This is a genomic window from Ottowia sp. (genome assembly GCF_046348305.1).
Lineage (GTDB): Bacteria > Pseudomonadota > Gammaproteobacteria > Burkholderiales > Burkholderiaceae_C > Ottowia.
Window position 1 is genome coordinate 112,861 of the sequence record NZ_JAXMEM010000005.1, and the last position, 113,503, is coordinate 226,363.

Annotated in this window: 101 protein-coding genes, 1 tRNA gene and 3 pseudogenes (2 of these 105 running past the window's edge); 75 read left to right on the plus strand and 30 right to left on the minus strand. The window is 67.6% G+C overall.

All coding sequences use genetic code 11. The features are described from left to right. From U1F38_RS06565 to U1F38_RS06575, 3 genes are all read left to right on the plus strand, one after another. On the plus strand, positions 1–2,720 hold the 3' portion of the coding sequence (locus tag U1F38_RS06565; protein WP_409986253.1) for a DNA methyltransferase. 358 nt of this gene lie to the left of the window's left edge; only the last 2,720 of its 3,078 coding nucleotides appear in the window; the start codon falls outside the window, past its left edge; the stop codon is at positions 2,718–2,720. 91 nt (positions 2,721–2,811) lie between these two features. After that, positions 2,812–4,032: an ABC transporter substrate-binding protein gene (locus U1F38_RS06570; protein ID WP_409986254.1), complete on the plus strand. Its 1,221-nt coding sequence runs from the start codon at positions 2,812–2,814 to the stop codon at positions 4,030–4,032. 481 nt (positions 4,033–4,513) lie between these two features. Next, positions 4,514–5,461 (plus strand): urea transporter, encoded by a 948-nt coding sequence (locus U1F38_RS06575; protein WP_409986255.1) that lies wholly within the window; start codon positions 4,514–4,516, stop codon positions 5,459–5,461. A 218-nt stretch (positions 5,462–5,679) separates the two neighbouring features. Here the strand turns inward: U1F38_RS06575 and U1F38_RS06580 are convergent, their stop codons facing one another. Further along, a complete protein-coding gene (locus U1F38_RS06580; RefSeq protein WP_409986256.1) occupies positions 5,680–7,110 on the minus strand; it encodes a M20 family metallopeptidase in 1,431 nt (476 codons plus the stop codon). 12 nt (positions 7,111–7,122) lie between these two features. Further along, the gene (locus U1F38_RS06585) at positions 7,123–8,118 is read right to left on the minus strand and encodes a tripartite tricarboxylate transporter substrate-binding protein (RefSeq protein ID WP_409986257.1); all 996 of its coding nucleotides are present in this window, start codon (positions 8,116–8,118) and stop codon (positions 7,123–7,125) included. A gap of 135 nt (positions 8,119–8,253) precedes the next feature. On the opposite strand from U1F38_RS06585, the gene U1F38_RS06590 reads away from it, so the two are divergent. Next, positions 8,254–9,207: a LysR substrate-binding domain-containing protein gene (locus U1F38_RS06590; protein ID WP_409986258.1), complete on the plus strand. Its 954-nt coding sequence runs from the start codon at positions 8,254–8,256 to the stop codon at positions 9,205–9,207. Between the two features lie 238 nt (positions 9,208–9,445). After that, positions 9,446–9,604, plus strand: coding sequence for a hypothetical protein (locus tag U1F38_RS06595; protein WP_409986259.1), 159 nt, complete (start codon positions 9,446–9,448; stop codon positions 9,602–9,604). A gap of 73 nt (positions 9,605–9,677) precedes the next feature. Here U1F38_RS06595 and U1F38_RS06600 read toward each other — a convergent pair whose 3' ends face one another. The 6 genes from U1F38_RS06600 to U1F38_RS06625 all read right to left on the minus strand — a co-directional run bounded on the left by U1F38_RS06600 (position 9,678) and on the right by U1F38_RS06625 (position 14,488). Continuing rightward, positions 9,678–10,448 (minus strand): SDR family oxidoreductase, encoded by a 771-nt coding sequence (locus U1F38_RS06600; RefSeq protein ID WP_409986260.1) that lies wholly within the window; start codon positions 10,446–10,448, stop codon positions 9,678–9,680. A 25-nt stretch (positions 10,449–10,473) separates the two neighbouring features. Further along, the gene (locus tag U1F38_RS06605) at positions 10,474–11,562 is read right to left on the minus strand and encodes an alpha-hydroxy acid oxidase (protein ID WP_409986261.1); all 1,089 of its coding nucleotides are present in this window, start codon (positions 11,560–11,562) and stop codon (positions 10,474–10,476) included. A 10-nt stretch (positions 11,563–11,572) separates the two neighbouring features. Then, a complete protein-coding gene (kynA, locus tag U1F38_RS06610; RefSeq protein WP_409986262.1) occupies positions 11,573–12,418 on the minus strand; it encodes a tryptophan 2,3-dioxygenase in 846 nt (281 codons plus the stop codon). A gap of 124 nt (positions 12,419–12,542) precedes the next feature. Next, positions 12,543–13,187 (minus strand): arylformamidase, encoded by a 645-nt coding sequence (gene kynB / locus U1F38_RS06615; RefSeq protein WP_409986263.1) that lies wholly within the window; start codon positions 13,185–13,187, stop codon positions 12,543–12,545. Positions 13,188–13,258: 71 nt separating this feature from the next. Next, positions 13,259–13,582 carry a YkgJ family cysteine cluster protein gene (locus U1F38_RS06620; RefSeq protein ID WP_409986264.1) on the minus strand — a complete coding sequence of 108 codons (324 nt, stop codon included), beginning with the start codon at positions 13,580–13,582 and terminating at the stop codon, positions 13,259–13,261. A 3-nt stretch (positions 13,583–13,585) separates the two neighbouring features. Beyond that, positions 13,586–14,488 (minus strand): LysR family transcriptional regulator, encoded by a 903-nt coding sequence (locus tag U1F38_RS06625; RefSeq protein WP_409986265.1) that lies wholly within the window; start codon positions 14,486–14,488, stop codon positions 13,586–13,588. 126 nt (positions 14,489–14,614) lie between these two features. On the opposite strand from U1F38_RS06625, the gene U1F38_RS06630 reads away from it, so the two are divergent. Together U1F38_RS06630 and U1F38_RS06635 are read left to right on the plus strand one after the other, a co-directional pair. Continuing rightward, entirely contained in the window at positions 14,615–15,949 is a 1,335-nt protein-coding gene (locus tag U1F38_RS06630; RefSeq protein ID WP_409986266.1) for an MFS transporter, read from the plus strand. 82 nt (positions 15,950–16,031) lie between these two features. Further along, positions 16,032–17,219, plus strand: coding sequence for a M20 aminoacylase family protein (locus U1F38_RS06635; protein ID WP_409986267.1), 1,188 nt, complete (start codon positions 16,032–16,034; stop codon positions 17,217–17,219). 72 nt (positions 17,220–17,291) lie between these two features. Here the strand turns inward: U1F38_RS06635 and argF are convergent, their stop codons facing one another. Beyond that, positions 17,292–18,233, minus strand: a complete 942-nt coding sequence (gene argF / locus U1F38_RS06640; protein WP_409986268.1) for an ornithine carbamoyltransferase — start codon at positions 18,231–18,233, stop codon at positions 17,292–17,294. 7 nt (positions 18,234–18,240) lie between these two features. Then, the gene (locus tag U1F38_RS06645) at positions 18,241–19,401 is read right to left on the minus strand and encodes an aspartate aminotransferase family protein (protein ID WP_409986480.1); all 1,161 of its coding nucleotides are present in this window, start codon (positions 19,399–19,401) and stop codon (positions 18,241–18,243) included. A gap of 418 nt (positions 19,402–19,819) precedes the next feature. Between U1F38_RS06645 and U1F38_RS06650 the strand changes: the two genes are divergently transcribed. Together U1F38_RS06650 and U1F38_RS06655 are read left to right on the plus strand one after the other, a co-directional pair. Further along, positions 19,820–20,158, plus strand: a complete 339-nt coding sequence (locus tag U1F38_RS06650; RefSeq protein WP_409986269.1) for a DUF3579 domain-containing protein — start codon at positions 19,820–19,822, stop codon at positions 20,156–20,158. A gap of 65 nt (positions 20,159–20,223) precedes the next feature. After that, a complete protein-coding gene (locus tag U1F38_RS06655; protein ID WP_409986270.1) occupies positions 20,224–20,928 on the plus strand; it encodes an SDR family oxidoreductase in 705 nt (234 codons plus the stop codon). Here the strand turns inward: U1F38_RS06655 and U1F38_RS06660 are convergent. From U1F38_RS06660 to U1F38_RS06690, 7 genes are all read right to left on the minus strand, one after another. Next, positions 20,879–23,467 (minus strand): cation-translocating P-type ATPase, encoded by a 2,589-nt coding sequence (locus U1F38_RS06660; RefSeq protein WP_409986271.1) that lies wholly within the window; start codon positions 23,465–23,467, stop codon positions 20,879–20,881. The two genes, U1F38_RS06655 and U1F38_RS06660, sit on opposite strands and share 50 nt — an antisense overlap. A gap of 118 nt (positions 23,468–23,585) precedes the next feature. Beyond that, on the minus strand, positions 23,586–23,894 hold the full coding sequence (locus tag U1F38_RS06665) for a hypothetical protein (protein WP_409986272.1): 309 nt from the start codon (positions 23,892–23,894) through the stop codon (positions 23,586–23,588). A gap of 99 nt (positions 23,895–23,993) precedes the next feature. Beyond that, positions 23,994–24,971, minus strand: a complete 978-nt coding sequence (locus U1F38_RS06670) for an FAD:protein FMN transferase (protein ID WP_409986273.1) — start codon at positions 24,969–24,971, stop codon at positions 23,994–23,996. After that, a complete protein-coding gene (locus tag U1F38_RS06675; protein ID WP_409986274.1) occupies positions 24,952–27,159 on the minus strand; it encodes a PepSY domain-containing protein in 2,208 nt (735 codons plus the stop codon). Before U1F38_RS06675 ends, U1F38_RS06670 begins: the two co-directional genes overlap by 20 nt. Before the next feature lie 9 nt (positions 27,160–27,168). Further along, the gene (locus U1F38_RS06680) at positions 27,169–27,645 is read right to left on the minus strand and encodes a DUF2271 domain-containing protein (protein WP_409986275.1); all 477 of its coding nucleotides are present in this window, start codon (positions 27,643–27,645) and stop codon (positions 27,169–27,171) included. A 79-nt stretch (positions 27,646–27,724) separates the two neighbouring features. Then, the gene (locus tag U1F38_RS06685; RefSeq protein WP_409986276.1) at positions 27,725–28,144 is read right to left on the minus strand and encodes a PepSY domain-containing protein; all 420 of its coding nucleotides are present in this window, start codon (positions 28,142–28,144) and stop codon (positions 27,725–27,727) included. A gap of 15 nt (positions 28,145–28,159) precedes the next feature. Next, positions 28,160–28,747, minus strand: a complete 588-nt coding sequence (locus tag U1F38_RS06690) for a cytochrome b (RefSeq protein WP_409986277.1) — start codon at positions 28,745–28,747, stop codon at positions 28,160–28,162. A 130-nt stretch (positions 28,748–28,877) separates the two neighbouring features. Here U1F38_RS06690 and U1F38_RS06695 point away from each other — a divergent pair, with 130 nt between their 5' ends. The 8 genes from U1F38_RS06695 (at position 28,878) to U1F38_RS06730 (ending at position 36,666) form a co-directional block, all read left to right on the plus strand. After that, complete coding sequence (locus U1F38_RS06695; protein WP_409986278.1) at positions 28,878–29,243, plus strand: PepSY domain-containing protein; 366 nt, start codon at positions 28,878–28,880, stop codon at positions 29,241–29,243. After that, positions 29,218–29,889 carry a response regulator transcription factor gene (locus U1F38_RS06700; RefSeq protein WP_409986279.1) on the plus strand — a complete coding sequence of 224 codons (672 nt, stop codon included), beginning with the start codon at positions 29,218–29,220 and terminating at the stop codon, positions 29,887–29,889. The genes U1F38_RS06695 and U1F38_RS06700 overlap by 26 nt, the downstream gene beginning before the upstream one ends. Then, positions 29,886–31,274 carry an ATP-binding protein gene (locus U1F38_RS06705; protein WP_409986280.1) on the plus strand — a complete coding sequence of 463 codons (1,389 nt, stop codon included), beginning with the start codon at positions 29,886–29,888 and terminating at the stop codon, positions 31,272–31,274. Before U1F38_RS06700 ends, U1F38_RS06705 begins: the two co-directional genes overlap by 4 nt. Positions 31,275–31,413: 139 nt before the next feature. Further along, positions 31,414–32,022, plus strand: a complete 609-nt coding sequence (locus U1F38_RS06710; protein ID WP_409986281.1) for a TetR/AcrR family transcriptional regulator — start codon at positions 31,414–31,416, stop codon at positions 32,020–32,022. Beyond that, positions 32,019–33,170, plus strand: a complete 1,152-nt coding sequence (locus U1F38_RS06715) for an efflux RND transporter periplasmic adaptor subunit (RefSeq protein ID WP_409986282.1) — start codon at positions 32,019–32,021, stop codon at positions 33,168–33,170. The genes U1F38_RS06710 and U1F38_RS06715 overlap by 4 nt, the downstream gene beginning before the upstream one ends. Then, positions 33,167–34,366 carry an ABC transporter permease gene (locus U1F38_RS06720; protein ID WP_409986283.1) on the plus strand — a complete coding sequence of 400 codons (1,200 nt, stop codon included), beginning with the start codon at positions 33,167–33,169 and terminating at the stop codon, positions 34,364–34,366. Before U1F38_RS06715 ends, U1F38_RS06720 begins: the two co-directional genes overlap by 4 nt. Before the next feature lie 5 nt (positions 34,367–34,371). Further along, positions 34,372–35,082, plus strand: coding sequence for an ABC transporter ATP-binding protein (locus U1F38_RS06725; protein ID WP_409986481.1), 711 nt, complete (start codon positions 34,372–34,374; stop codon positions 35,080–35,082). A 39-nt stretch (positions 35,083–35,121) separates the two neighbouring features. After that, positions 35,122–36,666, plus strand: coding sequence for an efflux transporter outer membrane subunit (locus tag U1F38_RS06730; protein ID WP_409986284.1), 1,545 nt, complete (start codon positions 35,122–35,124; stop codon positions 36,664–36,666). Positions 36,667–36,826: 160 nt separating this feature from the next. Here U1F38_RS06730 and rpsT read toward each other — a convergent pair whose 3' ends face one another. Further along, on the minus strand, positions 36,827–37,129 hold the full coding sequence (gene rpsT / locus U1F38_RS06735) for a 30S ribosomal protein S20 (protein WP_409986285.1): 303 nt from the start codon (positions 37,127–37,129) through the stop codon (positions 36,827–36,829). Between the two features lie 109 nt (positions 37,130–37,238). On the opposite strand from rpsT, the gene murJ reads away from it, so the two are divergent. Next, positions 37,239–38,792 carry a murein biosynthesis integral membrane protein MurJ gene (gene murJ, locus U1F38_RS06740; RefSeq protein ID WP_409986286.1) on the plus strand — a complete coding sequence of 518 codons (1,554 nt, stop codon included), beginning with the start codon at positions 37,239–37,241 and terminating at the stop codon, positions 38,790–38,792. 49 nt (positions 38,793–38,841) lie between these two features. After that, positions 38,842–39,699, plus strand: a complete 858-nt coding sequence (locus U1F38_RS06745; RefSeq protein ID WP_409986287.1) for a SirB1 family protein — start codon at positions 38,842–38,844, stop codon at positions 39,697–39,699. Positions 39,700–39,894: 195 nt separating this feature from the next. On the opposite strand, the gene U1F38_RS06750 is transcribed toward U1F38_RS06745, so the two are convergent. Together U1F38_RS06750 and U1F38_RS06755 are read right to left on the minus strand one after the other, a co-directional pair. After that, the gene (locus U1F38_RS06750) at positions 39,895–41,046 is read right to left on the minus strand and encodes a cytochrome P450 (protein WP_409986288.1); all 1,152 of its coding nucleotides are present in this window, start codon (positions 41,044–41,046) and stop codon (positions 39,895–39,897) included. Between the two features lie 75 nt (positions 41,047–41,121). After that, positions 41,122–41,952, minus strand: a complete 831-nt coding sequence (locus U1F38_RS06755; protein ID WP_409986289.1) for an oxaloacetate decarboxylase — start codon at positions 41,950–41,952, stop codon at positions 41,122–41,124. A gap of 87 nt (positions 41,953–42,039) precedes the next feature. Between U1F38_RS06755 and U1F38_RS06760 the strand changes: the two genes are divergently transcribed. Then, on the plus strand, positions 42,040–42,534 hold the full coding sequence (locus U1F38_RS06760) for a peroxiredoxin family protein (RefSeq protein ID WP_409986290.1): 495 nt from the start codon (positions 42,040–42,042) through the stop codon (positions 42,532–42,534). 449 nt (positions 42,535–42,983) lie between these two features. On the opposite strand, the gene U1F38_RS06765 is transcribed toward U1F38_RS06760, so the two are convergent. After that, on the minus strand, positions 42,984–43,361 hold the full coding sequence (locus U1F38_RS06765) for an MAPEG family protein (protein ID WP_409986291.1): 378 nt from the start codon (positions 43,359–43,361) through the stop codon (positions 42,984–42,986). Between the two features lie 10 nt (positions 43,362–43,371). Further along, positions 43,372–44,316: an MBL fold metallo-hydrolase gene (locus U1F38_RS06770; RefSeq protein ID WP_409986292.1), complete on the minus strand. Its 945-nt coding sequence runs from the start codon at positions 44,314–44,316 to the stop codon at positions 43,372–43,374. 184 nt (positions 44,317–44,500) lie between these two features. Between U1F38_RS06770 and U1F38_RS06775 the strand changes: the two genes are divergently transcribed. Beyond that, positions 44,501–44,968 (plus strand): hypothetical protein, encoded by a 468-nt coding sequence (locus U1F38_RS06775; RefSeq protein WP_409986293.1) that lies wholly within the window; start codon positions 44,501–44,503, stop codon positions 44,966–44,968. Between the two features lie 10 nt (positions 44,969–44,978). Here U1F38_RS06775 and U1F38_RS06780 read toward each other — a convergent pair whose 3' ends face one another. From U1F38_RS06780 to U1F38_RS06790, 3 genes are read right to left on the minus strand one after another with little or no spacing between them, the layout of a single operon-like run. Further along, positions 44,979–45,911: a pseudouridine synthase gene (locus tag U1F38_RS06780; protein ID WP_409986294.1), complete on the minus strand. Its 933-nt coding sequence runs from the start codon at positions 45,909–45,911 to the stop codon at positions 44,979–44,981. Next, a complete protein-coding gene (gene trmB, locus U1F38_RS06785; protein ID WP_409986295.1) occupies positions 45,908–46,633 on the minus strand; it encodes a tRNA (guanosine(46)-N7)-methyltransferase TrmB in 726 nt (241 codons plus the stop codon). The genes U1F38_RS06780 and trmB overlap by 4 nt, the downstream gene beginning before the upstream one ends. Then, entirely contained in the window at positions 46,630–47,565 is a 936-nt protein-coding gene (locus tag U1F38_RS06790) for an inositol monophosphatase family protein (protein WP_409986296.1), read from the minus strand. Before U1F38_RS06790 ends, trmB begins: the two co-directional genes overlap by 4 nt. A 198-nt stretch (positions 47,566–47,763) precedes the next feature. On the opposite strand from U1F38_RS06790, the gene U1F38_RS06795 reads away from it, so the two are divergent. Together U1F38_RS06795 and dnaB are read left to right on the plus strand one after the other, a co-directional pair. Then, positions 47,764–48,192 (plus strand): Hsp20/alpha crystallin family protein, encoded by a 429-nt coding sequence (locus U1F38_RS06795; protein ID WP_409986297.1) that lies wholly within the window; start codon positions 47,764–47,766, stop codon positions 48,190–48,192. A gap of 154 nt (positions 48,193–48,346) precedes the next feature. After that, positions 48,347–49,762, plus strand: a complete 1,416-nt coding sequence (gene dnaB, locus U1F38_RS06800) for a replicative DNA helicase (RefSeq protein WP_409986298.1) — start codon at positions 48,347–48,349, stop codon at positions 49,760–49,762. 128 nt (positions 49,763–49,890) lie between these two features. Here dnaB and U1F38_RS06805 read toward each other — a convergent pair whose 3' ends face one another. Beyond that, positions 49,891–51,087, minus strand: coding sequence for an amino acid aminotransferase (locus U1F38_RS06805; RefSeq protein ID WP_409986299.1), 1,197 nt, complete (start codon positions 51,085–51,087; stop codon positions 49,891–49,893). Positions 51,088–51,465: 378 nt separating this feature from the next. Beyond that, positions 51,466–52,251, minus strand: a complete 786-nt coding sequence (locus U1F38_RS06810) for an IclR family transcriptional regulator (protein WP_409986300.1) — start codon at positions 52,249–52,251, stop codon at positions 51,466–51,468. Positions 52,252–52,590: 339 nt separating this feature from the next. Between U1F38_RS06810 and U1F38_RS06815 the strand changes: the two genes are divergently transcribed. The 21 genes from U1F38_RS06815 to U1F38_RS06915 all read left to right on the plus strand — a co-directional run bounded on the left by U1F38_RS06815 (position 52,591) and on the right by U1F38_RS06915 (position 77,985). Beyond that, positions 52,591–53,577 (plus strand): ABC transporter permease, encoded by a 987-nt coding sequence (locus U1F38_RS06815; RefSeq protein WP_409986301.1) that lies wholly within the window; start codon positions 52,591–52,593, stop codon positions 53,575–53,577. A gap of 69 nt (positions 53,578–53,646) precedes the next feature. Continuing rightward, positions 53,647–54,687 carry a sugar ABC transporter substrate-binding protein gene (locus U1F38_RS06820; RefSeq protein ID WP_409986302.1) on the plus strand — a complete coding sequence of 347 codons (1,041 nt, stop codon included), beginning with the start codon at positions 53,647–53,649 and terminating at the stop codon, positions 54,685–54,687. 134 nt (positions 54,688–54,821) lie between these two features. Then, a complete protein-coding gene (locus U1F38_RS06825) occupies positions 54,822–56,933 on the plus strand; it encodes an ABC transporter permease (protein WP_409986303.1) in 2,112 nt (703 codons plus the stop codon). Positions 56,934–56,936: 3 nt separating this feature from the next. Next, positions 56,937–58,019 (plus strand): strictosidine synthase, encoded by a 1,083-nt coding sequence (locus U1F38_RS06830; protein ID WP_409986304.1) that lies wholly within the window; start codon positions 56,937–56,939, stop codon positions 58,017–58,019. Further along, positions 58,016–59,521: a sugar ABC transporter ATP-binding protein gene (locus U1F38_RS06835; protein ID WP_409986305.1), complete on the plus strand. Its 1,506-nt coding sequence runs from the start codon at positions 58,016–58,018 to the stop codon at positions 59,519–59,521. Before U1F38_RS06830 ends, U1F38_RS06835 begins: the two co-directional genes overlap by 4 nt. Positions 59,522–59,572: 51 nt before the next feature. Further along, the gene (locus tag U1F38_RS06840; protein ID WP_409986306.1) at positions 59,573–61,009 is read left to right on the plus strand and encodes an aldehyde dehydrogenase family protein; all 1,437 of its coding nucleotides are present in this window, start codon (positions 59,573–59,575) and stop codon (positions 61,007–61,009) included. Positions 61,010–61,082: 73 nt separating this feature from the next. After that, on the plus strand, positions 61,083–62,147 hold the full coding sequence (locus tag U1F38_RS06845) for an alcohol dehydrogenase (protein ID WP_409986307.1): 1,065 nt from the start codon (positions 61,083–61,085) through the stop codon (positions 62,145–62,147). A 66-nt stretch (positions 62,148–62,213) separates the two neighbouring features. Next, a complete protein-coding gene (gene uvrB, locus U1F38_RS06850) occupies positions 62,214–64,301 on the plus strand; it encodes an excinuclease ABC subunit UvrB (RefSeq protein WP_409986308.1) in 2,088 nt (695 codons plus the stop codon). Positions 64,302–64,461: 160 nt separating this feature from the next. Next, positions 64,462–64,995, plus strand: a complete 534-nt coding sequence (gene iscR, locus U1F38_RS06855; RefSeq protein ID WP_409986309.1) for a Fe-S cluster assembly transcriptional regulator IscR — start codon at positions 64,462–64,464, stop codon at positions 64,993–64,995. A 37-nt stretch (positions 64,996–65,032) separates the two neighbouring features. Next, a complete protein-coding gene (locus tag U1F38_RS06860; protein ID WP_409986310.1) occupies positions 65,033–66,232 on the plus strand; it encodes an IscS subfamily cysteine desulfurase in 1,200 nt (399 codons plus the stop codon). Between the two features lie 162 nt (positions 66,233–66,394). After that, positions 66,395–66,718, plus strand: a complete 324-nt coding sequence (gene iscA / locus U1F38_RS06865; RefSeq protein WP_409986311.1) for an iron-sulfur cluster assembly protein IscA — start codon at positions 66,395–66,397, stop codon at positions 66,716–66,718. Next, positions 66,715–67,428, plus strand: coding sequence for a DNA polymerase III subunit epsilon (gene dnaQ, locus U1F38_RS06870; protein WP_409986312.1), 714 nt, complete (start codon positions 66,715–66,717; stop codon positions 67,426–67,428). The genes iscA and dnaQ overlap by 4 nt, the downstream gene beginning before the upstream one ends. Positions 67,429–67,454: 26 nt before the next feature. Further along, positions 67,455–67,529, plus strand: a tRNA-Val gene (locus U1F38_RS06875). An 85-nt stretch (positions 67,530–67,614) separates the two neighbouring features. Continuing rightward, the gene (locus U1F38_RS06880) at positions 67,615–68,214 is read left to right on the plus strand and encodes an isochorismatase family protein (protein WP_409986313.1); all 600 of its coding nucleotides are present in this window, start codon (positions 67,615–67,617) and stop codon (positions 68,212–68,214) included. Positions 68,215–68,303: 89 nt separating this feature from the next. Beyond that, entirely contained in the window at positions 68,304–70,217 is a 1,914-nt protein-coding gene (locus U1F38_RS06885) for an acetate--CoA ligase (protein ID WP_409986314.1), read from the plus strand. 187 nt (positions 70,218–70,404) lie between these two features. Next, complete coding sequence (locus U1F38_RS06890) at positions 70,405–73,278, plus strand: 2-oxoglutarate dehydrogenase E1 component (protein WP_409986315.1); 2,874 nt, start codon at positions 70,405–70,407, stop codon at positions 73,276–73,278. Between the two features lie 104 nt (positions 73,279–73,382). Beyond that, positions 73,383–74,636, plus strand: coding sequence for a 2-oxoglutarate dehydrogenase complex dihydrolipoyllysine-residue succinyltransferase (odhB, locus tag U1F38_RS06895; protein WP_409986316.1), 1,254 nt, complete (start codon positions 73,383–73,385; stop codon positions 74,634–74,636). Positions 74,637–74,648: 12 nt separating this feature from the next. After that, positions 74,649–74,972 (plus strand): PspC domain-containing protein, encoded by a 324-nt coding sequence (locus U1F38_RS06900; RefSeq protein WP_409986317.1) that lies wholly within the window; start codon positions 74,649–74,651, stop codon positions 74,970–74,972. A 27-nt stretch (positions 74,973–74,999) separates the two neighbouring features. Then, on the plus strand, positions 75,000–76,427 hold the full coding sequence (gene lpdA, locus U1F38_RS06905; protein ID WP_409986318.1) for a dihydrolipoyl dehydrogenase: 1,428 nt from the start codon (positions 75,000–75,002) through the stop codon (positions 76,425–76,427). A 68-nt stretch (positions 76,428–76,495) separates the two neighbouring features. After that, the gene (gene zapE / locus U1F38_RS06910) at positions 76,496–77,608 is read left to right on the plus strand and encodes a cell division protein ZapE (RefSeq protein ID WP_409986319.1); all 1,113 of its coding nucleotides are present in this window, start codon (positions 76,496–76,498) and stop codon (positions 77,606–77,608) included. Continuing rightward, complete coding sequence (locus tag U1F38_RS06915; RefSeq protein ID WP_409986320.1) at positions 77,605–77,985, plus strand: hypothetical protein; 381 nt, start codon at positions 77,605–77,607, stop codon at positions 77,983–77,985. Before zapE ends, U1F38_RS06915 begins: the two co-directional genes overlap by 4 nt. Before the next feature lie 13 nt (positions 77,986–77,998). Here U1F38_RS06915 and U1F38_RS06920 read toward each other — a convergent pair whose 3' ends face one another. Then, on the minus strand, positions 77,999–78,799 hold the full coding sequence (locus tag U1F38_RS06920) for a PP2C family protein-serine/threonine phosphatase (RefSeq protein WP_409986321.1): 801 nt from the start codon (positions 78,797–78,799) through the stop codon (positions 77,999–78,001). Between the two features lie 145 nt (positions 78,800–78,944). On the opposite strand from U1F38_RS06920, the gene U1F38_RS06925 reads away from it, so the two are divergent. Continuing rightward, a complete protein-coding gene (locus tag U1F38_RS06925; RefSeq protein ID WP_409986482.1) occupies positions 78,945–80,975 on the plus strand; it encodes an ATP-dependent DNA helicase in 2,031 nt (676 codons plus the stop codon). Positions 80,976–81,043: 68 nt separating this feature from the next. On the opposite strand, the pseudogene U1F38_RS06930 reads toward U1F38_RS06925, so the two are convergent. After that, positions 81,044–81,913: pseudogene (locus tag U1F38_RS06930) on the minus strand (LysR substrate-binding domain-containing protein); the annotation flags it as partial. A gap of 145 nt (positions 81,914–82,058) precedes the next feature. Here U1F38_RS06930 and pobA point away from each other — a divergent pair. The 15 genes and pseudogenes from pobA (at position 82,059) to U1F38_RS07005 (ending at position 97,503) form a co-directional block, all read left to right on the plus strand. Next, on the plus strand, positions 82,059–83,273 hold the full coding sequence (gene pobA, locus U1F38_RS06935) for a 4-hydroxybenzoate 3-monooxygenase (RefSeq protein ID WP_409986322.1): 1,215 nt from the start codon (positions 82,059–82,061) through the stop codon (positions 83,271–83,273). Positions 83,274–83,490: 217 nt separating this feature from the next. Continuing rightward, entirely contained in the window at positions 83,491–84,519 is a 1,029-nt protein-coding gene (locus U1F38_RS06940; RefSeq protein WP_409986323.1) for an amidohydrolase family protein, read from the plus strand. Positions 84,520–84,593: 74 nt separating this feature from the next. Continuing rightward, positions 84,594–85,277, plus strand: a complete 684-nt coding sequence (ligK, locus tag U1F38_RS06945; RefSeq protein WP_409986324.1) for a 4-carboxy-4-hydroxy-2-oxoadipate aldolase/oxaloacetate decarboxylase — start codon at positions 84,594–84,596, stop codon at positions 85,275–85,277. Positions 85,278–85,290: 13 nt separating this feature from the next. Then, the gene (locus tag U1F38_RS06950; protein ID WP_409986325.1) at positions 85,291–86,223 is read left to right on the plus strand and encodes an amidohydrolase family protein; all 933 of its coding nucleotides are present in this window, start codon (positions 85,291–85,293) and stop codon (positions 86,221–86,223) included. A gap of 2 nt (positions 86,224–86,225) precedes the next feature. Further along, a pseudogene (gene ligA, locus U1F38_RS06955) lies at positions 86,226–86,621 on the plus strand (protocatechuate 4,5-dioxygenase subunit alpha); the annotation flags it as partial. A 102-nt stretch (positions 86,622–86,723) separates the two neighbouring features. After that, a pseudogene (locus U1F38_RS06960) lies at positions 86,724–87,590 on the plus strand (class III extradiol dioxygenase subunit beta). A gap of 169 nt (positions 87,591–87,759) precedes the next feature. Then, positions 87,760–88,716, plus strand: a complete 957-nt coding sequence (locus U1F38_RS06965; protein ID WP_409986326.1) for a Gfo/Idh/MocA family oxidoreductase — start codon at positions 87,760–87,762, stop codon at positions 88,714–88,716. 40 nt (positions 88,717–88,756) lie between these two features. Further along, the gene (locus tag U1F38_RS06970; RefSeq protein ID WP_409986327.1) at positions 88,757–89,926 is read left to right on the plus strand and encodes an ABC transporter substrate-binding protein; all 1,170 of its coding nucleotides are present in this window, start codon (positions 88,757–88,759) and stop codon (positions 89,924–89,926) included. Positions 89,927–89,963: 37 nt separating this feature from the next. After that, positions 89,964–90,818 carry a branched-chain amino acid ABC transporter permease gene (locus U1F38_RS06975; protein ID WP_409986328.1) on the plus strand — a complete coding sequence of 285 codons (855 nt, stop codon included), beginning with the start codon at positions 89,964–89,966 and terminating at the stop codon, positions 90,816–90,818. 175 nt (positions 90,819–90,993) lie between these two features. After that, positions 90,994–92,025 carry a branched-chain amino acid ABC transporter permease gene (locus U1F38_RS06980; protein ID WP_409986329.1) on the plus strand — a complete coding sequence of 344 codons (1,032 nt, stop codon included), beginning with the start codon at positions 90,994–90,996 and terminating at the stop codon, positions 92,023–92,025. Beyond that, positions 92,019–92,774 (plus strand): ABC transporter ATP-binding protein, encoded by a 756-nt coding sequence (locus U1F38_RS06985; protein WP_409986483.1) that lies wholly within the window; start codon positions 92,019–92,021, stop codon positions 92,772–92,774. Before U1F38_RS06980 ends, U1F38_RS06985 begins: the two co-directional genes overlap by 7 nt. A 179-nt stretch (positions 92,775–92,953) precedes the next feature. Further along, complete coding sequence (locus U1F38_RS06990) at positions 92,954–93,679, plus strand: ABC transporter ATP-binding protein (RefSeq protein WP_409986330.1); 726 nt, start codon at positions 92,954–92,956, stop codon at positions 93,677–93,679. Further along, entirely contained in the window at positions 93,676–95,568 is a 1,893-nt protein-coding gene (locus U1F38_RS06995; RefSeq protein ID WP_409986331.1) for an FAD-binding monooxygenase, read from the plus strand. Before U1F38_RS06990 ends, U1F38_RS06995 begins: the two co-directional genes overlap by 4 nt. A gap of 34 nt (positions 95,569–95,602) precedes the next feature. Continuing rightward, entirely contained in the window at positions 95,603–96,772 is a 1,170-nt protein-coding gene (locus U1F38_RS07000) for an ABC transporter substrate-binding protein (protein WP_409986332.1), read from the plus strand. Between the two features lie 32 nt (positions 96,773–96,804). Further along, a complete protein-coding gene (locus U1F38_RS07005) occupies positions 96,805–97,503 on the plus strand; it encodes a substrate-binding domain-containing protein (RefSeq protein WP_409986333.1) in 699 nt (232 codons plus the stop codon). Between the two features lie 11 nt (positions 97,504–97,514). Here U1F38_RS07005 and U1F38_RS07010 read toward each other — a convergent pair whose 3' ends face one another. After that, the gene (locus tag U1F38_RS07010) at positions 97,515–98,318 is read right to left on the minus strand and encodes an outer membrane protein assembly factor BamD (protein WP_409986334.1); all 804 of its coding nucleotides are present in this window, start codon (positions 98,316–98,318) and stop codon (positions 97,515–97,517) included. Positions 98,319–98,332: 14 nt separating this feature from the next. Between U1F38_RS07010 and U1F38_RS07015 the strand changes: the two genes are divergently transcribed. The 15 genes from U1F38_RS07015 to hflK form a co-directional block, all read left to right on the plus strand. Beyond that, positions 98,333–99,358, plus strand: coding sequence for an RluA family pseudouridine synthase (locus U1F38_RS07015; RefSeq protein WP_409986335.1), 1,026 nt, complete (start codon positions 98,333–98,335; stop codon positions 99,356–99,358). A 105-nt stretch (positions 99,359–99,463) separates the two neighbouring features. Then, positions 99,464–100,264: an SMC-Scp complex subunit ScpB gene (gene scpB / locus U1F38_RS07020; RefSeq protein ID WP_409986336.1), complete on the plus strand. Its 801-nt coding sequence runs from the start codon at positions 99,464–99,466 to the stop codon at positions 100,262–100,264. A 137-nt stretch (positions 100,265–100,401) separates the two neighbouring features. Then, entirely contained in the window at positions 100,402–101,568 is a 1,167-nt protein-coding gene (locus tag U1F38_RS07025) for a pseudouridine synthase (RefSeq protein ID WP_409986337.1), read from the plus strand. A 103-nt stretch (positions 101,569–101,671) separates the two neighbouring features. Continuing rightward, a complete protein-coding gene (gene ndk / locus U1F38_RS07030) occupies positions 101,672–102,097 on the plus strand; it encodes a nucleoside-diphosphate kinase (RefSeq protein ID WP_409986338.1) in 426 nt (141 codons plus the stop codon). 27 nt (positions 102,098–102,124) lie between these two features. Then, positions 102,125–103,297 (plus strand): 23S rRNA (adenine(2503)-C(2))-methyltransferase RlmN, encoded by a 1,173-nt coding sequence (gene rlmN / locus U1F38_RS07035; RefSeq protein ID WP_409986339.1) that lies wholly within the window; start codon positions 102,125–102,127, stop codon positions 103,295–103,297. Further along, the gene (gene pilW / locus U1F38_RS07040; protein ID WP_409986340.1) at positions 103,294–104,109 is read left to right on the plus strand and encodes a type IV pilus biogenesis/stability protein PilW; all 816 of its coding nucleotides are present in this window, start codon (positions 103,294–103,296) and stop codon (positions 104,107–104,109) included. The genes rlmN and pilW overlap by 4 nt, the downstream gene beginning before the upstream one ends. Next, the gene (locus U1F38_RS07045; RefSeq protein ID WP_409986341.1) at positions 104,102–104,980 is read left to right on the plus strand and encodes a helix-turn-helix domain-containing protein; all 879 of its coding nucleotides are present in this window, start codon (positions 104,102–104,104) and stop codon (positions 104,978–104,980) included. Before pilW ends, U1F38_RS07045 begins: the two co-directional genes overlap by 8 nt. After that, entirely contained in the window at positions 104,980–106,257 is a 1,278-nt protein-coding gene (gene ispG / locus U1F38_RS07050) for a flavodoxin-dependent (E)-4-hydroxy-3-methylbut-2-enyl-diphosphate synthase (protein WP_409986342.1), read from the plus strand. The genes U1F38_RS07045 and ispG overlap by 1 nt, the downstream gene beginning before the upstream one ends. A 72-nt stretch (positions 106,258–106,329) precedes the next feature. Next, entirely contained in the window at positions 106,330–107,637 is a 1,308-nt protein-coding gene (gene hisS / locus U1F38_RS07055; protein ID WP_409986343.1) for a histidine--tRNA ligase, read from the plus strand. A gap of 17 nt (positions 107,638–107,654) precedes the next feature. Next, positions 107,655–108,329: a YfgM family protein gene (locus U1F38_RS07060; RefSeq protein WP_409986344.1), complete on the plus strand. Its 675-nt coding sequence runs from the start codon at positions 107,655–107,657 to the stop codon at positions 108,327–108,329. Then, on the plus strand, positions 108,326–109,462 hold the full coding sequence (bamB, locus tag U1F38_RS07065) for an outer membrane protein assembly factor BamB (protein ID WP_409986345.1): 1,137 nt from the start codon (positions 108,326–108,328) through the stop codon (positions 109,460–109,462). Before U1F38_RS07060 ends, bamB begins: the two co-directional genes overlap by 4 nt. A gap of 153 nt (positions 109,463–109,615) precedes the next feature. Continuing rightward, positions 109,616–110,956, plus strand: coding sequence for a ribosome biogenesis GTPase Der (gene der / locus U1F38_RS07070; protein ID WP_409986346.1), 1,341 nt, complete (start codon positions 109,616–109,618; stop codon positions 110,954–110,956). 103 nt (positions 110,957–111,059) lie between these two features. After that, positions 111,060–111,305 (plus strand): RNA chaperone Hfq, encoded by a 246-nt coding sequence (gene hfq / locus U1F38_RS07075; RefSeq protein ID WP_409986347.1) that lies wholly within the window; start codon positions 111,060–111,062, stop codon positions 111,303–111,305. Positions 111,306–111,430: 125 nt separating this feature from the next. Next, positions 111,431–112,594, plus strand: a complete 1,164-nt coding sequence (gene hflX, locus U1F38_RS07080) for a GTPase HflX (protein WP_409986348.1) — start codon at positions 111,431–111,433, stop codon at positions 112,592–112,594. Continuing rightward, positions 112,591–113,503, plus strand: the 5' portion of a protein-coding gene (gene hflK / locus U1F38_RS07085) for an FtsH protease activity modulator HflK (RefSeq protein ID WP_409986349.1). The gene runs 473 nt beyond the window's last position; 913 of the gene's 1,386 nt are visible here — the first part of the coding sequence; its start codon is at positions 112,591–112,593; the stop codon falls past the right edge of the window. Before hflX ends, hflK begins: the two co-directional genes overlap by 4 nt.

Genomic DNA, 113,503 nt, shown 5'->3' on the forward strand with positions numbered 1-113,503 from the left:
ACAGCCGCCGCGAGATCAGCTTTGCCCTGCAGGATTTGCACAAGCACGTGCGCTGGTTCGGCTTCATCGCCGGCTACCAGGCGCAGGCCGTCACGCCGCAAAACCCCGTCAACGTCAAGGCGGCGGTAAGCATGGGCCGCCTGCACGACGCGCTCAAAGCCAGCGGCTACGCCGGCCACCCGCTCGAAGTGCTGCTGGTGCGCCTGCTGTTTTGCCTGTTTGCCGACGACACCGCCATCTTTCCGGCGCAGGGCCTGCGCGCCTTCATCGAGGAGCGCACCGCCCCCGACGGCAGCGACACCGGCCCGCGCCTGGCGCAACTCTTTCAGGTGCTCAACACGCCCGACGAGCGACGCAGCCAGAACCTCGACGAGCAGCTGGCCGCCTTCCCCTACGTTAACGGCAAGCTGTTCGACGAGAGCCTGCCCATTGCCGACTTCGACGCCCCCACGCGCGAGGCCCTGCTCGACGCCTGCGCGCTCGACTGGTCGGCCATCAGCCCCGCCATCTTTGGCAGCCTGTTCCAGAGCATCATGGACAGCGCGGCGCGCCGCAACCTGGGCGCGCACTACACGTCCGAGGAAAACATCCTCAAGCTCATCAAGCCGCTGTTTCTGGACGAGCTGCGCGCCGAGTTCGAGCGGGTCAAGGGCCAGCGCAACCGCCTGTTCGACTTTCACAAGAAGCTGCGCGCGCTCACCTTTTTCGACCCCGCCTGCGGCTGCGGCAACTTCCTGGTCATCAGCTACCGCGAGCTGCGCGCGCTGGAGCTTCAAGTCCTGCGCGCCGCCGCCAGCCTGCAGGGCCACGCCGGCCAGCGCAGCGTGGACGTGCACCAGCTTATCGGCATCAACGTCGACCAGTTCTACGGCATCGAGATCGAGGAATTTCCGGCCCAGATCGCCCAGGTCGCGCTGTGGCTGGTGGACCACCAGATGAACCTGGCGGTCAGCGAGGAGTTCGGCCAGTACTTCGCCCGTATCCCGCTGGTCACCAGCCCGCACATCGTGCACGGCAACGCGTTGGCGCTGGACTGGAACGAGGTGCTGCCTGCACACCAGTGCAGCTACGTGCTGGGCAACCCGCCCTTCGTCGGTGCCAAGTTCATGAGCGACGCGCAGCGCGAGGACAGCCGCGCCGTGTTCAGCGGCATCGAGGGCGCGGGCCTGCTGGACTTCGTCGCCGCCTGGTACGTCAAGGCCGCGCGCTATATGCAGCAGGCGGCCTGGCTCCCTCTCCCGCTGGCGGGAGAGGGTGGGGGTGAGGGCACTCCCGCCCCCGCTGGGGGCGGGCAGGGGTGGGGGCCAGCGGCGCATCCGCAAGCACCCGGTGCATCCAGCGCCGTGGGCCCCCATCCCAACCTTCCCCCAGAGACTCCCTCCCCCTTTGGGGGAGGGCAGGGGTGGGGGCCAGTGGCGCATCCACAAGGACCCGGTTCATCCAGCGCCGCCAGCCCCCATCCCAACCTTCCCCCAGAGGGGGAAGGAGCAAGAGCCGCTTTCGTCTCCACCAACAGCATCACCCAGGGCGAGCAGGTGGGCGTGCTGTGGGGCTGGCTGCTGGCGCAAGGCCTGCACATCCACTTTGCCCACCGCACCTTCGCCTGGAGCAACGAAGCGCGCGGCAAGGCCGCCGTGCACTGCGTCATCGTCGGCTTTGGCCTGCAAGACTTGCCGGGCAAGCTGATCTACGAATACGAGGACATCAAGGGCGAGCCGCACGCCGTTCCAGCGGCCAACATCAATCCCTATCTGGTCGATGCGCCCGACGTGGTGCTGCCCCGGCGCAGCAAGCCGATTTGCGACGTGCCCGAGATCGGCATTGGCAACAAACCCATCGATGACGGCAACTACCTGTTCACCACCGCCGAGCGCGACGCTTTCATCGCGCGCGAGCCTGCTGCCGCCCAATGGTTTCGCCGCTGGCTGGGCGCCGATGAATTTTTGAACGGCTACGAACGCTGGTGCCTGTGGCTGGGCGACACGCCGCCCGGCGAGCTGCGCGCCATGCCCGAGGCCATGAAGCGCGTGCAGGCGGTCAAGGCATTCCGACTGGCCAGCAAGAGCGCGCCGACGCAAAAGCTGGCGGCGACGCCCACGCGCTTTCACGTCGAGAACATGCCAGCCACGCCCTACCTGGTGCTGCCCGAGGTGTCATCCGAGCGGCGCGCCTTTATTCCCTTCGGCTTCGAGCAGCCCGAAACGCTGTGCAGCAACCTCGTCAAGATCGCGGCCGACGCAACTCTCTTCCACTTCGGCATCCTCTCCAGCACCATGCACAACGCCTGGGTGCGCGCCGTCTGCGGCCGGCTGGAGAGCCGCTACCGCTACTCCGCCGCCATCGTCTACAACAACTTCCCCTGGCCTTTCTGCGCGCCAGAATTTAAGCAAAATAAGGCCGCAGCTCCCGCCCAGCAAGCGCAAGCAGCTATCGAAAAAGAAGCGCAAGCGGTGCTGGACGCCCGCGCCCAGTTCACCGGCAGCAGCCTGGCCGACCTGTACGACCCGCTCACCATGCCGCCCGCCTTGCTCAAGGCGCACCAAAGGCTGGACGCCGCGGTGGACAAGGCCTATCAACTGGCCGGCGGCCCCAAAAGCTACGCCGGCGACGCCGAGCGCGTGGCCTTCTTGTTCACGCTGTACCAGCGCATCACCAGCTTGCTGCCGGTGGCAGGCGGCAAGCCGGCCCGTGCGCGCAAGGCGGGTGGGAAGGGCGGGTGAGTGTCACTCGTTGGACAGGAACCGGCAGCACCCTTCGTAGAATGATTTTCGGCTGCGCGCGCAGCGTCGTTCCATCAACGAGGAGACCTTCATGACTATCCGATCGTTCGTGCCTGCCGCCCTGGCAGCCACTCTGGCGTTGCCGCTGGCCGCAGGCGCAGCCGACAACCCCAAGTTTTCAAAGAACGAAATCCTGATTGCCGTATTGACCGACATGTCGGGCCCTTATGCCAGCCTGACTGGGGAGGGTGACGTGGCTGCCGCGCAGCTGGCCATCGACGAATTCGGCGGCAAGATCGACGGGGTACCGATCAGGCTGGTGTCGGCCGACCATCAGCAGAAGGCCGACATCTCGTCGGCCAAGGCGCGCGAATGGATCGACCAGGACGGCGTGGACATGATCACCGGCCTCGGCCAGTCGGCACTGGGCCTGGCGGTGCAGGGGCTGGCCTCTGGCAAGAAGGTGATCACCATGAACACGGGGGCCGGCTCACCGGATCTGACGGGCTCGCAGTGCAGCCGGTACGGCATCCACTACAGCTGGAACAACCACGCGGTGGCTGTGGGCACTGCCGCGGCGTTGGTTGATACGGGCGGCAAGTCATGGTTCTTCGTCGCCGCCGACTACATCTTCGGCAAGTCGCTGCAGGAGCAGGCCACCAAGGTGATCGAGTCCAAGGGCGGCAAGGTGCTGGGAGGCGTTCGAGCGCCGCTGGGCACCACCGATTTTTCGTCCTATCTGCTGCAGGCGCAGAGTTCGAAGGCGCAGGTGATCGGTCTGGCCAACGCGGGCGCCGACACGCTCAACGCGCTCAAGCAAGCCAACGAGTTCGGCATCGTCAAGGGCGGCCAGAAGGTGGCGGCGCTGCTGATGTTCATCACCGACGTGCACGGCCTGGGCCTGCCGGTGGCGCAGGGGCTGCAGTTCACGACCGCGTACTACTGGGACCGCACCGAGGCGTCGCGCGCGCTCGGCAAGCGCTTCTACGAGAAGCGCAAATCCATGCCCAACATGGATCAAGCCGGGACCTACTCGGCGGTGCGCACCTATCTGAAAGCGGTGCAGGCCGTTGGCACCGACAACAGCGACGCGGTGCGTGAGCAGCTGGGCAAGATGGAAATCGACGATGGCTTTTCCAAGGGTCGCATCCGTGCGGATGGTCTGTTCGAGCACGACATGTACCTGGTCGAGGCCAAGAAGCCGGGAGAGTCCAAGGGGGAATGGGATCTGCTGAAGGTCAACAAGGTCATCCCGGGCAACGTCGCGTTCCAGAGCCTGAAGGATGGCGGCTGCGCGCTGGTGAACAAGTAGCTTGCGCCTTGTCCCCTCGGGCGGCGGCGCGCGGGCTTGCAGTCTCAATCGCCGCTCGGGCTGCGCTGGTCGAGGGCCTTCGACGGGCTCAGAGCCTGTGAATAAATTCGGCGCGCCCGAAAGGGCCGCCAAAACGTGCCTGATCAAGGCGCAAAACGCAGCCGTAGCTCGGGCTACGGCGAGTATTTGTAACGCCGAGCAGGGGCGTTTTGGCAGTCAAGGCGGGCGTGAGGGATTTTTTCACAGGCTCTCAGGGCGAACGGTTCAAAGAGAGCCCTTCAACAGTCGAGAAACGCCGCCGCTTGGCGCTCGCTCGGGTTGCCGCGCCGCCCAGGTCGCCCTCGCGCGGCATGTCGGCATGGGCCACGCGTTCGCCGCGGCGCGTGGGTTTGCGCGCTGTTCCGACGGTTGGTCGCGCTGGGGCAGCAGCCAAGAGACAATGCGCGCGCCAAGGGGCTGAGGGCAGCCCCAGTTCAAGACCATGAAGACCACACCATTCGAGCATTCATGCGCCGGTTGGGGCAAGCCGGTGCTGGACGCCACCCTGCGCGGCGCGAGTCAGGTGATCTTCATGAACAACCCGCTCACCGGGCTGCTGAACCTGGCGGCCTTGGCCTGGGGCGCCTGGATGGGCGGCACGGCCTGGGTGGTGCTGTGGGGGGCGCTGCTGGGCACGCTGGCGGCCACGGCGGCGGCGCGGGCGCTGGGCTTGCCGCAGGGTGAGTGGCGCGCGGGGCTGTATGGCTTCAATGGCTTGCTGGCGGGGGCGGCACTGCCCACGTTTTTGGCGGCCACGCCGGCGCTGTGGGCGCTGCTGGTGGGGGCCTGCGCGGGCTCGGCGCTGGCGGCGCGCGCGCTGGAGCGGGCGCTGGGCCGGCTGGGCGTGCCGGGGCTGACCTTTCCCTTCATCGCCGTCACCTGGGCGGTGCTGGCGCTGGCGCCGGCGCTGGGCCTGGCGGGCGCGCCGGCGCCGGCGCCCTGGGCGGCGCCGGGGCCCTGGGGCGTGTCGGAGTTTAGCCGCGCGGTGGCGGTGAGCGTGGCCCAGGTGTTTTTTGTGGACGATGCGGGGGCCGGGGTGATTTTTTTGCTGGCGCTGGCCGTGCATTCGCGCGCGGCGGCGGCGCTGGCGGCGCTGGGCGCGGCGGTGGGCGTGGCGCTGGCCCTGGCGGTGGGGGCCGACGGCGCGGCCGTGGCGCACGGCATGTGGGGCTATGCCGCGGCGCTGACGGCGCCGGCGGTGGGCTGCGTGTTCATGCGCGCATCACCCGCCTCGGTGGCGCTGGCGCTGGGGGCGGCGGCGCTGACGGTGGCGGTGCAGGCGGCGGCCTTTGCGCTGGCGGGCGCGCTGGGCGGGCCGTCGCTGACCATCGCCTTTGTGCTGACGACCTGGGCGGTGTTGCTGGCGCGGTGCACCACCCGCAGGGCTTGAAACCCAAAGAGCCGAAAGGCCGCGGAGCAGGCCAATCCAGCGATCGCCGTCGCCAGGGTCTCCCTGGCCACTGGTGAGCCTTGCAGGCCGCGGCAGTGCCAGAGGCACCGCCTCTTCGGGCTGTCCAAGCCTGCGCAGGCAGACTTGGAGCCGCAGCCCTCAGCCCCATTTGAGGGGGGAGGCGGAACATCGCGCAGCGAGTGGAGACTGGGGGTGGGTTACGCGCGTGTGAAGGGCAGCGGCACATCGGCCGGGATCGGGCAGGCGTAGGGCTTGCCCTGGCGGCGCTCCAGCAGTTCGGCCTTGGCCTGCTCGATCAGTTCGGGCTTGTTCACCAGCTCGATGGCCGTGGCCGTGAGCACGCGCGCGGCGCGCACCATGCCGGCGTGCGCCAGGCCCGACAGGCCTTGCGACACCAGCTGCCACGAGTGCATGGGCGTGCCAAACGCAAAGCAGGCCACCCAGGCCTGGGCGGTGGGAGTGACCCAGCTCACGTCGGCCACGTCGGTGGAGCCAAACAGCACCTCGCGGGCCGCCGGGTCGTAGGGGGCCACGCCCTCGAACACGGCGGGGGTCTTGCCGCGCAGCACGCTGGCCAGCGGGCGGCTGACGGCGTCGATGTCGCTGGCCGTGAGCGTGGCCTGAAAGTCCACCGCCTTGGTCTGCTCGGCCGCGTTGACCTTGAGCTTGCCCTCGGCCAGCAGCTTGGCGTGCAGCACGGCGTTGAGCGTGCTGTTTTGCAGCAGGTTGGAGCAGGCCTTGTCGAACACGATGTCCAGCTTGCACTCGGTCATCAGCGCGGCGCCGCGCGCCACGTTCTGCACGCGCTCGTACAGGGCGGCGGCCTCGTCGTTGCGCACGGCGCGGATCAGGTACAGCACCTCGGCGCGCGCCTGCACCACGTTGGGCGAGGTGCCGCCGGTGTCGGTCACGGCGTAGTGCACGCGCGCGTCGGGCGGCATGTGCTCGCGCAGGTAGTTGACGCCCACGTTCATCAGCTCCACTGCGTCCAGCGCGCTGCGCCCCAGGTGCGGCGAGTGCGCGGCGTGCGAGGCCTTGCCGTGAAAGATGAACTTGGCCTGCACGTTGGCCAGCGTGCTCTGGCTGAACACGCCGGTGTAGCTGGCCGGGTGCCAGGTGAGGGCCACGTCCACGTCGTCGAACACGCCGGCGCGCGCCATGAAGGTCTTGCCCGAGCCGCCTTCCTCGGCCGGGCAGCCGTAGTAGCGCACGCGCGCCTTGCCGCCGCTGGCCTGCAAGTGCGCCTGCAGCGCGATGGCGGCAAAGTGCGCCGAGGTGCCCAGCAGGTGGTGGCCGCAGCCGTGGCCGGCCAGGCCGGGGCTGTCCACCGAGGGCGTGCACACCAGCGCGCCGCTTTGCTGGTTGAGGCCCGACAGCGCGTCGTATTCGCCCAGGAAGGCGATGACGGGGCCGCTGTCGTTGCCCGTGCCGCCCCATTCGGCCATGAAGGCGGTGGGAATGCCCGCGACGTTTTTGGTGATGCGAAAGCCCGAGGCGGCCAGCGCGTCGATGTGCAGCTGGGCCGAGGCGGTCTCGGCGTAGCGCAGTTCGGCCAGCTTCCAGATCTGGTCGGCCAGCGCGGTCATGCGCGGGGCCTCGCGGGTGAAGAAGTCTTGCAGTTGGTCCATGGCAGCGCCCCCTTACTCGGGTTTTACGCCGGCCTGGTCGAGCAGCTGTTTGTTGCGCTGCGTCTCCTGCGCGATCTGCGCGGCAAAGCGCGCCTGGTCGACCTGGATGGGCGCGGCGCCCAGGGCCTTCAGGCGCTGCTGCACGTCGGGCAGCTGCACGGCCTTGAGGGCGGCGTCCTGCAGGCGCTTGGCAATGGGCTCGGGCGTGCCCTTGGGCAGCACGATGCCAAACCAGCTGATGCCCAGCTCGTTCAGGCCGTTGTAGCCCAGCTCCTTGAAGGTGGGCACGTTCGGCAACTCGGGCGCGCGCGCGCTGGCGGCCTGCACGATGGGAATCAGCTTGCCGCTCTTGATCTGCGGCATGGCCGAGGGCAGCTGGTCGGGCATCAGCTGCACCATGCCGGCCAGCGCGTCGTTCAGCGCCGGGCCGCTGCCGCGATAGGGCACGATCAGGATGTCGGTCTTGAGCGTGTCGTTGAACGAGGCCAGCATCAAATGGCCCAGCGTGCCCAGGCCGGGCACGGCGCCGCTGATCTTGCCGGGCTCGGCCTTGGCCTTGGCCAGAAAGCCGGCAAAGTCCTTCACGCCCAGATTGGGATGCACCATGTACACGGCGGGCATGCTGACCAGGCCGGCCACCGGCATCAGCTTGGCCGGCAGGCCGGCGGCGCGGGTGTACAGCAGCGGGTTGATGGTCATGGTGCTGACGGTGGCCATGCCCACGGTGTAGCCGTCGGCGGGCGACTGGGCGACGGCCTCGGTGCCCAGCAGGCCGCCGGCGCCGGCGCGGTTGTCCACCACGACGGGCTGGCCCAGGGTGTTGCGCAGGCCCTCGGCCAGCACGCGCGCCACCACGTCGGTGGAGCCGCCGGCGGCAAAGGGCACGATCAGCTTGATGGGCCTGTTGGGGTAGTTGCCCGCGCCTTGCGCGAACGTGCTGGTGGCGGCGGTGGCAGCCAGGGCGGCCAGGGCGAGGGCTTGCAGGATGGGGCGGCGGGCGAAGGTCATGTGAAGTCTCCTTGGAATGCCTCGACTATAGAAAGCGCGCCCGGTTCGATGGCGCGATTTTTTGGGCGAGGCATAAGCAAAGCCGATGGCTGCATACTGGCGCCTTGCTGATTGGGGCGATTTGCTGCGACCGACATGAGAAAGACCGATGGTTTCCCCGAGGGCCGGGTGCTTTTTTCGCGTCTGGCCCGGCACGCGCGCCTGCGCCAGCTGCAACTGTTGCTGGCGCTGCAGCAGGGCGGCTCGCTGGTCAAGGCGGCGGCGTCGCTGGACATGAGCCAATCGGCGGCCACGCAGGCCCTGGGCGAGCTGGAGCGGGTGCTGGGGCTGCGTCTGTTCGAGCGCCACGCGCGCGGCGTGCGGCCCACGCAGGCCGGCCAGGCCTTGATCGACGCGGCGCGCGGGGCGATGCATGAGTTGGAGGATGCCGCGCAAACCCTGGCCGCCATCCGCCTGGGCGCGTCGGGGGCGCTGCGACTGGGCGCGATTCCGGCGGCGTCACAAGCCATCGTGGCGCCGCTGGTGGCGTCGTTTTGCGTGCGCCAGCCGCAGGTGCAGGTGGACGTGCACGAGGGCGACGGTGCCCGGCTGCTGTCGCTGCTGCTGGGCGGCGGGCTGGACGCGGTGTTTTGCCGCCAGCCGGCGTTGCTGCCGCAGGAGTGGGTGTTCAAGCCCTTGCTGGACGATGCCGCCGTTTTTTTGGCGGCGCCCGGCCACCGCTGGGCCCACGCGCGGCGCCTGGCCTTGGGGCGGCTGGCCGATGCGCGCTGGATTTTGCCCACGGCCAGCATTGCGGTGCGGGAGATCTTCGAGCGCGTGGTGCTGGCGCGCTTTCCGCAGGCCGAGTGGTTTCCGGTGTCCACGGTGTCGCTGCCGGTGCTGGAACAGTTGCTGGCGCAGCCGCGCGCCGTGGCGCTGGTGCCGCGCAGCATTGCGCCGGGGCTTGGTCAGGGGGCGGGCGGCGCGTGCGTGCTGGACGTGGTGATGGAGCGCGAGGCGCTGCGCCTGGCGCAGTTGGGCGTGGTGCATCGCCTGGATGGCGTGTCGCCGCGCCTGCGGGAGTTGCTGGCGCCGTGGCCCATGGCTTGACGCTGGCTGCTGCGGCGTGGGGCATGAAAAAGCCAGGCGCGCGGCGTGGAGCATGAAAAAGCCACGCACGCGGCGTGGCTTGGCGCGGCGGGCGCGGGCCCTTGCTGGCGCACGAAGTCGATCACCACGCCTGCGGGCGAGCGCTGGCGGTACTCAATGTGCACGGCCTGGCCGTAGCGCGCCTGCAGCTGGCCCAAGATGGTGTGCAGGGTCTGGGCACCAAAGGCTGGACGCCGCGGTGGACAAGGCCTGTCAACTGGCTAGCGGCCCCAAAAGCTACGCCGGCGACGCCGAGCGCGTGGCTTTTTTGTTCACGCTGTACCAGCGCATCACCAGCCTGCTGCCCGTGGCGCGCCAGCCCGCCCAGCGCGCGCGTCGCCCGTCGGCGGCGGCCTGACGGCCGTGGCCCGTTTGCCAGCGGTCGTGATGCGGGGGTGCGCGCGGCCGACGTTGCCGGCGCTCACGGGCGCTCAGGCGCAGCGCGCGCCGTCCACCTCGATGCACACGCCGCTGATGAAGGCGGCCTCGTCGCTGGCCAGGTAGAGCGCGGCGTTGGCCACGTCCAGCGCCGTTGAAAAGCGCCCCAGCGGAATGGTGGCCAGAAACTTGGCGCGGCGCGCTTCGTCCACCGGGCCGCCGGCAAACTCGGCCGACAGGCCCGTGTCGGGGTTGAACACCGGGTTGATGCAGTTGACGCGGATGTTGTCGGGGCCCAGCTCGGCGGCCATCGACTTGCTGGTGATGATGACCGCGCCCTTGCTGCCGTTGTACCAGGTCAGGCCCGGGCGGGGGCGGATGCCGGCGGTGGACGCGATGTTGATCAGGCTGCCGCCCGCGCGGCCCGGGTTGGCGCGCAGGGCGGGCACGGCGTGCACGGCTGACCAGTAGATGCTCTTCATGTTGACGGCGTAGACCTTGTCGAACTCGGCCTCGCTGACTTCCAGCATGGGGCGGTTGCGGTGCGTCCAGCCGGCGTTGTTGACCACCACGTCCAGCCGGCCGCCAAAGTCCTGCGCGGCCTGCACCAGGCGGGCCCAGTCGGGGCCTTTTGTCACGTCGGCGGCGACGAAGCGCGCCCGGCCGCCGGCGGCGTTGATGCTGGCGGCGACCTTCTCGCCCAGCGCGGGGTTGATGTCGTTCACGATGACGGCCGCGCCCTCGGCGGCCAGCCGGCGGGCAATGCCTTCGCCGATGCCGCCGCCGGCGCCGGTGACGATGATGGATTTGTTGTGCACGCGCATGGGCTTGGATCCTTGGTTGCCTGGGTCATTCGCGATGGTAAGCGGGCGCGGTGACCAGCTCGGGGCCGGCGTCGGCCAGGGTGCGGCAGCCGGTCAGGGCCATGGCCGCCTCCAGCTCGTCGCGCAGCAGGCGCAGCGCCTGCGCCACGCCCAGCGCGCCGCCGGCCGCCAGCGCCCACATCAGCGGGCGGCCCACCAGCACGGCGTTGGCGCCCAGGGCCAGGGCCTTCAGCACGTCGGTGCCGCGGCGGATGCCGCCGTCCACGATCAGGGGCAGTTGGTCGCCCACCGCCGCGCGCACGCGGGGCAGGACGCTGGCGGTGGCGGGCGCGGTGTCCAGCGTGCGCCCGCCGTGGTTGCTGACGATCAGGCCCGCCACGCCCAGCGCCTGCGCCTGGCGCGCATCCAGCGGGTGCAGCACGCCCTTGAGCCACACCGGCAGGCGGGTGGCGGCCTGCAGCCAGGCCACGTCGTCCCAGGTGGGTGCGTGGGCGGGCAGGCCGGCGCAGTAGGTGCCGGCGGTCGTGGGCGGCGCGGGTGAATCGCGCAGGTGCACGGCGTGGATGCCGGCGGGCGGTGCAAAGCCGGCGCGGCGCTCGGCGTCGCGCACGCCTTGCACGGGGGCGTCCACGGTGAGCACGATGGCCTCGAAGCCGGCGCTTTCGGCCTGCTGCACCAGCGCCTGGTTGAAGCCGCGGTCAGCTTGCCAATACAGCTGAAACCACAGCGGCCCGCGCCCCGCATCGCCCAGCACGGCCTGGGCCACGCGCTGCATGGGCACGCTGGTCTGGGTGCTGAGGATGAAGCCCGCGCCTTGCGCGGCGGCGGCCAGGGCGCTCGCCCATTCGCCCTCGGGGTGCAGCAGGCGCTGCAGGGCCACCGGCGCCAGCAGGATGGGGTGGGCCAGCTCGCGCCCCGCCAGCGCCACGCGGGTGTGGCCACCGGACAAGGGGCGCAACACGCGCGGCCACAGCGGCAGATCTTGCCAGGCCTGGGTGTTGGCGCGCAGCGTGCGCTCGTCGGCCGCGCCGCCGCTGAGGAAGGCCCACACGGCGGGGTCGAGGCGCTGGTGTGCCAGCTCGGCGAGATCAGGCAGGGCGGTGAAAATGTTCATCTGACCCCAATTAGAGATCGGTGCGCAGGCGCCACAGCTCGGGGAAGAGCACCACGTCGAGCATCTTGCGCAGGTAGCCCACGCCGCTGGTGCCGCCGGTGCCGCGCTTGAAGCCGATGATGCGCTCGACGGTGGTGACGTGCTTGAAGCGCCACACGCGGAAGGCGTCTTCGAGGTCGGTGAGTTTTTCGCCGAGCTGGTAGAGGTCCCAGTATTTCTCGGGCTCGCGGTAGACGGTGAGCCAGGCGGCTTCGACGCCTTCGCTGGCTTCGTAGGGCTGCGTGACGTCGCGCTGGAGCCGGTCGGCGGGCACGGGCACGCCCTTGCGCGCCATCAGGCGCAGGGCCTCGTCGTACAGGGACGGCGCATCGTAGTAGGACTGCACCAGCGCCAGCCGCTCGGGCTTGTGCGCGTGCACCTTCAGCATGGCGGCGTTCTTGTTGCCCAGGGCGAATTCGATGCAGCGGTATTGAAAGCTCTGAAAGCCGCTGGACGGGCCCAGATAGGGGCGGATGGCGCTGTATTCGGGCGGCGTCATGGTGGCCAGCACGTCCCAGGCGTTGACCAGCTGCTCGAAGATGCGGCTGGCGCGCGCCAGCTTCTTGAACGCAGGTGGCAAATGGTCGGCGCGGATGTCGGCCATGGCGGCGCCGATCTCGGTCAGCATCAGCTTCATCCACAGCTCACTGGTCTGGTGCTGGATGATGAACAGCATCTCGTCGTGCGCGGGCGACAGCGGGTGCTGGGCGCTCAGCACCTGGTCGATGTGCAGGTAGTCGCCATAGCTCATGCTGCTGGAGTAGTCGAGCTGGGCGTGCTCGTCGCGGACGATGGATTCGGGGCGCTGATCGGTCATTGGGGGTCTCCTGAAATGGTTTGGGCGGGCTGCCTTGCGGGCAATCATTGTGACTGAAATACTATTGATTTAATAGCTGCTCGCGCTTTCTGGATGCGCGCAAGACGCTTGTTTGATTCATCTTTCAAGTGGGCAGCGCCCGCAGCACGGCGCGCACCGGCGATGCATCGGCGCTGCTCAGCTTCAGCGGCAGGGCGATCAACTCGTAGTCGCCCTCGGGCACGGCGTCGAGCACCAGGTTCTCCAGCACGCGCAGCCCGCGCCGGCGAATCACCTGGTGGCTGGCCAACTGCTTGCTGTCGGCCGGGTCGATGCTGGCGGTGTCGATGCCGATCAGCAGCACGCCGGCATCGGCCAGGCGCTCCACCGTGTCGGGCGCGAAGGCGGCCAGCTGCGGGTCCCAGCGGTCGATCGGCGCGCGGGCATGGGTTCGCACCAGAACGCGCGGCGGCAGGCCATGAACGGCGTGCGCGACATGCTCCCAAAGAATGAGCGGATGCACGCCGATGGCGTGGATGACGCGGCAGCGGCCGAGGAAGGGCTCCAGGCTGACGGCGCCAATGGGCGCGCCCTGCGGGTCGTAGTGCAGGGGCGCGTCGGCGTGCGCGCCCACGTGCGGCGACAGCGTGATGGCGCTGACGTTGACGGGGCAACCCGGCCCGATTTGCGCCGACCAGTGCTGTTGATAAGGCGTATCGCCCGGGAAGACGGGGCTGCCCTCATGGACGGGCGGCGAGATGTCCCAGAGCGGGAGGGTGGCTGAGCTCATGGGGCGAAGTTAACGCGCCTGCCGTCACCGTGGTGTCGGTTGTTCGCAACAGGCGAAGAAAAGATTGCGTTTCAATCCGGAACGGGCAGACCATGCCGCCGCCGCGTCCGCAGGCAGGCGTCCGAGCCGGCCTCGAACTCGTGGCAGGGCGATGGGCGCCAGCGGTAGATGGCGCAGGCCACCTGCTCGCCGATGCGGCCGGTGAGCGCGGCGCAGCGCGGTGGTGAATGGTCGGTGCCGCGCAGGCGGCAGGTGCCGGCGGTGATGGGCTCGGCCAGGCTGCCCGGCACGCTGCCGCCTTCGGCTTCGCTCTCCAGGATCGAGAAATCGACGCGAAAGCTGGCGCAGCAGGCGCCGCAGGTCTGGCAGTCGAGGGCGGGCAGGAGAGGGGTCACGGCTCAATCGTGCAGGTGCTCGGCGACGAAGCGCCGGAAGATGGCCAGGGCCGGCGCCTCGGTGCGCGCCGCCAGGGTGACAAAACCGAAGTGTGCGCCGTCGTCCAGCGCCGGGCTGACGGGCAGCTCGACCAGGCTGCCCGCGGGCGCGGCCGTGCGCGCCACGGCAAGCGTGCCCACGAACACGGCGTCGCTGCCCTGCACGGCGTGCAGCAGGGCGGGGATGTCGTCGCAGCGCAAGGTGATGGCGGTGTGCGGATCGGCGTCGGGGCCGTAGCGGGCAATCAGGTTCCGGCCCGCCGTGGCGCTCAGCGGGGTGCTGGCCAGCGGATAACGCAGCAGCTGGGCAAAGCCGACCGGCGTGCCCGACGCCAGCAGCGGGTGGCCCGCGCGGCACAGAAAGCCGGCGCGCAGGCGCCCCAGGTCTTCGATGTTCAGGTCGGCCGCCGAGGTCACGCGGCGCAGATCGACCACCAGCGCGTCGAACTCGCGATCGCGCAGGCGCTTGACCTGAAACTCGGTGCCGCTGGGCTCGATGCTGACCTCGACGCCCGGGTGCCTGCGCGCCATGTGGTGCAGGAAGGGCGCCATCAACAGCGCCGCCGGGCCCGAGCCGAGCCCGATGCGCAGGGCGCCGAGGTGTCCGTCGTGCAGAAAGCCGACGCTGCGTTTCAACTCGGCCGCCTCCAGCACGATGCGGCGCGCCCGCGCGATGACGGTCTTGCCAAAGGGCGTCAACTCGTTGCGCTTGCCGATGCGGTCGATCAGGCGCGTGCCCAGCTCGCTTTCGAGCGCCTGGATGCTGCGGCTCAGCGCGGACTGGGTGATGTGCTGGGCATCGGCCGCCCGGCTGAACGAGCCCGTGTCATCCAGTGCCAGCAGATGCTCGAGATGGCGCAGGTTCATGGCTTTTTCATCATGAGTTGAGGGAATTATAAGAATGAGAACCATGCATTGGACGAATTGACAATCTCTCCCTAGCATTGCAGGCGCTGCCAACGACGCAGCCGACGATCAGCAGGAGACAAGTTCATGGCCCTCACACAGTCAGGCGCTGCGGCGCTGACGCCTTCCCCATCCCTGGCGCGTGACGCGGCAAGCCCGCGCAAGCAACGCGTCCCACCTCGCATCGTGGCTGCCGCCGTGGCCGGCAACGCGATGGAGTTCTACGACTTCACCACCTACGCGTTTTTTGCCGTCTACATCGGCAAGACGTTTTTCCCGGCGTCCACGCCCTTCATGAGCCTGCTGCTGTCGGTGGCGGTGTTTGGCGTGGGCTTCGTCACGCGCCCGCTGGGCGGTTTGCTGATTGGCGCGTTTGCCGACCGGGCCGGCCGCAAGCCCGCGATGATTTTGACCATCGCCCTGATCACGGTGGGCACGCTGGGCCTGGCGGCCACCCCGTCGTACGCGCAGATCGGCGTGGCCGCCCCCATCATCGTGGTGTTTTGCCGCCTGCTGCAGGGGCTGGCGCTGGGCGGCGAAGTGGGGCCCTCGACGGCTTACCTGATCGAAGTCGCGCCGCCCGGCAAGCGGGGCCTGTATGGCAGTTGGCAGCTTGCCAGCCAGGGCGTCGCCGGCTTGTGCGCGGGCATCGTCGGCGTGTTGCTGACCTTGTCGCTGTCGGCCGATCAGATGCTGGCCTGGGGCTGGCGCATGCCGTTTTTGCTGGGGCTGGCGCTGATCCCGATCGCGATCTACCTGCGCCGGCACATGCCCGAAACGCTCGAGCACGCCGCGCCCCAGGCGGGCACCGTGGCCGACGCGCCCAGGCTGGGTCACTACAAGCGCGTGATCGTGCTCGCGCTGATGTTGATCATGGGCAGCACGATCTCGACCTACGTCTCCACCTACATGACGACTTACGCGGTGTCCACGCTGAAGCTGTCCGCCGTCGTTGCCATGATGGCCACGGTTGTCTTCGGGCTGACGACCTGGCTGGGGTCCTTGCTGGGCGGCTGGCTGTCCGATCGCTACGGACGCAAGCCGGTCATGCTGTGGTCGCGCGTGGCGCTGATGGTGCTGACCTATCCCGTGTTCATGATGCTGATCAACAACCCGAGTTTCGGCCTGCTGGCGCTGGCAACGACGGTGTTGGCGGGTCTGACGGCGATCGGCGGCGCGCCCAGCGTCGTGGCGATTCCGGAGCTGTTTCCGGCCCCGATCCGGGCGCTGGGCATGTCGGTCGCCTATGCCGTCGGCGTTGCCGTGTTTGGGGGCAGCACGCAGGCCATCGTGACCTGGTTGATCCAGGCGACCGGCAACCCGGCCGCGCCGGCACTGTACGTGGTGGCAATCAGCGTGGTCACGCTGATCGCCATTCTTTTGTTGCCCGAGACCGGGCGCGACGCCACGCTGCACCACTGACGCACCGGGCGCGGCGGGTCGCACGGAGTTGCGATCCGCTGCATGAATCCGCGATTTTTTTCGTTTCACCATGGAGCAAGTCATGAGCACCGATCAGGTCATGGAGGCCATCCGCGCCAATGCCGACGAATTCATCCAGTTGCGGCGCGACATTCACCACAACCCCGAGCTGTCGTTCAAGGAGCACCGCACCAGCGACCTGGTGGCCGAGCGCCTGCAAGGCTGGGGCTACCAGGTCGAGCGCGGCCTGGGCGGCACGGGCCTGGTGGGCCAGCTCAAGCGCGGCAGCGGCAAGCGTACGCTGGGCCTGCGCGCCGACATGGACGCGCTGCCGATCAAAGAGGCCACGGGGCTGGATTACGCCAGCCGCAACGAAGGCGTAATGCACGCCTGCGGGCACGACGGCCACACCGCCATGCTGCTGTGCGCGGCCAAGGCGCTGGCCGAAACGGGCAAGTTCTCTGGCACGCTGAACCTGATTTTTCAGCCGGCCGAAGAATTCGGCACCGACGACAGCGGCGCGGTGCGCATGATGCGCGACGGCCTGTTCGACAAATACCCCTGCGACGCCATCTTCGGCATGCACAACATGCCCGGCTGGCCGCAGGGGCATCTGGTGTTTCGCGAAGGCGCCATGATGGCCTCGTCCGACAAGGTGTTCATCACGCTGAAAGGCCACGGGGGTCACGGGGCCATGCCGCACCATGCGGCCGACCCGGTGGTGGCCGCCGCCAGCGTGGTGATGGCCTTGCAGACGGTGGTGTCGCGCAACGTCGATCCGCAGCAGACGGCGGTGGTGACGGTGGGGGTGCTGCAGGCCGGCCGCGCCAACAACGTGATTCCCGACAGCGCGCATCTGGAGCTGAGCGTGCGCTCGCTCGACCCCAAGGTGCGCGCGCTGCTGCAGCAGCGCATCACCGAAATCGTCCACGCGCAGGCGCAAAGCTTTGCCGTCACGGCCGAGATCGACTACCGGCGCGGCTACGCGGTGCTGATCAACACCAAGACCGAGACCGACTTCGCGCGTCAGGTCGGCGTCGAGCTGGTGGGGGCCGAAAAAGTCACGCTGCAGGGCGATGCGCTGACCGGCAGCGAGGACTTCGCCTACATGCTGGAAAAACGCCCCGGCTGCTACCTGCTGATCGGCAATGGCGCGGGCGACAGCCACGGCGCCTGCATGGTGCACAACCCGGGCTACGACTTTCACGACGACAACGTCGCCATTGGCGCGGCCTACTGGAAGCTGCTGGCCGAGCGGTATCTGGTCTGATCGGGCTTCGGTTTAAAGCAAAAACAGCTCTGGCGCTTGTTGGACAAGCGCCAACAGCTATCAAAATAGTAGTCAATTGGCCAGGCGACCGAGCAGAAGGTACTCCAAGAGCGCCTTCTGCACGTGCATGCGGTTCTCGGCCTCGTCCCAGACGACCGATTGCGGGCCGTCGATGACCTCGGCGCTGACTTCCTCGCCGCGGTGCGCGGGCAGGCAGTGCATGAACAGGGCGTCGGGCTTGGCGGCGCGCATCATCTCGAGGTCCACGCACCAGTCGGCAAAGGCCTTCTTGCGTGCCTCGTTCTCGGCTTCGTAGCCCATGCTGGTCCAGACGTCGGTGGTGACCAGGTCGGCGCCGGCGCAGGCCGCGCGCGGATCGCTGAAGTCCTGCCAGCCGCGCTGGCCGCCGCCGCCGCTGTCGAGCGTGGCCAGTTGCGAATCGACCTCGTAGCCGCGCGGCGTGGCCACGCGCAGCGTGAAGCCCAGCAAGGCCGCCGCCTGCGCCCAGGTGTTGGCCATGTTGTTGCCGTCGCCGATCCAGGCCACCGTTTTGCCGCGGATGGAGCCGCGGTGCTCGATGAAGGTGAAGATGTCGGCCAGGATCTGGCAGGGGTGGTATTCGTTGGTCAGGCCGTTGATGACGGGCACGCGCGAATACTGCGCAAATTGCTCGATGCGCGCCTGCTCGAAGGTGCGGATCATCACGATGTCGGTCATGCGGCTGATGACGCGCGCGGTGTCCTCGATCGGCTCGCTGCGTCCCAGCTGGCTGCCCTCGGACGTGAGGTGCACCACGCTGCCGCCCAGCTGGTACATGCCGGCCTCGAAGCTGACGCGCGTGCGCGTGCTGGCCTTCTCGAAGATCATGGCCAGCGTGCGGTCGTTCAGCGTGTGGTGCTTTTCATAGGCCTTGAACTTGCGCTTGATCAGCGCGGCGCGGCCCAGCAGGTAGTCGTACTCGGCCGCCGTGAGGTCGGAAAACTGCAGGTAATGCTTGACTGGGGGCGGGGTCATGGCCGCTTCACTCCTTCAAAAATGCGTCGATCAGCGGCACCAGGATGGCGACGATCTCGTCGGCCTCGGCCGTGCTCAGGATCAGCGGCGGCACCAGGCGGATCACCGAGTCGGCCGTGACGCTGATCAGCAGGCCCGCGTGCAGCGCGCGCTCGGCCAGCACGCCGCAGGGTTTGGCCAGTTCCACGCCCAGCATCAGGCCCTGGCCGCGCACCTCGCGCACGCCGGGGTTGCCGCCCAGGGCCTTTTGCAGCGCGGCCTTCAGGTGCGCGCCCACGGTGGCGGCGTTGTCCAGCAGCTTTTCTTCCTCCATGATGCGCAGGGTCTCGACTCCCGCGCGCATGGCCAGCGGATTGCCGCCGAAGGTGGTGCCGTGGTTGCCCGGGCCGAAGATGTGCGCGGCCTTGGGCCCCGCCACCACGGCGCCGATCGGCACGCCCGAGCCCAGGCCCTTGGCCAGCGGCATCACGTCGGGCACGATGCCGGCCCACTGGTGGGCAAACCACTTGCCGGTGCGGCCCATGCCGCATTGCACCTCGTCGATCATCAAGAGCCAGCCGCGCTCGTCACACAGCTGGCGCACCTGCTGGAGGTATTCCACGCGCATGGGGTTGATGCCGCCTTCGCCCTGGATGGTCTCGAAGAACACCGCCGACACGTTGGGGTTTCCTTCTGTGGCTTTCTTCAGCGCCTCGATGTCGTTCATCGGCACGCGGATGAAGCCCTCCACCAGCGGCCCAAAGCCGGCTTGCACCTTGGGGTTTCCGGTGGCGCTCAGCGTGGCGATGCTGCGGCCGTGAAAGGCCTTTTCATACACCACGATCTGCGGCTTGGCGATGCCCTTGTCGTGCCCGTACTTGCGCGCCAGCTTGAGCGCCGCCTCGTTGGCCTCCAGCCCGGTGCAGCAGAAAAACACGTTGGTCATGCCCGAAATCTCGACCAGCTTGGCGGCCAGCTTCTCGGCGTTGGGCGTGACGTAGTAGTTGCTGCAGTGGATCAGCTTGGCCACCTGGTCTTGCAGCGCCGGCACCAGCTTGGGGTGGGCGTGGCCCAGGGTGTTGACGGCGATGCCGCCCAGGCCGTCCAGGTAGCTCTTGCCGTTGACGTCCCACAGTCGGCAGCCCTTGCCATGCGACATGGCCGCGGGCAGGCGGCCGTAGGTGTTCATCAAATGGGGCTGGTCGAGCTCAGGGGCGGTGGACACAAGGGACTCCTCAAACGGCGAAGCGCCAAAAAGAAGCGGGCCAACGCGGCCCGTTGAAGCTGCATTCTAGGCGCGCCGTCGGCGCCGGTCGTTGCCGCTTTTGCATGACTGCAATGACACACCCCCAGTCTTCACTCGCTGCGCGATGTTTCGCCCACCCCCTTGCAGGGGGCATCGCCAGTGGCCGGGGAAACCCCGGCCACGGCGATCGCTGGATCGTCCTGCTCCGCGGCCATTTGCCTCCTTGAGTTTCATACCTTGCGGGTGATGCTGACGGTGCGCAGGCGCGCCGTTAAAATGCCCCACGCCGCCGCCGGCCGATCGGGCTGGCTCATGCGGCGTTTTTGCTTTCTTGCGGGCCATGCGTCCGCATCGGCGATCGATGTCCGTCACCCCCACCAGCAGCGAAGTCTTCATCCAGGGCATCACCCGCGCCGGGCGCAGCTTTCGGCCCAGCGACTGGGCCGAGCGCCTGGCCGGCGTGATGGCGCCCTTTCGTCCCGGCGGCGTGGGCGGGCCCGGCGCCCACCTGGGCTATTCGCCCTGGTGCCGGCCGACGGTGATCGACGGCGTCAAGTGCGTGGTGGTCAACCGCGCGCTGCGTGAGCACGAGCCCATGGCCTGGGACTTCGTGATGAACTTCGCCCGTGACAACGACTTGCAGACCGTCGAAGCCTGTCTGCTGAGCGACGCCCCCGCGTCGAAATCACAAATAAAATAGGCCGGTTGCGCGCGTGGAATCAGCGCAAGCAGCTATCAATTGAATAGTAATCCAGGAGTCTCGCCATGCCAGAGTCCAAGGTTGCCCTTCTCACCGCCGCCGGCAGCGGCATGGGCGCCGCCGCTGCGCGCCGGCTGGCGGCCGACGGCTACCAGGTGGCCATCCTGTCCTCGTCCGGCAAGGGCGAGCGGCTGGCGCAACAGCTCGGTGGCCTGGGCGTGACGGGCTCCAACCAGTCGCCCGATGACCTGGCGCGCTTCGTCGATGCCGCGCTGGCGCGCTTCGGCCGCATCGACGTGCTGGTCAACAGCGCCGGCCACGGCCCCAAGGGCCCGCTGCTGGACATCAGCGACGCCGATTGGCAGCGCGGCATGGACACCTATCTGCTCAACGTCGTGCGCCCCGCGCGCCTGGTGGTGCCGGCCATGCAGCGCCAGGGCGGTGGCGCCATCGTCAACATCTCCAGCGCCTGGGCCTTCGAGCCCAGCGAGCTGTTTCCGACCTCGGCGGTGTTTCGCGCGGGTCTGGCGGCCTTCACCAAGCTGTTTGCCGACCGCTATGCGGCCGAGGGCATCCGCATGAACAACGTGCTGCCCGGCTGGATCGACAGCCTGCCCGCGCAAGAGGCACGCCGCCAGAGCGTGCCCATGCAGCGCTACGGCACGGCCGACGAGATCGCCGCCACCGTGGCGTTTCTGGCGTCCGAGGGCGCGGCCTACATCACGGGGCAAAACCTTCGGGTCGATGGCGGCTTGATGCGCTCGATCTGAGAGCCAGCCGCAGCAGCTCCAGCCAGAGCAGGCACAGCGCCAGCACGGCGGCGCCAGCCACCAGGCCGTCCCAGCCGACCTCGGCCAACCCCATCAGGTGGCGCAGGCCGGGGATCGTCAGCACGGCCAGCAACAGCAGGCCCACGGCCGCGGCCATGGGTGCCAGCCAGGGGTTGGGCGCCGCACCCCGGTGCAGCACGGCGCGCGCCGGGTCGCGCTGCGCCAGGATCAGCAACAGCACACACGGCAGCAGCGTGCCAAAGACGACGGTACGGCCCTGGGCCAGGCTCCAGCCCTGGGCCTGCAGCCAGGCCTGCGCGGCCAGCAGCAGCGCGGCAATGCCGGCGCCCTGCAGCAGCGGCGGCAGCAGGGCGCGCAGCGCAAAGGGCGAATCATCCACCGGCCTGGGCGGGCGTTGCATCAAGTCGTCCGCCGCGGGCTCGGCCTCGAAAACAATGGAGCAGGCCGGATCGATCAGCAGCTCCATCAGCACGATGTGCACCGGCAGCAGCAGCGCCGGCCAGTGCAATAGCGTGGGCACCAACGCCAGCGCCACGATGGGCAGGTGCACGGCAAACACGAAGCGCGTGGCTTTGCGCAGGTTGGCGTCGATGCGCCGGCCCTGGGCCACGGCGGCGACGATGTGGGCAAAGCTGTCCTTGAGAAGCACCAGGTCGGCCGCCTCGCGCGCCACGTCGGTGCCGCGCTCGCCCATGGCGATGCCCACATGCGCGGCCTTGAGCGCGGGGGCGTCGTTCACGCCGTCGCCGGTCATGGCCACCACGGCGCCGCCCGCGTGCAGCAGCTGCACCAGGCGCAGCTTGTGCTCGGGCTTCAGGCGCGCGCACAGGTCCACATGGCGCAGGCGCTCGCGCAGCGTGGCGTCGTCCTGCTGCGCGATCTCGTCGCCGGTGATGACCTCGGGCCGCTCCGACAGGCCCACCTGGCGCGCGATGGCGCGCGCCGTGGCCGGGTGGTCGCCGGTCATCATGACCACGCGCACGCCGGCGGCGCGGCATTCTGCGATGGCCGCCGGCACCTCGGGGCGCGGCGGATCGGCCAGCGCCAGCAGGCCCAGAAACTCGAAGTCGAAGTCGTGCTGGCTGGCCGGCCAGTGCGGGCTCGAGGCCTCGTCTGCGCCCGCCCAGCGCCCGCAGGCCACGCCCAACACGCGCAGACCGCGCTCGGCCAGGGTCTCGACCTGGGCGCGGATGGCGGCCATGTGCACCTCGCCCAGATGGCACAGGTCGGCCACGGCCTCCGGCGCGCCCTTGGTGGCGAGCAGGTGCAGCTCGGGTGTGTGGCTGGCGTACACGCGGGTCATGGCCAGGATCTCGCCGGACAGCGCGTACTCGAACTCGGGCTCACGCCCGTCATGCACATGCTCCGTGCCCTGCAGCCACTCATGGCCGAAGCGCTGGATGGCCTGCTCCATGGGGTCGAACGGGTCGGCTGGCGTGGCCAGCATGGCGAATTCCACCAGCAGGTGGTAGTCCTCGGGCAGCTCCTGCGCGCCCTGGGCCTGCCAATGTCCGGTGGGCGTGGCCAGCTCGGCCACGGCCATGCGGTTCATGGTCAGCGTGCCGGTCTTGTCCACCGCCAGCACGGTGATGGCGCCCAGGGTCTCCACGGCGGTGATGCGCCGCGTGAGCACCTGCTGCCGCGTCAGGCGCCAGGCGCCCAGCGCCAGGAACACGGTGAGGATGACGGGAATCTCCTCGGGCAGCAGCGCCATGGCCAGGGCAATGCCGGCCAGCAGGCTGTCGAGCAAGGGCCGGCCGTTCCACCACCAGCCCAGCAGCACCTGGGCAGCGGCCAGCATCAGGGCCAGCAGCCCCAGACCGCGCACCAGGCGGCGCGAGCGCTGCTGCAGCGGCGAGGGCGGCGCCTCGGTGGTGGTCAGGTCGGCGCCGATGCGGCCCACGGCGGTGTGTGCAGCCGTGGCCTGCACCCGCGCCAAGCCACGGCCGCGCGTGACGACGGTGCTGGCGAACAGGTCGGGCACATCGGCTTCAACGTCCGCACCGGCGGGGGAATCCGCCAGCTTGGCCACGGGTACGGATTCGCCTGTGAGCAGTGACTCGTCAACCTCCAGCCGGCCCTGCAGCAGCCGTGCGTCAGCGGCGATGCGGTCACCCTCGTGCAGCACCAGCAGGTCGCCGCGCACCACCTCGGCGCCGGCGATGCGCTGCTCCTGCCCGTCGCGCAGCACCAGCGCACGCGGCGCCGACAGCGCGCGCAACGATTCCAGTGCGCGCTGCGTGCGCCGTTCCTGCACCAGGGTGATGGCAATGACCACGAAGACGAAGCCGAGCAAAAACAGCGCCTCGCCCTTGTCGCCCAGCGCCAGGTAAATGCCGCCGGCGGCCAGCAGCATCAGGAACATGGGCTCGGTCAGCACCTCACGAACGATGGCCAGCAGTGATTTCGGGGCGCTGCCGGGCAGCTGGTTGGGGCCGTCCTGCGCCAGTATGGCGGCGGCCTGCTGGCTGCTCAAGCCCTGGGGCAGGGTGGTGGGGATGGGGTCTTGATGGGGCATGGGCAAGGGATTGAAAGCGCGTCGCCGGTGGCAAGTCTCGCAAAGTCGTTCCAAGGCCGGCGGTCGCCGCGCCTCGACGCCCCCGGCCCGGGTCACGGAGCGGGGGGCTGCAGAGCTGTCAGGCCTGTTGCTGCGCGGCCGCTACCCAGCGCAGGCCTCGACCCTGGCTGAGGTAGTAGTCGCCTTGAGGGCTGATGACGACAGCGCGCTGTGCGTTCGGGTCGGAAAAATACTGCCAGCCGTGGCCTGGTTGCCCGGGACCGGCGCTGTGGGCCACGACCTGCATGCCGTGGTCGTAGCCCGTTTGGGCCGGCGCGCTGGCCTGCGGCTGGCGCTCGCGCTTGTGGTGGTGGTCGCCGGCCCAAGCGGGGGCGCCGAGGGCCGCGCCCAGCACGGCGATCGTGGCGAGAAGGGTGGTGGTGCGCATGATGATCTCCTGGGTTCATGGTTGCAGTCGGAGCTGACTGTGATTGAAGTCTGCGCGCCGGCCGGTGAATCGATGCTGAATGCCCGATTCATCGGGCGTTCACCCGCCCGGGCTGGCGGAACGTGCAGCGAAGCGGCCCAGGCCCAGCTCGACCAGACCGCCCGCGCGCCGCAGCAGGAACAGTGCCTCCAGGCCCAGCCGCCGTGCCAGCGCCAGCCCTTCGCCCGGTCCGGCCACCAGCAGCGCCGTGGCCCAGGCGTCGGCGTCCATGCAGGTGGGCGTGAGGACCGTGACCGAGGCGACGTCGCCGCGCACCGGCGCGGCGCGGTGCGGGTCCATGGTGTGGGCCAGGCGCTCGCTGCCCACCTGCATGAAGTGCCGGTAGTCGCCCGAGGTGGCGACGGCCAGCTCCTGCAGTTCCAGCACGCCGTGCGCGCTGCGCAGGCCGGCGATGGGGCTTTCCAGCGCCACGGCCCAGGGCTGGCCATCGGCCTGGTTGCCCAGGGCACGCAGTTCGCCGTCGAGCGCGGCCAGCGCGTGGTTCACGCCATGCTGCCGCAGCACGTCGGACATCCGATCGACCGCGTAGCCCTTGGCGATGCCGCACAGGTCGAGCTGCAGCGGCGCGTGCTTGCGCACGCGGCCGTTGGCCAAGTCGAGTTCGAGGCGCTGGTGCGCCGGGCGGTGCGTGGCCTGCGTGGCAGCGCGGATGGCGGCGGCCTCAGGCGCGTCGCGCGCGGCGCCAAAACCCCAGGCGTTCACCAGCGCACCCACCGTGGGATCGAACGCGCCGCCGCTGTCGCGCGCGACCTTCAGCGCGCGCGCCAGCACGGTCGTGATCTCGGGCGGCAGCGCCACCCATTCGTCCGGTGCGGCGCGGTTCAGACGCATCAGGTCGCTGCCTGGCTTCCAGGGCGACATCTGCCGGTCGACCTGCTGGACCGCTGCCGCCAGCGCGTGCTGCAGGGCAGCTTGATCCAGCGCGGGATCTGCATCGCACAGCACCGACCAGCGCGTGCCCATGGTCGGGCCGTGCAGACGCGCGCGCACCAGAGGGTCAGAAGGTGTCTTCGGCATAGCGTCTATGGGCCTTGAGCTGCTGCACGCTCAGGCCCACGGTGCCCAGGATGGCGTCCAGCGCCTGCGCCACGCCGCGCGCCATGGCCTGGCTGCCGCACACGCGCACGATCGCGCCGCCCGAGATGAGTTTGCGCAGCCGCGCCGCGTCGCGCTTGAGCGCGTCCTGCACGTAGCCGCCGCCCTGGGGCGTGCGCGAGAACGTGGTGTTCAGGCTGGCCAGGCGCTGCTCATCCAGCCAGCGCTGCAGGTCGGCTTCGAAGAAATAGTCCAGCGCAGGGTCGCGCACGCCGTAGTACAGGTGCATGGGCGCGCGCCCGGCGTTGCCGCGGATGAAGCCCGCCAGCGGCGCCACGCCCGTGCCGGCGCCAATCAGCATCACCGGGCGGCGCGTGGCGCCCAGCGTGAAGGCGGGGTTGGGCCGGATGAAGGCCTGAATGCGCGCGCCCGGCTGCAGGCCGTGCAGATAGCCCGAGCACACGCCGCCGGCGCGCCGGCGCACGCAGATTTCGACAAAGCCGTCGCGCGAGCTGCTGGCCAGCGAATACAAGCGCGGCGCGGCGCCATCGGGCGGCAGCACGCCCAGCAGGTCGCCAGCCGCAAAGCGCGGCAGTGCGCGGCCGGTGATGCGAGCCAGCCAGCCTACCTGCGGCCACTTGAAGCGCAGGATGGCTGCCGGCTCGCCGGCGCCGCCCGGGTAGTCCTGGCGCGACACCAGTTCGAGCTCGCTCGTGCGCGGGATGCGCGGGCGATAGCGCAGCGCCAGCGGCTCGCCCAGCGCCTGGCCGACCTGCTCGCCCCAGCGCACAAACTCCTGCGCCGATTGCTGGTGGATGCGGGCCAGCGGTACCAGGGTGGTCCAGCCGCGTTCGCGCAGTGCCGCGTCCAGCGCCTCGGCATAGGCGCAAAAGGCGCCGAACTGGCGGTCGCCAAAGCCCAGCACCGTGACGCGGGCCGGCGTGGCCGGCGTACGCGCGATGCGCTTGAGCGCGTGCGCTGCGTGGGCCGGCGCCTGGCCATCGCCGTAGGTGGCGGCCAGCACGAAGACCTGCCTGGCGCTGGCCGGCACCGCAAAGCCTTCCAGGCCCGCGGTGTGCACCCGGTGCCCGCCCTGCACCAGCGCCGCGTGCAACGCCTGGGCAAAGCCCCAGGTCGAGCCGTTCTCGCTGGCCACGAAGATCAGCGTGTCGGCCTGTGCGGGCGCGCTGTTGCTGGCCAGGTGCGGCCGCTGGCGGCGTGCCTGCCACCACAGCATCCCGCCCGTGACCCAGAACATCGGGATGCACAGGCCAGCCAGCCCCAGCACCGGCGCCCAGACCCAGGCGCCTTCGCCGGTGTGCAGCAGCTGGGCCCAGTCGTTGATGCGCTGGGCGGTGCTGGCCGGCTGCCAGGCCAGCGTCTGGCCACTGTGGCGGTCGATCCAGCCCTGACCCTGCGCGGTGGTGACCTGCCAAGTGTCGGCCGGGTCGTCGATGGACGGGAAGTTGAGCTTGCGCAGATCACGCAGCGGCAGTTCGCGCAGCAGCGGCAATTGGGCAACGGGCCGTTCGCCGGTCGTGGCGGCGCTGGATGCGACCTCGGGCTCCGGCGCCGCGTCCAGCGTGACCAGGCCGAAGGTGGCCGCGCTCAGGGTCAGGGCCGTGATCGAGGTCAGCAGCAGCACCGCCAGCACCAGGCGTCCGGTGACCCCATGCAGGCGCTGCACCCCCGTGCCGCGCACGCGCCCCCCAAGTTGTCGCCAGCCCCCCAGGCGCCGCGCCAGCAGCACCAGCCCGCTGACGGAGATCAGCCCCATTGCCAGTGCAATGCCCGCCGCGGCCAGACGCCCGGCGTCGCCCAGCAGAAAGCTGCGGTGCAGGTTCTTGAACCAGCGCATCGTGGCCGAGGGCTGGTACGCGCCCAGCACCTGGCCGCTGGCCGGATCGACGCGGCTGGCGCGCGCCTGGCCGTTGTCGAAGGCGTAGACCACCACCTCGCCCGAGGGCAGGCGGCGGATTTCCTCCACGCCGGGCGTGCTGGCCGCGACGCGCTCGGCCAGTTGCGCAACGCTCAGGCCATTGGGCGTGGGCGCGGCCTGCCAGCGCGAGAGCACCGGGTCCAGCGAAAGCACGGCGCCCGTCAGGCCCAGCACCAGCGCGACGGTGCCAGCCACCAGGCCCAGCCAGCGGTGAATCGTTCGCCAGAGCATGGATGTCGTTTACTTGAGTTGATAGCTGAACGACTGGATGTAGGCCTTGCCGGCCTGCGCCTTGCCGGCGCCGGCGGCGGTCAGTGGCACGCGGATGTCGGATGGGCTGTCGCGCATGTCCTCGACCGCGGCGTCCACGTGGATCTCGTAGCCGGCGTCGATCAGCGCGTCGGCCAGATCGGCCGTCACCTTGAGTGTGCGGCCAGCGCCCACGCTGGCGCCGGTCACGCCCTGCAGGCGCTTGGCGTCGCCGGCGGATAGCCGGTTCCAGTCCGCCAGGTGCTTGTAGTACTTGGCCTTGCCGCCGGCCACCCACAGGGTGCCGGCGTAGGCGCCCTTGGCGTCGGTCAGGTACACGGCCAGGTAGGCGCCGTCGCCGCCGTAGTTCTTGAGCTGCGTGCTCAGCGTGACTTCGCGGCTTTGGGCCAGCGCGGGCAGGGCCAGCGCGCCGGCGGCGGCGAGGGTGGTGAGAACGGGCTTTTTCATGATCATTCCTCTCAATTTGATAGCTGCCGGCGCTTGCCCATCAAGCGCTGAAGGCTGATTTGAATAAAAACCTCTTTCATCATTCGACCTGCGCGCGGGGCTTGCTGCCCGGCGTGAAGAGTGGTGACGCGGGGCTGGCGCCCGGCGATGCGGCCGGATCGTTCGGCGCGTGCTCGCGGCGGCGTTCGCGTTCCCGGCCCTGCCGGCTGTCGTCGCTGCCTTCGCGCCACTTCATGCTGACGGGCGCCAAAGTCTCGGGGTCGAGCTTGGCCTTGAAGCGGCGCCCCTCGGCGTCGCGGCCGCGCACTTCGTAGCAGCCGTCGTCGATCTTCAGGCGCTGCAGCTCCCAGCCCTTTTCGGCCGCCATCCGGCGCACCGCTTCGCGCGACTGCCAGCGCTGGATCGGCACGTCGCACTCGTCGCCGGCCCACCCTGGCAGCGCGGCGGCGCCCAGAGTGAGGGCCAGCAGGCCCGGAGCGATGGTTTTGCGGATGTTCATGGTGTTTGCTCCTGGTCAACTCGGTCGATGCAGCCGGGTCTGCGCGGCCCGCCCGGACGGTCTTGCCGCCAGCGGCAGCATGCGCTCCAGCGTGTCGTCGCGCGTCACGTAGTGGTGCCACAGCGCGGCGGCGGCGTGCAGGCCGATCAGGGCGTAGCCCACGTTGCCGATCAGCTCGTGGATGTCCTCCAGGTTCTTGGCCGTGGCCTTGTCGGGCCCGATGAGGGCCGGCAGCTCCAGCCCGAAGAAGGGAATCGGCTGGCCCTTGGCGCTCAGCGTCAGCCAGCCCAGCAGTGGCATCACCAGCAGAAAGCCGTAGAGCGCCCAGTGCATCGCGTGCGCCAGGTGGTCCTGCCAGGCGGGCAGCGCTGGCGTGATGGGCGGCGCGTGCAGGGCCAGGCGCAGCGGCAGGCGCACCAGCGCCAGGGCGAACACGGTCAGGCCCAGCATGAAGTGCCAGGTCTTCATCAGATCGTGCGCGGCGCTGCCCTTGGGGTAGATGCCGCGCAACTCGATCAGCGCGTAAACGGCGATCAGCAACAGCAGCGTCAGCCAGTGCACGCCGATCTGCAGGGGGTGGTAATGCTTGCCTTTGGGTTTCATGATGGCTCCGACACTTCTTGCGGCCCGACGTCATGCCGGGCCTGCCACGCATTGTCGGCATGCCGGGTGAATGCTTGCTGAAGCAGGCGTTCATCGTTGGTTCATCGTCCGGTCGGTATAAATCCGGCCCATGAGCTCGTTCTTCATCCTTGGCCTGCGTCGGCTGCTGTCGGCCATGCTGCTGCTGTGCGCGCTTGGCGCCAGCGGGGGGGCGGTGGCGCACGACGATCATGACCTGGCGCGCCAGGCGCTGGAAAGCGGGCAGGTGCTGCCGCTGGCCACCGTGCTGGGCAAGCTGGCGCACGAGGCGCCGGGCCAGGTGCTCAGGGTCGAGTTCGAGCGCGAGGACGGCCGCTTCATCTACGAAATCCGCCTGTTGCAAAACGACGGCCGCGTGGCCAAACTCAAGGTCGATGCGGTTGACGGCCGCGTGCTGTCGATCAAGCGCCGCGAAGCGGGAAAGGACATGGATGCGCATCCTCGTGGTGGAAGATGAACCGACCTTGCGTGAGCAGCTGATGCAGGCCATTGCTGCCGCTGGCCACACGGTGGAGGGCGCCGCGGACGGGCGCGAGGCGCACTACCTGGGTGATGTCGAAGCCTTCGACGCCGTGGTGCTGGACTTGGGTCTGCCGGTGCAGGACGGCCTGTCGGTGCTGCGCCGCTGGCGCGCCGCCGGGCGCAACATGCCGGTGCTGATCCTGACCGCGCGCGGCAGCTGGCAGGAAAAGGTCGAGGGCATGGATGCCGGCGCCGACGACTACCTGGCCAAGCCCTTTCACATGGAAGAGCTGCTGGCGCGCCTGCGCGCGCTGTTGCGCCGCGGCGGCGAGCATGCCAGCGCCGAGTGGCGCTGCGGGCCGATCTGGCTGGACACGCGCGCCGCGCGCGTGCTGGTTGGCGGCCAGCCGCTGGTGCTGACCAGCCACGAGTTCAAGCTGCTGTCGCTCTTGATGCAGCGCAAGGGCGAAGTGCTCTCGCGCACCGAGCTGTCCGAGCACATCTACGCGCAGGACAGCGACCGCGACTCCAACACCATCGAGGTGTTTGTCGCGCGCCTGCGCAAGAAGCTGCCCGAAGGATGCATCGAGACCGTGCGCGGCCTGGGCTATCGGCTGGTGGACATCGGCGACACGGCATGAGCGTCCACTCGCTGCGCCGGCGCCTGCTGACGGGCACCCTGGCATGGGTGCTGGCCAGCATCGCACTGGCGGGCTGGGGCTTGCGCGAGCTGTTCGTGAGCCACATCACCGAGCAATTGCAGGAGCAACTGCTGGTGCAACTCAACCAGTTGAGCGCCGCGGTCGACTGGAATGCCGATGGCCGCGTGACGGTGGGCCCGATGGCGGCCGACGCGCGTTTCGAGCAGCCCCTGTCCGGGCTTTACTGGCAGGTCGATGAGCTGGGTGACCGGCCGCGTGCCGCCGTGGCGCGTTCGCGCTCGCTGTGGGATCAGACCTTGCGTCTGCCGCCGCCTCCTGCGCAATATCCTGCCGCTGGCCATCGTGTGCTGCGCTTGCAGGACGCGCAAGGTCACGACCTGCTGGCCGTTGCGCGTCCGTTGCAATTGCCGGACGACGCCGCGCCGCCGCTGCGCGTGGTGGTGGCCGGCGACAGGGCCCTGCTGGCCGAGCCCCTGCAGCGCTTCACCCGCCTGCTGCTGGTGGCTTTGGCCATGCTGGCGGTGGGCCTGGCGGCCGCCGTGGTGCTGCAGTTGCAACTGGCGTTGCGCCCGCTGACGCTGTTGCGCCAGCGTCTGGCCGCCGTGCGCAGCGGCGAGGCGACGCAGCTGAGCGGCGATTTCCCGCAGGAGCTGCAGCCGCTGGTGGGCGAGTTCAACCACGTGCTGCGTGAAAACGCCGACATGGTGCAGCGCGCGCGCGCCCAGGCCGGCAACCTGGCGCACGCGGTGCACACGCCGCTGACGATCCTGGCCAACGCCGCGCAGCAGGACGTCAGCCCGCTGGCGCAGCAGGTGCGCGAGCAGGTGGAGCTGGCGCGCCGGCAGGTCGACTGGCACCTGGCGCGCGCGCGCGCCGCCGCCGCCGTGCGCGCCACCGGCCTGCGCACGCCGGTGCTGGGGCCGGCGCGCTCGCTGCTGCGCACCATGGCGCGCCTGCACGCCCTGCGCGGTGTCGCGTTCGAGCTGGCACCCGCAGCGCGTGACCTGGCCTTCCGCGGCGAGGCCCAGGACCTGTACGAGCTGCTGGGCAACCTGCTGGACAACGCCGGCAAGTGGGCGCGCACGCGCGTGGTGGTCGATGTGCAGCCGGCGGGCGGCGAGCTGTGCTTCACGGTCGACGACGACGGCCCGGGCATTGCCGAGGCCGAGCGCGAACGCATGTTCGAGCGCGGGGTGCAGGGCGACGAGCGGCGACCCGGCTCGGGCCTGGGCCTGGACATCGTGCGCACGCTGGCAGAGACCTACGGCGGCAGCGTGCAGGCACTGGCCTCGCCCCTGGGCGGTCTGCGCATGCGGCTGTGCCTGCCGGCGGCCGATGGGGCGGCGCCAACGGCGGGTGGCTGAGCGGCGGGGCACCGGTTTGTTGCACCTGAAAGGCGGTTGACCCCTTTCCTGAAGTGGGCAGGCAACGCGCGGCTTGCATGTCATTGGTCCGCCGCTTTAAGATAGTAATCAGTTACTAACTTTCGAGTGTTGCCTGGCCATGACCGAACGCCCACGACACCTCCCCGCCGACGAGCGGCGCGCGGCCACCGTGGCGGCCCTGATCGACCTGGCCGCGCGGCAAAACCCGAGCGACATCACCACCGCCGCGATTGCCGAGCGCATGGGGTTGACGCAGGGGGCGCTGTTTAGGCACTTCCCGAGCAAGGACGCGATCGTGCAGGCCTGCATGACCTGGGTCAGCGATCGTCTGCTGGCCCGCATTGACAAGGCGGCTGCGCAGGTCACTGGTCCGGCCGACGCGCTGGAGGCCATGTTCAGGGCGCACATCGATTTCGTTGCCCGGCACCCGGGCGTGCCGCGCCTGCTGTTCGGTGAGCTGCAGCGTGCCGACGACAGCCTGCCCAAGCAGATGGTGCGCACGCTGCTGCAGCAATACGGCGTGCGCCTGCGCCGCCTGTTCGACGAGGGCAAGGCGCAAGGCGCGTTCGACCACGCGCTCGAAGTGGACGCCGCGGTCGTGCTGTTCATCGGCACCGTCCAGGGCCTGGTCATGCAGTCGCTGCTGGCGGGCAAGGTCGGCCAGATTCGTCACGCGGCGCCGGGGGTGTTCGCCATCTATCGCCGTGGCATCGGGATCGCATCATGAAAGCTCCTCGCCTGCAACGCCGCACGCTCACGCTGCTGGCCGTCACCGTGCCGCTGGCGGTGCTGTTCGCCTACGTCGCCCTGCGTTCGGGGCCGCTGGCGCCGGTGGCCGTGACCGTCGCGCAGGTTGAATCGCGCAGCATCGCGCCGGCGCTGGCCGGCATCGGCACGGTGCAGGCACGCCATACCTACAGGATCGGTCCCACCGGTGCCGGGCGCGTGCGCCGCATCGACGTGCAGGTGGGCGACAGCGTGGCCGCCGGTCAGTTGCTGGGCGAGATGGACCCGGTCGACCTGGACGAGCGACTGCGCGCGCAGCAGGCCGCCATTGCCAGCGCCGATGCCGCTCTGCGCCAGGCCGAGGCCAAGCAGGCTTTTGCCCGCACCCAGGCTGCGCGCTACGAGCAACTGCTGGCGGCACGCGGCACCAGCGAGGAGCAGGCCGCTACCCGGCGCCAGGAGCTGGCGCTGGCCGATGCCGCGCTGGCGGCGGCGCGCGCCGACGGCGTCCGGCTGCGTGCCGAGCTGCAGGCGGTGCGCGCGCAGCGCGGCAACCTGGTGCTGGTGGCACCGGTGGCCGGCCTGGTGGTGGCGCGCGACGTCGATCCAGGCACCACGGTGGTGGCCGGGCAGGCCGTGGTCGAGTTGATCGACCCGGCCAGCCTGTGGGTGGACACGCGCTTCGACCAGATCGCGGCCGAGGGCCTGGCGGCGGGCTTGCCGGCAAGGGTCGTGCTGCGGTCGAGGCGCGGCCAGCCGCTGGATGCCCGCGTGCTGCGGGTGGAGCCGCGCGCCGACGTCGTGACCGAGGAGACGCTGGCCAAGCTGAGGTTCGATGCACTGCCCGTTACCCTGCCGCCGGTGGGTGAGCTGGCCGAGGTCACGGTGCAGTTGCCGGCCCTCGCTGCGGCGCCCACCATCCCGAACGCGGCGCTGCGCACCGTCGGCGGCAAGCTGGGTGTCTGGAAAATGACCGATGGCAAGCTGGGGTTCGAGGCGGTGACGCTCGGGCGCGGTGACCGGGACGGTTGGGTTCAGGTGGCCAAGGGCCTGACGGCGGGCGAGCAGGTGGTGGTGTACTGCGAAAAGACCCTGAGCGCACGCAGCCGCATCCACGTGGTCGATCGGATCCCGGGGGTGTCGCCATGATCAGCCTGGCCGGGCGCGACACCCTGCACGCTTGGGGCAAGTTCATCTTCACCGGGGTCGGCCTGGGCCTGTTGATCGGGGTCACGCTCACCATGGCTGGCGTGTACCGGGGCATGGTCGACGACGGCAAGGTGCTGCTCGATGCGAGCGGGGCCGATCTTTGGGTGGTGCAGAAGGACACGCTGGGTCCCTACGCCGAATCGTCCAGCCTGCCGGACGACCTGTGGCGCGGCATTCGCGGCATGCCCGGCGTCGCGCAGGCGGCCAACGTGACCTACCTGACGATGCAGGTCGGCCAAGGCCAGCGTGACGTGCGCGCCATGGTGGTGGGCATCACCGCCGGTGGGCCGGGCGATCCGGGCTGGCCACCGCAGTTGGTGGCCGGCCGGCAAATCACGCGTGGCCACTACGAGGCCGTGGCCGACCTGGCCTCGGGGTTCCGGTTGGGCGACGAGTTGAAGATCCGGCGCAACCACTATCGCGTGGTCGGCCTCACGCGCCGCATGGTGTCCTCCGGCGGCGATCCCATGGTGTTCATCCCGCTCAAAGACGCGCAGGAAGCGCAGTTTCTGAAGGACAACGACGCCATCCTGATGCAGCGGCGGCGCACCGAGGCCAACCCGGCCTTCAACCGCCCCGGCGTGCCCGGCCTGCTCGAGGCCGTGATCGCCACGCAGACCAGCAACAGCTCGGTCAACGCCGTGCTGGTGCGCGCCCAGCCTGGCTTCGCGCCGGCGCAGGTGGCCGAACCGATTCGGCGCTGGAAGCGCCTGACGGTTTACGACCGCCCGCAGATGGAAGGCATCGTGCTGGGCAAGCTGATCGCCACCTCGGCCAAGCAAATCGGCATGTTCCTGGTGATCCTGGCACTGGTCAGCGCGGCCATCGTTGCCTTCATCATCTACACGCTGACGATGGACAAGATCCGCGAGATCGCCGTGCTCAAGCTGATCGGCACGCGCAACCGCACCATCGCCGGCATGATCTTGCAGCAGGCGCTGGTGCTGGGCCTGATCGGCTTCGTGGTCGGCAAGATCAGCGCCACCTTCGCGGCGCCCATCTTTCCCAAATATGTGCTGCTGGTGCCCGAAGACTCGATCGCCGGCTTTTTCGCTCTCATGGCGATCTGCGTGCTGGCCAGCGGGGTGGCGATCCGCATGGCGCTCAAGGTCGATCCGGCCGAGGCGATCGGGTGATCGGCATGGGCGGCCAGGGCATTCGCATCGAAGGGCTGTCCAAGCGCTACGGCAGCGGCGACACGGCCGTGCTGGCGCTCAAGGACGTGAACATGCAGGTCGCGCCGGGCGAGGTGGTCGGCTTGATCGGGCCCTCGGGCTCGGGCAAGAGCACGCTGCTCAAGTGCCTGGGCGCGGTGATCGACCCCACGGCCGGCCGCATGACGCTCGGCGACGAGTTGATCTACGACAACGGCTGGAAGGTGCGCGATCTGCGCGCGCTGCGCCGCGACAAGATCGGCTTCGTGTTTCAGGCGCCCTACCTGATCCCGTTTCTCGACGTCACCGACAACGTGGCGCTGCTGCCCATGCTGGCCGGCGTGCCCAACGATGAGGCGCGCAAGCGTGCGCTCGATCTGCTCACGGCGCTGGATGTGCAGCACCGCGCCCAGGCCATGCCGGCGCAGCTTTCGGGCGGCGAGCAGCAGCGCGTGGCGATCGCGCGCGGCCTGGTCAACCGGCCGCCGGTGATCCTGGCCGACGAGCCGACGGCGCCGCTCGACTCGCAGCGCGCCATGGCCGTGGTGCGCATCCTGGGCGACATGGCGCGCAAGTATGAGACCGCCATCATCGTGGTCACGCACGACGAAAAGATCATTCCCACCTTCAAGCGCATCTATCACATCCGTGACGGCGTGACGCACGAGGAGGTGGGAGAGGGGCGGGCGCTCGATTGAGCGCTGCCGCTTGAGCGCCGGTCGCCCAAGGAGTCGGACATGAGACGAAACACTGATCGCATCGCCACGCCGAGCCATGGGCCCGCTTACGCTCCGGGAGCAGGGCGGGGCGGTGGCGCACGCCCGCGCACGGCGCTCGGGCTGGCCACGCTGGCAGCCCTCGGCCTGCTGACCGGTTGCGCTGCCGGCCCCGATTTCCAGCGCCCGCAAGTTCCCATGGTTGCCAGTTACACGGCAACGCCGTTGCCGACGCATACGGCATCGGCCGATACCGATTTGGGTGCGGCGCAGAGCTTTGGGGTGGGCGCGCCGGTGCCGGCGCAGTGGTGGCGCAGCCTGGGCTCGCGGCGGCTGGATGACTGGATCGAGCAGGCATTCGCGGCCAGCCCCACGCTGGCGGCGGCCGAGGCCACCTTGCGCCAGGCCGACGAGACCTATGCCGCGCAAGCCGGATCGACCCTGTACCCGCAGGTCAGTGGCAACCTGGGGGTGCAACGCCAGCGCCTGAACCCCAGTGTGCAGGGTCAAGCCGGCGATGCGCGTGAATTCAACTTGTACAGCGCCAGTGTCGGCGTGCGCTATCGGCTCGACCTGTCGGGTGGCAACCGGCGTGCGCTGGAGGCATTGGCGGCGCGCACCGATCATCGGCGCCAGCAGCTCGTGGGCGCGCGCCTGACGCTGGCGGGCAGCATTGCGGCCACCGCCATCGGGCGTGCTCGGCTGGCCGGGCAGATCGCCGCCACCGAGGTGCTGCTGGGCGTGCAGCAAGAGCAACTGGGCCTGGCGCGCGAGCGCCTGCGCCTGGGCCAGGCGGCACCCGACGAGCTGCTCAGCCTGCAGGCGCAGATCGAGCAGACACGCGCCGGCGTGCCGCTGCTGCGCAAGCAGCTCGATCAAAGCGAGCACCTGCTGGCTGTTCTGGCCGGCAAGGCGCCGGGGGCGACACCGGTGCCGGATTTCACCCTGGCCGAGTTCAGCTTGCCCGCCGTGATGCCGGTGGTGCTGCCGTCCGAACTGGCGCGCCGTCGCCCCGACATCCAGGCCGCCGAAGCGCTGCTGCGCGCCGCCGGCGCCGACCACGGGGTGGCAGTGGCCAGGCTATACCCTCAGATCGACCTGAGCGCCAGCCTGGGTAGCCAGGCGCTGACGGCGGGCGCCCTGTTCGGCGGCGCCTCGGCCGCCTGGGCCCTGCTCGGGCAGCTGACACAACCGTTGTTCAACCCCGGCTTGCCGGCCGAGCGGCGTGCCTCGCTGGCGGCGCTCGATGCCGCTGGCGCCAACTACCAAGCTGTGGTGCTGGCGGCGCTGCGGGAGGTGGCCGACGCCCTGCGCGCGCTCGATCACGATGCGCAGGCGCTGGCTGCCCAGGCGGCGGCCGATAGCGCGGCGCGCGAGTCCCTGCGCTCGGCCGAGCGGCAATACGCGCTCGGCGCCGCCGGCTACGTGCAGGTGCTGCTGGCGCGGCAGCAGGCGCAGCAAAGCCAAGTCGGCCTCGTCGCCGCCCAGGCGCAGCGGCTGGTCGACAGCGCGGCGCTGTATCAGGCCTCGGTGGGGGCGCCGGACGCCAGCGAGCCCGGTGCCTGAGAGGTTGCAGGTCTCTTGCGCCATCCCAAACGAGAAGGCATCGTCCGAAAACGAAAAAACCGCCCGAAGGCGGTTTTTGTGCTGTTTGCCGACAGCGCACCCGATTCAAACGGCAGGGCGATCGTGAATGAATCGCCCCGGGCGGGGTGTGGGTCTGGGCTCAGGCGGCGGCCTGGGCCAGCGCCTTGACCTTGACCGACAGGCGGGCCTTGTCGCGCGCGGCCTTGTTCTTGTGGAAGATGCCCTTGTCGGCAATGCTGTCCACCACCGATTGCATGATGGCGAACGCGGCCGTGGCCTTGGTCTTGTCGCCGGCCAGCACGGCCTTTTCGACGTTCTTGACCGAGGTGCGGTATTTGGAGCGCAGCGAGGTGTTCGCGGCGTTCAGCGCGACGTTCTGGCGTGCGCGTTTGCGGCCCGACGCCAGGCGCGGGTTCTTTTTCTTGGGCTTTCCAGCAGCCATTTCAATGTTCCTTTGGGTTTGAGGATGTTGTCGGCAAACCGCGCATTCTACTCTTTTCGGGCTCGCAGGGCATCCGCAGACTACACTTCAGGCCCCAATCGAGAGCCGCATGAGTCTGTTCAAGGCCGCTTCCACCGTTTCCCTGCTCACCCTGGTGTCGCGCATCACGGGCCTGGCGCGCGACCTGTTGATGGCCTCGGTGTTTGGCGTCAGCGGCTTGACGGACGCCTTCAACGTCGCCTTTCGCATCCCCAATCTGCTGCGCCGGCTGTTTGCCGAGGGCGCTTTCAGCCAGGCCTTCGTGCCGGTGCTGGCGCGCAGCCGGGCCAGTGCGGGCGATGCGGCCACGCGCACGCTGATCGACGCGGTGGCCACGGCCTTGGCGGGGGTGCTGGTGCTCACCAGCGCGCTGGGAATCGTCGCCGCGCCGCTGCTGGTCTGGGCGCTGGCCAGCGGGCTGGAGCCCGCCAGCTTCGACGCCGGCGTGCTGATGACGCGCTGGATGTTCCCGTACATCGCCTGCATGTCGCTGGTGGCCTTGTCCGCCGGCATCCTGAACACGTGGCGGCACTTTGCCGTGCCGGCGGCCACGCCGGTGCTGCTGAACCTGACCATGATCGTCGCGGCCTGGCTGGGCGCGCCCTGGTTCGCGCGGATGGGCGTCGAGCCCATCTATGCCATGGCCGCCGGGGTGATGGCCGGCGGCGTGCTGCAACTGGCGGTGCAAGCCCCCGCGCTGGTGCGGCTGGGGCTGCTGCCGCGCATCGGCGTGTCGCTGGCGCAGGTGCACGCGGCCTGGCGCGACGCGGGCGTGCGGCAGGTGCTGGGGCTGATGCTGCCGGCGCTGCTGGGCGTGGGCGTGGCGCAGCTGTCGCTGCTGATCAACACGCAGATCGCCTCGCACCTGGCGGTGGGCAGCGTGACCTGGCTGTTCTACGCCGACCGGCTGATGGAGTTTCCGACCGCGCTGCTGGGCGTGGCCCTGGGCGTGGTGCTGACGCCGCAACTGGCCGCGGCGCGCGCCAGTGGCGACGACGCGCGCTATTCGCAGATGCTGGACTGGGGTCTGCGGCTGGTGGTGTTGCTGGCCTTGCCCTGTGCGGTGGCGCTGGGCGTGTTTGCCATGCCGCTGATGGCGGCGCTGTTTCACCACGGGCGCTTTTCCGTCACCGACGTGGAGCGCTCGGCCTTTGCGCTGGCCATGTACGGCATCGGCCTGGTGGGCCTGGTGGCCGTCAAGGTGCTGGCGCCGGGCTATTACGCCAGCCTGGACATCCGCACGCCAGTGCGCATTGCCATTGCCGTGCTGGTCATCACGCAGCTGTTCAATGTGCTTTTTGTGCCGTTCCTGCAGCACGCGGCGCTCACGCTGTCCATCGGCCTGGGCGCGCTGGTCAACGCGCTGTGGTTGCTGGTGGGGCTGGTGCGGCGTGGCCACTACCGGCCGGGCCCCGGCTGGCGCCGGTTCGGCGCGCAGGCCGCGGCGGGCAGCGCGCTGCTGGGCGTTTTCCTGCTGTGGGCCGCGCGCCACTTCGATTGGCTGCACCTGCCGACCTGGCCGCGCATCGGTTTGCTGGCGGGCGTGCTGGCGGTTGCGGCGCTGATCTACTTTGGCGCGCTGGCGGCGGCCGGCCTGCGTTTGCGCCAGCTGCTGCGGCGCTGACGCCACAGGCCAGTTGACGGCGCCGGCCGCTCGGCCTACAAGGGCAGACATGAACCTCGAATGGGCCACGTCCACGCCGCTGCGCTACTTTGCCACCCTGGTGCAAAGCGACGATGGCCTGCCCCTGCTGGAGGCGGCCGCCAGCCTGGCACAGGACGAATACCCCGAGCTGGACGTGCAGCAGGTGCTGGCCGACGTGGACGCGCTGGCCGCCCGCCTGAGCCGGCGCGTGGCCCCGGGCGCGTCGGTGGTCGAGCGCTTGCGCGCGCTGGGCCAGTTCTTCTTTGGCGAGCTGGGTTTTGCGGGCAACGCCAACGACTACTACGACCCCGGCAACAGCCATGTGCACCAGGTGCTGCACACGCGCCGGGGCATCCCGATCTCGCTGGCCGTGTTGTGGCTGGAGCTGGCGCGCGGGCTGGATCTGCCGGTCGATGGGGTGGGCTTTCCGGGGCACTTCCTGGTGCAGGTGCACCTGCCCGAGGGCCGGGTGGTGATCGACCCGTTCACCGGCCAGTCGCTGGGCAGCGCCGATCTGCGCGAGCGCCTGGCCGAATGGATGGCGCCGCCCGGCGAGCCGCAACGGGCGCAGGACTGGCCGCTCGGCCTGTTTCTGGAGCCCGCCACGCCGCGGCAAATGCTGGCGCGCATGCTGGGCAACTTGCAGCACATTCACCGCAGCCAGCGCGACTGGGCGCGCCTGGTGGCCGTGCAGGACCGCCTGATCACGCTGCTGCCCCAGGCCTGGGACGCCTATCGCGAGCGGGGCCTGGCACTGGCCGAGCTGGGGCAGCGCCAGCGCGCGCGCGCCGACCTGGCGCTGTACCTGCGCCAGGCCGAGCACGCCGGCGACCGCGAGCAAATGGCGCAGCGCTTGCGGGCGCTGGGCGATGAGGGTTCGGGCTGACGAGACGCCGGGAATACCGGACGCATAGGACGCAAAGGGTTCGCAGAGGACGCAAAAAGCACCCTTTAAAATATCAAAAACGATAGCAATCTGCGCGCATGAACAAAGCGCCTTGATTGCTTCCATTCAATTTTTTTGGAATCTTCTGCGTCCTTTGCGCTTTCTTTGCGTCCTCTGCGTCCGGCTGTTTCAGTATCAGGCCCGCAGCCGAATGCGCAAGCTCGCGTAACCCGCATCCGGAAACACCGCGCGGGTGGGTGTGTGCCCCTCGGTCAGGCCGATGCTGCGGGTGCGGATCAGCAACTCCTCCATCAGCAGGCGCAGCTCCAGCCGCGCCAGCGGCGCCCCCGGGCAGACGTGGATGCCCGCGCCATACAGCAGGTTGGCGGCCGGATCGCGCGCCAGGTCAAACGTATCGGGCGCGTCAAAGGCTTGCGGGTCGCGGTTGGCGGCGATCCAGTTGAGCGACAGGCGCGTGCCCGCCGGCAGCTCGCGCCCGCCCAAGGCCACGGGCCGCGTGGTGATGCGCCGATTGGCCGCCAGCGGCCCGTCGATGCGCAGCACTTCGTCGATCGCCTGGGGCAGCAGCGTCGGCTCGGCGCGCAGGCGCCGTTGCCAGTCGGGCTGGGTGGCCAGCCAGTGCAGCAGGATGCCGACCGAGGCCGAGATGGTGCCCACCTCGCCGACGGTCCAGTTGCGCAGCACGCTGGCCAACTCGCGCAGGTCCAGCGGGCGGCCGTCCACCCGGGTGTGCATCAGCTCGGTGCTGATGTCCTGGGTCGGGGGCGCGTCCAGCCGGGCATCGCGCACGCGCAGGACGAAGGCTTCAAATTCCTGCGCCACCTGCGCCGTCAGCGCCCGGTCACCCGAGCGCGTGGCGGCACGGCTGCGCTGCAACCAGTCCAGCAACTCGTCCTGGATCAGCGCCGGCCAGCCCAGAAAGGCCGACTGCACGCGCACGGCAAAGGGCAGGGCGAACTCGTGGCTGGCCTCGACATCGCCCAGCGATACGGCCTCTTGCACGACGCGTACGGCCAGCCGGCGGCACACCGGAGAAAAGTGCCGGATGCGCTCGGGCGCGAAGAAAGGGTCGAGCGCTTTGCGGTAGGCCGTGTGCTGCGGCGGGTCGTAGCCGTTGGGCACGGCCGGGTGGTCGGACACGGCGCTGCTGAAGGTGTCGGGATCGGCCAGCACCCGCAGCACGTCGGCGTGGCGCAGCACGCTGGCCTGGCCCGTGGGGCCGAAGGCCACCGGGCAGCGCTCGCGCTGGATGTCGTAGGCGGCGCGCTGGTCGGTGAGCACGGCGGGCGAGGTGGGGTCCCAGTCGGGTGCGAAGGGAGAGGCCATGGCGTCGGTCGTCGAGCGGCAGAAAGTCGATGCGTCCAGCATCGCCCGACTTGGCCGATGGGGTTTTGCCCTGGATCAAGACTGCATGCGCTGGTTCAACTCGCGCCCCGGCACGGCGCCCTCGAAGCCGTCAAAGCGCCCCTGCTCGGCCAACTGGCGCGCCGCCCGCTGCAAGCCGCCCCAGGCCGCGCGCGCCAGGGCGCCGCCCACGCTGACGCGGCGCACGCCCAGCGCGGCCAGCTCGGCCATCGTCAGGGCGCTGGGCCCGCCCACCAGCACGTTCACCGGCTTGGGCGCCACCGCAGCCACCACGGCGGCGATCTGCTCGCGCGTCGTGATGCCGGGCGCGTACAGGCAGTCGGCGCCGGCGTCGGCATAGGCTTGCAGCCGCCGCAGGGTGTCGTCCAGGTCGGGGCGGCCGACAAAGAAGTTCTCGGCGCGGCCGATCAGCATCACGTCCTGGCCCGAGGCGTCGATGGCCGCACGCGCCGCGCGCAGGCGGGCCACGGCGGTGGGCAGCGCCAGCAGCGGTGCGGTCGCGTCGCCGCTGGCGTCTTCGATGGAAACGCCGGCGATTCCGGTGTCGATGGCGGCGCGCACGTTGCGCGCCACGCCGTCGGGCGTGTCGGCAAAGCCGCCTTCGAAATCGGCGTTGACGGGCAACTCGGTGGCCGCCACCAGCTCGCGCAGGTAGTCCAGCACGGCCGGCAGCGGCAGGCCGCCGTCGGGCGCGCCCTGCGACCAGGCGCGCCCCGAGCTGGTGCTGGCCAGCGCCTTGAAGCCCAGCTGCGCCAGATAGCGCGCCGATCCCGCATCCCAGGGATTGGGGATGGCAAAGCAGCCGCTGGCGTGCAACTGGCGGAAGGCGCTGCGGCGCGCGGTGATTTGGGCGGGGGTGGGCAGCATCGGGAAAAGCTCCTGCCGGTCATCGTAGTGCGGGCGCCACGCCGCTGGATCGGGTCAATAATGAATCCCTGTTTGCAGGAGGCATGGATGGCCCATTCCGTTGAAGAAGGCGAAGCCCATTTTCAACCCGCGCCCGACTGGGACGTGGCCCAGTGGTTCAACGCCGAGCAGCCGCTCGAGCTGGCCGGCCTGCGCGGCCGGGTCGTTGTCCTGCATGCCTTCCAGATGCTGTGCCCGGCCTGCGTGCGGCTGGCCACGCCGCAGGCGCAGCAGGTGCATGAGCAGTTGGCCGGGCCCGAGCTGGTGGTGATCGGCCTGCACACGGTGTTCGAGCACCACGAGGCGATGGGGCCGGTGTCCTTGGAGGCCTACATCTTTGAAAACCGCCTGCGCTTTCCGATCGGCGTGGACCGGCCGGACGGCCACGGCGGGCTTCCGCTCACCATGCGCCGCTACGGCATGCAGGGCACGCCCAGCCTGATCTTGATCGACCGCCGGGGGCGGGTGCGCCAGCACAGCTTTGGCCACGTGCCGGACTTGGCCTTGGGCGCGGCGCTGGGCACGCTGCTGGCCGAGCGGTGACATGGAACACCCCCAGTCTTCACTCGCTGCGCGATGTTCCGCCCACCCCCTTGCAGGGGGCATCGCCAGTGGCCGGGGAGACCCCGGCCACGGCGATCGTTGGCTTGGCCTGCTCCGCGGCCCTTTGGCTCTTTGGGTTTCATGCCCTGCGGGCGGCGCGCAGCGCCATGGATACCTGAGATGAAACACCCCCAGTCTCCACTCGCTGCTCGATGTTTCGCCAACCCCCTTGCTGGGGGCTGAGGGCCGCGGCTCAAAGCCTGCCCACGCAGGCTTGGACGGCCCGAAGAGGCGGTGCCTGTGGCGCCGCCGCGGCCTGCAAGGCTCGCCAGTGGCCGGGGAGACCCCGGCCACTGGCGATCGTTGGCTTGGCCTGCTCCGCGGCCATTGGGCCCTTTGCGTTTCGTCGGCTGCGGGTAGCGCGCAGCGCCATGGGCAACTGAGCGAGGTCAGCGCGCGATGGCGCCCACCAGGCCAGCCAGCAGCAAGATGGCCGTGGGCAGCACGGTGAGTGCAAAGCCCGTTGCGCGCCTGGCCGGGTCTTGCATGTATTGGTGGCGGTACAGCGCGCGCCCGATCAGGTAGACCGCCCCGATGGCGGCCACCGCGGCCTGCGGCCAGTACGCGCCGGCAATCAGCAGGGCGGGCAAGAAGCCCACCAGCTGCTCCAGCGTGTTCATCTGCACGCGATAGGCGCGCTCGAACATCTCGTGGCCGGTGACGGCCGGCGCCTTGATGCCGTACTGCGCGCGTGCGCGGCCCACCTTGGCGCCGAAGTAGAAGAACTGCATGACGGCCAGCAGGGCAACGATGTGGATGGGGTGCATGGCGGGCGGATCAATCGGCGTGGTTGTGGATGTGGGTGGCGTCCTGGCGCAGTGTGCCCTTGTCCAGCAAAGGCGCCAGCACGGCGTGTTGCAGCCAGTCGTTCCAGGGCTGCTCGGGGCGGTGCAGCGCATGCAGCTGGCGCAGGATCGACGCGGCGTCGGCCCAGGCGGCAAAGGCGGGCAGGGGCATGGACTCGACGTCCATCAACTGGTATTTGACCATCACCTTGGCGGCGTACAGCGCGTGCTGCGCGGGGTGGGCCTGAAAGCGCTGCACGCGGGCACGCGCCTGGCCGAAGGCGCGCTCCACGCCCCCGCCGGCGCGGGCGATGGGCTGGCCGTGGCCGGGCACCACCCAGTCGGGTTGCAGCGCCTCGATGGCCTGCAAGGTGCGCTCGAACGCGGCAAATCCCTCGCCGCCGTCGATTTGCGGAAAGATCACGCCCACGCCGTGCTCCCACAGCGCGTCGCCGGCGATCAGGATGCGCGCGGCGGGCTCGAACAGCAGCACCGCGAGGTTGTCGTGGCCGGGGGCGGCGTGAATCTGCCAGGTGCGGGCGCCCAGACGCACGGTGTCCCCGGGGCGCAGGGCGTGATGCGCCTGAAAACGCTCGCAGCGTTGGCCAGTGGGGCCAAAGCTGAGGGCGCGCTCGTCCCAGCGGCGCACCGCGTCCAGCGAGGGCTCGGGCACCCAGGCCTGCGCCTGCGGCCAGGCCGCTTGCAGCGCGCCGCTGCCGCCGCAGTGGTCGCTGTGCAGGTGGGTGTGCGCGATGCGCGCCAGCGGCTGGCCGCCCAACGCCTCGCGCACCAGCACCACGGTCTGCGCGGCGTGCTTGACGTGGCCGGTGTCCACCAGCGCGGGCTCGTCGCCCAGGCACAGGACGTTGGTGGACGACAGCCAGCCGCGGTCGAACACGCGAATGTCGTCAGCGATCGTGCTGGGGCCTTGGGTCATGCGGGCGGGTGTTGGGATTAAGATAAAAGAGCTAAAAAATGCGAAAAAATTCACGAAATCGGGGCTGACCGCGCTATCCTTGCGCCTGACTTGTAATTTTGCGTGACGGGGCTTTCAGGTGTTGCCGCAGTTTATCCAAAGGGCGCTGGCGCCCGTCTTCGGGGGTGCCGCGCGTCTGCACCGGGTGCGATCGGCCACGCGGCTGCTGATGCGCCACATCGGCCTGCACGGCCGCTGCGATTGCATGCGCACGCATGACGAGCGGGGGCGCCGCGGCGTCTTGCTGCGCATTGAAACCGGCCAGCGCGTGCCGTTGGCCGAGCGCCCGCAGTTTCAAGCGTATTTTCAGCGCAAGCTGTTCGAGCTGGGTGTGCTGAGCGAGCGCGATCGGGGCGCCGTGCAACTGGTGCTGTTCGACGCGGATGACCTGGCCGGCGCCGCCAGCGCGCCGCAGCACCACGTCAGCTCGCGGCGCATTGCCGGCATCGTGCGCAGCGCCAACCCGGGCGGCGCAGGCGAGCTGGCGCATGGCCAACGCGTGGTGCAGCTGCGCGAGCACCTGAGCGCACGCCGGCGCGCACGCCTGGACAGCGACTTCAGCCCGCTGCAGGCGGCGTCGCTGACCGAGCTGAGCCCCTTGGGCGAATCCTGACCGGCGCGCGTCAGTCGGGCCAGTGGCCTTGTGCGGCCGCCAGTTGCAAGCGCGATTCGAACTGGCGTGCCTGGCCGGTGAGCGGATCGGTGAAGGCGATGGCGCGCGCCAGCAGTTGCAGCGGGCGCTGCCAGTCGTCCACGCCCGGGGCGTGGCGCACCTCGGGGTAGAACGCATCGCCCAGAATGGGCAGGCCCAGCGCGGCCATGTGCAGGCGCAGCTGATGGCGCTGGCCGGTGACGGGTTGCAGGCCGTACAGCGCGTGCGGCCCCAGCACGCGCAGGCGCCGCATTTCGGTCAGGCTGTTGGGCGCGCCGGGCAGCTCGCGGCTGATGAAAAAGCGCTCCGGGTCGGCCTGCAGGCGGCTGGCGTGCTGGCGCGGAAAGTCCAGCTCGGGTCGATGTGCGGCGACGGCCTCGTAGTGCTTGCGCACGGCGCGGTCGCGAAACAGCGCCTGATAGGCGCCGCGCGTGCGCGCCTGCACGGCAAACACCACGAGGCCGGCGGTGTCGCGGTCGATGCGGTGCACGGGGCTCAGCTCGCGCAGGCCCAGGCGCTGGCGCAGGCGTGCCAGCAGGCTTTGGCGGGCAAAGCGCCCGCCGGGGGTGACGGGCATGAAGTGCGGCTTGTCGGCGACCACCAGCCATTCGTCTTGATGGAGCACGGTTTCGGGGTGCGGCAAGGCGGGCTCGTTCGCCTGCCAGCGCCAGTAGTGCAGGCGCCGGCCGGTGGGGCAGGGCGCGTCGGGCGCCACAGGCTGGCCGGCGTCGCCCAGCACGTCGCCGGCCGTCAGGCGCGCGTGCCAGTCTGCGCGGGACAGTGCGGGCAGGCGCTCAGCCAGAAAATCGAGCACCGTGGGCCAGGGGCCGACGGGAACGGCCACGGCGCTGGCGGCCACGCCCTCGCGCAAGGGCAAATCAAGCGTGCGCGCAGGCCGGCTCACCGGCGCTGAAAGACCAGGTCCCACACGCCGTGGCCCAGGCGCAGGCCGCGCAGCTCGAACTTGGTGAGCGGGCGGTAGTCGGGGCGCGGCGCGTAGTCGGCAGCGGTATTGGCCAGCAGGGGCTCGCCCGAGAGCACGGCCAGCATCTGCTCGGCATAGGGCTGCCAGTCGGTGGCGCAATGCAGATAGCCGCCCGGTGCCAGGCGCAGCGCCAGCTCGTGCACGAAGGCCGGCTGGATCAGGCGGCGTTTGTGGTGGCGCTTCTTGGGCCAGGGGTCGGGAAAGAAGATGTGGATGCCGGCCAGCGTGCCGGGGGCGATCATGTGCCGCAGCACCTCGACCGCGTCGTGCTGAATGATGCGCACGTTGCTCAGTTGCAGCGCGTCGACCAGCTTGAGCAGCGCGCCCACGCCGGGCTCGTGCACTTCGCAGCCGATGAACAGCGTATCGGGCTTGAGCGCCGCGATGTGCGCCGTGGCCTGGCCCATGCCAAAGCCGATCTCCAGCACGGTTTTTAAATGAATCTGGCCTCCAGCGCCCGTTGATCCTGCGCAGGCAGCTACCAAATCGATAGTATTCGGGTCATAGGGCAGCACGTAGCGCGGGCCCAGCTCGCTGAGGGCGCGGGCCTGGCCCGCGGTCATGCGGCCGGCGCGGGTGACGAAGCTGCGTACCGCGCGCGGATGCGCCACGTGCGCGCCGCTGTCCTCGGGCGGGGTCATGCTGCGCCGGTGTCGGGTTCCGACGCGCTTTGCAAAAATGCCTCTGTCGCGCCCACCTCGTGCTTGCGCAGCGACAGCGAACCCTTGCGCTCGCCCGGCATGGCCGCCGCGCCGGCGGCGTCCTGGTAGCGCGAGTGCTTGCGCAGCACCGACACCAGTTGCGCATACACCCGCGGCGTGGCGGCCAGGCATTCGGCCTGCTCCAGCGTGTCGCCCACCTCGCCGGTGAAGTTGCCGACCAGCCCCCCGGCCTCGGTCACCAGCAGCGAGCCGGCGGCCACGTCCCAGGGCTTCAGCCCGGTTTCGAAAAAGCCGTCGGAAAAGCCGGCCGCCACATAGGCCAAATCCAGCGCGGCGGCGCCCGGGCGGCGCAGGCCGGCGGTGTGGCGCATCAGCTCGCCCATCAGGCGCAGGTAGCCGTCGAAATCGTCGCCCTTGCGGTACGGAAAGCCGGTGGCGATCAGGCTTTCTTGCAGGCGCGTGCGCTTGCTCACGCGGATGCGCCGCTCGTTGAGGAAGGCGCCGCGCCCGCGCGTGGCGGTGAACAGGTCGTTGCGGGTGGGGTCGTACACCACGGCCTGCTCGACGCGGCCGGCAACCGCCAGCGCGATGCTGATGCAGTAGACGGGAAAGCCGTGGATGAAGTTGGTGGTGCCGTCCAGCGGGTCGATGATCCAGACGTGGTCGGAGCGCGAATTGCCGTGCGTGCGGCCGGACTCTTCGGCGTGGATGCCGTGCTGCGGGTAGGCCGTCAGCAGGGTTTCGATGATGGCGTCCTCGCTGGCGTGGTCGATCTCGGTGACGAAGTCGTTGGCGCGCTTTTGCGAGATGCGCACGGCCTCGATGTCGAGGGCGGCGCGGTTGATGATGGCGCCGGCGGCGCGGGCGGCCCGAATGGCCACGTTGAGCATGGGATGCAGGGAGGACGACATGATTTGTGTGAAGAGCGGCGCCGGGTGCGAGCCCCGGCAAGACCGCGCCCGATGGCGGCGGCAAAGTGCGTATTTTCCCATGTCTCGGCGGCCCGCGTTCAAGGGCCCGCGCCCTGTGGCCCAGGCCTTGAAACGGCGGCGGCCAGCCCCATGTCCATGGCAAGCGGCAATGACGCCGCGCATGTTCAGGAGCACAGCATGACCTATCCCATGATTCGCAACAGCCTGTTCGACGACTTCTTCCGCGATGTCGCGCCCGGCTTTTTCATCAAACCCCTGCACGGCGATGCATTGCCTCGCGCCGCGCAGATTCGCATCGACGTCAAGGAGTCGGACGGCGGCTACACCGTGCAGGCCGAAGTGCCGGGCGTCAGCAAGGACGACATCCACGTGTCGATCGACGGCGGCGTGGTCACGCTGCGCGCCGAGATCAAGCAGCAAGACAGCCAGGCCAACGGCGACAAGCTGCTGCGCAGCGAGCGCTACTACGGCATGGTGTCGCGCAGCTTCCAGCTGCCGGCGGACATCGATCAGAGCCAGTCCAAGGCCAAGTACGACAACGGCGTGCTGACGCTCACGCTGCCGAAAAAGCAGCCCGGCGCGGCGCAGCGCCTGACCATCGAGTGACGGCTTGAGTCACGCCCCGGCCGCGGGGGTGCCGCGGCCGGGGATCGATTTGCACGCCATTTCCACGGCGTTTCAACGGCTTGTCCACAGACTTGTCCCGTGACCGCGCGGGCCGGAGCGCGTAGCATTGGCGGCTTGCTTTTTCGGCTTGCCCATGTCCACCGTTCTTGATCCCGGCTACCTCGCGGTGGGCGACGACGCGCCCTTCGATCGCCAAGTCGCCCAACTGCGCATTCCCCCCCATTCCATCGAGGCCGAGTCCAGTGTGCTGGGCGGCCTGCTGCTGGACAACGGCGCCTGGGACCGCGTGGGCGACGTGCTGATCGACACCGACTTCTACCGCTACGAGCACCGGCTGGTGTATGCCGCCGTGGGCAAGCTGGTGAACGAAAGCAAGCCGGCCGACGTGATCACCGTGCACGAGGAGTTGCAGCGCCAGGGCAAGGGCGAGGAGATCGGCGGGCTGGCCTACCTCAACGCGCTGGCGCAGTACGTGCCCAGCGCCAGCAACATCCGCCGCTACGCCGAGATCGTGCGCGAGCGCTCCATCCTGCGCCAGCTGGTGAGCGCCAGCGACGAGATCGCCACCAACGCCTTCAACCCCAAGGGCCGCGCGGTAGCCACCATCCTGGACGAGGCCGAGGGCAAGATCTTCAAGATCGGCGAGCAAAGCTCGCGCATGAAGCAGGGCTTTCAGGGCATGGACAGCCTGGTCGTGCAATTGCTCGACCGCGTGCAGGAGATGGCCGACAACCCCAACGACGTGACCGGCGTGCCCACGGGTTTTTATGACCTGGACCGCATGACCGCCGGCCTGCAGGGGGGCGATCTGGTGGTGCTGGCCGCGCGCCCGTCCATGGGCAAAACCGCGTTTGCCATCAACATCGCCGAGCACGTGGCGCTGAACGAGGGCCTGCCGGTGGCGGTGTTCTCGATGGAAATGGGCGCCTCGCAGCTGGCGGTGCGCATCGTTGGCTCCATCGGCCGCATCGACCAGAGCCATTTGCGCACCGGGCGCCTGACGGATGAGGAATGGCCACGCCTGACCGAGGCCATCGAGCGCCTGCGCAACGTCAGCCTGCACATCGACGAGACGCCCGGCTTGACCCCGGCCGAGCTGCGCGCCAACGCCCGCCGCCTGGCGCGCCAGTGCGGCAAGCTGGGCCTGATCGTGGTGGACTATTTGCAGCTGATGACCGGCAGCAGCAGCGGCGAGGAAAACCGCGCCACCGAGCTGGGCGAAATCTCGCGCGGCCTGAAGGCGCTGGCCAAGGAGCTGCAGTGCCCCGTGATCGCGCTGTCGCAGCTCAACCGCTCCGTGGAGCAGCGCACCGACAAGCGCCCCATGATGAGCGACTTGCGCGAGTCCGGCGCCATCGAGCAGGACGCCGACATCATCATGTTCATCTATCGCGACGACTACTACAACAAGGACTCGCGCGAGCCCGGCGTGGCCGAGATCATCATCGGCAAGCAGCGCAACGGCCCCACCGGCACCGTCAAGCTGGCCTTCTTGAAGCCGCTTACGCGCTTTGAGAGCCTGGCGGCGGGGAGCAATGACGACTATTGATGTTGTTGGGATTCTGGCCGGCGTGTTTCAAGCGTTGTCGGCTATAAAAATAGTGGTTTTCAAACAACCGGGATCAAGAAAAAAGCCGCGAGCAGTCGCGGCTTTTTGCTGCATCTTGAGCGCGTTCGTCACATCACTTTCGCGATGGATTGGCACACATAGTCGATGTTTTTCTCGTTCAACGCCGCCACGCACATGCGCCCCGTGTCGGTGCCGTAGACGCCAAACTCGTTGCGCAGGCGCACCATCTGCTCCTTGGACAGGCCCGAGTAGCTGAACATGCCAATTTGCGTGGTGATGAAGCTCATGTCCTGCTTCACGCCCGCGGCTTTGAGGCCATCCACCAGCTTCTTGCGCATGGCCTTGATGCGGGTGCGCATGCCGGCCAGTTCCTGCTCCCACTGCGCGCGCAGCGCCGGGTCGCCCAGCACCGTGGCCACCACCGCGCCGCCGTGCGTGGGCGGGTTGGAGTAGTTGGTGCGGATCATGATCTTGAGCTGGCTGAGCACACGCGCCGCCTCGTCCTTGTCGGCGCACAGCACCGACAGCGCACCCACGCGCTCGCCGTACAGGCTGAAGCTCTTGGAGAACGAGGTCGAGACGAAGAACGTCAGGCCCGCGGCGACGAATTTGCCGATCACCGCGCCGTCTTCGGCAATGCCCTCGGCAAAACCCTGGTAGGCCATGTCCAGGAAGGGGGTGAGGCCGCGCGCCTTGACGGCGGCAATCACCTGGTCCCACTGCGCGGCGCTGATGTCGTAGCCCGTGGGGTTGTGGCAGCAGGCGTGCAGCACCACGATGGTGCCGGGCGCGGCGGCGTTCAGGTCGGCCAGCATGCCCTCGAAGTTGAGTGCGCGCGTCGCCGCGTCGTAATAGCGGTAGGTGCCCACCGCAAAGCCCGCTTGCGTGAACAGGGCGCGATGATTTTCCCAGCTCGGGTCGGAGATCAGCACCTTGGCCGTGGGATTGAGATGCTTGAGAAAGTCCGCGCCGATCTTCAGCGCGCCGGTGCCACCCAGGCCCTGCACCGTGGCCACGCGGCCCGAGCGGTAGGGCTCGGATTCGGCGCCGAACACCAGCTTCTTCACGCCGTCGTCATAGGCGGCGATACCGTCGATGGGCAAGTAGCCGCGCGGCTTGGGCGTGGCCATCATGGCCTTTTCGGCGGCCTGCACGCATTGCAGCAGCGGCAGCTTGCCGTTTTCGTCGAAGTACACGCCCACGCCCAGGTTGACCTTGTTGGGGTTGGCGTCGGCGGCAAATTGCTCGTTCAGACCCAGGATAGGGTCTCGGGGTGCGAGTTCGACGGAGGTGAATAGAGACATGAGGAGAGCCTGTAGAGAGTGCTGAAGACGATGGAGTGCCTGCGGGGAGCAGGCTTCGATTTTAGGCCGTCACTAAGGCCCTCACGCGACCAGCGCCGTGCTCCACGGGCAACGGTGCCAAAGCAGCAGCATGCCGAGCCCCAGTAGTGACAGGCACGCCAGATTGGCTCTGGAGCAGCCCTGCCAACCAAGCAGGTCGCCAGAAACCGAGACCCTGTGCGAGAAGGCGGGCATGGTGACGAATCTGAGGTGGACAGCGCGGACGAACAGACCCAAGCCGCCATCGAGTCGCTGTGGCGGCTTGCGCAGTGGTCGCGCGTGAAGCGGGTGCTAGGGGCGAGAGGGCGTTGGAGAGAGCGCTTTCCAATCAAGTGGAGATCAGTCATCGGGGTGCATATTCATTCTTGGTGCACCAAGGCGTTCCGAAAGATCTACGGAAATTTTCCGAAGAGTGCTGATGACTCTATCAATGTTGCTTTCGGTAGCCTCACTTTCTATAAGACTGAGAGCCAGACCGGCTATGACTTGATTGGAAAAATCCCGGATCCCAACGCCCAAGCAAAACATTCCCTCTCGTATCTGGCCATTGTCAAACGATATTTCAGATTTGCGAATCTGGTGTATTTCGGTCAACAGTTGATCGATATTCGAAACACTGCGATTTGTCATCTTTTCCGGCCATTCATGATCAAAGCGAAGACGTATTTCTTCATCTGTCAATGCTGACAGCATAATTTTGCCTGTCGCGGTAAAGGCGGCTGGTAGATGCATACCCATTTTGAATGTAAATCCGAGTGGCCCTCTGCTATTCCGGCAGGAAAGATAGACAACATTGTTTCCGTCTAGAACGCTCAGGGTAATTGTGTGATCGTCGAGATCGCTGTAATCAAGCATGACGTGCTGAAATTCCTGGACCAGGTTCGTCTGGTTCAGGAAGGCATGCGCCCAGTGCATGATCTTTGGCCCTATTTGATAGGTGCCATCGGTGGCCTTCTTCAGCAGGCCGAGTTCCTGCATCGTCAAAAGTAGCCCATGTGTCGTACTTTTGGGCAGATCGAGTTTTTTCGAAAAATCCGCAGCTACAAGAGACGTGGGACTGGACGCTACAGCATCCAGGATCAGTGCGCTGCGACGAAGAGCAGGGGTGTCGTAAGCAGATTTCATGCCAATTTTGCTAGGGAATGTACCAATTGATCGGCGGTAACGTCCTTCATAGAGTGACGACAGTTCACTTTGCGGGACAAAGTTCATTGTACTGAACTTACGGAAAGTCTGGAAAATTTTTTATTGAGCTGCCGTCGGTCTCTGGCTTTCGCATCTCGGCGCACCTTCATCTTCCAAGGCGACGTTCGTCGTCGGGTCGATGGGGATTCACAGAGATGGGGTTGACCATCGTATCCAGTTGATCGAGGGTTCATGAGTATTTCCGATAAAGATCGCCATAGATTCGCGTGGAGAATTTGATGGTCGATTTCATCAGATCGAGCAACACATAGAAATTTCATGCCAATGACCAGCAAGCGCAAGATCAAACTGGATCAGCAATCGATCGTTTTTGTAATTTCTCTCGTAATTTTTTGCTGTTTTTCAATTTTTCTCTCAAATTTTTTTACTGTGGGAAATCTGGTCGCCATGATGCGATCGATTTCGGTGTTGGCTATACTTGGACTGGGCATGGCTATTGTCGTGATCGGGCGTGGTATTGATTTGTCCATGGTGGCTTTGATGGCTGTGCCAAGCGCCTTGGTGATGACGATGGTGGACAGCGGCGATGGACTCGTATTTTCCATCGCGACTGGGGTTTTGTTTGCAATCATCGCTGGCGGGATCAGCGGCCTGTTGGTGGCCTATGCTGAAATTCCTGCTTTGTTTGTCACGCTCGCCATGGGCTTGGCACTGGCGGGCTTGGGGCAGGTGGGAATACTAAAGGCGGACATGGTTCCTTGGTCCGACGGAATGAATCCTTTACGTTGGATCGGCGGATCGAGCGTGCTGGGGATCCCAAGCAGCATCCTGGTTGCTGCATTCATGTTCATTGCTGTCGGATGGTTTCTCAAAAGAACCAAAATCGGCAGATTCATTTATTCCATCGGTGATAACCCGAGCGCTGCGCGGACTACGGGTATATCTGTGCGTCCGATCATGGTTCTGCAGTATGTGCTCTCAGCGTTGATCGCATTGCTTGCGGGCTTCGTAATGGCGGCGTCTAACAACCTGATGGATACGAGAATTTATAATCTTTCGTTGATTTACGATGTGATTCTTGTTGTGGTACTCGGCGGCATCGGCTTGTCCGGCGGTCGCGGCGGAGTCTGGAGCGTGCTGGTGGGTACCCTGCTCGTGGGTATTGTTTTCAATGGAATGACCATCATGAATTTCCCCTTGGATATCCAAGATTTGTTCAAAGGGATCATCTTGCTCATCGCTATTGCCGTGGATAGTTTTTTAAACCCGAGAAACGAGGAGGCGGCGCAACAAGGGGATATTTAATCACGCTGACGAACCCCAATTTCACATTCTGGTTGATGAATTGGTTTGAAAATTTGCAAAGGAGATGCAATGACTTTGTTTAAGAAAAAATCCCGCCGGGGCATGAAATCGCTTGTCGCCCTGACCCTTGCCGCCATCGTCGGCATGATCGGCGTCGCCCACGCGCAGGACGGTGCGATCAAGGATCCTGAACGCACGCGCTACTATGAAGTATTCAAGAACAAGCGGGTCGTTTTCGTCCCGGTGTTCATGGGACTGGATCTGACCGAGGGTTGGTCCAAGATGATGAGCGTACAGGCGAAGCGGCTGGGCTACAGCTACGAAGTAAGAAATGCCAATTTCGATACGTCGGCCGGCGTTCAGATCCTCACACAGTTGCTCAATGAAAAAACCAAGCCTGACGTGGTCGTCATCCAGAATCCCGATGTGACCTCATACGCCAAACTGGAAAAGCAGATGGAGGACGCGGGTATCTACGTCATTCAACTGAACATGAAGAGCCTGACGATGACCACCGGCTTCGCCGGCGCCGACGCCACCGTCATCGGCGAGACCCAGGCCGATTGGGTCGTTAAGCAGTGCGGCCCCAACACTTCGCGCAAGGTACTGATTCTCAACGGCCCGACCACGGCTCCTTGGACGGTGTACATGCAGGAAGGCTACAACAACGTATTGTCCAAGAATCCGGACATCAAGGTCGTTGCGCGCCAATCGATCGGCAATTACGACTCCTCGAAGGCAAAGTCGATCACCGAAGTGACGCTCAAGCAACATCCCGATCTGTGCGCCATCATGGGCGTGTGGGATATCCCGGATCTGGCCACAGGTGCGGCTGTCAAGGACGCCGGAAAGTCAGGGAAGGTGCTTGTCTCCACCAGCGGTGGCGGCGGTGAGGTGGCCTGCAAGGGCTTGCAGACCAAGGCATTCGATCATTACGTCAGCTACGACGTGCCAGGCCAAAGCCGTGACGTCAACGACCTGATTCAGATGGCCCTGCAACTGCGTGAAAAGCCAGGGAAGACCAAGGTTGCGCATTACACACCGCTGTCCGTCCTGACGCAGGCTGATGTGTCCAGCCACAAGTGCTGGTCCATCGACTCGCTGAAATAAATCAACGCCGAAGGCACCCGCCGGGACGCCTTCGGCTGCTTGAGCTTCGGCGCCCTTTTAAATCAGCTTGATGCTTTTCAATCAAGCGCGATGAGTTTTGCCTTCAACAAAATCGACTGACAGCAGATATGTCAATGGAAACATCTGACGCATTCAATAGATTGCGCTACAAATATTGGCCTGATCGCGCAATAGGTGAATTGCTCTCCAAGAACTGGATGGAGACTGCGGTTCCATTGTTGGTGCTGGTGCTGGTGATTTCCGCATTCGCTTCGATAGTCGAGAATTTCCTCTCTTTCACGACGATTTCTGGATTTCTTCAGGAAGGCAGTGAACTGGGCTTTATCGTCCTGGGCATGGCGGTGGTTCTGGTTGTTGGTGGCATAGACCTGAGTGTTGGGTCGATCTACGCGATCTGCAACGTGTTCGTGTTGTATCTGATTCACGTTCAGGAGTGGCCGGCCTCTGCCGCTATTGGCGCTACCTTGTCGATGGGAGCTGCTCTGGGGGCAGTGAACGGTGTCCTCATCGGCTATCTCAAGCTCCGTGCCTTTCTCACCACGCTTGTGACATTGATCGTCTTGCGCGCCATTTATAACCTGATCCAATTCAAATGGGCGGTCGGTATTGCCTCCACCTTGCCAGAGTCCGATCTTTGGAGTTACCTTGGCAGCGGCAAGATACTCAATCTTCCGGTGGCCACCTGGATTTTTTCTGTCTTTGCCATTGGCTTTCACCTTTTCCTGACGCGGATGCGCGGTGGCTGGCGTCTGCTTGCTGTGGGTGGTTCGCGTCGCTCGGCCTACAACTCGGGCCTACCCGTGAATCGCATCGCGGCATTGGCATACGTGGCCTCTGGCGTTTTTGCCGGTATCGCTGCCGTCCTGTTTGGTGCGCGGGTGGACAGCAGCAGCGCGGACACCGGCCTGGGGCTGGAGGTCGTCGTGCTGGCAGCAGCCTTGCTCGGCGGTATTCGCCTAGGGGGCGGAAAAGGCTCGGCAATGAAGGCCGTGCTCGGGACCCTGATCATTCTGATTGTCACCAACAGCCTGCGTGGCCTGGCCGTGCAGGCGGGTTATATCCGCATCGTCCTGGGCGTGATCATGATCGCCGCGGTGACCCTGGACATTCGCTGGTTCAAGAACCGGGGCAAGGCCATTCGCGAGTTGTACGTCAGTCCCGGTTATCTCCCGCTACCGCAAGCGGCCTCGATTGCACCCGGAACGCCCTATGCGGTCAACAACAAGCTTGGCCACATCGAACTGATTGGCCTGGGGCAGGTCGAGTCGCCCGAGGACGTGATCCTGGATGCCGATGATCATCTGTACTGCGGCACCCGCCACGGCGACATCATGAAATTCCATGCGCCGGATTACACCCAGATGGAGGTGTACGCCCACATTGGCGGCCAGCCACTGGGGATGGCCTTCAGCGCCAGCCGCGACTTGTACGTCTGCGTGGGTGGCATGGGGCTGTATCGGGTCCGGCGCGCCAATCGGGCCGTGGAGAAGGTCACCGATGAGACCAATCGCTCATGGAACACCGTCAACGATGACAGCCGCTTGCGCCTGGCCGATGATCTGGACATCGCACGCGATGGCCGCATCTTTTTCTCTGAGGCGACCATTCGCTACGAGATGAGCGAGTGGCCGGTCGACAGCCTGGAAGCGCGGGGCAACGGCCGCATCATCTGCTACGACCCCAAGACCAACAAAACCCAGACGGTGCTGAAGGATCTGATCTTCCCCAATGGCATGTGCATGGCGGGTGACGGGCAGTCCTTGCTGTTTGCCGAAAGCTGGGCCTGCCGCATCAGCCGCTATTGGTTCGACGGCCCCCAGAAGGGCAAGGTGGAGGTGGTGATTGCGGATCTGCCTGGCTACCCTGACAACATCAACCGCGCCTCGGACGGCAATTTTTGGGTCGCTCTGATGGGCATGAGGGGGCCGTCCTTCGATCTGGCGATGCGCTGGCCCGGATTCAGGCGCCGCATGGTCAAGCGTTTGGGGCAGGACGAATGGCTATCGCCCAACATCAACGTCGGCTGCGTCATCAAGTGCGATCTGAAAGGGACCGTTCTTGAATCGTATTGGGACAAGAGCGGCGAGAACCATCCGATGATCACCTCGATGCGCGAGCACAAGGGTTATCTCTATCTAGGCGGGATTTCCAACAACCGTATTGGGCGTTTGCGCCTGGATGGCGCGGATCCGCAGTTCATCCAACATCCGACCAGCGCAGGGTAAGTCATGCTGAAACAACTCAAGCGCGCGCGCGACCGTTTTTTCGGCATCGGCGAGGCGGATACTTCGGTGCCGGTTCTCGATGGCCCCCTCAAGCCCAATCACCTGCTCGAAGAGGCGGCGGTATTTTTTGAAACCGATCACCTCGAGGATCTTTGCGTGACGGCCGATGACCAACTGGTGGTGGCCAGTGGTGCATCGATGCTGGTGCTGGATGAGGCGGGGAAAGCACAAGCAATCGCCACGCTGGACCAGCCGATTCAGGCGCTGGCGGTATGCAGAAACGGGCTGGTGGCGGCGACCAGCAACACCCTGCACTTCATCGGCGGATCGCTGGGTGGCAAGCAATATCGGCTGCCTGATGCGTCGTTTGTCGGATGCATCAACGCAGTGTGCGAACATCCTGACGGATCCATCGTCGTGAGCGAGGGCTCCAGCAGGCATGAGTATGGTCAATGGTCCAGGGATTTGCTCAGCGACGGCAACAGTGGACGGGTGTTGCAATATTTCCCCGAACGCAACGAGCTGAAGGTCCTTCGGCAAGGCCTCAGATTCGCCTATGGTGTGCTGGTGGATTCCAGGGGGGCTATCTTCACCTCGGAATCCTGGGCTCACCGCATTGTTGAGGTGGGGCAAGCAGGCGTTCGCGGCGTCTACCAGGATTTGCCGGGTTATCCGGCGCGCCTGACCCGCGCCCGTGCGGGCGGGTACTGGCTCGCCGTGTTTGCCCCGCGCAACCAACTCGTGGAATTCGTGCTGCGCGAGACCGGGTTCAAAAAAGCGATGATGGAGCAGGTGGAGCCTAATTACTGGATTGCACCGGCGCTCCATTCAGGAAACGACTTCTTCGAGCCGATGCAACAAGGCGGGGTGCGTCAGATGGGGATTCTCAAGCCCTGGGCACCGGCGCGCTCCTACGGCTTGGTGGTTCGCTTGGACGCGGATTTTCAGCCGCAATATTCATTGCACAGCCGCGTCGGCGGATTGCACCATGGCGTCACGGCGGTGACCGAATACCGCGGGATGCTGCTGGTCTTGTCCAAAGGGGCCGGCAGAGTCTTGCATCTCCCGCTGTCGGACGTTCAATGATGGATATCGTTATGACGCCAATTTTTGAATTCAAGGGCATCACGAAAAAATACGGCGGCGTTCCGGCGGTCGAGTGCGTCGATTTCACCTTGAACAAGGGCGAGGTGCATGCCATATGCGGTGAAAACGGCGCTGGCAAATCGACCTTGACCAAGATCATGGCCGGCGTGGTCGAGCCCACCGAAGGCGCGATGATCCTCGATGGCAAGAAGGTGCACTTCCGCAACCCGGTGGAGGCGCAGAGCGAAGGCATTGCCATGGTGTTCCAGGAGACCAGCCTGGTGCCGACGATGACGGTGGGACAAAACCTCTATCTAGGCAAGGAAAAACTCTTCAATCGCCTGCGCGCAGTCTACATCGCCTCGCAGCAATTGCTGCAATCGCTCAACTTCAACGTCGATCCCACCAAGATCGTGAGCGAATTGGGTGCCGCACAAAAGCAGATGGTGGAAATCGCGCGCGCTGTATTGCACAAGGCGCGGGTCATCATCTTCGACGAACCGACCGCGACGCTGACCCCCGAGGAGAAGCGCTATTTTTTTGACCTGATCCGTAGTTTGAAGAGCAACGGCGTCTCCATCATCTTCATCTCCCACGCATTGGAAGAAGCGCTGGAAATATCCGATCGGATCACCATCATGCGTGATGGCAAGTTGATCATCACCGATGAAACCGCCAATTTCGACCGTGAAAGCATCATCCGCGCCATGGTGGGGCGAGACCTCTCCAATACCCTATACGGCAAGAAGGAGATTGTGCGTCCCGCGGGCAAGCGCGTTCTCAGCGTGCAGAACCTGCGCATGGGCACCATGGTCAGAAACACCTCATTTTCGGTGTTTGCAGGCCAGATCACCGGTGTATTCGGTCTGATCGGATCGGGGCGCACGGAAACCTTCAAGGTGGTCGCGGGCGTGGTCAAGCGCGACTACACCCACGGCGGCAAGGTGATTTTCAACGATCAGCCTGTGCGCTACCGGGTGCCGGCCCCTGCCGTGGCGGCGGGCATTGCCTACATCACCGAAGACCGCAAGGTCGACGGTTTTTTCGAGACCATGTCCATCGCGCGCAACATCTATGCGGGCGTGCTGGCCAAGGAGCACCTGGAGCGGTTTTTGACCTCGAGTGCCGAAGAAAAGAAGGTCGGTCAGGAATGGCGCGAAAGGCTCAACGTACGCGCGGTGACGGCCGAGGCCAACGTCATCGAACTGTCGGGCGGCAATCAGCAAAAGGTGGTGATCGCCAAGTCGCTGATTCAGAACCCCAAGCTGGTGATCTTCGACGAACCCACGCGCGGTGTCGACGTGGGGGCCGTGGCGGAAATTCACGAAATCATCCGCGGGCTTGCCGACAAAGGTCTGGCGGTGGTTGTCATTTCCTCCTATCTACCGGAAGTCATGCTGCTCTCCGACCGCATCCTGGTATCTCGCCAAGGGCGCATCGTCGAAGAATTCAATGGTCTGGAGGCGACGGAGGAAAAAATCATGTATGCATCCATCCATTAGCAATCGTCATGGTGCAGTGCATACAGAGTCACCATCAAAGAAACCATTCTCATGCAAAAAAATTTCATCAACGGCCAATGGATTGCCGCAGCATCTGGCCAAACGCTTCCTGTTTTCGACCCCAGTACCGGTGAAGTATTCGACGAGATCGCCCGCGGATCCACCGAGGACGTCAATCGCGCCGTTGCGGCGGCGCGCGCTGCGCTCTCCGGAACCTGGGGCAAGATGACGGCCACCGAGCGCGGGCGCGTGCTGTGCCGGATGTCCGAACTCATCCTCGCGCGTCACGAGGAACTCGCGCAACTGGAGGCGCGCGATACGGGCAAGCCCATTTCTCAGGCGCGCACGGATATCCAGGTTGCGGCGCGCTATTGCGAGTTTTATGGCGGCGCGGCGGACAAGGTGCATGGCCAGCACATTCCGTACATGAACGATTTCCATGTCGTCGTGGTGCGCGAGCCTTACGGCGTGACTGCCCACATCCTGCCCTGGAACTATCCGGCGCAGATGTTCGGCCGATCGGTGGTGCCGGCGCTTGCCATGGGCAACGCCGCCGTTCTCAAGCCTTCGGAGGATGCCTGCTTGACGCCTCTGGTGTTTGCCGCCATCGCCACGGAAGCCGGCTTGCCCGATGGCGCACTCAACATCGTGACGGGTCTGGGTGAAGAGGCCGGAGTGGCGCTGAGCACGCATGCCGGCATTAGTCTGATGACCTTCACTGGATCTCCCGAAGTCGGCACGCTGGTGCAAAAGGCTGCGGCTGACAGCCTGATCAAATGCGTGCTCGAGCTGGGTGGCAAATCACCCCAAATCGTCTTTGAAGACGCTGACCTGGAGCGCGCGGTGCAGTTCGTCGTGCGAGCCATCACCCAAAACGGAGGCCAGACCTGCTCGGCGGGAAGTCGGCTGCTGGTGCAGCAGAGCATCTACGACCGCTTTGTCGCCATGGTGGCCGAGCGCTTCGCGCAAACGGCGGCCGGCACGCCAGCGATGGACAGGGAGTGCGGCCCGCTGATCAATCGGGCACAAAAGGAGCGTGTGGAAGGCTTCATGCAGCGCGCCAGAGAAAGCGGAGTTCCTGTTCTGGCGCAGGGTAAGGTGGCCGATGGTGTGTCGGCGGGGGGCTACTACGTGGCACCGACCTTGTTCGGCCCGGTGCCACGGAACCACCAACTGGCTTGCAGCGAGGTTTTCGGGCCCGTGCTTTCAGCGATGCCGTTTGTCGACGAAGAAGATGCCGTCCGTCTGGCCAACGACACCGAATTCGGCCTGCTCGCAGGCATCTGGACGCGCGATGGCGGGCGCCAGACGCGCATGGCCAAAAAAATGCAGTGCGGACAGGTTTACCTGAACTGCTACGGTGCCGGTGGCGGCGTGGAGCTTCCCTTTGGGGGCTACAAAAAAAGCGGCCATGGCCGTGAAAAGGGTTTCTTGGCGCTGGAAGAGTTTTGCATCATCAAAACCATCGTTCAATACCACGGGGAATGAATCGGTGCCTGCCGATCCGCATTGACAGACACACGTTGCCAAACGCCTTTCAGCCTTATTCTCGAGGACAAACATGATCAGTTTTGATATCACCGAATTGAAAAAACCCTTGGTTCGCACCGAGCGCCCGAATCCTCAACCCACAGGCCATCAGGTGTTGATTCGCATCTTGGCCTCGGGCGTGTGCCATTCGGACCTGCACATCTGGCACGGAATCTATGACTTGGGGAACGGGAAAACGCTGTCGATGATGGATCGTGGCATGAAATTGCCGTTGACTCCGGGCCATGAGATCGCGGGAGAGGTCATCGCCGTGGGGGATCAGGTCAAGGACGTGGAGGTAGGGAAAAACTATGTCGTCTATCCATGGCATGGCTGTGGTGAATGCAAGGTCTGCCGCCGGGGCGACGAGAATCTCTGCCTCAACGGAAAGTCGTTGGGGATTTATCAGCCCGGCGGCTACGCCGATCATGTGCTGGTGCCCGATGCGCGCTACCTTGTGGACATCGGCGACATGTCCCCAATACAGGCTGCTCCCTATGCCTGTTCGGGCCTGACGACCTACAGCGCTATTCGCAAGATCAACCCGCAAGTGCTCAATGAGGAAAAGGTCGTGCTGTTTGGTGCCGGAGGCCTCGGGCTGATGGCCATCGCGCTCATCAAGGCACTGGGCGGGGCGGGCGTTCTCGTGATCGACCCCGACGAAGCCAAGCATGCCGCGGCACTCAAGGCGGGGGCGGAGGCGGTGTTCAGTCCGAAGACGGATGGGCTTGTCGGCAAGCTCAAGCAGGCCGCGGGCGGCGCGGTCTGGGCGGTGATCGATTGCGTCGGCTCCGGCCAAACGGTGCAGACCGGCATGGACTTGCTGACCAAGGGGGGGCAGCTGGTGCAAGTCGGCCTGTTTGGCGGCCACATCGACATCTCAACGCCCTTTGTCCCACTGAAGGCCATGACCTACCAAGGCACGTACGTTGGGAATTTGCGCGAATTGCAGGAGTTGGTGGCTCTCGTCAAGGAAAAGAACCTGCCGCCCATGCAAACCACCTGCATGCCTTTCAGCAAGGCCTTCACGGCGCTGCTGGCTCTGGAGCAAGGCACGGCCATTGGCCGTCAGGTGCTGACACCCAGCGAGGCGTAGGGGTTGCCCGGCCTTGCCGCCGGGTTTCCTGCTTGGGGCGGCCCTTCGCGCCCTCACAATACGTCCATGCACGTCTCCGAAGTTCCTCCAGTTGTCGGCTTCGGCAGCGGACAGTTCGTCAGCTACCCCGACTCGCCCTTCCAGCTCTACCAGCCTTACCCGCCGGCGGGCGACCAGCCCACCGCCATCGAGCTATTGGTGGAGGGGGTGGAGAACGGCGAATCGTTTCAGACCCTGCTGGGCGTCACCGGCTCGGGCAAGACCTTCACCATGGCCAACGTGATCGCGCGGCTGGGGCGGCCGGCCATCGTGTTTGCGCCCAACAAGACACTGGCGGCGCAGCTGTACAGCGAGTTTCGCGAGTTCTTTCCCAAGAACGCGGTCGAGTACTTCGTCAGCTACTACGACTACTACCAGCCCGAGGCCTACGTGCCCCAGCGCGACCTGTTCATCGAAAAGGACAGCGCCATCAACGAGCACATCGAGCAGATGCGCCTGTCGGCCACCAAGAGCGTGCTGGAGCGGCGCGACACGGTGATCGTGGCCACGGTGTCGGCCATCTACGGCATCGGCGCGCCCGAGGATTATCTGCAGATGCGGATGATCCTGAAAGTGGGCGGCAGGCAGGGGCAGCGCGAGGCGATTCAGCAACTGGTGCGCATGCAGTATCAGCGCCAGGACATCGACTTTCAGCGCGGCACGTTTCGCGTGCGCGGCGACACCATCGACGTGTTTCCGGCCGAGCACAGCGAGCTGGCGGTGCGCATCGAGCTGTTCGACGACGAGGTGGAAAGTCTGTCGCTGTTCGACCCGCTCACTGGCCACATTCAGCAGAAGGTGCCGCGCTTCGTGGTGTATCCCTCAAGCCACTACGTCACGCCGCGCGAAAAGACGCTGGCCGCGGTGGAGACCATCAAACTGGAGCTGGCCGAGCGGCTGAAATACTTCATCGCCGAAGGCAAGCTGGTCGAGGCCCAGCGGCTGGAGCAGCGCACGCGCTTTGACCTGGAAATGCTGGCCGAGCTGGGCCACTGCAAGGGCATCGAGAACTACACGCGGCACCTGTCGGGTGCGGCGCCGGGCGATCCGCCGGCCACGCTGACGGACTATCTGCCGCGCGACGCGATCATGTTTCTGGACGAGAGCCACCAGATGATCGGCCAGCTCAACGCCATGTACAACGGCGACCGCTCGCGCAAGACCACGCTGGTCGAATACGGCTTTCGCCTGCCCAGCGCGCTGGACAACCGGCCGCTCAAGTTCGCCGAGTTCGAGCGGCGCATGCACCAGGTGATCTTCGTCAGTGCCACGCCGGCCGACTACGAGAACGAGCACGCCGGCCAGGTGGTCGAGCAGGTGGTGCGCCCCACCGGCCTGGTCGACCCCGAGGTCGAGGTGCGCCCGGCCACGCATCAGGTGGACGATGTGCTGCAGGAGATCCGCGAGCGCGTGCAGAAGAACGAGCGCGTGCTGATCACCACGCTGACCAAGCGCATGGCCGAGCAGTTGACCGAGTATCTGAGCGAGAACGGCGTGAAGGTGCGCTATCTGCACAGCGACGTGGACACGGTGGAGCGCGTGGAGATCATTCGCGACCTGCGCCTGGGCGCCTTCGACGTGCTGGTGGGCATCAACCTGCTGCGCGAGGGCCTGGACATTCCGGAGGTGTCGCTGGTGGCGATTCTGGACGCCGACAAGGAGGGCTTCTTGCGTGCCGAGCGCAGCCTGATCCAGACCATCGGCCGCGCGGCGCGCAACGTCAACGGCAAGGCCATTTTGTATGCCGACCGCATCACCGATTCGATGAAAAAGGCCATGGGCGAGACCGAACGCCGCCGCGCCAAGCAGATCGCCTACAACCATGATCACGGCATCACCCCGCGCGGCATCGTCAAGCAGGTGCGCGATCTGATCGACGGCGTGTACAGCGAAAAGGCCGGGCGCGAGGCCGAGCGCATGCGCGCCGCGGCGACGGTGGAGCCCGAGGCCTTGTCCGAAAAAGACCTGGCGCGTGAGCTGCGCCGACTGGAAAAGCTGATGCTGGAGCACGCGCGCAACCTCGAGTTCGAGCAGGCCGCGCGCGTGCGCGACCAGCTGGCGCAACTCAAGCAGCGCGTGCTGGGCGCGGCGGGCGAGGGCAGTGCGGCGGCTTGAACTCGATCAAGGTTTGTGCATCTGCTGTACAAAATCCCTTTGATTCAGTCGGATTTGCTGTATACTTGATTAAATTACTCGGGTTTGTTTGCCGCCACCTTGCCCCGCGGGCGCATTGCGGCAACCCCCGCCGAGATTCAATCACAGCAAGGAGTTGGCCATGCGCCTTACCACCAAGGGACGATTTGCGGTGACCGCCATGATCGATCTGGCATTGCGCCAGGATGGCGGCCCGGTCACGCTGGCGGCGATCAGCCAGCGTCAGCAGATCTCGCTGTCGTATCTGGAGCAGCTGTTCGGCAAGCTGCGCCGCAACGATCTGGTCGAGTCCACCCGCGGGCCGGGCGGCGGCTATTCGCTGGGCCGCAAGGCCGCCGACATCACCGTGGCCGACATCATCACCTCGGTGGACGAGCCGCTGGACGCCACCCACTGCGGCGGCCGCGAAAACTGCCGCGCCGACGGCGGGCGCTGCATGACGCACGATTTGTGGGCGGCGCTGAACGTGCACATGCTTGAATTCTTGCAATCCGTCTCGCTGCAAAAGCTGGTGGACGAGCAGCACGCCAACGGCTTCGAGCTGGAGGACCGCCCCGCCTCCAAGCGCGCCATCTCGGCCGCCCCGGTGGTCAAGCCCATTCGCATCACGGCGCCGAATTCGGTGTTTGCGCTGGGTGGGCTGACCAACAAGTGACAGGCCCAGGGCCTTGCAAGAGTGCCCGCGTTCGGCCATGACGCCGCCGCTGCCGATTTACCTGGACTGCGCCGCTACCACGCCGGTCGACCCGCGCGTGGTCGCTGCCATGGTGCCGTGGCTGGGCGAGCACTTCGGCAACCCCGCCAGCCGCAGCCACGCCTGGGGCTGGGAGGCCGAGAAGGCCGTCGAGACGGCGCGCCGGCAGGTCGCCGCGCTGATCGGCGCCGATGCCCGCGAAATCGTCTGGACCAGCGGCGCCACCGAGTCGGACAACCTCGCCATCACCGGCGCGGCGCTGCGCCACCAAGGCAAGGGACGGCACCTGGTGACGGTGCGCACCGAGCACAAGGCCGTGCTCGACACCATGGCCGCCCTGCAGACGCAGGGCTTCGACGTCACGCTGCTGGACGTGCGGCCCGACGGCCTGCTCGACCCGCAGGCGTTGGCCGCCGCGCTGCGCCCGGACACCGTGCTGGCCAGCGTCATGGCCGTCAACAACGAGATCGGCGTCATCCAGGACCTGGCCGCGCTGGGCACCATTTGCCGCGAGCGCGGCGTGCTGTTTCACGTCGATGCGGCCCAGGCCACCGGCAAGCTGCCGATCGATGTCGGCAACCTGCCGGTCGATCTGATGAGCTTGACCGCCCACAAGACCCATGGCCCCAAGGGCATTGGCGCGCTGTACGTGCGACGCCAGCCGCGCGTGCACTTGCAGGCGCTGATCCACGGTGGCGGGCACGAGCACGGCCTGCGCTCGGGCACGCTGGCCACGCACCAGATCGTCGGCATGGGCGAGGCCTTTCGCATCGCCGCCGCCGAGCTGGCGCAGGACAGCGCCCACGCGCGCGTGCTGCACCAGCGGCTGCTGGACGGCCTGCAAGCGCTCGGCGGCGTGCACCTCAACGGCCACGCCACGCAGCGCGTGCCGCACAACCTCAACCTGGCTTTTGACGGCGTGAGCGGCGAGGACCTGATGCTGGCGGCCCCCGAGCTGGCCGTCTCCAGCGGCTCCGCCTGCAGCTCGGGCAGCCAGCAACCCAGCCACGTGCTGCGCGCGCTGGGCCTGGGTGACGAGCGCGCGCATGCGTCGCTGCGCATCAGCTTCGGGCGCTTCACCACCCCAGATGAAGTCGACCGCGCGCTGCAAGCGCTGCGCGAGGCCCTGACGCGGCTGCGCGCGCACGCCGGGGGCGCCGCCATGGTGACACCGCCGCAGGGCGCACCCGTGGCGTGATTTATTTTGGCCAAATGAGGCCTTGGCCGGCATGGGTCAAGCGCAGGCAGCTACTGTTTCGATAGTGTTTTCGAGCTGATCCGTACGGCGCCGAGCAGGGCGGCCGAATCGGCGCTACGCTTGCGGCATTGAAATGCCGGCTGATCGCCCAAAATTCCCACCATGAACATCCAACTGTCCGAAGCCGCCGCGCGGCACGTGAGCGAACATCTGGCCAGGCGCGGCGCCGGCGTCGGCGTGCGCCTGGGCGTTACCACCACCGGTTGCTCGGGCCTGGCCTACAAGCTCGACTACGTCGATGAAATCGCGCCCGGCGATGTCGTGCTGGAGCAGCACGGCGTCAAGCTGATGGTCGATCCCAAGAACCTGGCGTTCATCGACGGCACCCAGCTCGACTGGGTGCGCGAGGGCCTGAACGAGGGCTTCAAGTTCAGCAACCCCAACGAGCGCGACCGCTGCGGCTGCGGCGAGTCTTTCAGGGTATGACCCGCCAGATCGTCCTGGACACCGAGACCACCGGCCTGTCGGCCGAGGGCGGCGACCGCATCATCGAGATCGGTTGCGTCGAGCTCATCGGTCGCAAGCTCACCGGCAACAACCTGCACACCTATCTGAACCCCGAGCGCGACAGCCACGAGGACGCGCTCAAGGTGCACGGCATCAGCAACGACTTCCTGCGCGACAAGCCCAAGTTCGCCGAGGTGGCGCAGGACTTCCTGCGCTACGTCGAAGGCGCCGAGATCATCATCCACAACGCCGCCTTCGACGTGGGTTTTCTCGACAAGGAACTGCAACGCGTGGGCCAGCCCGCGTTCGAGAGCTTCGTCGAATCGATCACCGACACCCTGGCGATGGCCAAGCAGCTGTACCCCGGCAAGCGCAACAGCCTGGACGCGCTGTGTGACCGCCTGGGCGTGGACAACTCCGGCCGCACCCTGCACGGCGCACTGCTGGACGCCGAGCTGCTGGCCGACGTCTACATCAACCTCACGCGCGGACAGGAGGCCCTGCTGATCGACCTGGGCGACGTCAGCCAGCCGGGCCAGCAGGCTCCGCGCGTCGACCTGAGCGGCATCGCCTTGCCGGTGCTGCAAGCCAGCGCCGCCGAACTGGCCGCGCACGAAACCGTGCTGGCCGAGATCGACAAGGCCAGCGGCGGCAAGACCGTGTGGAGAGCCCGGGAAAGCACGCTATAATTCGCCTTTCGCTGCAAAGGCGATGCGGGTGATTAGCTCAGTGGTAGAGCACTGCCTTCACACGGCAGGGGTCGCAGGTTCGAACCCTGCATCACCCACCAGCATAAACAAACGCTCCGTAGCTACAAACTTCGGAGCGTTTTTCTTTGCGTGCCCTTCTTCGAGCGTCCATGTGCGAGGTGAGCGATGCTGCTTCAGGCCGACGACTGCCAACTGGTGCTGGTTGATTTTCAGGCCCGGCTGATGCCGGCCATTCACGAGGGCGTGGCCGTGCTGGCCAATGCGCGCCGGCTGGCGCAGCTGGCGCGTTGGCTGCAAGTGCCAGTGTGGGCGACCGAGCAGGTGCCCGACAAGCTGGGCGCCACCGACGAGGCGCTGGCGGCACTGTGCGAGCGCGTCGTGGCCAAGGCGGCGTTCAGCGGCGCCGCGGCGCTGCAGCCGCTGCTGGCGCCGCCCGCGCCGGCGCAGCGCGGCAACGCCCGCAGCCTGCCCAAGCACCTGCAAAAGCCCGCGCCCGCCGAGCCCGAGCGCGGCACGCTGCTGCTGGCCGGCTGCGAAGCGCATGTGTGCCTGCTGCAAACGGCGCTGGACCTGCTGGATCGGGACTGGGACGTGTGGGTGGTGGCGGACGCGTGCGGCTCGCGCACCGAACGCAATCGCGATGCGGCTTACGATCGCCTGGCGGCCGCCGGTTGCGAACTGGTGAGCACCGAGATGGTCGGCTTCGAGTGGCTGGGCGATGCCGGCCACCCGCGCTTCAAGGATTGGCAGGCGCTGATCCGGTAGTTGCATGTCCCTGTCAGGCCGCTGTCAATATTGCCGCACTATCATCGGGCACGGGGGCTTTGCAACCCGGCGATGACAGGAGACACGAGATGAGCGGCGCGACAGGAAATTACGCGAAAACCTTTGCGGCAGCGCAGGCCGATCCGGCCGGTTTCTGGGCCCGGATTGCCGAGGGCATCGACTGGATCAAGCGCTGGGACAGCGTCATCGACGACTCGCGCAAGCCCTTTTACCGCTGGTTTGCCGGCGGCGTGCTCAACACCTGCTACAACTGCGTGGACCGCCACGTCGAGCGGGGCCGCGCCGAGCAGCTGGCGCTGGTGTACGACAGCCCGCTGGCCGGCACGCAACGCAAGATCACGTACCGCGAGCTGCAGGCGCTGACGGCGCGCTGCGCGGGCGCGCTGCTGGCCATGGGCGTCAAGAAGGGCGACACGGTCGTCATCTACATGCCGATGGTGCCCGAGGCGGTCGTCGCCATGCTGGCCTGCGCGCGCATCGGCGCCGTGCATTCGGTGGTGTTTGGCGGTTTTGCCGCGCCCGAGCTGGCCAAGCGCGTGGTGGACGCCAAGCCCACCGCCATGATTTCCGCGTCCTGCGGGCTGCTGCCGGGGCGCAGCGTGCCCTACAAGCCGCTGCTGGACGAAGCGCTGAAGATCGCCGGCGTGCCGGCCACGCCCTGCCTGATCCTGCAACGCCCCGAGCTGAAGGCCGACATGGTGGCCGGGCGTGACATCGACTGGGACGAGGCCATGGCCGCTGCCGCTCCGGCCGACTGCGTGCCGGTGGCCGCCACCGACCCGCTGTATGTCATCTACACCTCCGGCACCACGGGCAAGCCCAAGGGGGTGGTGCGCGACCACGGTGGACACGCCGTGGCGCTGCGCTGGTCGATGGAGGCGGTCTATGGCACGCAGCCGGGCGACGTGTTCTGGGCCGCCTCGGACGTGGGCTGGGTGGTGGGCCATTCCTACATCGTCTATGGGCCGTTGCTGCAAGGCTGCACCACCATCCTGTACGAGGGCAAGCCGGTGGGCACGCCCGACGCGGGTGCCTTCTGGCGCGTGTGCGCCGAGCACCGGGTCAACGTGCTGTTCACCGCACCCACGGCGTTTCGCGCCATCAAGAAGGAAGACCCCAACGGGGCGCTGGTCAAGCAATACGACCTGTCCCGGTTCCGCATGCTGTTTCTGGCCGGCGAGCGGGGCGACCCGGACACCATCGAGTGGGCCGGCAAGATCCTGGGCGTGCCCGTGATCGACAACTGGTGGCAGACCGAGCTGGGCTGGCCCGCCATCAGCAACTGCATGGGCATCGAGCCGCTGCCGGTGCAGCCCGGCTCGCCCACCAAGCCGGTGCCCGGCTTCGACGTTCATATCCTGGACGAGGAAGGCGGCGAAAAGGCGGCCGGCGACATCGGCAGCCTGGTGATCAAGCTGCCGCTGCCGCCCGGCGGGCTGACCACGCTGTGGAACAACGACGCCGGCTTTGTCGAGACCTACCTCGAGCGCTACCCGGGCTACTACCTGTCGGGCGACGCGGGGTATTTCGATGTCGACGGTTACGGCTGGGTGATGGCGCGCATCGACGACATCATCAACGTGGCCGGCCATCGCCTGTCCACCGGGCAGATGGAAGAAATCCTGTCCGCGCACCCTGCGGTGGCCGAGGCCGCCGTGGTCGGCGTGGTCGATGCGCTCAAGGGCCAGGTGCCGGTGGGGCTGGTGGTGCTCAAGTCTGGCGTGATGCGGCCAGAGGCCGAAATCTGCGCCGAATTGGTGGCCAAGGTGCGTGCCCAGCTCGGGGCCGTGGCCGATTTCAAGAGCGTGCAGGTCATCAATCGCTTGCCCAAGACGCGCTCGGGCAAGGTGCTGCGCGTGACCATCCGCAGCATGGCCGACGGCGAGGCGCTGAAAGTGCCGGCCACCATCGAGGACGATTCGGTGCTGCCGGAGATCTCGGCAGCGCTCAAGACCCTGGGTTACCCCCGCGCCGGCGCGTGAACCCCGGCGCGCGGTCGGCACGATGCTTCGCGCGCGCCTTGACCTGCATTCAGTGGCAGAATCCAAGCTTTGCGAATCCCCCCGGCCCTTCCCAGCCAGTCGCGTCCGCCATCCGGTTCAGCCGTGACGCGGAAGGTTTTTTTGACCAACTTGAGCGCCCTGCAGGGGTGCAAAAGGCAAGCGCAGCATGAGTGATACCCAGTCCGTCTACCAAACGTACGAAGGCAACAGCTATCTCTTCGGCGGCAACGCGCCGTACGTCGAGGAGATGTACGAGAGCTACCTGAGCAACCCGGGCAGCGTGCCCGATTCCTGGCGCGAATACTTCGACGCGCTGCAGCACGTGCCCGCGGCCGACGGCAGCAATGCGCGCGACGTGCCGCACCTGCCGGTCATCAACGCCTTTGCCGAGCGCGCCAAGCAGGGCGGCACGCGGGTGGTGGTGGCCACGGGCGCCGACTCCGAGCTGGGCCGCAAGCGCACCGCCGTGCAGCAGCTCATCGCGGCCTACCGCAACGTGGGCGCCCGCTGGGCCGACCTGGACCCGCTCAAGCGCGCCGATCGCCCGCAGATTCCCGAGCTGGAGCCGTCCTTCTACGGCTTTACCGATGCCGACATGGAGACGGTGTTCAACGTCAGCAACACCTTCTTCGGCAAGGAAAGCATGCCGCTGCGCGAGCTGATCAACGCGCTGCGCGAGACCTACTGCGGCACCATCGGCGCCGAGTTCATGTATGCCACCGACCAGGTGCAAAAGCGCTGGTGGCAAGAACGCCTGGAGCGCGTGCGCGCCAACCCGCAGCTCGACGCCGAGCAGAAGAAGCACGTGCTGGAGCGCCTGACGGCGGCCGAAGGCCTGGAGCGCTTTCTGCACACCAAGTACGTCGGCCAGAAGCGCTTTTCGCTGGAAGGCGGCGAGAGCTTCATCGTCTCCATGGACCAGATCGTGCAGTCCGCGGGCAAGCAGGGCGTGCAGGAAATCGTCATCGGCATGGCGCACCGCGGCCGCCTGAACGTGCTGGTCAACACCCTGGGCAAGATGCCCTCGATGCTGTTTGCCGAGTTCGACCACACCGCGCCCGAGGACCTGCCCGCCGGCGATGTCAAGTACCACCAGGGTTTCAGTTCGGACGTGTCCACCGCCGGCGGGCCGGTGCACCTGACGCTGGCCTTCAACCCCTCGCACCTGGAGATCGTCAACCCGGTGGTCGAGGGCAGCGTGCGCGCCCGCATGGACCGCCGCGGCGACGCCGAGGGCGACAGCGTGCTGCCGGTGCTGGTGCACGGCGATGCGGCCTTTGCCGGCCAGGGCGTGGTGATGGAGACGCTGGCGCTGGCGCAAACGCGCGGCTACTACACCGGCGGCACGCTGCACATCGTCATCAACAACCAGATCGGCTTTACCACCAGCGACCCGCGCGACACGCGCTCGACCCTGTATTGCACCGACATCGTCAAGATGATCGACGCGCCGGTGCTGCACGTCAACGGCGACGACCCCGAGGCCGTGGTGCTGTGCACCCAGCTGGCGCTGGACTATCGCCAGCAGTTCAACCAGGACGTGGTGGTCGACATCGTGTGCTTCCGCAAGCTGGGCCACAACGAGCAGGACACCCCCATGCTCACCCAGCCCCTGATGTACAAGAAGATCGCCGTGCATCCGGGCACGCGCAAGCTCTACGGCGACAAGCTGGTGACGCAAAAGGTGTTGCCCGCCGATGGCCCGGACGCCATGGTCGCCGCCTACCGCGCGGCCATGGACGCCGGCCGCCACACGGTCAACCAGGTGCTGACCAACTTCAAGAGCAAGTACGCGGTGGACTGGTCCCCGTTCTTGTCCAGCAAATGGACCGACGCTGCCGACACCGCCATTCCGCTGACCGAGTGGAAGCGCCTGGCCGAGCGCATCACCACCGTGCCCGAGGGCTTTACCGTCCACACCCTGGTCAAGAACGTGCTGGAGCACCGCGCCGCCATGGGCCGCGGCGAGATGAACGTGGACTGGGGCATGGGCGAGCACATGGCCTTTGCATCGCTGGTGGCCTCGGGCTACCCGATCCGCCTGTCGGGCGAGGACTGCGGGCGCGGCACCTTCGTGCACCGCCATGCCGTGCTGCACGACCAGAAGCGCGAGAAGTGGGACGTGGGCACCTACATCCCGCTGCAAAACGTCACCGAGGGCCAGGCACCGTTCGTCGTCATCGACTCGATCCTGTCCGAGGAGGCGGTGCTGGGCTTCGAGTACGGCTATGCGTCCAACGATCCCAACACCCTGGTGATCTGGGAGGCGCAGTTCGGCGACTTCGCCAACGGCGCGCAGGTGTTGATCGACCAGTTCATCGCCTCGGGCGAGGTCAAGTGGGGCCGCGTCAACGGCCTGACGCTGATGCTGCCGCACGGCTACGAAGGGCAGGGCCCCGAGCACAGCTCGGCGCGCGTCGAGCGCTTCATGCAGCTGGCGGCCGACACCAACATGCAGATCGTGCAGCCCACCACGGCCAGCCAGATCTTCCACGTGCTGCGCCGCCAGATGGTCCGGCCGCTGCGCAAGCCCCTGGTGATCTTCACGCCCAAGAGCCTGCTGCGCAACAAGGATGCCACCTCGCCGCTGGCCGAGTTCACCAGCGGCAGCTTCCAGACCGTGATTCCCGACAGCGGCGATCTCAAGGGCGACAAGGTCAAGCGGGTGCTGGCCTGCTCGGGCAAGGTCTACTACGACCTGGTGAAAAAGCGCGAGGAAAAGGGCTCGCACGACGTGGCCATCCTGCGCGTCGAGCAGCTCTATCCGTTCCCGCACAAGGCCTTCGCCGCCGAGCTCAAGAAGTACCCGGGCGCCACCGAGATCGTCTGGTGCCAGGACGAGCCGCAGAACCAGGGCGCCTGGTTCTTCATCCAGCACAATATCCACGAGAACATGGTCGCCGGCCAGAAGCTGGGTTATGCCGGCCGTGCCGCCTCGGCCTCGCCGGCCGCCGGATACGCCGACCTGCACCAGGAGCAGCAAAAGGCCCTGGTCGATGCCGCCTTCGGGCGCCTCAAAGGTTTCGTGCTGAACAAATGAGGGGAGGTTGAGCGTTGAGCGTTTGGCGTTTTGCGAAGTCAACGCCCAATGCCCGACGCCCAACGCCCAACAACGCCCAACGCTCAACCCACAACGGAACAACCATGGCCATCGTAGAAGTCAAAGTCCCCCAACTGTCCGAGTCCGTGTCCGAGGCCACGCTCCTGCAGTGGAAGAAAAAAGCCGGTGAAGCGGTCAAGGTTGACGAGATCCTGATCGAGGTCGAAACCGACAAGGTCGTGCTCGAAGTGCCCGCGCCTTCGGCCGGCGTGCTGACCGAAATCCTGCAAGCCGATGGCGCCACCGTGGTGGCTGACCAGCTGCTGGCGCGCATCGACACCGCTGCCGTCGCCGGTGCGGCCGCGCCTGCTTCCGCGCCAGCGCCGGCTCCGGCCGCCGCGCCGGCTGCAGCGCCGGCGCCTGCCGCTGCCGCCACCAGCAAGTCCGGCATCGCGATGCCGGCCGCCGCCAAACTGATGGCCGACAACAACCTGCCCGCCGGCTCGGTGGCGGGCACCGGCAAGGACGGGCGCGTCACCAAGGGCGACGTGCTGGGCGCCGTGGCGTCCGGCGGCGCCAAGCCGGCGGCCATTCCCACCGGCGCGCCCACCAGCAGCCTGCCGCAGGTGGCCGCGCCCGCCGCGCCCAACCTGGGCGAGCGCCCCGAGCAGCGCGTGCCCATGACGCGCCTGCGCGCGCGCGTGGCCGAGCGCCTGCTGCAGTCGCAGTCCACCAACGCCATCCTGACCACCTTCAACGAGGTGAACATGCAGCCGGTGATGGACATGCGCAAGCGCTTCCAGGAGAAGTTCGAGAAGGAGCACGGCGTCAAGCTCGGCTTCATGTCCTTTTTCGTCAAGGCGGCGGTGCACGCGCTCAAGAAGTTCCCGGCGGTCAACGCCAGCATCGACGGCAACGACATCGTCTATCACGGCTACTTCGACATCGGCATCGCCGTCAGCAGCCCGCGCGGCCTGGTCGTGCCCATCCTGCGCAACGCCGATCAGATGAGCTTTGCCGACGTCGAGAAGAAGATCGCCGAGTTCGGCGCCAAGGCGCGCGACGGCAAGCTGGGCCTGGACGACCTGACGGGCGGCACCTTCTCCATCAGCAACGGCGGCGTGTTCGGCTCGATGATGTCCACGCCCATCATCAACCCGCCGCAGTCGGCCATCCTGGGCGTGCACGCCACCAAGGACCGCGCCGTGGTCGAGAACGGCCAGGTCGTGGTGCGGCCCATGAACTACCTGGCGATGAGCTACGACCACCGGCTGATCGATGGCCGCGAGGCCGTGCTGAGCCTGGTGGCCATGAAGGACGCGCTGGAAGACCCGGCGCGCCTGCTGTTCGACCTTTGATCGAGCGCCCCGATGTCGATCGCCGACGAACTCTGCAAGCTCGATGAACTGCGCCAGCGCGGCACCTTGAGCGACGCCGAGTTCGCGCGCGCCAAGGAGCGGCTGCTGGACACGGCGACGCCACCGCCGCCGGTGCCGCCGCCCGTGCTGGATGCCGTCAATCGCCTGCGACGCAGCACCGGCGACCGCTGGATCGGCGGCGTGTGTGGCGGCTTGGCGCGGGCGACGGGCCTGGAAAGCTGGGTCTGGCGCCTGATCTTCGCGGTGCTGATCCTGTTCGGCGGCGCCGGCATCGTCATTTACCTTCTGCTGTGGATCTTCGTGCCGGCCGAATAGGCGCGGCACCCCAACTCACCCAACATCATGAGCACCTCATTCGACGTCATCGTCATCGGCGCCGGCCCCGGCGGCTACATCGCGGCCATTCGCGCGGCGCAGCTGGGCTTCAATGTCGCCTGCATCGACGAGTGGAAAAACGCCGCCGGCGGCCCCGCGCCGGGCGGCACCTGCACCAACGTGGGCTGCATCCCGTCCAAGGCGCTGCTTCAAAGTTCGGAGCACTTCGAGCAGGCAGCCAAGCACTTCGGCGAGCACGGCATTCACCTGAAGGATTTGAAGATGGACGTGGCCACGATGGTTGGCCGCAAGGACGCCGTGGTCAAGCAGAACAACGACGGCATCGCCTACCTGTTCAAGAAGAACAAGGTGACGTTTTTCCACGGCCGGGGCAGCTTCGTGCGCGCGGTCGATGGCGGATACGAAATCAAGGTTGCCGGCAAGACCGAAGAGAACCTGACCGGCAAGCAGGTCATCGTCGCCACCGGCTCCAGCGCGCGCGCGCTGGCGGGTGCGCCGTTCGACGAAAAGACGATCCTCAGCAACGACGGCGCGCTGGCCATGGGCGCGGTGCCCAAGCGCCTGGGCCTGATCGGCTCGGGTGTGATCGGCCTGGAGATGGGCAGCGTGTGGCGTCGCCTGGGCGCCGAGGTGACGGTGCTCGAAGCCCTGCCAACTTTCCTGGGCGCGGTGGACGAGCAGATCGCCAAGGAGGCGCGCAAGGCCTTTGACAAGCAGGGCCTCAAGATCGAGCTGGGCGTGAAGGTGGGCGAGGTCAAGGCCGGCAAGAAGGGCGTGTCGATTGCCTACACCAATGCCAAGGGCGAGGCGCAGAGCCTGGACGTGGACAAGCTCATCGTCTCCATCGGCCGCGTGCCCAACACCATGGGGCTGAACGCCGAGGCCGTCGGCCTGAAGCTGGGCGAGCGCGGCGACGTCGTGGTCGATGACGAGTGCCGCACCAACCTGCCCGGCGTGTGGGCCGTCGGCGACGTGGTGCGCGGCCCCATGCTGGCGCACAAGGCCGAGGAAGAGGGCGTGGCCGTGGCCGAGCGCATGGCCGGCCAGCACGGGCACGTGGACTTCAACCTGGTGCCCTGGGTGATCTACACCAGCCCCGAGATCGCCTGGGTGGGCAAGACCGAGCAGCAGCTCAAGCAGGACGGCGTGAAGTACCGGGCCGGCACCTTTCCCTTTCTGGCCAACGGCCGCGCGCGCGCGCTGGGCGACACCACCGGCATGGTCAAGTTCCTGGCCGACGCCGCCACCGACGAAATCCTGGGCGTACACATCGTCGGCCCCATGGCGAGCGAGCTGATCGCCGAGGCCTGCGTCGCCATGGCCTTCCGCGCCAGCAGCGAAGACATCGCGCGCATCTGCCACGCACACCCCAGCTTGAGCGAAGCCACCAAGGAAGCCGCGCTGGCGGTGGACAAGCGCACGCTCAATTTCTGAGGGGCTTAAGAAAAATCGGCCTCTGGCCTGCGTGTGGCAAGCGCTGGCAGCTATAAAATATATAGTCAATGGATGCTCCCGTGAGCGCCGTGCGCGCCGCCTACGAGCGTGAGCTGGCCGCGCGCGGCTACCACGCCGACCCGGCGCAGCTGCGCGCCGTGGACGCCCTGCAGCGCTGCGCCGACGAGTGGGCGGCCTACAAGAGCCGACGCTCCAACGCGCTGAAAAAGCTGTTCAACCACCCCGACATCCCCAAGGGGGTGTACATGTACGGCGGGGTGGGGCGCGGCAAGAGCTTCCTGATGGACTGCTTTTTCGAGGCCGTGCCCATCAAGCGCAAGACGCGCCTGCACTTTCACGAATTCATGCGCGAGGTGCAGCGCCAATTGACCGCGCTGCAAGGCACCGTGAACCCGCTGGACGAGCTGGGCCGGCGCATGGCGCAGCGCTTCAAGCTGATCTGTTTTGACGAGTTTCACGTCGCCGACATCACCGACGCCATGATCCTGCACCGCCTGCTGAAGGCGCTGTTCGACAACGGCGTGGGCTTTGTCACCACCAGCAACTTCAAACCGGACGATTTGTATCCCGACGGCCTGCACCGCGACCGCATTCTGCCGGCCATCGAGTTGCTGAACGAACGCATGGAGGTCATCAACGTCGACCACGGCGTGGACTACCGCCAGCGCACCCTGCAGGCGGTGCAGCTCTATCACACGCCGTTGGGCGAGGCGGCCGATGCAGCCATGGCGGCGGCCTTCACCCAGCTGGCCAGCGGCCCCGACGAAGACCCGGTGCTGCACATCGAAGCGCGCGAGATTCGCGCGCGCCGGCGCGCCGGCGCCGTGGTGTGGTTCGACTTTCGCACCCTGTGCGGCGGCCCGCGCTCGCAAAACGACTATCTGGAGATCGCCAGCCAGTTCAACACCGTGCTGCTGTCCGACGTGCCGCACATGCCGGTGCGCATGGCCTCGGAGGCGCGGCGCTTTACCTGGCTGATCGACGTGCTCTACGATCGGCGTGTGAAACTGATCCTGTCCGCCGCCGTCCCGCCCGAGCAGCTCTACACCGAGGGGCCGCTGGTGCACGAATTTCCGCGCACCGTCTCGCGCCTGACCGAGATGCAGTCGGCCGAATACCTGGCCGAGCCGCATCGCACCGTGGACACCCACCTGACATGACGCTGCGCCACCTGTTGATCCTGGCCTTTTGCGCACTGGTTGCCGCGTGCGCCCGCACGCCCCTGAACGCGGACGTGCCGGCCACCGTCGAACCCTTGCAGGTGCCGGCCGACGTGCCCTTCGGCCCCTGGCTGCAGGTTCAACGCGAGGAGGTGGCGCAGCAGCGCGCCGCGGCCATGCAGCGCTATCACGACGACGAGTTGGCCTGCTGGCACCGCTTTGCCGTCAATGACTGCCTGAGTGGCGCCAGGAAACAGCGCCGCGCGACGCTGGACGCGCTGCGACAAAAGGACCTGGCCCTCAATGCCACCGAGCGCAAACAGCGCACCGCCGAGCGCACGCGCGAGCTGGAACAAAAGAGCAAGGGCACCAACTGAGCCCCGCCGCGCATCAACCCAGCGGCGTCAGCGACGAGCGGCGCGTGGGCTTGGGGTCGATCGGCGGCTCGACCTTCAGGATCGCCAGCGACAGGTTGTCACCCGTGCCGTCGGCGCGCTGACGCGCTTTCTCGACCAGGAATTCGCTGGCTTCGCGCGGCGTCAGGGTGCTCAGCACGGAGCCCAGCTCTTCGGTGTTGAAGTAGTGCCACACCCCGTCCGAGCAGGCGAGCAGCGTGTCGCCGATTTGCAGGCGCGGAATGTACTGGGGCGTGAAGGTCGGTTCGGGCTCGGTGCCCAGGCAGGAGGTCAGGACGTTGGATTGCGGGTGATCGTTGGCCTCATCATCGCTCAGTTGTCCCTGGGCGACGAGCGTTTGCACGTAGGAGTGATCGGTGGTGCGCCGCACCAGCTGGGCGCCGCGAAAGTGGTGCAGGCGACTGTCGCCGCAGTGCAGCCAGTGGCACTCGCCGCCCGGGTTCAACAGGAACGCGGCGACGGTGCTGTGCGGCTCCTGCTCGGCGGCAATGGCCGTCAGCTTGATGACCAGGTGCGCTTCTTGCGCGATCTGGCGCAGCAGCGCCGCGCCATCGTCGCTTTCGGGGTCGTAGCGCTCGAACAGCTGGCGCGCCGTCAGCAGCACCTGGTCGGCCGCCTTTCGACCGCCCGTGCGCCCGCCCATGCCGTCGGCCACCACGCCCAGCACGCAGCCGGTGGCGCGTGCGTGCGTGAGCAAGGCCACCTGGTCTTGCTGGTAATCGCGATCGCCCTTGTGCAGACCGGTGGCGGCGCTGAGTCGGTATCCCTTGTCCATGCGTGTGTTTCCCTGACGCCGCCGGGGCTGGCGACGCCGTATTATCCCGTGGACGCGCCGCCCGTTTGCCGGGTGACAACCCGCCCCTGCCGAAGAACCCCGCACCGTGAATTCATCCACGCCCCTGGCGCAGGCCGTGTCGGCCATGTTCGAGCCGTACGGCGCCTTGGCGCGCGCGGTGGATGGCTTTCAGCCGCGCGCCGGGCAGGCCGAGATGGCGCAGGCGGTCGCGCGCGTGATGGAGCAGGGCGGCGTGCTGGTGGCCGAGGCCGCCACCGGCGTGGGCAAGACCTTCGCCTACCTGGTGCCGGCCCTGCTGTCGGGCGAGCGCGTGCTGCTGTCCACCGCGACCAAGGCGCTGCAAGACCAGCTGTTCGGGCGTGACTTGCCGCGTCTGGCACAGGCGCTGGGTGTGCCGGTGCGCACGGCCTTGCTCAAGGGGCGGGGCAGCTATCTGTGTCTGCATCGGCTGGAGCTGGCCGGTCAGGCCATCGACGCCGGCACGCCACACCTGCGTCGCACGCTATCGAATGTGGAGCGATGGGCCAAGGCCACGCGCACCGGCGATCTGGCCGAGGTGCCGGCTCTGGATGAGCGCTCGCCCGTGGTGCCGCTGGTGACCAGCACGCGCGAGAACTGCCTGGGTGCCGACTGTCCGCAGTTCAAGGCCTGCCACGTCAACGGGGCGCGGCGCGAGGCCATGGCTGCCGATGTGGTGGTGATCAACCACCATCTGTTTTTTGCCGACCTGGCGATCCGCGAATCGGGCATGGCCGAGTTGCTGCCCAGCGTGCGCGTGGTGGTGTTCGACGAGGCGCACCAGCTCAACGAAACGGGCATCCAGTTTCTGGGCCAGCAACTGGGCACCGGGCAGTTGCTGGACCTGGCGCGCGACGTGTTGGCGGTGGGCCTGAAGCACGCGCGGGGCCAGGCCGACTGGAACGCCCTGGCGGGCGAGCTGGAGGGCGCGGCGCGCGATTTGCGACTGGCGGGCGGCGCCGCGCGCGGCCAGGCGCGCTTGCGCTGGAGCGACGCGGTGCCGGACGGCCTGGATGAATCGGCCTGGCACGCGGCCCTGCAGCGCGTGGTGTCGGCGCTGGCGGGCGCCGTGGACGTGCTGGCGGCGGTGGACGAGCAAAGCCCCGACTTGCGGCGCCTGCACGAGCGCCTGGCGCTGCTGGCCGAGCGCGCGGACCATTTCCAGCAACCTTGCGATGCTGCGCTGGTGCGCTGGGTGGACGTGGGCGGCAGCGCGCTGCGCCTGCGCGAATCGCCGCTGGACATTGCCGACACGGTACGCGCCCGGTTGCTGGGCGCGCCCCCGCAGGACCCGGCGGCGCCCGAGGCGGGTGGGCCGCCCCCCGAACGGCCGCGCGCCTGGGTGTTCGTGTCGGCCACGCTGGGCGATGACGAGCGCCTGTCCTGGTTTACCGAGCCCTGCGGCCTGCAGGCGGCCGAGGTGATGCACGTGGGCAGCCCGTTCGACTACGCCCGCCAGGCGGCGCTGTACGTGCCCGCGCAGGGGCCCCGTCCGGGCGACCCGGCGCACGCGCTGCACGTCGCCCGCCTGGCCGGTGATGGCGCGGCGCGGCTGGGTGGGCGCACGATGGTACTGACCACCACGCTGCGGGCGCTGCGCGACATCGGCGAGGCGCTGGCGCAGCGCTTTGCGGCCGACGGCGCCATCGAGGTGCTGGTGCAGGGCAGCCTGCCCAAGCGCGAGCTGATGGAGCGCTTTCGCCGCGGCGCCGAGCCCGGGCGCGCCGGTTGCGTGCTGGTGGGCTCCGCCTCGTTCTGGGAAGGGGTGGATTTGCCCGGCGACGCGCTGCAACTGGTGGTGATCGACAAGCTGCCGTTTCCGCCGCCGGGCGATCCGCTGGTCGAGGCGCGTTGCCGGCGCTTCGAGCAGCAGGGGCGCAGCGCTTTTGCGGCCTATTCGCTGCCCGAGGCGGCGGTTGCCCTCAAGCAGGGCGCCGGGCGGCTGATCCGCAGCGAGACCGACGTCGGCCTGCTGGTGATCTGCGATTCGCGCCTGGTCAGCATGGGCTACGGCCGGCGCCTGCTGGCGGCCTTGCCGCCCATGCGCCGGCTGGGCACCGCGGCGGCGTTCGATGCCGAGCTGGGCAGTCTGGGCGCCGCGCCGCGCGAGCCGGTCGATTCGGCCGTGCAGGCTTGAGTCGCGGCCCCAGGGGCTGGTGCTTTGGCCGTCGCGCCGAGGTGCGCGCGCGCCAGCTCCCGCAGCAGCACCAGCACGGCCCGTTGGGCGCCGGTGCTGGGGCGCAGTGCACTCGACGCGGTGAACAGCGGGATCTGCATGGCCTCGCCGGCCGCGGTTTCAATGGGGTGCAGGCCAAAGGCACCGGGTTTGGCCACGCCGGCCAGCGCGTGGCGCGACAGCACCGCGCAGCCGGCGCCGTCGGCCACCAGGTCGAGGATGGCGCCGACCCCGTCGATTTCCAGTGCCACGCGGGGCCGCAAGCCCGCGGCGGCCAGCTGGTTTTCGACATGCGTGCGAATGGCATTGGGGCGGCTGGGGATGACCAGGGGCAGGCGCGACAGCACCTCCAGGCTGATCGATGCGGACGGGTCGCGGCGCGCCGAGGCGCACTGCACCAGCACCAGCTCGTCGCTGGCCAGGGGCTCGATCTCCAGGCCGGGCACGGGCCGGGCGTTGTAGAGCACCGCGATGTCCAGCCGGCCGCTGGCCACCTGCTCCTGCATGTTGGTGGACAGGGCCTCGGCAATCGACAGGTGCGCTTCGGGCAACTGCCGGCTGAAGGCACGCACCAGCGGCACCGCCAGCGCGCGCGCCACACTGGGCGGCAGGCCCAGCGTGACGCGGCCGGCCAGGCCGCCGCGCAGGCGCGCCAGCTCATCGCGCGCGCGCCCCACCTGATGCAGGATGCCGCGCGCGTGCTCCAGCAAGAGCAGGCCCGCCTCGGTCGGCACGGCGCCACGGCCGTGGCGCTGCAGCAGGTTCTGGCGCAGCTCCACCTCCAGCAGGCGAACTTGGCGGCTGAGCGCCGGCTGGGCCACGTCCAGCGCCAGCGCGGCGCGGCTGAAGCTGCCAAGCTCGGCGACGCGGACGAAATATTCGAGTTGTCGCAAGTCCATGGAATACCCGCTTGAATGCAATGGCTATCGGTAAGGTATGCCATTTTGATCTAGCTGTTAGTCACCCCGGCCGATAGCGCCGAAGCCGGACAAGCGAAACAATGGGCGACAGACAAGGGCATGGGCCCATGCATGAGGAGACAGCATGAACGCGGCGAAGACATCGAGAACGCAGGTGGTCATCATGGGCGCCGGCCCCTCCGGCCTGTTGCTGGGCCAGTTGCTGCACAAGGCCGGCATCGACGCCGTGATCGTCGAGCGCGTCAGCGGCGACTACGTGCTGGGCCGCATCCGCGCCGGCATCCTGGAGCAGGTCAGCGTCGATCTGCTGAACGAGGCCGGCGTGGGCCAACGCATGAACCAGGAAGGCCTGGTGCATGGCGGCATCGAACTGATGTGGGATGGCCGGCGCCACCGGGTCGATCTGAACAAGTACAGCGGCGGGCAGAACGTGATGGTGTACGGCCAGACCGAGGTGACGCACGACCTGATGCAGGCGCGCGCCGCGGCCGGGTTGCCCACGATCTACGAGGCCCGGAACACGGCGGTGCACGACTTCGATACGGCCAAGCCCTACGTCACCTGGGACAAGGGCGGGGTGTCGCACCGCATCGACTGCGACTTCATTGCCGGCTGCGACGGCTTTCACGGCGTGTGCCGCGCCAGCGCCCCGCGCGCGGCCATCACCGAATACGAAAAAGTCTATCCCTTCGGCTGGCTGGGCCTGCTGTCGGACACGCCCCCGGTGAGCGACGAGCTGATCTACATCAACAGCCCGCGCGGCTTTGCCCTGTGCAGCCAGCGCAGCAAGACGCGCAGCCGCTACTACCTGCAGGTGCCGCTGACGCAGCACGTGGAGGACTGGAGCGACGACGCCTTCTGGCAGGAGCTGCGCCTGCGCTTGGACGATGAGGGGCGCGACAAGCTGGTGACCGGCCCCAGCCTGGAGAAAAGCATCGCCCCGCTGCGCAGCTTCGTCACCGAGCCGCTGCGCTTTGGCCGCATGTTCCTGGCGGGCGACGCCGGCCACATCGTGCCGCCCACCGGCGCCAAGGGGCTGAACCTGGCGACCACCGACGTCAAGTACCTCAGCAATGCGCTGATCGAGTTCTATCGCGACAAGAGCGAGGCCGGCATCGACGACTATTCGCGCAAGTGCCTGGGCCGCATCTGGCGTGCCGAGCGCTTTTCGTGGTGGCTGACGCAGCTGATGCACCGCTTTCCGCACGACGAGCAGATCACCGCCAAGTTCCAGCACGCCGAGCTGGACTACCTGACGCACTCCGAGGCCGGCCTGCGCACCATTGCCGAGAACTACGTCGGCCTGCCGCTGGACTTTGCCGAGCGGGCGCTGATGTGAAACACCCCCAGTCTTCACTCGCTTCGCGATGTTGCGCCCACCCCCTGAAGGGGGTATCGCCAGTGACCGGGGAAACCCCGGCCACGGCGATCGTTGGCCTGGCCTGCTTCGCGGCCCTCGGCTCTTCGGGCTTCATGCGCTGCGGGTGGCGCGCAGCGCTATGAGCAACTGATATCAGGCACCGCCGCTCAAACTGAAAGGATGGAAGGACACCTCCATGATCATCGACTGCCACGGCCACTACACCACCGCGCCCAAGGCGCTGGAAGACTGGCGCAAGCGCCAGATCGCCGGCATTGCAGACCCTGCGGCCATGCCCCGCGTGTCCGAGCTGAAGATCTCCGACGACGAGTTGCGCGAGTCGATCGAGAGCAACCAGCTGCGCCTGATGCGCGAGCGCGGCAGTGACCTCACCATCTTCAGCCCGCGCGCCAGCTTCATGGCGCACCACATCGGCGACTTCCAGGTTTCCAGCACCTGGGCGGCCATCTGCAACGAGCTGTGCCACCGTGTCAGCCAGCTGTTTCCGGAGCATTTCGCGCCGGCCGCCATGCTGCCGCAGTCGCCCGGCGTCGATCCGGCCACCTGCATCCCCGAGCTGGAGAAATGCGTCAAGGACTATGGCGCGGTCGGCATCAACCTCAACCCCGACCCGTCCGGCGGCCACTGGACGAGCCCGCCGCTGACCGATCGCCACTGGTACCCCATCTACGAAAAGATGGTCGAGTGGGACATCCCCGCGATGATCCACGTCAGCACCTCGTGCAACGCCTGCTTTCACACCACCGGCGCGCACTACATCAACGCCGACACCACGGCGGTCATGCAGCTCATCCAGGGCGACCTGTTCAAGGACTTCCCGACGCTCAAGTTCATCATCCCGCACGGCGGCGGCGCCGCGCCGTATCACTGGGGGCGCTACCGCGGCCTGGCGCAAGAGCTGAAAAAGCCGCTGCTCAGCGAGCACCTGCTGCACAACGTGTTCTTCGACACCTGCGTCTACCACCAGCCGGGCATCGACCTCTTGATGAAGGTGATCCCGGTGGACAACATCCTGTTCGCCAGCGAGATGATCGGCGCCGTGCGCGGCATCGACCCGGAGACGGGGCACTACTACGACGACACCAAGCGCTACGTCCAGGCCACGGCCAACCTCTCGGCCGAGCAGCGCCACAAGGTCTACGAAGGCAATGCGCGGCGCGTGTTTGCGCGGCTCGATGCCCAGCTCAAGGCACGAGGTTTGTGATTCAAACATGGCCCCGTCGCTTGATGGAAGAGCGGTAGCAGCTATGAAAATGAAAGCAATTGCTGGAGATTGAAATGTACGAACTCGGTGTCGTTTACCGCAACATCGCCCGCGCCGATCGCGCGGCCGCGGACGCGCTGGCGCCTTTCGGCAGCGCCACCGTGCACGAGGCCATGGGCCGCGTCGGCCTGCTCAAGCCCTACATGCGCCCCATCTACCCGGGCGCGCAGGTGTCGGGCACGGCCGTCACCGTGCTGCTGCAACCGGGCGACAACTGGATGATGCACGTGGCGGCCGAGCAGATCCGTCCGGGCGACATCGTCGTGGCCGCCGTCACGGCCGAGTGCACCGACGGCTACTTCGGCGACTTGCTGGCCACCAGCTTCAAGGCGCGTGGCGCGCGCGCGCTCGTCATCGACGCCGGCGTGCGCGACGTGCGCACGCTGCACGAGATGGACTTCCCGGTCTGGAGCAAGGCCATCAGCGCCAAGGGCACCATCAAGGCCACGCCGGGCTCGGTCAACATCCCCATCGTGTGCGCCGGCATGCTGGTCACGCCGGGCGACGTGATCGTGGCCGACGACGACGGCGTGGTCTGCGTGCCGGCCGCGCGTGCGGTGCAGACGCTGGAGGCGGCGCAAAAGCGCGAGGCCAACGAGACCGGCAAGCGCGAGATTTTCGCCAGCGGCGTGCTGGGGCTCGACTATTACAAGATGCGCGAGGGCCTGGCCAAGGCTGGGCTGCGCTACATCGATTGAAGCAGGTGATGCAATGACCAAGCCGACAACGGGCGAGTTCAGCAAAACCGCAGGCTGGCTGGATTGGTACGACGGTCCGAGCAAGCCGCGTTTCAAGCTGCCCCCGGGCAGCGTGGATGCGCACTGCCACGTATTCGGCCCGGGCGCCGAGTTTCCTTACGCACCCGAGCGCAAGTACACGCCCTGCGACGCCAGCAAGGCCCAGCTTTTTGCGCTGCGCGACCACCTGGGTTTTGCGCGCAACGTGATCGTGCAGGCCACCTGCCACGGCGCCGACAACCGTGCGCTGGTCGATGCGCTGCAAGCCGCCCATGGCAAGGCGCGCGGCGTGGCCACCGTCAAGCGCAGCGTCACCGATGAGCAGTTGCAGGCGCTGCACGCGGCCGGCGTGCGCGGTGTGCGCTTCAACTTCGTCAAGCGGCTGGTGGACTTCACGCCCAAGGACGAGCTGATGGAGATCGCGGGGCGCATCGCCCGGCTCGGCTGGCACGTGGTGATTTATTTCGAGGCGGTGGATTTGCCCGAGCTGTGGGACTTCTTCACGGCTTTGCCCACCACGGTGGTGGTCGATCACATGGGCCGGCCCGACGTGAGCCAGCCGGTGGATGGTCCCGAATTCGCGCTGTTCGAAAAATTCATGCGTGAGCACGCCAACGTGTGGAGCAAGGTCAGCTGTCCCGAGCGCCTGTCGGTCACCGGCCCGAAGGCGCTGAATGGCGAGCAGAGCGCCTACCCCGACGTGGTGCCGTTTGCGCGCCGCATCGTCGAGCTGTTTCCCGACCGCGTGCTGTGGGGCACCGACTGGCCGCATCCCAATCTGAAGGACCACATGCCGGACGACGGCCTGCTGGTCGATTTCATTCCCCGCATCGCGCCAACGCCCGAGTTGCAGCGCAAGCTGCTGGTGGCCAACCCGATGCGCTTGTACTGGCCCGAGGAGACCTGATCATGTCCCTGAACAAACCCTATCTCGACGTCCCTGGCACCACCATCTTCGATGCCGACCAGAGCCGCAAGGGCTACTGGCTCAACCAGTTCTGCATGAGCCTGATGAAGGCCGACAACCGCGCGCGCTTCAAGCAGGACGAGGACGCCTACCTGGCCGACTGGCCGATGAGCGACGAGCAGAAGGCGGCGGTGCGCGCGCGCGACCTGAACTGGATGATGCGCACCGGCGGCAACATCTACTTCCTGTCCAAGCTGGGCGCCACCGATGGCCTGAGCTTTCAGCAGATGGCCGGCAGCATGACCGGCATGAGCGAGCAGCAGTACCGCGACATGATGGTGGCCGGCGGGCGCAGCCCCGAAGGCAACCGCTACCAGGGCGAGCACGGCGACGCGCAGGGGCCCATGAGCCAATCCGAAGCCTGGAAGGCGTGGGAAGAAAATGCACAAAAAGAGCTTGCAGCCAGCGTGCAGCAAGCGCAAGCAGCTACAAAAAATAAAGTGACCGGACATGGACGGATCACCGCCTCGGTGTATTGCTCGCACGTGCCGGCCATCGGCGCGGCCATCGACCACGGCAAGACGGGCGAGCCGTACTGGGCGCCGATGTTCAAGGGATTCGAGCCCACCAAGGCCTGGATGAAGGACAACACGCCCGATGTCATCTTCCTCGTCTACAACGACCACGCCACCAACTTCGACCTGAGCGTGATCCCCACGTTCGCCATCGGTACCGCCGCCGAGTTCGAGCCGGCCGACGAGGGCTATGGCGCGCGCCCGGTGCCCAGGGTGATGGGCCATCCGCGGCTGGCCTCGCACATCGCGCAGTCGGTGATCCAGCAGGACTTCGACCTGACCATCGTCAACGACCTGAAGGTGGATCATGGCCTGACGGTTCCCATGAACCTGATGTTCGGCACGCCGGCGGCCTAGCCTTGTCCGGTGATTCCGTTTGCCGTCAACGTGGTGCAGTATCCGGTGCCCTCCGGCGCGCGCTGCTTTGCGCTGGGGCAGGCGATCCGCCGCGCCGTCGAAAGCTATGACGAGCCGATCCGGGTGCAGATCTGGGGCACGGGTGGCATGAGCCACCAACTGCAGGGCCCGCGCGCCGGCCTGATCAACCGCGACTGGGACAACCAGTTTCTGGACCGCCTGATCGCCGACCCGAAAGGCCTGTCGGTCATGCCGCACATCGACTACGTGCGCGAGGCCGGCAGCGAGGGCATCGAGCTGGTGATGTGGCTGATCGCGCGCGGCGCCATGGCCGACGTGGCCGGCAGCGGCGCGCCGCGCGTGGTGCACCGCTTCTATCATGTGCCGGCCTCGAACACGGCGGTGGGTCACCTCATCCTGGAAAACCAGCCGTGAACCGAGGAGCATCGAATCCGAATACCGGACGCAGAGGACGCAGAGGTTTCGCAAAAGACGCAAAAAAGAAAATTTGCGTTGGCTGTTTTTTTGCGTCCTCTGCGGAATTTTTGCGTCCTCTGCGTCCTGCCTTTTCTCTGCGTCCGGATATTTTTGACAAGGATTTTTCATGAGCAAACCGATCAAAGTGGCGCTGGCCGGCGCCGGCGCCTTTGGCATCAAGCACCTGGACGGTATCAAGAACATCGAGGGCGTCGAGGTCGTCTCGCTGGTCAGCCGCGAACTGGACAAGACGCGTGAAGTGGCCGCCAGTTACGGCATCGGGCATGTGAGCACCGACCTGGCCGAAAGCCTGGCGCTGCCCGGACTGGACGCCGTGATCCTGTGCACGCCCACGCAGATGCACGCCGACCAGGCCATCCAGTGCCTGCAGGCGGGCAAGCATGTGCAGGTCGAGATTCCGCTGTGCGACCGCCTGGCCGATGGGCAGCGCGTGCTGGCCGCGCAAAAGGCGGCCGCTCGGGTGGCCATGGTCGGCCACACGCGCCGCTTCAACCCCAGCCACCAATACGTGCACAAGAAGGTCGCGGCGGGCGAGTTCCATGTCCAGCAGATGGACGTGCAGACCTATTTCTTTCGTCGCACCAACATGAACGCGCTGGGTCAGCCGCGCAGCTGGACCGATCATCTGCTGTGGCATCACGCCGCCCACACGATCGATCTGTTTGCGTACCAGGCGGGCTCGCCCATTGTTCAGGCCAATGCGCTGCAGGGGCCGATTCACCCCGATCTGGGCATTGCCATGGACATGAGCATCCAGCTCAAGGCCGCCAATGGGGCGATCTGCACGCTGTCCTTGAGCTTCAACAACGACGGGCCGCTGGGCACTTTCTTTCGCTACATTGGCGACACCGCCACCTACATCGCGCGCTACGACGATCTGGTGAATGGCAAGGAGGAGAAGATCGACGTGTCCGGGGTCGATGTTTCGATGAATGGCATCGAGCTGCAGGACCGCGAGTTCTTCGCCGCCATCCGCGAGGGGCGCGAGCCCAACGCCAGCGTGGCCCAGGTGCTGCCCTGCTACGAGGTGCTGGACCGGCTGGAGCGGCAACTGCAGGCCTGACCCGGCCGACCGATTTCAATCGACAACCAAGGAGACCGACATGAAACTGAGCAAGACCCTGAGCACCGTGGCCCTCGTCCTGGGCGCCGCACTGGCGTTCGGCAACGCGCAGGCCAAGGACCTGAAAATCGGCCTGGTGCTGTCGATCTCCGGCCCCTACGCCGACTACGGCAAGCAGATTCGCCGCGGCATCGATCTGTACATGGCCGAGCACGGCGACACGGTGGCGGGCCGCAAGGTCAAGCTCATCGTCAAGGACGACACCGGCATCGCGCCGCAGATCGCCAAGCGCGAGTCGCAGCAACTGCTGATCAACGACAAGGTGGACATCCTGGCCGGCTACGACCTCACGCCCAACGCCTTCTCGGCCGCGCCGCTGGCCACCGAGGCCAAGGTGCCGATGGTGGTGATGAACGCGGCCACCGCCTCGGTGGTCGAGAAGTCGCCCTACATCGTGCGCACTTCCATGACCATGCCGCAAAGCGCCTGGGCCATGGCGCAGTGGGCCTGGGCCAACAAGGTCAAAACCGCCTACATCGTGGTGGCCGACTATGGGCCCGGGCACGACTCGCAGGCCCAGTTCACCAAGACCTTCACCAGCCTGGGCGGCAAGATCGTCGGCGAGGTGCGCACGCCGGTGACGTCCACCGACTATTCGCCCTTCCTGCAGCGCCTGAAGGACGCCAAACCCGACGCGGCCTACTTCTTCGTGCCGCCCGGCAGCTCGATGGTGGCGCTGTCCAAGGGCTTTCGCGAGCTGGGCCTGGACAAGCTGGGCATCAAGGAAATGGGCCCCGGCGACATGACCGATGAAAGCTCGCTGGCCGCGCTGGGCGATGCCGCGCTGGGCTTCATCACCGCCTTCCACTATTCCGACGCCCACGACTCGCCCGAGAACAGGGCCTTCACCGCGGCCTACGCCAAGGCCTACAAGGACGACCGCCCCAACTTCATGACGGTGGGCGCCTATGACGGCATGCATCTGATCTATGAGACGCTGAAGAAAACCCAGGGCGATGCCAGCGGCGACGCCTTCATCGCGGCCGCCAAGGGCCTGCAATGGGTGAGCCCGCGCGGCCCGGTTTCGATCGACCCGAAGACGCGCGACATCGTCCAGAACGAATACATCCGCAAGCTCGAACGCGTCGGCGGCGTGCTCAAGAACGTCGAATTCGACACCTTCAAGGCGGTCGACCCGCAGGCGCCCTGACGGCTGGCGCTGCACGGCGGACCACCCCGGATAAACCATGACGATCCTCTTCGACGGCATCGCCTCCGGCATGCTGCTGTTTCTGATCAGCGTCGGCCTGTCGGTCACGCTGGGCTTGATGAACTTCGTCAACCTGGCGCATGGCGCGTTTGCCATGATCGGCGGCTACACCTGCGTGGTGCTGCTCAACGACTACGGCGTGCCCTTTCTGACCAGCCTGCCGTTCGCGGTGCTGGTGCCGGCCCTGGTCGGCATCGTGCTGGAGCGCACGCTGTACCGGCGCCTGTACGCCGCATCCGACCTGGACCAGGTGCTGTTCTCGCTGGGCCTGGTGTTCATGGCGGTGGCCGGCGCGCACTACTTCTTCGGCGCCCAGCAGCAGCCGCTGCACCTGCCGGACTTTCTCAAGGGCCAAATCCACCTGCCGGGGCTCGACGTCGGGGTGTACCGCCTGTTCCTGGTCATCGTGGGCCTGGTGGTGGCTTTCGGCCTGCAGTGGTCGGTCGTCAAGACGGCCTTTGGTGCCCGCCTGCGCGCGGCGGTCGACAATCAGCGCGTGGCGCGCGGCATGGGCATCGACGTGGGCCGCGTGTTCAGCCTGACCTTCGCCCTGGGCTCGGCCCTGGCCGGCCTGGGTGGCGCGCTGGGGGTGGAGATGCTGGGGCTGGACCCGGAGTTTCCGGTCAAGTACCTCGTGTACTTCCTGATCGTCGTTTCGGTGGGCGGCAGCGGCAACATCCTGGGCTCGCTGTACGCCGCCATCTTGCTGGGCGTGGCCGACGTGGTCGGCAAGTACTACATCCCCCAGATCGGCGCCTTCATCATCTACGCCGTCATGGTGGCAACCCTGATCTTTCGTCCCCATGGCCTGTTTGGCCGTGCCCACAAATGAACCACCCCCAGTCTCCACTCGCTGCGCGATGTTTCGCCCACCCCCTTGCAGGGGGCGCGCCCAGTGACCGGGGAGACCCCGGCCACGGGCGCCCGCGCATGGCCTGCTTCGCGGCCGTTCGGCTCTCCCGGTTTTCATGCGCTGCAGGTCGCACGCAGTGCGATGGGTCACTGACATGACGACTTCCTCCCCGCACACAGCGCCGGCCGACCCGCTGACCCGCTTTCGGCGCTCGGCCCACTGGAAGCCGCTCGAATACGCCTTCTGGTGCCTGCCGGTGCTGGCCTACTTCGCCTTTCCGGGCAACTACCTGCTGCTCAGCCAGATCGCCATCACCGGGCTGTTCGCGGTCTCGCTCGATTTGATCTTCGGCTACGCCGGCGTGATCTCGCTGGGCCATGCCGCTTTTTTCGGCATCGGCGCCTACACCGTCGGTCTGCTGGGCTCGAACGGCTGGGGCGACCCCTTGCTGGGGCTGCTGCTGGGGGCGCTGTTTGCCGGCATCATCGGCTTTCTCAGCAGCTTCCTGTTGCTGCGCGGCAGCGATTTGTCGCGCCTGATGGTGACGTTGGGCGTGGCGCTGATGATCTTCGAGCTGGCCAACAAGCTGACCCGCATCACCGGCGGCGTGGACGGCATGCCGGGCATCGAGATCAAGCCCATCCTGGGCGTGTTCGACTTCGACATGTTCGGCCGCACGGGCTACATCTATTCGGTCGTCGTGCTGTTCGTGCTGTTCTGGCTGGCGCGCCGGCTGGTGCGCTCGCCCTTTGGCCAGAGCCTGCGCGGCATCCGCATGAACGCGCTGCGCATGCCCGCACTGGGCGTGCCGGTCAATCGCCGCCTGGTCAAGATCTACACCATCGGCGCAGCCTATGCGGGCGTGGCCGGCGCGCTGCTGGCGCAGACCAACCAGTTCGTCTCGCTTGACGTGCTGAGCTTTCAGCGCTCGGCCGACCTGCTGCTGATCCTGATCCTGGGCGGTGCCGGCCACCTGTACGGCGGGTTGATCGGCGCCGTGGTTTTCGTCGTCTTGCACGATCAGCTGTCGGACCTGAACCCGCAGTACTGGCAGTTCTGGCTCGGCCTGATCCTGGTGCTGCTGGTGCTGTTTGCGCGCGGCGGCATTCTGGGCACGGCGCAAAAGTGGATCGAGTCGCGTGGCCAGCGCAAGCAGGCGCGCACGCGCGAGGAGGTTGCATCGTGAGCGCTGTTGTCTTGCAGACCCGCGATCTGGTGCGCAAATTCGGCGGCTTTGTCGCCACCGACTACGTCAACCTGTCGGTCGCGGCCGGGGCGCGCCACGCCCTCATCGGCCCCAACGGTGCGGGCAAGACCACGCTGATCAACCTGCTGACCGGTTACCTGGAGCCCAGCGCCGGCCGCGTCGAGCTGCTGGGCGAAGACGTGACCACCATGGCCCAGCACGAGCGCTGCCGCCGCGGCCTGGTGCGCACCTTTCAGATCAACCAGCTGTTTGCCGACATGACGGTGCTCGAGTCGGTGGCTCTGGCTGTCAGCGAGCAGGCCGGCCTGGGCACGCATTGGTGGAAGCCGCTGGCCGCGCGCGGCGAAGTGGTGGACCAGGCCGCCGCCATCCTGGAGCGCCTGAAGCTGCTGCCCGATGCCTACGAGCGCACGCGCAACCTGGCCTACGGCCGCCAGCGCCTGATCGAGATTGCCCTGGCACTGGCCATGCGGCCCAAGGTGCTGCTGCTGGACGAGCCTGCCGCCGGCGTGCCCACCGGCGAGAGCCGCGAGTTGTTCGAGACCATCGCCCAGCTGCCGCGCGAGGTCACCATCGTGCTGATCGAGCACGACATGGACCTGGTGTTTCGCTTTGCCGAGCGCATCTCGGTGCTGGTGTCGGGGGCCATCCTGGTCGAGGATGCGCCGGATCGGATCGCGGCGAACCCGCGGGTGAAAGAAGTCTATCTGGGGGAATCGCATGGCTGAATTGGCGCACTCCCAGTCTCCACACGCTGCGCGTTGTTTCGCCTTCCCCCTCCAGGGGGCATCGCCAGTGGCCGGGGGAACCCCGGTCACGGCGATCGCTGCCATGGCCATCTCCGCGGCCATCTGTGTCTGGGTTGCTCATGCGACGCCGCGAGTGCGCCGCGCCAAGGAAGTCTGAAATGCTGTCTTTGGAAAACGTGTGGGCCGGCTACGGCGACGCCATCATCCTGGAAGATGTGTCCTTCAAGCTGGCCGCCGGCGACAGCCTGGCCCTGCTGGGGCGCAACGGCATGGGCAAGACCACCTTGCTCGCCACGCTGATGGGCGCCACGCGGCTGCGGCGCGGGCAGATCCATTTCGAGGGCAAAGACCTCGCCGCGCTGCCCAGCCACCAGCGTGCCCGCGCCGGCCTGGGCTGGGTGCCGCAGGAGCGCGACATCTTTCGTTCACTGACGGTGGAAGAAAACCTCACCGTCGTGGCGCGGCCCGGCGAATGGAACCTGGCCAAGGTGTACGCCATGTTCCCGCGCCTGCAGGAGCGCCGCAGCAACCTGGGCAACCAGCTGTCCGGTGGCGAACAGCAGATGCTGGCCATGGGCCGCGCGCTCATGCTCAACCCCAAGGTGCTGCTGCTCGATGAGCCGCTGGAAGGCCTGGCTCCCATCATCGTGCAGGAGCTGCTGCACATCATCGACCGCATGGTGCGCTCCGGCAGCATGGCCGTCATCCTGGTCGAGCAGCACGCGCGCCAGATTCTGCCCATCACGCGCCAGGCGCTGGTGCTCGAGCGCGGGCGCGTGGTGCACGCTGGCGCCAGCGACGCGCTGCTGCGCGACGACGCCGCGCTGGACGCCTGGCTGGGCGCCGGCGCCACATCCGAATCCAAACACGAGGCAACGCTGTGAAATTCCATCACCAAGGCTATGTGTCCGGCGATCCGCGCATCCAGCCCGCGGCCGGCGTCGGCATCGATCGCCCCGCCGATCTGCCCGAGCAGGTCGATGTGCTGATCGTCGGCGCCGGCCCGGCGGGCATGCTCGCCGCCGCGCAGCTGGCGCAGTTTCCGGACATCAACACGCGCATCGTCGACCGTCGCTCCGGCCGGCTGGAGGTCGGCCAGGCCGACGGCATCCAGCCGCGCAGCGTGGAGACCTTTCAGGCCTTCGGCTTTGCCGACCGCATCGTGGCCGAAGGCTGCCTGATCGTCGAAACCGCCTTCTGGAAGCCCGACCCGCAGGCCCCCGCGCGCATCGTGCGCACCTCGCGCGTGCTGGAGGACCCCAATGGCGTCAGCGAGTTTCCGCACATCACCGTCAACCAGGCGCGCGTGCTGGACTACTTTGCCGAGGCCATGGCCAACGCCCCCACGCGCATGCGGCCCGACTGGGGACTGGAATTCCAGGGACTCGCGATCGCCGACACGGGCGAGCACCCCGTCACCGTCACGCTGGTGCACAGCGACGGCCCCCACAAGGGCCAGACGCGCCGCGTGCGCGCCCGCTACGTGGTGGGTGCCGACGGCGCGCACAGCCGCGTGCGCGGCGCCATCGGCTGCACGCCCTCGGGCGACACCTCCAACCACGCCTGGGGCGTGATGGACGTGCTGGCCGTCACCGACTTTCCGGACATCCGCGTCAAGTGCGCCATTCAGTCCGACGCTGACGGCAGCATCCTGCTGATTCCGCGCGAGGGCGGCCATATGGTGCGCTTTTACGTGGACCTGGGCGACGTGGACCCGGCCGCGCGCGCCGCGGTGCGCCAGACCACGGTCGAACAAACCATTGCCCGCGCACAAAAAATCCTGCACCCCTACACGCTGGACGTGCGCGAGGTGGCGTGGTACAGCGTGTACGAGGTGGGCCACCGCGTGTGCGACCGCTTCGACGACGTGCCTGTGGAGCAGGCGGGCACGCGCACGCCGCGCGTGTTCATTGCCGGCGACGCCAGCCACACGCACAGCGCCAAGGCGGGGCAGGGCATGAACGTGTCCATGCAGGACGGCTTCAACCTGGGCTGGAAGCTGGCGCACGTGCTGCAGGGCCGCAGCCCCGCGCGCCTGCTGGCCACCTACTCGGCCGAGCGCCAGCGCATCGGCGAGGACATCATCGCCTTCGACAAGCGCTGGGCCTCTATCATGGCCAAGCCGCCGGGCCAGGCGCAGGACGCATCGGAGCTGGAACAGGGCTACCTGCAGATCACCGAGTTTGCCCAGGGCTTCATGACCCAGTACCAGCCCTCCATCATCACCGGGCCCGCGCAGCACCAGGCGCTGGCCACGGGTTATCCGGTCGGCAAGCGTTTTCGCTCCGCCGTGGCGACGCGCGTGGCCGACGGCGCGGCGCTGCAGATCGGCCACGAGGCGCGCGCCGACGGCCGCTGGCGCCTGTACGTCTTTGCCGACGCGGCGCCCGCGGGCGCCGACTCACCCCTCAAGTCCCTCGCCGACTGGCTGACCCAGTCGCCGCAGTCGCCCGTGCATGGCCTCACGCCATCGCGGCTGGACCCCAATGCCTGGTTCGATCTCAAGGTGGTCTACCAGCAGGAGCACACCGCGGTCGACCTCGGTCAGGTGCCTGCCGTCTTCCTGCCGCGCATTGGCGCGCATGGGCTGATCGACTACGAGGGCGTGTACGCCAGCACGCCCGGCAACGACATCTTCGAGGCGCGCGGCATCGACCGCCAGGGTGCCATCGTGCTGGTGCGCCCGGACCAGTATGTGGCGCATGTTCTGCCACTCACGGCCACCGACGCGCTGGGTGCTTTCTTGGCTGGCTTCATGAAGGCGCAGCGATAGCTCGCATTGTTTTTTTCTCCGAGGAATCCACTCCATGAAATTCATCAAGCTTCTGGGCACCATGACCCTGGCCGCCGGCGTGCTGGCCGCGTCTGCGGCGGCGCAAGCCAAGGACCTCGCCATTGGCCTGGTGATGCCCATGTCCGGCCCGTTTGCAGCGCACGGCAAGCAGATCAAGCACGGGATCGATCTGTACCTGGCCGAGCACGACAACATGCTGGGCGGGCGCAAGGTCAAGCTCATCGTCAAGGACGACACGGGTATCGCGCCGGCGGTGGCCAAGCGCCTGGCGCAGGAGCTGGTCATCAAGGACAAGGTCGACATCCTGGCCGGCTTCACGCTCACGCCCAATGCGTTTTCGGTGGCGCCGCTGGCCACCGAGGCCAAGGTGCCCATGGTGGTGCTCAATGCCGCCACCTCGTCGATCACCGAAAAATCACCCAACATCGTGCGCGTGTCGATGACGCTGCCGCAGGACACGGCGCCCATGGCCCAGTGGGCCCACGCCAACGGCATCAAGAAGGTCTACACCCTGGTGGCCGACTATGGCCCCGGGCATGACGCCGAGCAACAGTTCAAGAAGACCTTCACCAGCCTGGGCGGCCAGATCGTCGGCGAGGTGCGCACGCCCGTCAACACGCCCGACTACGCGCCCTTTTTGCAGCGCATCAAGGACGCCAAGCCCGACGCCGTCTTTCTGTTCGTGCCCAACGGCGAGCCCGGCGTGGCGCTGGCCAAGGGCTACACCGAGCGCGGCCTGGCCGCCGCCGGCATCAAGGCCCTGGCCACCGGCGACGTCACCGATGAGGATATGCTGGACGCCATGGGCGACGCGGCCATCGGCATGATCACCTCGTTCCACTACTCGGCCGCGCACGATTCGCCCGAGAACAAGGCCTTCACCACCGCCTACGCCAAGGCCTTTCCAAAGGATCGCGCCAACTTCGTCTCCGTGGCGGGCTACGACGGCATGCACCTGATCGATATGGCACTCGCCAAAACCAAGGGCGATGCCAGCGCCGACGCCTTCATGGCTGCCGCCAAGGGCATGAAGTGGACGAGCCCGCGCGGCCCGGTCGAGATCGATGCGCAAACGCGCGACATCATCCAGAACGTCTACATCCGCAAGGTCGAGCGCGTGAAGGGCGTGCTGCAGAACGTCGAGTTCGACACCATCAAGGCCGTCAAGGATCCCGGCGAGTAAATCCCGCCAAGCCCACTTCGGGACACCCACGCATGAGCGCTGCCTTGACCCTGCTGTCGTCCATGGCCGTCAAACGGCTGCTGGCCGATCTGATTGCCCTGCATCGGCCGCAACACGGTGATCTCGCCATCGAGTTGACCTCGGTCGGCGGGGTGGACGCGGCACGGCGCGTGACGGCAGGCGAGCCGTTCGACGCCGTGGTGCTGGGCGCCGATGCGCTTCAGAAGCTCATCGCCAGCGGCCATGTGCGCGCGGGCAGCCGCGTGGACATCGCGCGCTCCGGCGTGGCCGTGGCCGTCCGGGCCGGCCATGCGCGGCCGGACCTGAGCAGCGAGGCCAGCGTGCGCCAGGCGGTGCTGGCAGCGCGCACCCTGGCGTATTCGACCGGGCCCAGCGGCGTGGCGCTGGCGCGGTTGTTCGAACGCTGGGGCATCGCCGCGCAAATCGCCGCGCGCATCGTCGTGCCGCCGCCGGGCGTGCCGGTGGGCACACTGGTTGCCAGCGGCGCGGTGGAACTGGGCTTTCAGCAGTTGAGCGAGCTGATGCACCTGCCCGGCATCGACGTGGTGGGGCCACTGCCCCCTGCCATCCAGATCGAGACCATCTTTGCCGGCGGTGTGCTGGCCGCATCCGCGCACGCCGAGGCCGCGCACGCCCTGCTGGCGTTCATGGCCTCACCGCAGGCACGCCAGCCCAAGCGGGACAACGGGATGGAGGGCCTCGACGCGTAAGGCCCGCAGGTTCACCAGATTTGCCACCAGGGCTTGTCCGGTCCCTTGAAGCCGCGCGCCAGGTACACGCTGTTGGGGTAGTTCTGGGTCAGCACCCGCTCGGCGTCGTCGCGCAGCTGGTCCATGCCCAGCTTGTCGTAGGCGCGCACCAGGATGTAGAGCGCTTCTTCCAGCGCGGGTGCGTCGCGGTAGTCGGCAATGGCCTGCTGCGCGCGGTTGATGGCCGCCACGTAGGCGCCGCGCTGGTAGTAGTAGCGCGCGACGTGCACCTCGTACTGCGCCAGCGCGTTGACCGTGTAGCGCATGCGCGCCTTCGCATCGGGCGTGTAGCGCGAATCCGGAAAGCGCTTGACCAGCTCGTCAAACGACTCGAAGGCCTGCTTGGCCGCCTTCTGGTCGCGCTCGGACAAATCCTGGCGCGACAGGAACGAGAACAGGCCCAGGTCCTCGTTGAAGTTGATCACGCCTTTCATGTACAGCGCGTAGTCGATGGCCGAGCTGTCCGGGTGCAGCCGAATGAAGCGGTCCAGCGTGGCGATGGCCTCGGCCTTCTGGCCGTCCTTGAACTGGGCGTAGGCCTTGTCCAGCTCGGCCTGCAGGGCCAGCGGCGTGCCAGCGGCGCGGCCTTCGAGCGTTTCGAACAGCGGGATCGCCTTGTCGTAGGAGCCCGACTGCATTTCGTCCTTGGCCTCCGCCTGGATGCGGTTGGGGCTCCAGCCGGCGGTCTTGTCCACCGGTTTGGACGAACAGGCCGCCAGCAAGCCGGCGGCCATTACGGCCGCCGCTGTCGCCGCCGATAATCGGGCTCGATGCATTGCTGGCAATCCTCTTGAGTCAAGCTCGTTCAATTATATCGACGCCCCCCTCGCACACCGACGTGGACGAAGGCGAGGGTGAGCTTGCCAGCGAGTTGGAAACCCGGTGTTGGACGCTGCCTGCCAGTGCGCACCACCAGCGGCTCGACCGGGCCCTGACGACGCTGGTGCCCGAGTTTTCGCGCAGCCACCTGCAGCAACTGGTGGCTGCCGGCGCCGTGCAGCTCAACGGCGCGCCTGCCGTCAAGCCGGCGCACAAGGTGCGGGCGGGCGACACCCTCAGCGTGGAGCTGCGCCCGACGCCCATGAGCCAGGCCTTCGTGCCACAGGCCATGGACCTGGTGGTGCCCTATGAAGACGAGCACCTGGCGGTGATCGACAAACCCGCCGGCCTGGTGGTGCACCCCGCGCCCGGCCACTGGAGCGGCACCTTGCTCAACGCCCTGCTGGCGCGCGATGCGCGGGCCGCGCAACTGCCGCGCGCCGGCATCGTGCACCGGCTGGACAAGGACACCAGCGGCCTGCTGGTGGTGGCGCGCACCCGCGCGGCCATGGACGCGCTGGTGGCGCAGATCGCGGCCCGCCAGGTGCACCGCGAATACCTGGCGCTGGCGCACCGTCCCTGGCAGGGCGCCGCCGCGCGCGAGGTGGACGCACCCATCGGGCGCGATCCGCGCAACCGTTTGCGCATGGCCGTGGTCGATCTGGCACGCCACGCCGGCAAGCCCGCGCAGACCCGCATCGAGTGGCTGCAAAACGCCGAATCGGGCTGCCTGCTGCGCTGCCTGCTGCGCACCGGCCGCACGCACCAGATCCGCGTGCACCTGGCGCAGCTGGGCCACCCGCTGGTGGGCGACGCGCTGTATGGCGGCGCGCCCGCGGCCGGCCTGGCGCGCCAGGGCCTGCACGCGCGCCGCCTGTCTTTCACGCACCCGGTGACGGGCGCGCTGCTGGATGTGCGCGCACCGCTGCCGTCCGATCTGGCCCTGGCGCTCGGGGCTTGGGGCCTTACAATCCCCGGCGACGACGCGGCCGATTGAGCCGACGCTCCCGCCGCGCCGAATGCCGGCCAACCCCCTTCCATCACCGGGCCCGTCGGCCCGAACCGCGCGCCCCAGGCGCGCCCTGCCCAAGAGACCCAAGCCGTGACCTCCGCGGACGCCAAGCGCATTCTTGAAACCGCCCTGATCTGCGCCCAGCAGCCCATGCCCGTGCGCGAGCTGCAGGTATTGTTTGCCGGCGAACTGGGCGCCGACACCATCAAGACCCTGCTGGGCGAGTTGCAGGACGACTGGGCCCAGCGCGGCGTCGAGCTGGTGGCCGTGGCCAGCGGCTGGCGCTTTCAAAGCCGCCCCGAGCTGCGCGAATACCTGGATCGCCTGCACCCCGAAAAGCCGCCCAAATACACCCGCGCCACGCTCGAGACCCTGGCCATCATCGCCTACCGCCAGCCGGTCACGCGCGGCGACATGGAAGACATCCGCGGCGTCACCATCAACTCGCAGCTGCTCAAGCAGCTGGAAGACCGCGGCTGGGTCGAGGTGATCGGCCACCGCGAGACGGTGGGCCGCCCGGGGCTGTACGCCACCACGCGCCAGTTCCTGGACGACCTGGGCCTGCAGTCGCTCGACCAGCTGCCCGCGCTGCAGGACACCACCGAGCAGATACCCGGCATGTTCGACGCGCTGGGCGCGGACGCGCCGACCGAGGCGCCGGCGCTGGATGCGGGCGCCGAGCCGGTTGCCGGGCATGAACTGGCCGTCGATGCTGAACCGGCCATCGAAACCGCCTTGGCCACCGAGTCCGAGCCCGCTCCCGCGGGTTCAGCCGAGACGCAGGCTGCTGCCGAGTCCGTGGCGGCGGCCAGCGCGCCCGCCGATATGCCGTCCGAAGCGTCCGAAGCGTCCGGCGGCGACGCCCCCATCGAAGAGAGTCCCTCGCCATGAAACCGCAAGACCCGGCGGCCAGCCCTGTCGACGAGCCGGTCGCGCCGCGCCCGGAAGCGCTCGATCAAGCACAAAATTCGGCCTCAGGGCTTGCGAGGCAAGCGCAGGTAGCTATCGATTCTGAAGCAATCAATCCATTGACTGAAGAGGTCGGTGACGCACAGGCTCCCGTCGCGTTCGACGATCTGGTGTCGGGCCGCTTCGATGCGGAGGCCGAGCGCCCCGCCGCGCCACCCAAGCGCGTGCTCCTGCCCCAGCCCGAGCAACCCAAGCTGCACAAGGTGCTGGCGCAGGCCGGCCTCGGCTCGCGCCTGGAGATGGAGCAGCTCATCGTGCAGGGCCGCATTTCCGTCAACGGCCAGCCGGCGCACGTGGGCCAGCGCATCGTGTATGGCGATGCGATCAAGGTCAACGGCAAGCCCATCCGCGTGCGCATCGCGCCGCCGCCGGCGCGCGTGCTGGCCTATCACAAGCCCGTCGGCGAGGTGGTCACGCACGACGATCCGGGCAACCGTCCCACGGTGTTTCGCAAGCTGCCACGCCTGCAAACCGGCAAGTGGCAGTCGGTGGGCCGGCTGGACCTGAATACCGAGGGACTGCTGCTGTTCACCAACTCGGGCGAGCTGGCCAACCGCCTGATGCACCCGCGCTTTGGCCTGCAGCGCGAGTACGCCGTGCGCGTGCTGGGCGCGCTCAGCGACGAGGAAAAGCAGCGCCTGCTGGACGGCGTGACGCTGGATGATGGCCTGGCGCAGTTCGGCTCCATCACCGCCGAAGGGCAGGGCGAGGGCGCCAACCAGTGGTATCGCGTCACCATCGGCGAGGGGCGCAACCGCGAGGTGCGCCGCATGATCGAGGCCGTGGGCCACGCCGTCAGCCGCCTGATTCGCATCCGCTACGGGGCCATGATGCTGCCGCGCGGCCTGCGCCGCGGCCAGTGGATGGAGCTGGGCGAGCGCGACATCCGCGCGCTGGGCGAGGCCTCGGACACGCCCGAGCACGTCATTCGTGGCGGGCGCGACCCCGAAGCCGCGCGGCCCGAACCGCCCAAGCGCGGGCGGGGCGACCGCAGCCGCGGCAGCGGCCCGCGCCCCAACCTCGGTGCGCCGCCGCGCGCGCCAGCGGTCGCGCCGCGCCGGCGCGACGGCCCGGGCAAGCCCGCCGGGGCCCAGCCCGACCCCATGAAGACCGCGCAGGGCTACATCGGCGCCGACAGCTTCCGGCGTCCGCGCGCGCCCGGGGCCGGCAAATCCGGCGGCGCCCGGCGCGGCGGCGGTGGTGGAGGTGGTCGGCGCGGGGGGTGATGCCGCTCGCGCATGGCGCAGCTCGCGCCGGGCCAACGCGTTAAAATCAAAAGCTTTGTCCAATCGGCAAAAAATCATTTCATTTCAAGCAGGAAACCCATCCATGGCCACCGAACGCACCCTGTCCATCATCAAGCCCGACGCCGTCGCCAAGAACGTCATCGGCCAGATCTATGCCCGTTTCGAGGCCGCCGGCCTGAAGATCGCCGCTGCGCGCATGCAGCACCTGTCGCGCCGCGAAGCCGAGCAGTTCTACGCCGTGCACAAGGAGCGTCCCTTCTTCAAGGACCTGGTCGAGTTCATGATCTCGGGCCCGGTGATGATCCAGGTGCTCGAAGGCGAGGGCGCCATCGCCAAGAACCGCGACCTGATGGGCGCCACCGACCCCAAGAAGGCCGACAAGGGCACCATCCGCGCCGACTTTGCCGACTCGATCGACGCCAATGCCGTGCACGGCTCGGATGCCCCCGAGACGGCGGCCGTCGAAGTGGCCTTCTTCTTCCCCGGCCTGGCCATCTACAGCCGCTGATCGTCTGTGGGGCGCGGGCCCTCTGGCATGTCCCTTCCCGGCGTCAACCTTCTCGAATTCGACCTGGACGCACTGGCTGCGTTCTGCGAGACGCTGGGCGAAAAGCGCTTTCGCGCCACGCAGCTGTTTCGCTGGATCCACCAGCGCGGCGTGGCCGACTTCGGGCAGATGAGCGATCTGGCCAAGTCGCTGCGGGACAAGCTTGCCGTCGGTGCCCACGTTGCCGCGCCGCCCGTCACCACGCAGCACATCTCGCGCGACGGCACCATCAAGTGGCTGTTCGACGTGGGCGGCGGCAACGCCATCGAGACCGTCTTCATCCCCGAGGACGACCGCGGCACGCTGTGCATCTCGTCGCAGGCCGGCTGCGCCGTGGGCTGCCGCTTTTGCTCCACCGGCCACCAGGGCTTTTCGCGCAACCTGACGACGGGCGAGATCATCGCCCAGCTCTGGTTTGCCGAGCATTTCTTGCGCCGCCACCTCGGGCGGGACGAGCGCGTCATCACCAACGTGGTGATGATGGGCATGGGCGAGCCGCTGCAAAACTACGACCGCCTGGTGCCCGCCCTGCGCACCATGCTTCATGACCACGGCTACGGCCTGTCGCGCCGGCGCGTGACGGTGTCCACCTCGGGCGTGGTGCCCATGATCGACCGCCTGGCGCAAGATTGCCCGGTGGCACTGGCGGTGTCGCTGCACGCGCCCGATGACGCCTTGCGCGACCCCCTGGTGCCGCTCAACCGCAAGCACCCGATCGACGAGTTGCTGGCCACCTGCACGCGCTACCTGCCGCATGCGCCGCGCGACTTCATCACCTTCGAATACGTGATGCTCGACGGCGTCAACGATTCGCCCGAGCACGCCCAGGCCCTGATCGAGCTGATGCGCCGCCATGGCGCGCACGGCCTGCGCGGCAAGTTCAACCTGATCCCGTTCAACCCGTTCCCGCAGTCGGGCCTGGTTTGCTCGCCCATGCCGCGCGTGCTGGCCTTCGGCAAGGCGCTCAACGACGCGGGTATCGTCACCACCGTGCGCAAGACGCGCGGTGACGACATCGACGCCGCCTGCGGCCAGTTGGCCGGCGACGTGCAGGATCGCACCCGCGTGCACGAGCGCATGGCGCGCGGGCGAACCACCTTCGTGCGCCGGCGCAGTCCCGCTGCGGCGGTCGATTCTCAACAAGAGGGGAAATCCGGATGAAACGCTGGTCGTGGATGCCCATGGGGCTGGTGGGCCTGAGCGTGCTGGGCTCGGCCCTGCTGATGGGCTGCGCCAGTCCGGCAACGTCCGGCGCCAGCGCCGAACCGACCGAATGGCAGACCGCGGTCGACGAGACCGATGTCCGCAAGCGCGCGCGCACGCGCCTGGCGCTGGCCACCGGCTACTACGAAAACGGCCAGTACACCGTGGCGCTGGACGAGCTCAAGAAGTCCATCCAGATCGACCCCACGCTGGCCGATTCCTACGTGCTGGGTGGCCTGATCTACATGGCGCTGGGCGACACGGCGCTGGCCGAGTCGCACTTTCAGCGCGCCCTGGCGGCCAACCCGCGCGACGCCGACGCCATGCACAACCTGGGCTGGCTGTTGTGCCAGAAGGGCCAGTACGCGCAGGCGCAGGCCCAGTTCGAGCGCGCGGCGGCCATTCCAACGTATCAGGGACGCGCCAAGACCCTGATGGCCCAGGGCATCTGCCAGGCGCGCGCCGGCCAGGCGCCGCAGGCCGAGGCCACGCTGATGCGCTCTTACGAGCTGGATGCGGGCAACCCGGTCACCGCCTACAACCTGGCGCTGCTGCTGTTTCAGCGCGGCGACCTGAACCGCGCGCAGTTCTACATCCGCCGCCTGAACAACGGCGAGCTGGCCAATGCGCAGTCGCTGTGGCTGGGCATCAAGGTCGAGCGCGGCCTGAACGACCGTCGGGCCATGGAGCAGCTTGCCGCGCAATTGCGCCGGCGCTTCCCGCAGTCGCCCGAGCTGGTGGCCTACGAGCAGGGGCGTTTCAATGAGTGACGCGCCACAGGACGCTCGCGTGACTGGCGCCGCGCCGCTGACCCCCAGCGAGCCGGCGCCGGCACCCGCATCGGCCGGCGCCATGCTGCGCCAGCTGCGCGAGTCCGCCGGGGTGGATGCCGGCGTGCTGGCCAGCGCGATGAAGGTGTCGCTGCAAAAGCTCGATGCGCTGGAGCACGACCGTTTCGATCAATTGCCCGACCTGACCTTTGCCCGGGCGCTGGCATCGGCCATCTGCCGCGCTTTCGGGGTGGACCCCGCGCCCGTGCTGGCGCGCATGCCGGCCCTTGCGGCCGAGCTGCGCCCGCCCACTTCGGGCGACGTCAACGCGCCCTTCCGGGCCGGCGGCGGGGCTGGCGCGGCCGCCTGGAGCGGGGCGTTTTCGCGTCCGCTGGTGGTCGTGATCGCCGTGCTGCTGCTGGGTGCCGCATTGCTGTGGCTGTGGCCCACCTGGCCGATCCAGCTGAACGCGCCCGAGCCGACCGCCGCACCGGCGGCCGCGCCCGGCGAGGCGGTCGAGGCCGCCGCCGCGTCCGAGCCGGTGCCGGCCGAGGCGCCGCAGCCGCCGGCTTCCGTGGCGCTTGAGGCGTCACCGGCCCCCGCGCCGGCCACCCCGGCCAGCGAAGCCGCCGCCACGGCCTTGCTGGGCCTGAGCGCCAGCGGCGAGAGCTGGGTCACGGTGCACGATGCGCGCGGCAAGCAATTGATCAACCGGGCGCTCAAGGCCGGCGAAACCGTGGCGCTTGACGGCGATACGCCGCTGTCCGTCACCATCGGCCGCAAGGACGTCGTGCAGGCCACGGTGCGCGGCGAGCCCTTTGACATCAAGCGTCTGGGCTCCAGCACCGTGGCGCGTTTTCAGGTGAAGTGATGAATGCCATGACGGAGCAGGCGCAGCCGATTGCGCTGGTGGCGCCCGCTGCGCGCCGCACGCGCCAGGCGCGCGTGGCCTGGGGCGCGCGCGTGGTCACCGTGGGCGGCGATGCGCCGGTGCGCGTGCAGTCCATGACCAACACCGACACGGTGGACGCCGCCGGCACTGCGCGCCAGGTCAAGGAGCTGGCGCTGGCCGGCAGCGAGCTGGTGCGCATCACCGTCAACACGCCCGAGGCTGCCGCGCAGGTGGCACCCATTCGCGAGCGCCTGGATCGCATGGGCTGCGACGTGCCGCTGGTGGGCGACTTCCACTACAACGGCCACCGCCTGTTGACCGAGTTTCCCGACTGCGCGCAGGCGTTGTCCAAGTACCGCATCAACCCCGGCAACGTCGGCAAGGGCGCCAAGCACGACACGCAGTTTGCGCAGATGATCGAGGCCGCGCTCAAGTGGGACAAGCCGGTGCGCATCGGCGTCAACTGGGGCAGCCTGGACCAGGAGCTGCTCACCGCGCTGATGGACGAAAACGCCCGGCGGCTCGCGCCCTGGGACGCGCGCCAAGTCATGTACGAGGCGCTGGTGCGCTCGGCCATCGGCTCGGCCGAGCAGGCGGTGGCCTTGGGCATGGACCCGGCGCAGGTCATCCTCTCGTGCAAGGTCAGCGGCGTGCAGGATTTGATCGCGGTGTACCGCGAGCTGGCGCGCCGCTGCGACTATCCGCTGCACCTGGGTCTGACCGAGGCCGGCATGGGCGCCAAGGGCACGGTGGCATCCGCCGCCGCGCTGTCCATCCTGCTGCAAGAGGGCATTGGCGACACCATCCGCGTCAGCCTCACGCCGCAGCCGGGCGAGCCGCGCACGCAGGAGGTGGTGGTCGCCAGCGAGATTTTGCAGGCGCTGGGCCTGCGCAAGTTCGTGCCCAGCGTCACCGCGTGCCCGGGCTGCGGGCGCACCACCAGCACGGTGTTCCAGGATCTCGCCAAGACCATCGACGATCACCTGCGCGCGCAAATGCCGGTGTGGCGCCTCAAGTATCCGGGCGTGGAAGGCCTGCGCGTGGCGGTGATGGGCTGCATCGTCAACGGCCCGGGCGAGAGCAAGCACGCAGACATCGGCATCAGTTTGCCCGGTACGGGCGAGACGCCGGCCGCGCCCGTGTACATCGACGGCGCAAAGGCCGTGACCCTGCGCGGCGAGCACATTGCGCAGGAGTTTCATGCGCTGGTCGAGCGCTACATCGAGCAGCGCTTTGGCGCCGCGGCGCGCCCCTGATTTTCAATTCAATTGGCGTTCAGCGCTTGTCTGGAAAGCGCAGATAGCTATCAAAAAAATAGTAATCTGATCATGTCGAAAGCCCCCCGCATCACCGCCATCAAGGGCATGAACGACATCCTGCCGCCGGCGTCGGCGCGCTGGGAATGGCTGGAGGACGTGGTACGCCGCGCCATGGCCGCGCACGCCTTTCGCAACCTGCGCACGCCCATCATGGAGCACACGCAGCTGTTCACGCGCGGGCTGGGCGAGGTGACCGACGTGGTCGAGAAGGAGATGTATTCCTTCGAGGACCGGCAAGACCAGCACGGCCAGGCCGATCACCTGAGCCTGCGCCCCGAGGCCACCGCCGGCGTGGTGCGCGCCGTGGTCGAGCACAACCTGCTGTACGACGGCGGCAAACGCCTGTACTACATGGGCCCGATGTTCCGGCGCGAGCGTCCGCAACGGGGGCGCTACCGTCAGTTTCACCAGATCGGCGCCGAGGCGCTGGGCTTTGGCGGGCCCGAGGTGGACGCCGAAATGATTCTGCTGGCGGTACACCTGTGGGCGCACCTGGGCATCAAGAACTGGCGGCTGGAGCTGAACTGCCTGGGCCAGCCCGACGAGCGCCGAGCCCACCGCGCCGCGCTGATCGAGTACTTCGAGGCGCACGCCGAACAACTGGACGAAGACGCGCGCCGGCGTCTGCACAGCAACCCGCTGCGCATCCTGGACACCAAGAACCCGGCGATGCAGGCCCTGGTCAATGGCGCGCCGCGTCTGCTGGACCACCTGGGCGAGGCCTCGCGCGCGCACTTTGCCGCCGTGCAGGCCGCGCTGCAGGCCGCCGGCGTGGCCTACCGCATCAACCCGCGCCTGGTGCGCGGGCTGGACTACTACAACCTGACGGTGTTCGAGTTCATCACCGACAGCCTGGGCGCGCAGGGCACCATCTGCGGCGGCGGGCGCTACGACTACCTGATCGAGCAGATCGGCGGCAAGAGTGCGCCCGCCGTGGGCTGGGCGATGGGCGTGGAGCGCGTGCTGGAGCTGCTGGCGGAGGAGGGCGTTGCCGTGCCCGAGCCGATGCCCGACGCCTACGCCGTCATCCCCGATGCGGCCCAGGTGCCCGCTGCCCTGCGCTGCCTGCAAGGGCTGCGCGCGCAGGGTGTGGCGGTGCAGATGCACGCCGGCGGCGAGGGCGGCCTGGGCAGCATGAAAAGCCAGTTCAAGAAGGCCGACGCCTCGGGTGCGCGCTTCGCCCTCATCTTCGGCCCCGACGAGGTGGCCGCGGGTGAAGTCACCGTCAAGGCCTTGCGCGATGGCGCGGGCGCGCAGCAGCGCCAACCCCTGGCCAACCCGGCCGCATGGGCAGACGCCCTAAAATCCCCCGCTTGACTGGACACTGAGCGCCCATGGCCAAACATCTCGACCTTGAAGAACAAGAGCAGCTCGACCAGCTGCGGCACTTCTGGAACACCTGGGGCAACCTGATCACCTGGGTGCTGATTGTCGTGCTGGGCGCCTACGCCGCCTGGAACGGCTGGAACTACTGGCAGCGCCGCCAGGGCGCGCTGGCCTCGGCCATGTACGCCGAGGTGCAGCGCAGTGCCAGCGCGGGCGACGTGCCGCGCCTGGAGCGCTCGCTGGCCGACATGAAGGATCGCTACGGCAGCACCACGTACGCCGCGCAAGGCGCGCTGCTGGCGGCCAAGACGCTGGACGAAAAAGGCAAGGGCGCCGAAGCCCGCGCCGCGCTGGCCTGGGTGGCCGAAAAGGCGCCCGACGACGGCCTGCGCGCCGTCGCGCGGCTGCGCCTGGCGTCGCTGCAAACCGGGGACAAGGCCTACGACGAGGCGCTGAAAACCCTGTCGGCCAGCTTTCCCGCCGACTTCGTGCCGCTGGCGGCCGACCGGCGCGGCGACGTGCTGCTGCTGCAAGGCAAGCGCAGCGAGGCGGCCGCCGAATTCGGCAAGGCCTATCAGGGCCTGGGCACGGCCCGCGGCGACTATCGCCAGCTGGTGGCCATCAAGCTGAACGCCCTGGGCATCGATCCGGACGCCGGCGCCAAGCCCGGAGCGGCCTCGTGATCGGCGCGCGGCGTGGCGGGCGCTGGCTGGGCGCGCTGGCTCTGGCGGCCGTGGCCGTGTTGGCTGGCTGCGCGGCGGGCTCGCCGCGGCCCACCCCGGCCGAGTTGCCGCCCAACGTCGATCTGATCGGCGTACGCCAGGTCTGGCAGGCCAAGCTGACGCCGATCGATTTTCCGCTGCAAGTGCACGCACAAGGCAGCCAGGTGCTGCTGGCTGCGGGCGACGGCACGGTCACCACGCTGGACGCGCGCAACGGCGCCGTGCTGGGGCAGGCCAGCGCCGGCGCGCCCTTGTCGGCAGGCGTCGGCAGCGATGGCGCCGTCAGCGCCGTCGTCACGCGTGCCAACCAGGTGGTGGCGCTCGAAGGTGGACGTGAACTGTGGCGCCACCGGTTGCCCACGCAAAGCTACACTGCGCCGCTGGTGGCCGGCGGGCGCGTGTTCGTGCTGGGCGCCGACCGCTCGCTCACCGCGCTGGATGGGCGCAATGGCGCCAAGCTGTGGAGCCTGCAGCGCCCGGCCGAGCCGCTGGTGCTGCGCCAGGCCGGCGTGCTGCTGGCGGTGGGCAACACCCTGGTGGCTGGCATGGCCGGGCGCCTGGTCGGCATCAATCCCGACGACGGCAACGTGCGCTGGGAGGCGCCGATTGCTGCCGCGCGCGGCACCAACGACGTGGAGCGCCTGGTCGATCTGGTGGGCCCCGTGAGCCGCCAGGGCAGCATCATCTGCGCGCGCGCGTTCCAGACCGCGATCGGCTGCGTGGACGCCGCCGACGGCACCCTGCGCTGGAGCAAGCCGGCCAACGGCGCCACGGGCCTGGCCGGCGACGGCCAGCAACTGTATGGTGCCGAGGCCGACGGCCAGGTCATGGCCTGGCGCGCCGACACCGGCGAGCGCGCCTGGCAAACCGAGCGCCTGAAGTGGCGCCAGCTCACCGGCCCGCTGGTGCTGGGCCGCTCCGTCGTGGTGGGCGACAGCACGGGCCTGGTGCACCTGCTCTCGCGCCAGGACGGCAGCGCCCTGGATCGCTTTGCCACCGACGGCTCGGGCATTGCCGCCACGCCGGTGGCCGCGGGCAACACGCTGGTGGTGGTCACGCGTTCGGGCGGTGTGTACGGCTATCGCCCGCAATGACACCCCCCCTGAGTCGCTTCGCGCCTTCCCCCGAGGGGACGCCGCCAGTGGCCGGGCCAAGCCCGTTCCACGGCGGCCGCTGGCATGGCCTGCTCCGTGGCTTTTCGTCTCGCCAGATTGCGCCGGCCTGCGGGTGCGACATCGGATCTTGAAATGAAACCCGTCCTGGCCCTGGTGGGCCGCCCCAACGTCGGCAAGTCCACGTTGTTCAACCGGCTGACCAAGAGCCGCGACGCCATCGTGGCCGACTTTGCCGGCCTCACGCGTGACCGCCACTACGGCCAGGGCCGCTTGGGCGCGCGCGAATACATCGTCATCGATACGGGCGGGTTCGAGCCCTCGGCCGAATCGGGCATCTACAAGGAGATGGCCAAGCAAACGCGCCAGGCCGTGGCCGAGGCCGACGTCGTCGTCTTCATCGTCGATGCGCGCGCCGGTCTGTCGGCGCAGGATCACGACATCGCCAATTACCTGCGCCGCCTGGGCAAGCCCTGCCTGCTGGTGGCCAACAAGGCCGAGGGCATGACCGAGGGCGCGCAACTGGCCGAGTTCTATGAACTGGGTCTGGGCGCCGTGGTGCCCGTGTCCGCCGCCCATGGCCAGGGTGTGCGCGGCATGCTCGAGGCCGCGCTGGACGCGCTGGCCCTGCCCGAGGGCGAAGAGCCCGAGGAGCCCGAGGACGATGGCAGCATCCGCCTGGCGGTGGCCGGGCGGCCCAACGTGGGCAAATCCACCCTCATCAACACTTGGCTGGGCGAAGAACGCCTGGTGGCCTTCGATCTGCCGGGCACCACGCGCGACGCCATTCGTGTGCCGTTCGAGAAGAACGGGCAAAAATTCTCGCTGATCGACACCGCAGGCCTGCGCCGCAAGGGCAAGGTGTTCGAGGCGATCGAGAAGTTTTCCGTCGTCAAGACCTTGCAGGCCATCGAGTCGGCCCATGTCGTGCTGCTGCTGCTGGACGCCACGCAGGGCGTGACCGACCAGGACGCGCACATTGCCGGCTTCATCCTGGACGCCGGACGCGCGGTGGTGGTGGCCGTCAACAAGTGGGACGCGGTGGACGCCTACCGGCGCGAGTGGGTGCAGCGCGACATCGAGGCGCGCCTGGGTTTTCTCAAGTTCGCCAACATGCACTTCATATCGGCACAAAAGCGCCAGGGCCTGGGCCCCGTGTGGAAGTCGATCACGCAGGCGCACCAGGCGGCCATGCGCAAGCTGCCCACGCCCCAGCTCACCCGCGTGCTGCAGGAGGCAGTGCAGTTCCAGACGCCCAAGCGCTCGGGCATGTTCCGCCCCAAGCTGCGCTATGCCCACCAGGGCGGCATGAACCCGCCGGTGATCGTGGTGCACGGCAACTCGCTCGAGGGTGTTACCGACGTTTACAAGCGCTATCTGGAAGGGCGTTTTCGCAAGGCCTTCGATCTCACCGGCACGCCATTGCGCGTGGAGATGAAGACCGCGCACAACCCCTACGCGGAAAAACCGGCCTGAGAGGCTCAGATCGGCGCTTTCCGTCCCCTTGTGATGGCGGGCACCGTCCCCATGTGTTAACTTCCCATCCCATTCACTTCCATTTCGGAACACGGAGAATATCGTGAGCAACAAAGGGCAACTCCTACAAGACCCGTTCTTGAACACCCTGCGCCGGGAACACATCCCGGTGTCGATCTACCTGGTCAACGGCATCAAGCTGCAAGGGCAGGTCGAATCCTTCGACCAATACGTGGTTCTGCTGCGCAACACGGTCACGCAAATGGTTTACAAGCACGCCATTTCGACCATCGTGCCGGGCCGCGCGGTCAATTTCAGCACTGCGGCGGAAGCGCCGGAGGCTGAGTAAGCATCGGCCTGACCCTACGTCCGCAAGGCGCCGGGTGCTTCGTTTCTTGAAGCATCGGCACTCCCACGTCCCACTTGCCCGCAACACCTCCTTCGCCCACCCTCGCTTCGCCGCGCGTCCCGGTCGTGCTGGTCGGGGTTGACTTGGGCGTGCCGCATTTCGACCGCGAGCTGATCGAGCTGGGCCTGCTGGCCGAAACCGCCGGCATGCAGCCGGTGGCGCGCCTGGCCTGCAAACGACCCGCGCCGGATGCGGCACTGTTCGTGGGCAAGGGCAAGGTCGAGGAAATCCGCCTGCTGGCCGCCAGCGAGGGCGCCCAGGAGGTGCTGTTCGACCAGGCGCTCTCCCCCGTGCAGCAGCGCAACCTGGAGCGCGCCCTTGGCCTGCCGGTCAACGACCGCACGCTCCTGATCCTTGAAATCTTTGCCCAGCGCGCGCGCAGCCACGAGGGCAAGCTGCAGGTCGAGCTGGCGCGCCTGCAATACCTCAGCACGCGCCTGGTGCGCCGCTGGAGCCACCTGGAGCGCCAGCAAGGCGGCATCGGCGGGCGCGGCGGCCCCGGCGAGACCCAGATCGAGCTGGACCGCCGCATGATCGGCGAGGCCATCAAGCGCACCAAAGAGCGCCTGGTCAAGGTCAAGCGCCAGCGCCAGACCCAGCGGCGCCAGCGCGAGCGGCGCCAGACCTTTGCCATCTCGCTGGTGGGCTACACCAACGCCGGCAAGTCCAGCCTGTTCAACGCCCTGGTCAAGGCGCGCGCCTATGCGGCCGACCAGTTGTTTGCCACGCTGGACACCACCACGCGTCAGCTGTATCTGGGCGAGGGCGCGGGGTCGGCCTCGCTGTCGGACACGGTGGGCTTCATCCGCGACTTGCCGCACGGCCTGGTCGAGGCCTTCGAGGCCACGCTGCAGGAGGCGGCCGACGCTGACTTGCTGCTGCACGTGGTGGACGCGGCCAACCCGGCCTTCCCGGAGCAGATGGCCGAGGTGCAGCGCGTGCTGCGCGAGATCGGTGCCGACCGGGTGCCGCAGCTGGTGGTCTTCAACAAGCTCGACGCGCTGGCGCCCGGGCAGCGCCCACCGGCCCTGCAGGACACGATGGACGTGGGCGGCCAGGTGCAGGCGCGCGTGTTCGTCAGCGCCCGCACGGGCGAGGGCCTGGCCCTGCTGCGCCAGGCGCTGGCCGAGCGCGTGCAGGTTGCCGCCATGGACAAGGCCGCTGCCGAAAGTCCGCCCGATGCGATTGGGCACAATGCATGGTTGGAAAGCCGAGACATCGACGAATGAATCCACGTTTCAATGCCTTGCGCCCGGCCGCCTGGCCAGCGCGCATCCGGGGCATGTTCAACCTCAACGACCCGCAATGGGGCCGCGGCGATCAGCCGACGGGCGGTGACGAGCCGCCGCGCCCGGACGATCGGCGCCCGCCGCCGCCGCCACCGCCACCGCCGCGCGGGCAGGGCCCCAACGCCGGCCCGCCCGATCTGGACGAGCTGTGGCGCGACTTCAATCGCAAGCTGGGCGGCATGCTGGGCGGGCGCGGCGGCAACCGCGGCGGACGCGGCAACAACAATGGCGGCCCGGGCGGCAACGGGGGCGGCGACGACTTCCAACCCAACATGCGGGGCGCCGGCCTGGGCGCGGGCGTGATTGCCGCCGTCGCGGTGCTGATCTGGCTGGGCTCGGGCATTTTCATCGTGCAGGAAGGCCAGCAGGCCGTCATCACGCAGTTCGGCAAATATCACGCCACGGTGGGCGCCGGGTTCAACTGGCGCCTGCCCTGGCCGATCCAGCGCCAGGAGACGGTGCGCGTCACGCAGATCCGCTCGGTCGATGTGGGGCGCGATACGGTGATCAAGGCCACGGGGCTGCGCGAGTCGGCCATGCTCACGCGCGACGAGAACATCGTCGAGATCAAGTTCGCCGTGCAGTACCGGCTGAACGACGCGCGCGAATACCTGTTCGAGAGCAAGAACCCCGATGACGCCGTGGTGCAGGCCGCCGAAAGCGCCGTGCGCGAGGTGGTCGGCAAGATGACCATGGACAACGCCATGGGCGACGAGCGCGACCAGATCGCTCCGCGCGTGCGCACGCTCATGCAAACCATCCTGGACCGCTACAAGGTGGGCGTCGAGGTGGTGGCCGTCAACATGCAGCAGGGCGGCGTGCGTCCGCCCGAGCAGGTGCAGGCCGCCT

Excerpts from the sequence above, each read along its gene's own strand:
- U1F38_RS06570 (WP_409986254.1), top strand. The coding sequence starts at position 2,812 with ATGACTATCCGATCGTTCGTGCCTGCCGCCCTGGCAGCCACTCTGGCG.
- U1F38_RS06575 (WP_409986255.1), top strand. The coding sequence starts at position 4,514 with ATGAAGACCACACCATTCGAGCATTCATGCGCCGGTTGGGGCAAGCCG.
- U1F38_RS06580 (WP_409986256.1), bottom strand. The coding sequence starts at position 7,110 with ATGGACCAACTGCAAGACTTCTTCACCCGCGAGGCCCCGCGCATGACC.
- U1F38_RS06585 (WP_409986257.1), bottom strand. The coding sequence starts at position 8,118 with ATGACCTTCGCCCGCCGCCCCATCCTGCAAGCCCTCGCCCTGGCCGCC.
- U1F38_RS06590 (WP_409986258.1), top strand. The coding sequence starts at position 8,254 with ATGAGAAAGACCGATGGTTTCCCCGAGGGCCGGGTGCTTTTTTCGCGT.
- U1F38_RS06600 (WP_409986260.1), bottom strand. The coding sequence starts at position 10,448 with ATGCGCGTGCACAACAAATCCATCATCGTCACCGGCGCCGGCGGCGGC.
- U1F38_RS06605 (WP_409986261.1), bottom strand. The coding sequence starts at position 11,562 with ATGAACATTTTCACCGCCCTGCCTGATCTCGCCGAGCTGGCACACCAG.
- kynA (WP_409986262.1), bottom strand. The coding sequence starts at position 12,418 with ATGACCGATCAGCGCCCCGAATCCATCGTCCGCGACGAGCACGCCCAG.
- kynB (WP_409986263.1), bottom strand. The coding sequence starts at position 13,187 with ATGAGCTCAGCCACCCTCCCGCTCTGGGACATCTCGCCGCCCGTCCAT.
- U1F38_RS06625 (WP_409986265.1), bottom strand. The coding sequence starts at position 14,488 with ATGAACCTGCGCCATCTCGAGCATCTGCTGGCACTGGATGACACGGGC.
- U1F38_RS06630 (WP_409986266.1), top strand. The coding sequence starts at position 14,615 with ATGGCCCTCACACAGTCAGGCGCTGCGGCGCTGACGCCTTCCCCATCC.
- U1F38_RS06635 (WP_409986267.1), top strand. The coding sequence starts at position 16,032 with ATGAGCACCGATCAGGTCATGGAGGCCATCCGCGCCAATGCCGACGAA.
- argF (WP_409986268.1), bottom strand. The coding sequence starts at position 18,233 with ATGACCCCGCCCCCAGTCAAGCATTACCTGCAGTTTTCCGACCTCACG.
- U1F38_RS06645 (WP_409986480.1), bottom strand. The coding sequence starts at position 19,401 with ATGAACACCTACGGCCGCCTGCCCGCGGCCATGTCGCATGGCAAGGGC.
- U1F38_RS06650 (WP_409986269.1), top strand. The coding sequence starts at position 19,820 with ATGTCCGTCACCCCCACCAGCAGCGAAGTCTTCATCCAGGGCATCACC.
- U1F38_RS06655 (WP_409986270.1), top strand. The coding sequence starts at position 20,224 with ATGCCAGAGTCCAAGGTTGCCCTTCTCACCGCCGCCGGCAGCGGCATG.
- U1F38_RS06660 (WP_409986271.1), bottom strand. The coding sequence starts at position 23,467 with ATGCCCCATCAAGACCCCATCCCCACCACCCTGCCCCAGGGCTTGAGC.
- U1F38_RS06665 (WP_409986272.1), bottom strand. The coding sequence starts at position 23,894 with ATGCGCACCACCACCCTTCTCGCCACGATCGCCGTGCTGGGCGCGGCC.
- U1F38_RS06670 (WP_409986273.1), bottom strand. The coding sequence starts at position 24,971 with ATGCCGAAGACACCTTCTGACCCTCTGGTGCGCGCGCGTCTGCACGGC.
- U1F38_RS06675 (WP_409986274.1), bottom strand. The coding sequence starts at position 27,159 with ATGCTCTGGCGAACGATTCACCGCTGGCTGGGCCTGGTGGCTGGCACC.
- U1F38_RS06680 (WP_409986275.1), bottom strand. The coding sequence starts at position 27,645 with ATGAAAAAGCCCGTTCTCACCACCCTCGCCGCCGCCGGCGCGCTGGCC.
- U1F38_RS06685 (WP_409986276.1), bottom strand. The coding sequence starts at position 28,144 with ATGAACATCCGCAAAACCATCGCTCCGGGCCTGCTGGCCCTCACTCTG.
- U1F38_RS06690 (WP_409986277.1), bottom strand. The coding sequence starts at position 28,747 with ATGAAACCCAAAGGCAAGCATTACCACCCCCTGCAGATCGGCGTGCAC.
- U1F38_RS06695 (WP_409986278.1), top strand. The coding sequence starts at position 28,878 with ATGAGCTCGTTCTTCATCCTTGGCCTGCGTCGGCTGCTGTCGGCCATG.
- U1F38_RS06700 (WP_409986279.1), top strand. The coding sequence starts at position 29,218 with ATGCGCATCCTCGTGGTGGAAGATGAACCGACCTTGCGTGAGCAGCTG.
- U1F38_RS06705 (WP_409986280.1), top strand. The coding sequence starts at position 29,886 with ATGAGCGTCCACTCGCTGCGCCGGCGCCTGCTGACGGGCACCCTGGCA.
- U1F38_RS06710 (WP_409986281.1), top strand. The coding sequence starts at position 31,414 with ATGACCGAACGCCCACGACACCTCCCCGCCGACGAGCGGCGCGCGGCC.
- U1F38_RS06715 (WP_409986282.1), top strand. The coding sequence starts at position 32,019 with ATGAAAGCTCCTCGCCTGCAACGCCGCACGCTCACGCTGCTGGCCGTC.
- U1F38_RS06720 (WP_409986283.1), top strand. The coding sequence starts at position 33,167 with ATGATCAGCCTGGCCGGGCGCGACACCCTGCACGCTTGGGGCAAGTTC.
- U1F38_RS06725 (WP_409986481.1), top strand. The coding sequence starts at position 34,372 with ATGGGCGGCCAGGGCATTCGCATCGAAGGGCTGTCCAAGCGCTACGGC.
- U1F38_RS06730 (WP_409986284.1), top strand. The coding sequence starts at position 35,122 with ATGAGACGAAACACTGATCGCATCGCCACGCCGAGCCATGGGCCCGCT.
- rpsT (WP_409986285.1), bottom strand. The coding sequence starts at position 37,129 with ATGGCTGCTGGAAAGCCCAAGAAAAAGAACCCGCGCCTGGCGTCGGGC.
- murJ (WP_409986286.1), top strand. The coding sequence starts at position 37,239 with ATGAGTCTGTTCAAGGCCGCTTCCACCGTTTCCCTGCTCACCCTGGTG.
- U1F38_RS06745 (WP_409986287.1), top strand. The coding sequence starts at position 38,842 with ATGAACCTCGAATGGGCCACGTCCACGCCGCTGCGCTACTTTGCCACC.
- U1F38_RS06750 (WP_409986288.1), bottom strand. The coding sequence starts at position 41,046 with ATGGCCTCTCCCTTCGCACCCGACTGGGACCCCACCTCGCCCGCCGTG.
- U1F38_RS06755 (WP_409986289.1), bottom strand. The coding sequence starts at position 41,952 with ATGCTGCCCACCCCCGCCCAAATCACCGCGCGCCGCAGCGCCTTCCGC.
- U1F38_RS06760 (WP_409986290.1), top strand. The coding sequence starts at position 42,040 with ATGGCCCATTCCGTTGAAGAAGGCGAAGCCCATTTTCAACCCGCGCCC.
- U1F38_RS06765 (WP_409986291.1), bottom strand. The coding sequence starts at position 43,361 with ATGCACCCCATCCACATCGTTGCCCTGCTGGCCGTCATGCAGTTCTTC.
- U1F38_RS06770 (WP_409986292.1), bottom strand. The coding sequence starts at position 44,316 with ATGACCCAAGGCCCCAGCACGATCGCTGACGACATTCGCGTGTTCGAC.
- trmB (WP_409986295.1), bottom strand. The coding sequence starts at position 46,633 with ATGACCCCGCCCGAGGACAGCGGCGCGCACGTGGCGCATCCGCGCGCG.
- U1F38_RS06790 (WP_409986296.1), bottom strand. The coding sequence starts at position 47,565 with ATGTCGTCCTCCCTGCATCCCATGCTCAACGTGGCCATTCGGGCCGCC.
- U1F38_RS06795 (WP_409986297.1), top strand. The coding sequence starts at position 47,764 with ATGACCTATCCCATGATTCGCAACAGCCTGTTCGACGACTTCTTCCGC.
- dnaB (WP_409986298.1), top strand. The coding sequence starts at position 48,347 with ATGTCCACCGTTCTTGATCCCGGCTACCTCGCGGTGGGCGACGACGCG.
- U1F38_RS06805 (WP_409986299.1), bottom strand. The coding sequence starts at position 51,087 with ATGTCTCTATTCACCTCCGTCGAACTCGCACCCCGAGACCCTATCCTG.
- U1F38_RS06810 (WP_409986300.1), bottom strand. The coding sequence starts at position 52,251 with ATGAAATCTGCTTACGACACCCCTGCTCTTCGTCGCAGCGCACTGATC.
- U1F38_RS06815 (WP_409986301.1), top strand. The coding sequence starts at position 52,591 with ATGCCAATGACCAGCAAGCGCAAGATCAAACTGGATCAGCAATCGATC.
- U1F38_RS06820 (WP_409986302.1), top strand. The coding sequence starts at position 53,647 with ATGACTTTGTTTAAGAAAAAATCCCGCCGGGGCATGAAATCGCTTGTC.
- U1F38_RS06825 (WP_409986303.1), top strand. The coding sequence starts at position 54,822 with ATGGAAACATCTGACGCATTCAATAGATTGCGCTACAAATATTGGCCT.
- U1F38_RS06830 (WP_409986304.1), top strand. The coding sequence starts at position 56,937 with ATGCTGAAACAACTCAAGCGCGCGCGCGACCGTTTTTTCGGCATCGGC.
- U1F38_RS06835 (WP_409986305.1), top strand. The coding sequence starts at position 58,016 with ATGATGGATATCGTTATGACGCCAATTTTTGAATTCAAGGGCATCACG.
- U1F38_RS06840 (WP_409986306.1), top strand. The coding sequence starts at position 59,573 with ATGCAAAAAAATTTCATCAACGGCCAATGGATTGCCGCAGCATCTGGC.
- U1F38_RS06845 (WP_409986307.1), top strand. The coding sequence starts at position 61,083 with ATGATCAGTTTTGATATCACCGAATTGAAAAAACCCTTGGTTCGCACC.
- uvrB (WP_409986308.1), top strand. The coding sequence starts at position 62,214 with ATGCACGTCTCCGAAGTTCCTCCAGTTGTCGGCTTCGGCAGCGGACAG.
- iscR (WP_409986309.1), top strand. The coding sequence starts at position 64,462 with ATGCGCCTTACCACCAAGGGACGATTTGCGGTGACCGCCATGATCGAT.
- U1F38_RS06860 (WP_409986310.1), top strand. The coding sequence starts at position 65,033 with ATGACGCCGCCGCTGCCGATTTACCTGGACTGCGCCGCTACCACGCCG.
- iscA (WP_409986311.1), top strand. The coding sequence starts at position 66,395 with ATGAACATCCAACTGTCCGAAGCCGCCGCGCGGCACGTGAGCGAACAT.
- dnaQ (WP_409986312.1), top strand. The coding sequence starts at position 66,715 with ATGACCCGCCAGATCGTCCTGGACACCGAGACCACCGGCCTGTCGGCC.
- U1F38_RS06880 (WP_409986313.1), top strand. The coding sequence starts at position 67,615 with ATGCTGCTTCAGGCCGACGACTGCCAACTGGTGCTGGTTGATTTTCAG.
- U1F38_RS06885 (WP_409986314.1), top strand. The coding sequence starts at position 68,304 with ATGAGCGGCGCGACAGGAAATTACGCGAAAACCTTTGCGGCAGCGCAG.
- U1F38_RS06890 (WP_409986315.1), top strand. The coding sequence starts at position 70,405 with ATGAGTGATACCCAGTCCGTCTACCAAACGTACGAAGGCAACAGCTAT.
- odhB (WP_409986316.1), top strand. The coding sequence starts at position 73,383 with ATGGCCATCGTAGAAGTCAAAGTCCCCCAACTGTCCGAGTCCGTGTCC.
- U1F38_RS06900 (WP_409986317.1), top strand. The coding sequence starts at position 74,649 with ATGTCGATCGCCGACGAACTCTGCAAGCTCGATGAACTGCGCCAGCGC.
- lpdA (WP_409986318.1), top strand. The coding sequence starts at position 75,000 with ATGAGCACCTCATTCGACGTCATCGTCATCGGCGCCGGCCCCGGCGGC.
- zapE (WP_409986319.1), top strand. The coding sequence starts at position 76,496 with ATGGATGCTCCCGTGAGCGCCGTGCGCGCCGCCTACGAGCGTGAGCTG.
- U1F38_RS06915 (WP_409986320.1), top strand. The coding sequence starts at position 77,605 with ATGACGCTGCGCCACCTGTTGATCCTGGCCTTTTGCGCACTGGTTGCC.
- U1F38_RS06920 (WP_409986321.1), bottom strand. The coding sequence starts at position 78,799 with ATGGACAAGGGATACCGACTCAGCGCCGCCACCGGTCTGCACAAGGGC.
- U1F38_RS06925 (WP_409986482.1), top strand. The coding sequence starts at position 78,945 with ATGTTCGAGCCGTACGGCGCCTTGGCGCGCGCGGTGGATGGCTTTCAG.
- pobA (WP_409986322.1), top strand. The coding sequence starts at position 82,059 with ATGAACGCGGCGAAGACATCGAGAACGCAGGTGGTCATCATGGGCGCC.
- U1F38_RS06940 (WP_409986323.1), top strand. The coding sequence starts at position 83,491 with ATGATCATCGACTGCCACGGCCACTACACCACCGCGCCCAAGGCGCTG.
- ligK (WP_409986324.1), top strand. The coding sequence starts at position 84,594 with ATGTACGAACTCGGTGTCGTTTACCGCAACATCGCCCGCGCCGATCGC.
- U1F38_RS06950 (WP_409986325.1), top strand. The coding sequence starts at position 85,291 with ATGACCAAGCCGACAACGGGCGAGTTCAGCAAAACCGCAGGCTGGCTG.
- U1F38_RS06965 (WP_409986326.1), top strand. The coding sequence starts at position 87,760 with ATGAGCAAACCGATCAAAGTGGCGCTGGCCGGCGCCGGCGCCTTTGGC.
- U1F38_RS06970 (WP_409986327.1), top strand. The coding sequence starts at position 88,757 with ATGAAACTGAGCAAGACCCTGAGCACCGTGGCCCTCGTCCTGGGCGCC.
- U1F38_RS06975 (WP_409986328.1), top strand. The coding sequence starts at position 89,964 with ATGACGATCCTCTTCGACGGCATCGCCTCCGGCATGCTGCTGTTTCTG.
- U1F38_RS06980 (WP_409986329.1), top strand. The coding sequence starts at position 90,994 with ATGACGACTTCCTCCCCGCACACAGCGCCGGCCGACCCGCTGACCCGC.
- U1F38_RS06990 (WP_409986330.1), top strand. The coding sequence starts at position 92,954 with ATGCTGTCTTTGGAAAACGTGTGGGCCGGCTACGGCGACGCCATCATC.
- U1F38_RS07000 (WP_409986332.1), top strand. The coding sequence starts at position 95,603 with ATGAAATTCATCAAGCTTCTGGGCACCATGACCCTGGCCGCCGGCGTG.
- U1F38_RS07005 (WP_409986333.1), top strand. The coding sequence starts at position 96,805 with ATGAGCGCTGCCTTGACCCTGCTGTCGTCCATGGCCGTCAAACGGCTG.
- U1F38_RS07010 (WP_409986334.1), bottom strand. The coding sequence starts at position 98,318 with ATGCATCGAGCCCGATTATCGGCGGCGACAGCGGCGGCCGTAATGGCC.
- ndk (WP_409986338.1), top strand. The coding sequence starts at position 101,672 with ATGGCCACCGAACGCACCCTGTCCATCATCAAGCCCGACGCCGTCGCC.
- rlmN (WP_409986339.1), top strand. The coding sequence starts at position 102,125 with ATGTCCCTTCCCGGCGTCAACCTTCTCGAATTCGACCTGGACGCACTG.
- pilW (WP_409986340.1), top strand. The coding sequence starts at position 103,294 with ATGAAACGCTGGTCGTGGATGCCCATGGGGCTGGTGGGCCTGAGCGTG.
- U1F38_RS07045 (WP_409986341.1), top strand. The coding sequence starts at position 104,102 with ATGAGTGACGCGCCACAGGACGCTCGCGTGACTGGCGCCGCGCCGCTG.
- ispG (WP_409986342.1), top strand. The coding sequence starts at position 104,980 with ATGAATGCCATGACGGAGCAGGCGCAGCCGATTGCGCTGGTGGCGCCC.
- hisS (WP_409986343.1), top strand. The coding sequence starts at position 106,330 with ATGTCGAAAGCCCCCCGCATCACCGCCATCAAGGGCATGAACGACATC.
- U1F38_RS07060 (WP_409986344.1), top strand. The coding sequence starts at position 107,655 with ATGGCCAAACATCTCGACCTTGAAGAACAAGAGCAGCTCGACCAGCTG.
- der (WP_409986346.1), top strand. The coding sequence starts at position 109,616 with ATGAAACCCGTCCTGGCCCTGGTGGGCCGCCCCAACGTCGGCAAGTCC.